The sequence below is a fragment of the Fusobacterium mortiferum ATCC 9817 genome (assembly GCF_000158195.2).
Classification (GTDB): Bacteria; Fusobacteriota; Fusobacteriia; order Fusobacteriales; family Fusobacteriaceae; genus Fusobacterium_A; species Fusobacterium_A mortiferum.
Genome location: NZ_GL987991.1, coordinates 54,455 through 169,797, shown reverse-complemented (window position 1 = coordinate 169,797; position 115,343 = coordinate 54,455). Strand labels below are relative to the sequence as shown.

The window sequence follows — 115,343 nt, the reverse complement described above, 5'->3', positions numbered from 1 at the left end:
ATATAGAAATATTTTAATAAATATGTTATATTAGAAGTGTAGAAAAAATTAGAAAAGAGGAAAAAATTAGATATAAATGAGAGATAAGTTAAATAGAAATATAGATTATTTAAGGCTCTCTATAACTGATAGATGTAATCTCAGATGTAAATATTGTATGGGGGATAAAGATATAGTTTTTCTTCCTAAAGATGAGTTGTTGTCAGTTGAAGAGATAGGAAGGGTAATAAAGATATTTTCAGACTTAGGAATAAAAAAAATTCGTATCACTGGAGGAGAACCGTTAGTTAGAAGGAATTTTAGAGATATTGTTGAAACTATAAATAATATTGAAGATATTGAAGAGATTAATATTACTACTAATGGAATTAGGTTAAGTGAGGAGTTAGAATTTTTAAAAGATAAAAAAATTCATAGTTTAAATATAAGCTTGGATACATTGAAAAAAGATTTATTTAAAGAGATTACTGGTGGTGGAGATTTAGATAAGGTATTATTCTCTTTACATAGAGCTATAGAGCTAAAATTTAAAAGAATTAAACTCAATGTTGTCCTTGTTAGAGGAAAAAATGACAGTGAGATAATGGATTTTGTAAATCTAACAGAAAAGTATCCAATCGATATTAGATTTATTGAGCTTATGCCAATAGGATTGGGAAAAGAGTATGTTCCAATCTCAAATGATGAGGTTAAAGATATTATTTTAAAGGAGAAAAAACTAACTCCATTTGATGAAAAAATAGGTTCGGGGCCTGCAACTTATTACAAAACAGAAAAAGGAATAGGGTGTGTAGGATTTATTACTCCTATATCACATAATTTTTGTGAAAAATGTAATAGGGTAAGAGTAACACCAGAGGGATTTTTAAAACTTTGTTTACATTGGAATGATGGTTTAAATTTAAAAGGGTTACTTAGAGCAGGTGTATCTGATGAATTAATAAAAGAAAAAATACAATTAGCTATAGACAGTAAACCAGATAGACATAAAATGGAAAAAAAAGATGATGAAAATTTTGACAAAAGATATATGAATGAAATTGGAGGATAAGATGGCAAAAATAGTAGCAGTATGTATCAGTGAAAAGAAAGGAACTCAAAAGGTTAATGTACATGAGGGAGTTTTAATTGAAAACTTTGGTTTAGAAGGAGATGCTCATGCTGGAAACTGGCATAGACAAGTGAGTCTACTTTCTAAAGAAAAAGTTACAGATTTCATTGCAAGAGGTGGAAATGTAGTAGATGGAGATTTTGGAGAAAATCTTATAGTAGAGGGAATGGATTGTGCAAAACTACCTGTTGGAACTAGATTAAAAATCAATGATGATATTATATTAGAAGTAACTCAAATTGGTAAAGAGTGTCATTCACATTGTGCAATCTACCATGCTGTAGGAGATTGTATTATGCCTAGAGAGGGAATATTTACCATTGTAATAAAAGGTGGAAAAGTAAAAGAGGGAGATAGTATTGAGATAATTTAATTATTATCTCTTTTCTTTTTTTATAATATATGATATAATCATCAAAGTGATTAAAAAATAAAAATATTTTAAATAATAAAAAAAATATATTAAACTAAAAGAATTGAACATAATAATTCTGAGTAATGGAGGTATGAGATTGAAAAAAGACATAAGTATTAAAAATGTTACTAAAAGCTATGATGGAGTTCAAGTATTGAAAAACATCAACTTGGATATAAAAGATGGAGAAATTTTTTCTATTTTGGGACCTTCGGGGTGTGGTAAAACCACCTTGCTTAGAATGATAGCAGGATTTACAGAGCCAGATGGGGGAGTTATCTATTTAGGAGATGAGGATATTACAAAACTTCCACCTAATAAAAGAAATGTAAATACAATATTTCAAAAATATGCACTATTTCCACATTTGACTGTATATGAAAATATAGCTTTTCCTTTGAGATTAAAGAAAATAGATGATGCAACTATAGATAGTGAAGTTAAAAAATTTGTAAAATTAGTGGGACTTTCTGAGCATATTAATAAGATGCCTAATCAGCTTTCTGGAGGACAACAACAAAGGGTATCTATAGCTAGAGCTTTGATTAATAAGCCAGGACTCCTATTATTAGATGAACCTCTTTCAGCACTAGATGCCAAGTTAAGACAAAATCTATTGATTGAATTGGACTTGATACATGAAGAGGTAGGAATTACATTTATATTTATAACACATGACCAGCAAGAAGCTCTATCAATATCAGATAGAATAGCTGTAATGAATAAAGGGGAGATTTTACAAGTAGGAACTCCAGCAGAGGTATATGAATCTCCAGCTGACTCTTTTGTTGCTGACTTTATAGGAGAGAATAACTTCTTTGAAGGAACAGTTACAGAGATTATGGATAAAGAGTTTGCAAAACTTTATAATGAGAAATTAGGAAGTCTAGTTTTTGAAATGGACAAACCTGTAAAAGTTGGAGATAGAGTTAAGGTATCTATTAGACCAGAGAAGATTAAATTATCTAAAACTATGCCAAAGGCTGTAAATGAAAATGAAAAAATAAATGTTTTAAAAGTATATGTAAATGAATTAATTTATTCTGGATTCCAAAGTAAATACTTCGTTTTCTTAAATAATGATAAAGAGTTAACTTTTAAAGTATTTAAGCAACATGCTGTGTATTTTGATGATAATGATGAGGGAGCTATCTGGTGGGACGAAGAAGCATATATAGCTTGGGACGCTGATGATGGTTTCTTAGTAGAGGTGATATCTGGTGAAGAAAAGTAAACTTGGTACATACTACACTCTTCCAATAGCACTTTGGTTGATAGTTTTCTTTGCTATCCCAATGGTTATTGTATTAGCATATGCCTTTTTGAAAAAGGGAACTTATGGTGGAGTAGAGATGGAACTTTCACTAGCTAGTTTCTATATATTTACAGACAAGGTTTTTTTGACAATTCTGTTTAAAACAGTTTATATATCTATTATGGTAACTATATTTACAGTACTATTATCAATACCTACTGCTTATTATATAGCTAGGTCTAAATATAAAAAAGAATTACTATTTTTAGTAATTATTCCTTTCTGGACAAATTTTTTAATTAGAATCTATGCTTGGATAGCTGTATTGGGAAATAATGGATTTTTAAATAATATATTATTGAAATTAGGAATAATAGATGCTCCATTACAACTATTGTACAATACAGGAGCTGTTATACTTATCTCTGTATATACTAGCTTACCATTTGCTATACTTCCTCTATATGCTGTAATAGAGAAGTTTGATTTCTCTCTTATAGAGGCAGCTAGAGATTTAGGGGCTACTAATAGAGAAGCTTTTTTCAAAGTTTTTATTCCTAATATAAAACCGGGAATTATAACTGCTGTACTATTTACATTTATTCCAGCTCTAGGTTCATATGCTGTACCGAAGTTAGTAGGAGGAACACAGGCTACAATGTTAGGAAATATAATTGCTCAACATCTTACTGTTACTAGAAACTGGCCTCTAGCTTCTACAATTTCAGCAGCTCTTATAATAGTAACTTCAATAGCTATACTATTATTTATGAAGCTTAGCAATAAAGAAACAAAACTAGAGGTGATGGCTGAAGATGAATAAAAGAAGAACTTCATTATTCTTTTTTATACTTTCAATGTTATTTTTCTATATTCCCTTAGTTATATTGATAGTATATTCATTTAATGATGGAAAATCTATGGTATGGAAAGGATTTTCATTAAAATGGTATAGAGAGTTATTTATGTATTCAGATAATATTTGGAAAGCTTTTAGATATAGTGTAGGAATAGCTATTGTATCTGGGCTTACTTCTACAATTATTGGAACTCTTGGAGCTATTGGACTTCAATGGTATGACTTTAAAGGAAAAAAATATTTACAAACACTTACTTATGTTCCTTTAGTTATTCCAGAGATAATTTTAGGGGTTTCTCTTCTTATTTTATTTGCTACAATAAAGTTTGAATTGGGACTTACTACTATATTTATAGCTCATACAACATTTAACATTCCTTTTGTACTATTTATAATACTATCTAGACTAGAGGAATTTGATTATTCCATAGTAGAGGCTGCTTATGACCTTGGAGCAACAGAGTGGCAAGCTCTTACAAAGGTAATTATTCCTGCCATACTTCCAGGGATAATATCTGGATTTTTAATAGCTGTAACTCTATCTTTTGATGATTTTGTTACTACATTCTTTGTAGCAGGACCAGGTTCATCAACACTTCCACTTAGAATCTATTCTATGATAAGATTAGGAGTTTCTCCTGTTATCAATGCACTATCAGTTTTACTAATTGGTATATCTATAATTTTAACTCTATCTACTAAGAGTCTACAAAAATATTTGATAAAATAATCTCTTGGAAAATAGAGAAAATTATAGTATAATCTAGTAAAGAAAACTTTGGGAGGACTTAACAATGAAGAAACTATTAAAATTTTTACTAACTTTAACACTTGTACTTACTGCTTTTTCTTGTACTAGTCTAAGAGATATAGCTAGAAGAGAGGAAGCTGCTAAATATAATGACATCAGAGCAACTTTTATTACAACACAGGGAGATATTACTTTTTATCTTTATCCAGAAGCTGCTCCTATAACAGTGGCAAACTTTATAAACCTTGCTCAAAGAGGTTACTATAACAATACTAAAATACATAGAGCTGTTGAAAACTTTGTTGTTCAAGGGGGAGATCCTACAGGAACTGGTACAGGAGGACCTGGATACTCTATTCCAGATGAATTTGTAAACTGGTTAGACTTTTTCCAACAAGGTATGTTAGCTATGGCAAATGCTGGACCTGGTACAGGAGGTTCACAATTTTTTATGACTCTATATCCTGCTGATTGGTTAAATGGTAAACATACTATATTTGGAGAGTATGTAAGTGATGTAGATTTTGAAAGAATCAAAAAATTAGAAGTAGGAGATATAATTAAAGAGATTAGATTTAGTGGAGATATTGATTTCTTCTTATCACTTCACAAAGAGCAAATAGATGAGTGGAATAAAATATTAGATACTACTTACCCAGGATTAAAAGAGTATCCTGTAAAACCAATAGAGGAGTATCAAGGGGAAGCTCTTGCTTATAAAGAGGAGTTAACTAGAATATATACAAGACAAGAAGAGAAAAAAGAGGATAAAGAGTGGCCTATTCCTAGATTTATCAGAGCTATTGAGAAAAAAATCAAGGGAGAAGAGGCAACATCTTCTTATGAGTTTTAATTGTTAGATATTAATTAAAAAATAACTTTGTTTAAAGAGTAAGGAGCAAGTACGGCTTAGCTTACTAAAAACACAAATTTTAAATTTATAATTGTGTTTTTAATGTTCGCTTTTGCTGACTTGCTCTATTTATTCTCTTTATTATTTAATTTAAGAAGGAGCTGAAATGGGAATAAGATATAATAAAATAAAAGATAAGCATCAGAGAGAGATAGTTTTATTAAAAAGTTTTCCATGTAAATATGGAAAGTGTAGTTTCTGTAACTATATAGAGGATAATTCTTTAAATGAAGAGGAGATAGATAGAGTAAATTTTGAAGTATTAAAAGAGATAACAGGAGAATATGGAGTTTTAGAGGTAATCAATTCTGGCTCTGTGTTTGAGTTAACTCCAAAAACTTTAGCTGAAATCAAAAGAATAGTAATAGAAAAAAATATTAAAACTCTATATTTTGAAATTTATTATGGATATATCAAAAGGCTTAAGGAGATAAGAGATTATTTCAAAGGAATAGAAATTAGATTTAGAATGGGACTAGAAACTTTTGATAATGAGTATAGAATAAAAGGGTATAATAAAAATTTTTCTTTAAATGAGGAGCAACTTTTAGAAATAGGAAAAGAGGTTTATTCTGTATGTTTACTTATCTGTACTAAAGGACAGAGTAAAGAGATGATCAAAAGAGATATTGAGTTAGGGCTAAAATATTTTAAAGCAATCACTATTAATATCTTTATAGATAATGGAACTATTGTAAAAAGAGATAATGAATTAGTTAAATGGTTCGTTGAAAATTACTCCTATTTAGCTGATGATGATAGAGTAGAGCTTTTGATAGATAATAAAGACTTAGGAGTTTTTGAGCAATAATTGAATTTATAAAGTAAATATGATATAATTTAAAAAAGTTGCTCTAGTAGCTCACTAGGTAGAGCACTTGCATGGTAAGCAAGAGGCAGGTGGTTCGAATCCACTCTGGAGCACCATTTTATTTTAGAGGGTGAAGACTATGAATTTAGGAAAATCTAATTTAAAAGTTCCAAGAGTAGCTATTGGTTGTATGAGAATTAATAGTATGAATATTGAAGAACTTGCAGAGTATATAAAGTTTTGTGTAGATAATGGATTAAATTTTTTTGACCATGCTGATATCTATGGAAGAGGAGAGTGTGAAAGACTTTTTGGCAAAGCTTTAAAACTCTCTGGAATAAAAAGAGAGGATATAGTCATACAATCAAAATGTGGAATAGTTCCAGAAAAGATGTATGATTTTTCTAAAGAGTATATTATAAAATCTGTTGATGAAATTTTAGAGCGTTTAGATATAGATTATTTAGATATTTTAGTACTACATAGACCAGATGTTTTAGTAGAGCCTGAAGAGGTAGCAGAAGCTTTTGAAATTTTACATTCTAGTGGTAAAGTAAGATATTTTGGAGTATCTAATCATAAACCTTCACAGATAGAGTTATTAAAAAAATATTTAAAGCAAGATTTATTAGTAAATCAATTGCAATTTAGTCTTCCTTTTTCTAATATGATAGCTAGTGGAATGGAAGTAAATATGCTTACTGATGGTAGTTTTGATAGAGATGGAAGTGTTCTTGATTATTGCCGTCTACATGATATGACAATACAAGCTTGGTCACCTTTTCAATATGGATTTTTTGAAGGGGTATTTATAGGAAGTGAAAAATACCCAGAGCTAAATAAAAATTTAGAAGAGTTAGCTAAAAAATATGGGATAACACCTACTGGAATAGCAACAGCTTGGATATTAAGACACCCAGCTAAGATACAGATGATAGCTGGTACGACAAAAATTTCAAGACTACAAGAGATAATAGATGGAAGTAAGGTAACTCTTAGTAGAGAAGAATGGTATAAACTATATCTAAGTGCTGGACATATTTTACCATAATATTTGTTTAAAACTTATTGAAATTTAAAGGGAGTCTCAATATAAATTTGAAAACTCCCTTTATTATTTTATAAAAATTCTGATCTATTGCTCAATATTATTTATTAAAATGATTTCCGTGGATATCATCATAGTTGTCAGTAGCATACTCTTTTTCTTGGATTTTTTTCATATCATATTTGATTTGCTCAGCAATGATAGAAACATATTTAGCTAAAGTTTCTTGTTTTTCTAATAAAAGTTTCTTTTGTTCAGCGTCAGTAGAAGTTTCAAACTCTTCACTTTTAATAAAATTATTAAGTCTTTCTAGTCTTGCAACTTCTGCATCATACTCATCTCTGATGTATTTCATATTTCTTTCGATACTCATAATTGTTCCTCCTATTAGTTTAATATAATATTTGTTCTATGCTCATATTATACTACTTTTATAGAAATTTACAAGAAAAATTTAAATTAATTGTGGAGCTAAATTTTCATATTCCTTCATAGAAGTTCTAGCATATTTTCCTAGAGCTAAAAGAGCTATAAGATTAGGAAGTACCATCATTCCATTAAACATATCAGCCATTTCCCAAACTAAGCTAACCTTTAAAGTTGAACCAACAATAATCATCAACATAACAACAACTCTATAAATATTTATTGAAATATTATTTTTGAAAAGGTATCTAATATTAGCTTCTCCAAAAAAGTACCAACCAACAATAGTAGAGAAAGCAAAGAAAAATAAGCATATAGCTATAAAACTATCACCAAAACTTCCAAGAGTATTGATAAAAGCGTTTTGAGTAAGAATAATACCCTCTCCCTCTTTAACTCCAGATGTAAGAATAACAAGAGCTGTTCCAGTAAGAACAACGAATGTGTCTATGAATACTGTAATCATAGCTACTATTCCTTGCTCTCCACAGTGTTCAACCTTAGCAATAGCATGTGCATGAGGAGTAGAACCCATACCAGCTTCATTAGAGAAAAGTCCTCTAGCAACTCCATATCTAATAGCTTTTTTTACACTGATTCCCATTGCTCCTCCAAGAGCTGCTTCTGGATTAAAAGCAGAATAGAATATAGAGATGATAGCTGGAATAATCTCTTTATAATTTAAGAATATAATTATGATACAAGCTAATATATATAGTCCAGCCATTATAGGTACGATTTTTTCTGTAACTGAGGCTATTCTTTTTATTCCTCCAAAGAATACAAATCCAGCTAAAATTGATATTATTACTCCGACAAATAGAGGAGATACTCCAAAGGCGTTATTGAAAGCTACAGATATAGAGTTAGCTTGTACAGCGTTTCCCATAAGACCAAGAGCTAAGATACAAGCTACTGAGAAGAAAATAGCTAACCCTTTAGAAAGCCATCTATTTTTTAAAGAGTTTTCTATATAGTAAGCTGGACCTCCTGTAATATGCCCATCTACTCTTCTTTTAAATACTTGTCCTAATATAGCCTCTACATATACAGTTGCCATACCAAAGAAAGCACTTATCCACATCCAAAATATAGCTCCTGGACCTCCTGAAGCTATTGCTGTAGCAGCTCCAGCTAGGTTTCCTGTTCCTACTTGAGCAGCAACAGCTGTGGCTAAAGCTTGGAAAGAAGACATTCCATTTTTATCAGCTTTTTTACCATTTAGATTTACAGAACCAGTTACCTGTTTTAAACCTTCTCCAAATTTTCTGATTTGAATAAAGTTAAGCTTTAATGTAAAATAAACTCCAGTTCCCATTAATAAAATAATAAGAAAGTTTCCCCATAAAAATTCATTGACTTTTGTTACAATCTCCTGCATTGTAATTCCTCCTGTTTTCCATTTTTTAAATTGAATAAAAAAAGAAGGTAGAGTCTACCTTCTGGGAATCAAAAAAGAATTATACAAAAAAATAAATATATATTGCATAATTCCTCTGTCCTTTTACCTGAGAGTTTAGTCCAATTACTTGGGTTTGCTCCTTCGGTGCTCTACGAGTCTCTCCAGAGGTTCGTCCAATATAGGTCCATTTGCCTGAAAGATTTACTTCGTCGGCGGTTAGATTAAACTAACTCTCTCCCTATATCTTCATCCGAGGTTTTATTCAATTTTCTTATAGCATTAATGATAAAATATTTTTTATATTTTGTCAACAGAAATTTTGAAATAAAATTTTAAAATGAAAATCTATTCAAAAAATAAATAAAAGGAGCTATTTTTGTATAACTCCTTTAATCTTTTAAATCTTTTAAATATTGTAATTTTATAGAGCTTTCTTTTATATAGTAATTTAAATATCTAGTATCTAAATCTTTATTTTTCTCTTTGTAATCTTTCATACCTTGAAAAAAGTTAGAGAAATCTTTTTCAAGACTAGCCCGTTTTTTTTCATTTATCTCGTCGTCCATAAGGTAGTCTAAATTTTTAGATAGTTTTAAATATCTAGCATTTACTTTTTCTGGTGTATATGAGGTACAACTACTTAAAATTAGAGTTAAAAATAAAATAGTAGTTAGATAAAGTTTCATTGATACCCCCTATAAAAAATGGCGACCCCGATGTGGTTTGAACACACAACCTATTCCTTAGGAGGGAATTGCTCTATCCAATTGAGCTACGGGGTCTTTACCAAACTATTATACACTATAATTTAAAATTTGAAAAGACTTTTTTTCAATTAAGTTAAACTTTTAATCATATAGAATAGATGTTTTTGTCCAATTCCACTTAAACTTCCAATTTTATATAGATAATCTATTACCTTTTCACTCCTATTTAAATCCATATTTGAATATTTATAAAAAGAAACAATCTCCCTTAAAATGTGAGCATCACTTCCAAATGTAGCTGTAAGATTATATTTTTCTCTAAGTTCTCCAGCTAGTAGATTTCTTACCATAGGAAGAGCATGGTTGTGTGTTTCTAATGAATCTACTTTAGTAATAACATCATAGATATATTTTTTATTGTTTATAAAATTTTTTTGTACAACTCCATAGATATGTGGAATTGATTTATGACACTCCCATTGATTTAGCACATCAAGATATTCATAAATATTTCTATGAGTTTTAGCCATTCTCTTAATATTTCTATATTGTTCTACCTCTTTTCTATAAAACTCCTCTAAGTCCTCTATTTTTTTAAAGTAAACTAATAGTTCAAAACCATCTTCACAACCGACTTCTATACCAGGAATATTATTAATTCCAAGCTCTTTTAACTTGATAGCTCCTCTAATTTCATTGTGGTCAGTTACAGAGATTAAATATCTCTTATCCTCTAGAAAGCTTTTTAAAAATTCTGGCTGGATAAAACTATCTGAAGCTGTAGTGTGAATATGTAAGTCATAGTAAAAGTTTCCAGCATATTTAAAATCACTTTCTATAAATGGGAAGAAAAAATCAGAAAGTTTTTGAAATTCTATCATAGTATATCACTCTTCTTTCAATTACATAATAGGAGCAAGTAATCTACATACTGACTCCTTAAATTTAATATAGTAACTTCTTTTACTGTATTCACTTCTTAATAATCTAGTACTATGCTTGATATCATTAAAGAAAATCTTTCTAAATGATTGAGCTACATCTTTTTCGTAGATATTGACATTGATTTCAAAATTTTGATAGAAACTTCTATAATCAAAATTAGCTGTGCCAGTTGAAATAACTTCATCATCTACTACAATTAATTTACTGTGTATAAAACCTTTATTATATTTATAAACCTCTACTCCTAAATCTAATAACTCTCCTACAAAATATTGATTTATCCAATAGATGAAGAAATGGTCTGGCTTATCAGGTATCATAATTTTTATTTTTACTCCAGATAGTGAAGCTATCTTAAGAGCTTCTAGAACACTGTCATCAGGAACAAAGTATGGAGTTTGAATGTATATATATTTTTGAGCTTCCATAATAAGTTTTAGAGCATTATCTCTTATTGTTCTAAACTGATAATTAGGTCCACTACTAACTACTTGAATATGACCACTATGACGTCCCCTAGTTTCAATTAATTTTTCTAGCACCTCTCTGTTATATTTATACTCTCTATCTAATACAACTTTCTCTTTTTTAACTATATTCCAAGAGAAGAAAAACTCTTGCTCTAATTCCAAGCAAGCTTCACCTAATATTTTAAGTCCTGTATCTCTCCAATAACCTAGTTTTCCTTCTCCTAGATATTCATCTCCTATATTGAAACCTCCAATATATCCAAACTTCTTATCTATTAAACAAAGCTTTCTATGGTCTCTATAATTAGCTCTTAAGTTAGCTATTTTAAAAAAGGGGAAGTGTGAAGGAAAAAATACTCCTGTTTCCACGCCATACTTATTTAATTTCTTTAACATCTTTTTGCTGTATCCACCAGCACCATCAACTATGACTCTAACCTTTACTCCTTCTTGAGCTTTCTCTTTTAAAATATCAGCTATTTTACTACCAAGGTTATCATTTCTAAAAATGTAGTATTCCATAGCTATACTCTCTTTGGCACTTTTTAAGTCTTTCATTATAGAATTAAAAAAATCATTTCCATCAGTAAAAATCTCACTTATATTAAGAGAAGTCAATCTGTTTTTAGAGGAAACTTCTACATATGAGATAAGTTGCTCCCATTTACGAAGTTCTTTATGTTCTGAGAATCCCATAATTTCTTTACTAATTAAAAATTTCCACTTATAGTATTCATTAACCACTCTTTTTTTACGAAAGCTAAGTCCAAAGAAAAGGTAGGCAATAAATCCAACATATGGTGCAAGTGTTAAAAGAACTATCCAAAATAGTGTAAACAATGGATTTCTTCTTTCTAATAATACTATGATTAACATAAAAATTATATTTGTAAAAACAATATAATCACTAAAAAAAGTAAGAAAAATATTCATAATTTCACCTCTTAATTTATTGTAACATTTTTTTTCAAAAAAATCTTGACATTTTTTAATTTTTTTGTTGTGTATTTACGATTTTTAAGCTATACTAATAGTGAATACTTTTTTATGAGGCAGGTGAACAAAGATGAAAAGTTTTTTTGATAAATTTGAAAAAGAACAAAAATTCAATCTCTTTACTGGGGATTTTTTAAATAAATTATGTGGCTATCCAACTAGAAGTGATATTTCAGAAGCTATTTTATCTGAAATAAGAAGTTCAGCAAAGAATTATATAAAAGATATGAATTCTTTTTCTGATGTAGTTCAAGCTTATCTTGATGCCGTTGTGGATACAAAGAAAAACTTAGTAAGACAAATAAAGGAAAATTTTGAATACAGATATAATATTGATTTAGAGGTTTATAGAAATATTATTAATTCAAAGTACTTTGAAACTATTTTTACAATAAATTTTGATGGTATTTTAGAGAATAATTTTTCTGATAAAATTGAAAAAATTACACCTTATGAAATGAAAGAGATATCTGATAATAAAATTGGTTATTATAAATTTTTAGGAGATATTGCAAGTATAGGAACAGTTTTTATCTCTAGTCAAGATATTAGAAAATTAAAAACATTAGATTTTTATACTGAATTTTTCCAAAAAGTAAGAGAGCAGTTTACATTAAGACCAACTCTATTTCTTGGTGTAAATTTAGAAGACTCTGATTTATTAAATATTTTAGATTTTATACTAACTCCAATAAAAGATTTACAAAGCATATATATGGTAACATCTACTACGATTATAAGTAGCAAGTCTGCAGAGTTAATCAGCAAATATAATATAAAACTTATTACTTCTGGTACTAAAGACTTTATCGATTACTTTAAGGAGCTTTCAGAAAGTGAGAATAAAGTTTTAACTGAAAAAAAGTTTGTGTGGTAGTATCAGAGGAAAATAATCCCAAAAGTACTACCACTGATAATACAGAAAAGGATGAGATTATAAGTTCTTTGAAATTAGATTATGATTTATCTTCTGATAGTAACACAGTATTGAATGAGGAAAAAGAGGATATTATTGAGAGTTCTGAAGATATTGATGGAAATGAAGAGAGTATTGATAATCTTGATAATATCGAAGAAAAAGAAGAGAGAGAGGGTATTTTATCTGAAACAGATATAATTGACAATGTGGAAGAGATAGTTGAAGAAGAAAATGGGGAGATAACTTCAAAAGAGGTTGTAGTTCCGTTTGAAAGAGGAATTGAAACAGGGCTTGAAATTTTATACACTTCTATGAAGTTAAATAGTTTCCCTATAAAAGAGAATAACCTTCCTATGCATGAAGAGATTATTGAAAATATCAGTTTAAACAACTGTAATTTAAATATAGGAAAGACGCTTTTATCAAATGTAAATGTTAGAATATTAGGTTATAAGAAATTTAAATTGATAGAGTTTAAAACTCGTGAGTTTAAATTGGCTTTGAGTGTTGGATTATTTGATGGAAATACCATAAGAAAAACTGAAGATTATTTTAGCTATGAGATTTTTAGTAAGTTAAAAAATATTAGGGTACAGGCTGTAGCAAAGATATTAAAAAATATTTTTTCAGGGGAATTAATTTCGTTTCAAATAAAAGATTTATATGGAGATATTAGATTTGAAAATCCTATTCAAGCTAGAAAATTTGAGATTATCATTGAAAGTATAAAAAAATATGAAGAGTGTATGAATTTAGTAAATACTTCAAAGGTTAGAAACTTTTCAGAAAGTTCACTTCAATTTTACACACTTCATTTACTATATAGTTATTTAAATAAAAATACTACTATTGACAGTTGGTTAAACTTTAGAATAACTAATAAATATGAGATCAATTCTGGAGATAAACTTTCTTTTATAAAAATACATGAGTTAAATATACGTGGATTTAATTATAATTTGAAAGAGTATGTCACAATAAAAGGAGCATTATCTGAAAAAGAGGTCAATATTGAAAAAAATATTGTTTCAGGTTATAGAAAAATGGTAGAAATAAGATTAGAATTGATTGAAAAGTAATTTATATAAGGGGTGGATTAGCTTAACATGTTAGATAAAGAGCAGTTTTTTAAAGAGTTTTCAATAGATAAGGAGTATTTTGAATCAACTGGACTTATCTGGGACGAACTTGTTAAGATTTATGATAACTATGTTGCATTAGTTCCTCAACTTGAAAAGGAAGCTGAGTATATTGTATCTAAGCTGATAGATGTTCCGAGTGTTCACTCTGTAAGAAGAAGAGTAAAAAAACCAAAACATCTTATAGAAAAAATAATTAGAAAAGGGAGAAAATATGTTGATAGGGGAATATCTTTAGAAACATACAAAGAGATTGTAACTGACTTAATAGGAATTAGAGTTTTACATCTTTTTAAAGATGATTGGAAAGATATACACCATGAAATAATGGGACTATGGGAGATAAGAGAAACTCCACAAATAAATATTAGACGTGGGGATTACAATGTAATTCAACTTCAAGAGAGTATCTCTGAAATGAATTGCGAGATAATAGTGAGAGATCATGGATATCGTTCTGTGCACTATTTGATAGGAGTACCTGTAACTAAGAAAGATGAAATTCTAGTAGAAATTCAAGTGAGAACAGTTTTTGAAGAGGCTTGGAGTGAGATAGACCATTTGATGAGATATCCATATGATGTTGATAATCCTGTAATAACTGAGTATTTAGCAATTTTTAACAGAATAGTTGGAAGTGCTGATGAGATGGGAACATTTATAAAAAATATGAAATCTCATTTTACTTTGAAACCTGAGGAAAGTGTTGATAATAGAGAGTTAGACACAAAATTTAAATAAGGGTTGTTGTAATTTAAGAAATTAAAGTAAATATAAATAATTCAAGAATGACTTTCGTTCAAAGAATAAAGAGCAAGTAGGCTTCCAAAATTCTAAGAGCTTTAGCTCTTTAAGAATTTTGAGACACAGAAAGCAAAGCTTTCAGTGTTTCCTTAATGTAACACAGAAAATAAATTTCTGTATCTCAATAGTAGTAGTCGTTAAAACTCCTCTACTATTGGAAAACTCGTTTCACTCAAACAGTTTTTTTAGCGTTCGATTTCATTGCTTTGCTCTATTTATTCTCCTCAATCTTCGTCATTCTTGAATGTTATTTTCTCTCCTAGTAAATTTCTTAAATTGAAATCGTGATATAAGAGGAGTAAAGGAAAAGGAAAAAAATTTACTGTAATGAGCATTGCATAAGCACTAGCGATTGGAAGTAAACTTTTTTCCTTTTGTATTTTTAAATATTTTTATTTTTTGATTTCAATTTAAGAGTTTGCAACAGCCCCTATTTATTTTATAAACAGCAAAATTGATTGTTATCTTCATCATACCTATATCCCTTTGATAACATTCTTTCTAATAGTTCCTCCATATCTATATCCTCATCATCACATAGTTCGGAAAGAGAGGAGTATTTATCTCTCAACCTCATATTTAACATGCTGTATGCTATATTAATATCCATCATTAAGTATTTATTTTTCATTTCTTAGCTCCTTTTTTATTCTTCTAATTATATCTTTTCTATCTATTGGTGTATTATTGTAATAAGCACTTTCTAGCTCTCTATTTAATTCTATAAAATCATTAGAAAATCCAAGTTTAACTAGCCTATCTTCAAGATGTACCTTAGGACTAAAATTATATTTTCTCTTCATAAAATGGCAATAAGCTTCATAAAATTCTTTATCATCTTTAGCAGATTTTAGAGCGTTAATATCATCTAAAGATGATTTTTTATCTTTTTTGGTAAGAAGATATACTATAACTATTCCTTCAACAATTACCAAAGTAATAAGTTCTATAATTAATAGGTTATTATTTTTACTTTGACTCTTTTCCTCCACACCAATACTATCTATTTTAATCTCTTCTAAAGGTTGAGTAGTATTTGAAATAGTGTTATTAGTAGTATTAGAGATAGTAGGTGTAGTTGGAGTTGGTTGTGTAGTAGAAATACTTCCATTTCCATTGACAACTATTTTTTTAGGTGTGATAATTAAAAAATCATATTTTTTCTCTTTAGTATTAAAATATGGGATTTTAATCTCTGGAGTAGTAAGCTCTCCACTTTTTTTAGGGATAAGAGCTACTTCGAAAGTTTTTTCAGCATAATATTTTCCATTTTCTACTTTTTCATCTGTAGATTTCAAGCTTTCAAAAATATTAAAATCATTAAATTGAGTAGTTATAACTTTTTCTAATGAGTCTAAGTTAGCATCTCCAAATATTTTAACATTTAATACTATAGATTGACCAAAGCTTATATTATCACTATTCCAAGAGTAATCTATTTTAGGAGTTCCAACTATATTTTGAAATCCCATAGGTTTATCAGTTGGAAGAGGAAGAATATTTATTTTTATATTGTTTCCACCAAAGTATTTAGGTGCTGTAGTTTCCTCAAAGAAAAAATCTCTTCTTCCAGTGCTTTGAGTAACTGCCATTTGTCCGGATTTAATAGTTTTTTCTCCAGAGGAATTAGGTTGTAGTATTCCTCTATAAATTCCTAATTTTAGACCTTGTTTACCAGATGGAGCTCTAAAATATGATTGTTCATACCCTCCCTTTGTAATAACAGGACTGATATCCTTTTCTGAAAAATCATTAAATTGAGGTACTCTACTATATCCTACTGAATTTATATTTACAGTTGTTAAAAAGTTTTCTTTATATATAATTTTTTCTCCAAAGTAGAAGCTATCTCCATTTTTAATAGAAGTTTCTACTGACATATCATCAGATATATTTTGTACACTTTCTTTTTGTACCTCTATATTTAAAGTATTTGATTTTTCATTTTTTCCTGTGATACTTACACTTAAAGGGAAAGTTTTAATTTCATTAGCCATTACTGTATAACTATCAATTTTTTCACTAGTTTTCTCCCCATTGATATAGGAATATTTGCTTTGTGTTCCCTTTGATAGAATTTGTAGATTTTCAATTCCCTCTATCTTATAATCTTTTTTATCTTCATTTATAAATTTTACCTGTATATTAAATGGTTCATTAATAGCTGGTTTAGTATTAGAAGAATCCAATATTATATCAGCTAAAGATAGAAAAGATGTCATAAGAAAAAGAGTAGCAACTATTTTTTTCATCTTTTTATCTCCTTTACCATCTGTTTGATGGATTATTGCTATTGATATCCATAACTCTCTCATTATTTTTAAAAGATTGTTTTTCATTTCCCTCTAATCTTTTTAGAATAGCTCTCACTTCTTGCTCTCTTATCTCCTCTTGACTTGGTTCTTTCATATTTTGAGGAGCAGTATTGGAGTTTTGGTTGTTCTCTTTTTTATCTGAGGACTCATTTTGATTTTCATTCTCTTGAGTATTGTCCTCATTTTGTTTATTATTTTGCTCATTTGGTTGAGAATTAGATTCTTGCTCCTTCTCATTATTCTGTTTTTCTTGAGAGCTGTTTTCTTTTTTCTCTTGCTCTTTATTATTAGAAGATTGATTTTTTTCATTACTTTGAGAACTTTTATCTTCTTGATTTTGAGAGTTGTTATTATCTTTACTGTTTTGATTTTGCTCAGGATTTTCTTGAGAGTTATTTTGTTGATTTTGATTATTATTATTTTGATTTTCTTTATTCTGTTTCTCTTGTTTATCCTCTTGATTTTGTTGATTATCTTGGTTTTGTTGATTACTCATATCTTCAAGCTTTTTTAAAGTAAGCTCATAGTTTTTCTTAATATTTATATCATCAGAAGTTTTCATAGCTAATTTATACTCTTCTAAGGCTTTCTCATAAAACTCTTTGTTTTTATCTTGAGAGTTATCCCCTAAATAAACATAGGAGTTTCCTTTTAAAAATCCCTCTTCCACATCTGATTTAGTAACTTCCTCGTAGTTTTTTTCACTGTAGAAAGATTTTAAAACATTTAATTTTATTTGATTATTTTCTCTTAGTTTAAGAGCTTTTTTGTACTCCTCTCTTCCATTAGAGTATTTTTCCTCTTTGATAAAACTATTTCCCTTTTCTACAAAGTTATAGATTTTTAAGGGATTAAGAGATTTTATAACTAATATTATAGAGGCAACTAGAAATATTGTAGCAACTATTTTATTCCTCATCTTTTATCACCTCTTTTAATAGATACCCAATTAATATAAATAATATACCTAGAGCTAGAAGATATTGAAAATATTTTTCATAGTTTTTAGTTTTTTCATTTCTTTGATTTTTTCTTTCTAAATTTATAGTATCATTTACAAAATTTTTAGAGGTATCAACTAAGTTATTTACTTCATAGTATTTACCATTATTTTCATTAGATATTTTTTGTAAAAAATCAGAGTTAAGCTTACTGATAACAGCAGAACCACTCTCATCTTTAATAAATCCTCTCTTTACTCCATTGAGATACTCTGGAATAACATTTCCCTCCTTAGTACCAACACCAATAGAATAAACATCTATCTTATTCTCTTTTACAAAATCAAGGGATTTCTTATCAAAATCTCCTCCATCAGAGATAACTATAACTGTTTTATTTTCACTACCTATCTCTTTAAAAGATTTTTCTGCCAACTCTAAAGCTTGGTATAATTCTGTTCCACCACCAGATATTAGAGTAGTATCTATGGCATTTATGTAGTTTTGAGTAATATTGTAATCATCAGTAAGAGGCATCTGTATATATGCACTATCAGAGAAAGGAATAAATCCTACTCTATCTCCTTTTAGAGATTGAATAAGATTGGTAAGGACTCTCTTTCCAGCTTCCAATCTATTGGGATAGACATCTTCTGTAAGCATAGAACGAGATGTATCTATAAGAACATAGATATTCATTCCCTTTACTTCTATCTCTTCATCTTCTATCTCTTTTTGGGGAGATAATAGAGAGATTACAACTAATACACTTCCTAATGTCAGCAATAAAATTTTTATTATACTTATACGTCTTTTATTTCTTAATTTTAAAATATTTAATATATCTTTTCTTTTTCTCATACCCAAAATCATAATTAAGAGGAGAATAAGAGGAAAGATAAGATATATAGAGTTTTGTAGATTTCCAAATTCCATTGTTTCACCTCTTCTTATGGTATTTTGATATATTTTTTATATTCAAAAAAAGCACCTATTACTAGAAGTAGAAGAGCAATTTTTAAAATATTTTCATATAACTCGTCTTTTTCATAATAGCTTCTTCCATCTATCTTAGTTTTTTCTAAACTATCTATTCTGTTAAAAATCTCTTGAAACTCCTTTTCACTTCCAGCTCTAAAATACTCTCCTCCTGTTGTAGAGGCAATATTTTTCAAAAGATTTTCATCAAGCTCAGTGTTTTTAACAGTGGTATGTCCAAAAGGCACACGTATCTGTATCTCTCTAGCTCCAATACCGATAGTATAGATTTTTATTCCTAATTCTTTTGCAATCTCACTAGCTCCCATAGGGCTCATCTCTCCAGAGTTATTCTCTCCATCTGTCATAAGTATTATAACTTTAGATTTTGCTTCAGAGTCCTTTAATCTATTTAAAGAAACTCCAAGCCCCATACCAATAGCTGTTCTATTGTTACTAGTGATATCATCTGTTGTCAGTTTAGAAGTAATATCTTTTACTACATTGTGGTCAAATGTGAGAGGAACTTTTGTATAAGCATCTCCACCAAATACAACAAGTGATATTCTATCATTGATTCTTTTATCTATAAACTCCTCTAAAAGTTTTTTAGCTGTTTCCAATCTGTTAGGTTTGAAATCTCTCTGTAACATAGATTGAGATAAATCTAAAGCTACTACTATATCTATTCCTTCTTTTTTTATAATTTTATTTTCAGATATGATTTGTGGACGAGCCAAAGCAATACACATAAGTATTAAAGAAAATAGAATAAGTATTTTTCCAATTAGATATTTTTTACTCTTCAATCTAAACTCTTTAAGAGGTTTTATACCTGGAATTTTTATTCCCTTTACCTTTTGTTTTCTAAAAAATAGATATATAATAATGGGAATAAGAAGTAAAAAATATGGAGAGGCAAATTTAAACATTTTTATCCCCCCTTACTTTTTCAAAAATTTCTCTAACTCTTTTTAAAGTTTCCTCTTTTAAATCTCTACTATCCTTAGAAAATTTATATCTATCAAGATTATTTATAAATTTTATATCTTCACTATCTATCATACCTACAACTTCATAATTACCATTTATAAAGTGAGTTTGATATCTACTGTCAATATACTCTCTAATTGCCATACTTAAATCAAAGTCCCAAGTTTCATTGTTGATACTAGCAACTCTCTTTTCAAATTTCTCTTCTGGAGAGATATATTTCTCTTTCTTTTTAAATTTTACTCCTTTAACTAGATAGAGTAGAGATACAACTCCTAAAATGATTCCTACTATAAAGGTATATGGAAATTTTTCTTTATAAAGAATAGTATCACTGTTATCACTTAAATGTGGAGAGATTTCCTTATCATTTTCTTCTAATACAGATTTAATATTGAGAGTCAATTTTTTATCTCCTAATACTAAGCTATTCTCTCCTACTTTATACCCTCTTATAGAGAGAATATATCCATTTTCAGATTTCTCTATATTTTCTAATTCTAAATTAGATTTTCTAAATCCCTCAACTATTTTTTCTTTTTCAATTCCTGTTATCTTTACCTTTACTAAATCTCCAACATTTATATCCTTAGCTAAAAGGAGTGATGAGATTAAAAGAAATATCATTATTTTTTTCATACTCTCCTCCTCCTTTTAAAGTAATTAGCCAACTTTATTATATAGTTCTCATCAGTGTAGAGAGTTAAAATATTTTTAGGTAACTCCTCTTCAATATGATAATTTCTATCAAAATTCTCTATAACTATCTCCTCACCTGTTTCAGCATCACTCATTGTAAAAATAGCACCTTTAGGTAGAGTTTCAAATTTTCTATCAGCTATTCTCAATGGTATCAAATCATGTTTTTGACTTACCAATTTCATAGCTTTCTCATAATTTTCATCTATAAAGTCACTTATTAAAAATACAATAGCTCTTTGCTTAGAGATTTTATTAAATGAGTAAAGAACTTTTGAGATATCAGTTCCTTTTCCTTTAGGTGTGATAGATAGAAAATTATCAAGGATAATAAGTCCCTGTTTTTTTCCCTTTTTCAGAGGTATTACCTTTTCTATATCATCACTAAAAAATATAGCTCCTACTTTATCATTGTTTTTTATAGCACTGAAAGCTAAACTTCCAACTAATTGAGAGATTAAATCTTGCTTAGCAGGAAAGTTATTAGATGAAGAAATATCAATTAAAAGATATATGCTCATCTCTCTTTCCTCTGTAAACTCCTTTACATATGTTTTTCTCTGTCTAGCACTTACTTTCCAATCTATTTTTTTTACATCATCTCCAGGAGCATATCTTCTTATATCAGAAAATTCCATTCCGTTTCCCTTAAAATAAGAACGATAATTTCCAGAAAAAATTTCATTAGCAAGGAGAGAAGAGGCTATCTCTATTTTTTTTATCTTTTTAAGTATCTCTTCTTTGTTCATTGTTACCTCCTATGGAAGTTCTACCCCTTCCATTATATCAGTAATTATATCTTCTACATCTTTTCCCTCTGCTTCTGCTTCATAAGTTAAGATAATTCTATGACGTAATACATCAAAGATAACTTTTTTAATATCTTGAGGTATGACAAAATCTCTTCCCTCTAAAAAAGCATTGGCTTTAGCAGAAACAACAAGGGCAATAGAAGCTCTTGGAGAAGCTCCACAGCTTATATATTGATTACTTTCTCTAGTTTTAAATATTATATCTAAGATATAATCCATAAGTTTTTCATCAATGTGTATCTCTTTTATAAGTTTCTTTAACTCTTCTATCTTATCTTTGTTTAATACTTCCTCTATCTCAATAGAATCAAAATCAGTTGTAGATGTTAAAAGTTTTAAAATATTTTTTTCCTCTTCCTTAGTAGGATACTCTATTTTTACTTTCATAAGAAATCTATCTTGTTGAGCTTCAGGTAATGGATAAGTTCCATCTTGCTCTATTGGGTTTTGAGTAGCTAATACTATAAAGGGTTTATCTAGTTTAAAAGTTTCATTAGCTATTGTAATCTGTTTTTCTTGCATAGCTTCTAATAGTGCAGATTGAACTTTAGCTGGGGCTCTATTTATCTCATCTGCTAAGATTATATTTGCAAATATTGGACCTTTTTTAGTATAAAACTCCCCTGTCTTTTCATTGTAAATCTCAGTACCTATAATATCACTAGGTAATAAATCAGGAGTAAACTGTATTCTTGAAAATTTTAATCCAAGAGTTTGAGCTAAAGTATTTACAGTTAAAGATTTTGCAAGTCCAGGTAATCCTTCCAATAAGATATGGTTTCCAGTAAGTATTCCTATTAAGATTTTTCTTACCATATCATCTTGTCCTACAATTTTTTTCTGTATCTCCTTTTCTAGTTTGAGGATATTTCCTCTTTCAATCTCAATTTTTTCTTTTAAGTTTTCCATAGTTGCCTCCTTATATAAAAAAGTTTTAATCTATTTTAACAATAATATTAGACGAAAGAAATTAGAAAATAGTTATAAAATTTTCTTTTTATTTAAGTATAGATAATTATAAATTCAAGAATAACTTTCGTTCAAAGAATAAAGAGCAAGTATAGCTTAGTTCGTTAAAAATACAAAAGTCGGCTTTGCCTCAAACAGTTGTATTTTTTAGCACTCACTTTCACTGACTTGCTCTATTTATTCTTTTCAATCTTCGTTATTCTTGAGTTTTAATTTTATATTTCATTAATAATATTTTTTAAAATTTCAATAACTTTGTCTACTTCCTCTTCAGTATTGAAGTACCCAAAGCTAAATCTTACTGCCCCTTGTTCCACAGTACCTAGAGCCTCATGCATAAGAGGTGCACAGTGTCCCCCTGCTCTAGTAGAGATACCAAAATTAAGCAACTCTTCAGCTATATCTCCAGAGTCATACTCCCCAATATTAAGAGTTACAATGGGACATCTCTCTTTTTTAGAGAAATCTCCATATATTTTTATATGAGGAAGATTTTTTACTCCATTATAAAATCTCCACATAAGAGAGTCTTCTTTCTCTCTGATTTTATTCATACCTATCTTATTTATAAATTCTATTCCAGCATTGAGTCCAGCTATACCATGTCCATTTAAAGTTCCAGCTTCAAGATAAGTTGGCATAATTTGAGGTTGACTTTTACTATAAGTGAGAATACCAGTACCACCAGATTTTAGTGGCTTAATCTCAACACCCTCTCTTACAAATATCCCTCCTGTTCCTTGAGGTCCAAGTAAACTTTTATGTCCAGTAAAACAAAGTACATCTATATTCATATCCTCTACATCAATAGGAAATACTCCAGCTGTTTGAGAGGCATCAACTATGAATAGTAAATTATATCTTTTACAAATCTCACCTACTCTTTTAATATCTATAAGATTTCCAGTGAGGTTAGAACCATGTGTACAAATTATAGCCTTAGTATTATTTTTTATAAGGCTCTCCATCTCTTCATAGGATATATTTCCTAGTTTATCAGCTTTTACAAAAGAAAGCTGCACTCCTTTTTCTTCCATTTCATATAGAGGACGGAGTACAGAGTTATGCTCTAACATAGTTGTAATTACATTATCTCCATTTTTAAATATCCCTTTTATAGCTATATTTAAAGCTTCAGTAGAGTTGCAAGTAAAAGCTATTCTACTAGAATCTTTTATATTAAAAAATTTAGCAAGGTTTTCTCTAGTATCAAAAACTGTATGAGTAGCTTCCATAGAAGCAGAAGTATTTCCTCTGCCAGCATTTCCCATAGATGACATAGCTTTTATTACAGCCTCTATTACTTCTTGTGGTTTATGTAACGTAGTAGCTGCGTTATCAAAATAAATCATTTTTCCTCCTATAACCATTCCACATTGATATTTTTTCTTGGGGCTGTACATTTATAAGAGATATCTGGATAACCTATCAACATACAAGCACAAGTAACATTTCTCTTCAATCTAAATTTTTTTATTAACTCTTCACTATGATTGATAGCCATCTCTATAAATCCACTGAAAAGGACACCAAGCCCCATCATATTTGCCATTAATTCGATTTTATCAGCAGCAAGTATTCCATTAATTTTAGAGGAACTAGTGATTACTAATAACATAGGAGCTTTAAAGAAAAGTTTATCATCATTGAATCTATTCTCATACATATTTATAAATCTATCTTTATATCTTTTTAGTACTAGGCTATTTATATCAGAATTTGTAAAATTATTAAGCCCTTCCCAGATAGGTTCTTTAAATTTTTCTAACTCATCTTGGATAACAAAATAATTTACATCTTGCACATTAGCTCCAGTAGGACTAAAACGTCCAACTTCAAGCAATTTTTCTATTCTCTCTTTTTCTATTTTTTTCTCTTTAAAGTGTCTAATACTTCTTCTAGCTTTAACAAAATTTAAAAAAGTAGTATCAGCTTCAATATTGTAGTTTAAATTTTTTAACTCCTCACTATCTTCATACCCCTCAAAAGAAATCGCCTTTGTAGGACAGATAGCTACACAATGCCCACACATCATACAAGGACCTTTTATTGAAATCTCATCATTTTGAAGGATAATATTTTCTGGAAAACAATCTCTAATACATGATTTACATTTTATACATTTATCTAAATCTATTTTAACCATAAAACAACCTCCTTACTTTACAATTTTAGTTTATCACAAAGGTTGAAAATAGTAAATAGTATTTATAGTCCTATAATTAATATGTTATAAATATTATTAAAATTTAAAAAAATTTTTACCTCTTTAGTATCTTATGATATAATTAACTATATATACAAATATTAGAGGTGGAATTTTATGAACAAAATAATTATGCTTGGAGATAGTTTGATAGATTGGAACTATAATTCCCCATATGAAAATTATGGAAAAAATGGGTATAGGAGCAGAGATGTTTTTTGGTTATTAGAGGCAAATAAAGATATTTTTGGAGATATTGGAATCCTTCTAGTAGGAGTAAATGACTTTTTTACTAATATGGATTTTGAAAAATCAAAGGAATATTATATAAAGATTGTAAACGAATTAAGAAATAGAGTAAAAAAACTTATAGTAATCTCTTTACTCCCAACAGATAGAAAGTATATAAATATAAAAGTAGAAGATTTTAATAATTGGTTAAAAAACAGTTATCCAAATGAATTTTTAAATCTTTATCAATATTTTATAGATGAAAATTTAGAAATGAAAAGAGTATATACAACAGATGGAATCCATCTTAATCACAAAGGATATGAAATTTTTAATAAAATTTTGGACAAAAGGCTACAAGAGATAAAATAATTTTGTACAATAAAAATTATTGTGATATAATAAATAAAAACATCTAGGAGATTAACTATGGAAAATAATTTTTGGAAAGAGTGGAGTAAGCTCGTAATAATGTTAATAGGAATATTAATAGTATGGATAGGGTTTATTTTTATTTGTGACAAGTACTTTGGAAAATCTTTTGAAGAGATGAGGTTTATACACTATTTTATATTTATGGTGTTAATAATGAAAGCTAAGAATATATTTCTTAAAAGAATAAAAAAAGATGAAGAAACAGATAAAGATAAATAATATGTGAGAAGAGAGGGCTTTTATGGTAAGAGAGGAAGAATTTTATAGAAAACAGATGGTAAATGGTCTTGTTTATATCATAGGGGAGAGAGAAGCTTTCTCTGGAATAATTAATTTTAGATATAAAAATGGACAATTAAAAGAAAAAGAACCTTTTGTTTTGGGGATAAAAGAGGGAACAAATTTAAAATACTATGAAAATGGGCAACTAAAAGAATCTAATGATTTTATTAATGGAAGACTTAATGGAGATTCTATTCAATACTATGAAAATGGACAAATGAAAGAATCTATGGTTTTTAAAGATGATAGAATAAATGGAGAATGGGTAAAATATTACGAAGATGGAGCTATAAAATCTAGAGGATATTTTATAGATGGAAAGCTTAATGGGAAAAAAATTAATTATTATCCTAGTGGAAAAATTATGGAGATAATATCTTTTAAAGATAATATGCTACATGGAGAGTATATTTCTTACTATGAAAGTGGAGATATAAAAGTTAATGAGTATTTTATAAATGGTTTATTAGAGGGAGAAGCTGTCTATTATTATGAAAATGGAGAGGTAAAAATCCGTGAAGAGTATAAGAAACAGATAAAAAATGGGAAATATGTAAGATATTATGAAAATGGAATAATTAATGCTTTGGGAAATTTTAAAGAGGGACAGATGAATGGAGATTGGAGTATGTTCTATGAAAATGGAAAACTTTTAGGAACTGTTTCTTTTAAAGATGGTAAAGTGAAGAAATAAATTAATTTAACAATATTAAAAGGAAAAAATTACTATAATGAGTTTAAATATTATATAGTAAGTTTTTTCCTTTTTTATTTATAATTTATTCTAATTAAAAAATTTATTATTTAATCTAATAGTGATGTTCCATAGGAATTATCTATTGCACATAACCATTTTCCATTTATCTTTCTAAAAATATAAGTAGCTCTTCTTTCCATACTGTATTCAGAAGTTTCTTTATTAATAGCATCGAGAAAAGTTTGAGATAATATTAAGGCTGTATCTCCAGTTTCTATGCATAACATTTTCCCTTGAGTAGGAACAATACTATTTTTAAAATATTCAGCTATTCTAATAAAAGCTTTTTTTATATTTTCTTTTCCCTGTACTTCCATACCTGGCTTTACTATTAAAATTGCATCGTCTGTATAAAAGTTTAATAAATCATCGAATCTTTCTTCTTTTATAGCTAAGTCTGCTTGATGGATTAATTCTTTTATTTCTTTATTCATATAAAATCAACTCCTCTATAAATAAGCAATTAGTAATTTTATAGTTTCAATTACTCCCTCTATATGAGTTCTCTCATAGTGATGTGAAGATTCTACACTTGGTCCAATACATCCACATTTAAAATCAAATCCTTGTAAAAGAGCAGCACTAGCATCTGAACCATATCTATTATATACATCAACAGTATATCCGATATTATTTAATTCAGCTGCTTCCATAAGTCCAAGTCTTACACTTAAATCATATGGAGTTTTAAAATCTTTAGCTGCTATACTTACTTTTTTCTCATCTCCATAAGCATCTGCTCCAACAAGTCCAATATCTAAAGCTATAAACTCGTCCATATCATCAGGTATTACAGAAACTCCATGTCCAATCTCTTCATAGTTAGATATATAGATATATAATCCATTTTTAGGTTTTAGATTATTATCTTTTAAATATTTGATATATCCTAAAACTTGAGCTATACAAATTTTATCATCAATAAATCTTGATTTAATATAACCACTCTCTGTAATTACAGTACGTGGGTCAAAAGATACAAAATCTCCAACTCTTATTCCTAGTTGTTCAGCATCTTCTTTATTGTAAACTTCTTCATCTAATCTGATTTCCATAGTAGAAGCGTTTCTTGACATCTCTCTAGCTTCATCTCCATAAATATGTACAGAGCTTTTTACTGGAACTATTGTTCCTTCGATAGCATCTCCATCAAGAGTATGAACTAAACAATTTTCTCCTTCTACTCCTCCCCAGTTTACTCCACCAAGGTTTACTAACTCTAATCTTCCATTTGGTTTAATTTTTTTAACCATAGCTCCTAAAGTATCTACATGGGCAGAAATCATTTTTTTGTAATTGTTATCTTCTCCATCAAGGTATGCTAGGATAGCTCCTTTTCTAGTTAGACTGTATGGAACTTTTAATTCATCTAATTCCACTCCTATTCTTTCCATAGCATCGTCAGTATATCCAACAGGACTAGGAATGTTTAGAAGCTCCATAGCCATATCAAGTACATACTCAACATCTAAGTTAATATCCATATTTTCCACTTCCTTTTTATTTGTTTTCTATATATAAATCTTTTAAATTATGCATTGTTGTGGCATCGTATTTAAATCCTTTAACTCTTTTGTTAAGACCAATATTTTCATTTTTATATAAAAGAAGTCCAAAAGGAGCATCTTCTTGTAAAATTTCTTGTCCTTTGAAGAATAGTGCTTTTCTTTCAGCAGAATCAGAAGTAAGACGAGCTTCCTCTATAACTTTATCTAACTCTTTATTAGTATAGAAAGCTCTATTTCCAGCTCCACCATGAGATGAACTATGTAATAATGGGAAGAAAACTATATCAGCATCTGAAGTACCAGATACCCAACCACCTAGTAAAGCTTGATGCTCTCCTTGAGCAGTTTTTTGTAAATAAGTTCCCCACTCAAGGGTTTCTATTTTCATATCTATTCCAATCTCTTTTAAATTAGCTTGAATAATTTGAGCTAATTGAAGTCTAGTAGTATTATCGTTTACAAATAGAGTAAATGATGGATTTTGAATTCCAGATTTCTTTAAGTACTCTATTGCTTTTTCTTTATTGTATGGGTAACCTTCTACACTATCAGAATGTCCAAATACATTAGGGTTTACTATTGAGTTAGCTGGGATAGCTTTTCCCATAAATATAGAATCTGACATACTTTGTTTATCAAGAGCATAGTTTACAGCTTTTCTAAAATCCTTATTATCAAAAGGAGCTTTAGTATTGTTGAATGTAATATACTCTGTTGAAGTAGTAGGTTTAGATATAAGTTGTAAATCAGGATTTTTTTCAATCATTCCACTATCTATTGCATCCATATTGTAAGCTATATCTATCTCTCTTGTTTCAAGAGCAGCTAATCTACTACTATTTTCAGTGATAGCTCTATAAGTTAGATTATCAATTTTTGGTCTTCCTTCAAAATAATCATCAAAAGCTACTAATTCGATTTTCTCTCCACTTCCCCATTCAACAAATTTGTATGGTCCAGTTCCAACTGGTTCAGTAGCAATCACATCATTTTTAGCAATAGTATCTTTCTCATTTAAGATAGCAGTAAGTGGATGAGCTAATCCAAATAGTAATGGAGATGATGGCTCAGATAAAATTAATTTTACTGTATAATCATCTATTATTTCTACTTTTGTAATAGCATCTATCATAACTCTACTAGCTGGTTTATCCAACATTCTATTTATACTAAAAGCTACGTCTTTAGATGTAAGAGTATCTCCATTATGGAATTTTACCCCTTGTCTTATTTTTATTACTAGCTCTGTAGGAGATACATATTCAAAAGATTCTGCTAACTCTGGAACTATATTTCCATTTTCATCAACTTTTAGTAAGGTATTAAATATTTGCTCTGTTATAGTTAGAGCTGGTATCTCATTATACATATTTGGGTCTAGACTTTTAGGTTTAGAACCTTGAGAAACTACGATATTGTTATTAATTTTTTCCTCTTTCTTTTCTCCTCCGCAACCTGTGATAAAAAGAGAGAGTCCTAGCATTATTAAAGCAAATTTTTTCATAAAATCCCTCCAAGTTTAAAAAAGATATATATATACTACTATTGAAAGTAATTTTTTAAAAATATATATAATATATAAAACTTTTTCAAAAGATATATAATAAAAAAAGAGAAAAATTTACTTAATTGAATTTAAAATAAGCAAACTGATTCTCTTTATATTTTTACATTATGATAATGATTTTAAAATTTTAGCTAATTGGTCTGGACAAGAAGTTCCTCTTCCTCTACAATCTATTCCTTCTAATTTTTTTATAACTTCATCTTTATTCATCCCTAAGATAAGATTTTGAAGTCCATGAGTATTTCCATCACAACCACCACAGAATTCTATTTCAGTGATTTTTCCATTCTCGTCAAACTCTACTCCTATCTCTTTGGCACATATTTTTTCAGTTTTATAATATTTCATCTTTTCCTCCTATACATATCTCTTTCTACATGGAAATATTATACTAAAAAAAATAGAAAAATACAAGTAGTATAAAATTACATAAGTATTTCAGAAAAAGTATGATACAATAGTAAATATAAAGAATTTCTGGGAGGATAACAATATGAAAAAAATTGCAATAGCTACATTTGTTCTATTAACATTAGTTGGTTGTGGAAAAGAGATAGATATTTCTCAAAAACAAGTAAGAAAGGGAATAGTTTATACAATAAATGAAGATAAACCTTTTACAGGAAAGGTAGTAGGAAAATATGAAAATGGACAAAATAAACTAGTTGAAAAATTTAAAGAGGGAAAATTTGATGGAGAGCAAATCTATTATTATGAAAATGGACAAATAAAAGAAAAGATAACATATCAAGGAGGAGTTCCAACAGGAGTATATAATGAGTATCATAAGAATGGAGAAGTAGCATACACAGGAAGTTTTTCTAATGGTAAAAAAGAAGGAGAGTGGAACAGATATACTGAAGATAAAAAATTGATATTAACAGAGATTTATAAAAATGGAAAGCTTGAAGATGTTAAGCAATTTTTAATTGATACTGATAAAATAAAAGGGAAAATAAATAGTTTATTTAATTAGAAACTAAATATCAAATTTTCATACACTGTTCAAATATAGAATCAAATAGTATCAATAAAATGGTACTATTTTATTTTTTAGAAATTTTAAAAAGTAATTTTTAAAAAAGAAAAAAATTTTTTAAAATTACACTTGATTTTTTTTTAATTTAGGAGTATACTCTTTTCAACAGCTTGGGGGAGCAGTTAATAATTAGAAAGAGGAGGAAGAACTATGTTTACACTTAATATAATATTTGTCATATGTATAATATCACTCATACAAATGAATATGAGTTCAATTTCATATACAAAAAATTATATTAGGCAAGTATTATAGTTATATCCATTACTATATATAGAGGCAATAATTTATTTTATTGTTAATGACAGCCTAATAGGGCTGTTTTTTTATAATCAAAAATCTGTCCGTGCTATACGAACTAAAATAACTAAAATTTATACTAAATAAGTTTTAAATTAAAAATTTTATATACATTTAAAGGGGGAATCAAAATGAAAAAATTTACACTTATGCTTTTAGGACTATCTTTCTTAATCACAGCTTGTGGTGGAGAAAAAGAGGCAACGACTAAAAAAACTGATGAAGCAGCAACTATTAAAATCGGAGGTTTAGGACCTTTAACTGGACCATTAGCTATTTATGGAGTTACTGCTACTAATGGTTCAAAACTTGCTTTTGAGGAAATTAATAAAAATGGTGGAATCTTAGGAAAACAAGTAGAGTTTGTATTATTTGACGAAAAAGGAGATTCAACAGAAGCTGTTACAGCTTACAACAGATTAGTAGATGAAGGAGTAGTAGCTTTAGTAGGAGATATTACTTCAAAACCATCTCTAGCTGTAGCTGAAATTGCTGCTCAAGATAATATGCCAATGATTACTCCAACAGGAACTCAATTTAACATCACAGAAGCTGGACCAAATGTATTCCGTGTATGTTTCACTGACCCATACCAAGGAGTTATCCTAGCAAACCTAGCAAAAAATAATCTAAAAGCTAATACTGTAGCTATTATGGTAAATAACTCAAGCGACTATTCTGATGGAGTTGCTGAAGCTTTTATCAAAGAAGCTGAAAGATTAGGATTAAAAATAGTAGCTAAAGAGGGATATGCAGAAGGAGATAAAGATTTCAGAGCTCAACTTACTAAAGTAGCTGCTACTAATCCAGATGTATTATTAGTACCAGATTATTATGAGCAAGTAGCTTTAATTACTACTCAAGCTAGAGAAGTAGGAGTAAAATCAACATTTATTGGACCAGATGGTTGGGATGGAGTAGCTAAAGCTCTAGACTCTTCAGCATATGGAGCTGTTGAAAATAGTTACTTTACAAACCACTACTCTGTAGAAGATACTAATGAAAAAGTTCAAAACTTCTTAAAAGCATATAGAGAAAAATATAAAGATGAACCTTCAGCTTTCTCAGCTCTTTCATATGACGCTGCTTACTTAATGAAAGACGCTATTGAAAAAGCTGGTTCAACAGATAAAGACGCTATTGTTAAAGCAATGAAAGAAAGTGATTTTGCTGGTGTAACTGGACACTTAAGATTTGATGAGAAGAATAACCCAGTTAAAGCTGTTACTGTTCTAAAAGTTGTAAATGGAAATTATACTTTTGATTCTGTAATTCAACCTGAATAAGTTAAAAATTAAAGTAACTTTTGTTTAAAGAGAATTGAGAGTAGCTAACTATATGATGTTATTTAGTGTTAGCTACTTTATAAATTCTCATTCTTTATAAAATAGAAGAAGGGATCAAAAGTAAGGTATTGAGAGGAGAGAGAAAGAAAAATGGAATTTATTATGCAGATTATCAACGGACTACAAATAGGTAGTATCTATGCCTTAGTATCACTTGGGTATACGATGGTTTATGGAATAGCACAACTTATTAACTTTGCTCATGGGGATATTATTATGGTGGGAGCTTATGTTTCACTATTTAGTATTCCAGTTTTTACAAGAATAGGATTACCCGTATGGCTTACAGTAGTACCTGCTATTGTACTATGTGTGGTCTTAGGAATGTTAACAGAGAGAGTAGCTTATAGACCTCTTAGAAATTCTCCTAGAATTTCTAACTTAATCACAGCCATAGGAGTAAGTTTATTCTTAGAAAATTTATTTATGAAAATTTTTACTCCAAATACAAGAGCATTCCCAAAAGTATTTACTCAAGAGCCACTTAGATTTGGAGATATCTATCTTAACTATGGAACTGTTGTTACTATTGTCTTAACTCTTATCCTTTCAGTAGGATTACAATATTTTATGAAAAAGACAAAATATGGAAAAGCTATGCTAGCTACAAGTGAGGACTATGGAGCAGCAAAGCTTGTAGGTATCAATGTAAATAGTACAATCCAACTTACTTTTGCAATAGGAAGTGGACTTGCTGCTATTGCTTCTGTACTTTATGTCTCAGCTTATCCACAAGTTCAACCACTTATGGGTTCTATGTTAGGAATAAAAGCTTTTATAGCTGCTGTACTTGGAGGAATTGGAATTCTACCAGGTGCTGTTATAGGAGGATTTATTCTTGGAATAGTTGAAAGTTTAACAAGAGCTTATTTATCATCACAATTAGCAGATGCCTTTGTATTTGCTATCCTTATTATAGTTCTACTTGTTAAACCAACAGGACTTTTAGGAAAAAATATGAGAGAGAAAGTATAGGAGGAAGGAAAGATGAATCATACAAAAAGATGGAGTTATGCTTTAACTCTGATTTTAGTAATAATTGGATATTTTTTATTGACAGGACTTATATCATCAGGAATGATTTCAAGATATCAAACTACTGTAATGATTTTTATCTGTATTAATATTATTTTAGCTGTAAGTTTAAATATAACTGTTGGGTGTCTTGGACAAATTACTATTGGACATGCTGGTTTTATGTCAGTAGGAGCTTACACAGCAGCACTATTTGCTAAAACTGGAATAGTTGAAGGGTTACCTGGTTATATTATTGCTCTTATTGTAGGAGGAATTGTTGCTGGAATTGTGGGAATAGTAATTGGTATTCCAGCTTTGAGATTAAATGGTGACTATTTAGCAATTATTACTCTTGCTTTTGGAGAGATTATTAGAGTTTTAGTTGAGTACTTTGATTTTACAGGTGGTGCTCAAGGACTTAGAGGAATTCCTCGTTTTAATAAATTTGGTGTTATATACATTATAATGGTACTATGTGTAATGATGATGTTTTCACTTATGACAAGCCGTCATGGAAGAGCTATTCTAGCTATTAGAGATGACGAAATAGCAAGTGGAGCTTCAGGAATAAATACAACTTATTATAAGACTTTTGCTTTCACTGTTTCAGCTATTTTTGCTGGAGTAGCTGGAGGAATCTATGCTCATAACTTAGGAATATTAGGAGCTAGACAATTTGACTTTAACTATTCAATCAATATTTTAGTTATGGTTGTATTAGGAGGAATGGGAAGCTTTACAGGTTCATTTCTTTCTGCTATTGCTTTAACAATTTTACCAGAAGTACTTAGAGAGTTCTCTGATTACCGTATGATTGTTTACTCTTTATTATTAATCTTAACTATGATTTTCCGTCCAACAGGATTATTAGGACGTAAAGAGTTCCAAATTTCAAAATTCGTAGAAAGATATATTACTAAGAAGGGGGCAGCAAAAAATGGCAAATAGAATTTTACATGCTAAAGATATAAATATTACTTTTGGTGCTCTTAGAGCTGTAAGTGATTTTAATTTAGAGTTAAGAGAAAAAGAGTTAGTAGGACTTATTGGACCAAATGGTGCTGGAAAAACTACTGTATTCAATATATTAACCGGTGTGTATTCAGCTACATCAGGAACTTATACATTCAATGGAGAGGAAGTAAAAAAGACTCCTACACATAAGCTTGTAAGAAAGGGACTTGCTAGAACTTTCCAAAATATCAGACTTTTTAAATATATGAGCGTATTAGATAATGTTTTAGTTGCTAATAACTTTAATATGAAGTATGGAGTTTTAACAGGAACTTTCCGTTTACCAAAATTCTGGTTAGAAGAGAGAAAAGCTAAGAAAAAAGCTATGAAACTTTTAAGAATTTTTGATTTAGATAAATATGCAGATGCTCCAGCTGGAAGTCTTCCATATGGACAACAAAGAAAATTAGAGATAGCTAGAGCTATGGCTACTAATCCAAAAGTTTTACTTCTAGATGAGCCAGCAGCAGGTATGAACCCAACAGAAACTGAAGAGCTTATGAAGACTATCAAGCTTATTAGAGATAAATTTGGAATTGCTATCTTATTAATAGAGCATGATATGAAACTAGTTTTAGGAATTTGTGAAAGACTTATTGTATTAGACCATGGAACTATTATAGCAAGTGGAGATCCACAAAAAGTTGTTAATGACCCAGCAGTTGTTACAGCTTACTTAGGAAAAGATGATGATGAAATTGATGAAGAGGAAGCCAAAAATAAAGAGATTGCTTCTGTAAAAGCTGAGATATTTAATGACGAGGAGGAAGTTTAATGGAAAGAGATATTATGCTTGAGGTAAAAGATTTGCATGTATATTATGACAATATTCATGCCTTAAAGGGAATCTCTCTAAAGGTAGGAAAGGGAGAGGTTGTATCTCTTATAGGTGCTAATGGTGCTGGAAAAACTACTACTCTTCAAACGATATCTGGGCTTATTCAAGCTAGAGAGGGAAGTGTAATATTTGAAGGGCAAGATATCACAAAGATAGAGTGCCATAAAATTTGTAAAATGGGAATAGCTCAAGTTCCTGAAGGAAGAAGAGTATTTGCTAGACTTCCTGTAAAAGATAATTTAAAATTAGGAGCTTTTACAGTTGATGATACTCCAGAAAATCTAGAAAAAGATAGAGCTAGATTTTATGAAGTTTTTCCTAGAATGGCAGAGAGAAAAAATCAATTAGCAGGAACTTTATCTGGAGGAGAACAACAGATGTTAGCTATGGGAAGAGCTCTGATGAGCAGACCTAAGTTACTTATTTTAGATGAACCATCAATGGGATTATCTCCTTTATTTGTTAAAGAGATATTTGCTGTTATTAAAAGATTAAAAGAGGCTGGAACTACTATACTTCTAGTAGAACAAAATGCAAAAATGGCTCTTTCAGTTGCTGACTATGCCTATGTTATAGAAACAGGAAAAATAACAATGGAAGGAAAAGCCCAAGATTTATTAAATGATGCTAATGTTAAAAAAGCTTATTTAGGAGCTTAATAAATTTGCTTTCTCACTACTTTCAAATAGAGGGTGTTGTAATTTTTTACAGCACCCTCACCTTATTATCTTTTAAATATAAGTATAAAATTTTTATCCTTTTTATTTACCTTTCTAGATTCTCTTATCTTTTGTATTGTTTTATTATGTATTCAATTATCTTTTTAAATATCTCCTTATTTATAAATTAATTATTATAACATTTTAGAATAAAAAATTTATATAAATATATTTTGGATATTAAAATATTTTTATTGAATATAATTTTAAGTTATGATATAATAAAAAACAAGTTAAATAATTGAAATATAAAATATCATGAGGAGGATATATGAAGAAAAATGTAACTAAATTTTTTGCTGGTATATTGCTAGTAGCTGGAGCTATTGGATGTAGTTCTGAAAATACGAATGAGAAACTTGAAGTAAATAAGAAAGAAAACCAACTTCAAAAAAAGGAGGAACTTGTCTTTGTAAACTATAGGGATATTAGAGATTTGAATCCTCATCTTTATGCTGGAGAGATGTATGCACAGGAAATGTTGTATGAAACTCTTGTAAATATCGGACCTAATGGATATGAGCCTTGTTTAGCAGAAAGTTGGAATATAAGTGAAGATGGAAAAACTTATACATTTAATATAAGGAAAGGTGTAACATTTTCTGATGGAACAATTTGTGATGCCCATGCTATTAAAGCAAATTTTGATGCAATTTTAGAAAATAAAAGTAGACATACTTGGCTAGAAATGATGCATCTCTTAGAAAGTGTCGATTTAATGGATGACTATACTATACAGATAAAATTGAGTAAACCATACTATCCAATGCTTACAGAATTAGGGGTAACTAGACCATTTGCAATGATATCCCCTAAAGCTATGAAAAATGGATCGACTAAAGATGGAGTAAATGCTTATATAGGAACTGGACCATATATTTTAAAGAAATTTGTAACAGATGAGTATGCAATATTTGAAGCTAATGAAAATTATTGGGGAAAAGTTCCTGATATAAAGAAAATATTAGTAAAAGTTATTCCAGATAATCAAACTCGTATCTTAGCTTTAGAAAAAGGAGAGATTGATTTAATATTTGGAAAAAATATGATAGATGCTGATGCAGTAAATAAATATAAAAATAACAATAAATTTACTGTTGCTTTATCAGAACCAACATCTACTAGACAGATTGTCATAAATACAAATAATGAGATTTTAAAAGATAAAAGTATTAGATATGCTTTACAGCATGGAACTAATAAGGAAGCAATATCTCAAGGAGTATTTTATGGATTAGAAAAACCGGCTGATACACTTTTTGCTAGAACAGTTCCATATTGTAATATTGATTTAAAACCATTTAATTTTGATATGGCTTTAGCTAATAAATATCTTGATGAGAGTGGTTGGGTAAAAGGAAAAGATGGTATTCGTACTAAAGATGGAAAAAGACTAGAGTTAAATTTACTATATAATAGTGATAGTGTTACTGAAAAAACTATTTCTGAATATTTACAAGCTGAATATAAAAAATTAGGAATAGCTATAAATATTACTGGACAAGAGGAGCAATCTTATCGTGATAATATGAAAGCTGGAAATTTTGATATGGTATTTAATATTTGCTGGGGAACACCTTATGATCCTCAATCTTCTTTAGCAGCAATGCGTCAACGTGTATATGGAGATTATGCCGCTCAATTAGGGTTGGAGGATAAGGCTGAAATTGATGAAGCTATAACTAAAATTCTTGTTTCTACAAATGAAGAAGAGAGACAAAAGTTATATACATTTGTTTTAACAAGATTACATGAAGATGCTGTATATATTCCACTTACTTATGAGTGTAATAAAGCAATTTATACTTCCGAATTAAAAAATGTTAAGTTTACACAAACTCAATATGAAGTTCCATTTGCAGAAATGACTTTTGAATAATGTAAATACCATAAGGATAGGCATAGCCTATCCTTTTTATTAGAAGGAGGAAAAGTGAAAAATTATATAATAAAAAGAGTTTTAATGAGTATTCCTTTACTTATATGTATATCTTTTATTTGTTTTGTATTTATAAATTTAATACCTTCAGATCCAGCTGAAGTAGCCCTTAGAGTTAGACAGACTCCGATAATCACAGAAGAGGCAATTGCACAAGTGAGAGCGGAATTAGGATTAAATGATCCATTTTTTATAAGATATATAAAATGGTTTTTTCAATGTTTAGTTTTAGATTTTGGAGTAAGTTATACTAATCCAGCTCGTACAGTTACAGGAGAGATTGGAAGATGCCTTCCTGCAACCTTACAATTGGCTGGAATGTCATTAGTTTTTGTAATTTTCTTAAGTTTACCTATAGGTTTCTTATGTGCTGTATATAAAGACTCATGGTTTGATAGAGTGATGAGAGGAATTGTTTTTATGACAACAGCTATGCCAGCTTATTGGGTAGGGCTTTTAATGATATGGTTAATCAGTATAAAATTTGATTTACTTCCTACAAGTGGAGCAGGATCTTTTAAACATCTTATTTTGCCATCTTTTACAGTTGCTCTTACTTATATTTCTACATATATCAGATTGATTAGAAATAATATGTTAGAAAATATGAAAGAAGATTATGTGTTATACGCTAATGTAAGAGGACTACAACAGAAAAATATTTTAAGGAAACATATTTTAAAAAATTCTCTTCATTCATGTATTACAGCAATTGGTATGAGTATTCCACAACTGATTGCTGGAACTATAGTTGTAGAAAATGTTTTTGCTTGGCCTGGAATAGGAAAACTTTGTATAGCATCTATTTTTAATAGGGATTATCCAGTAATACAAGCATATGTTTTAATGGTTGGAACATTATTTGTAATATTTAATTTAATATTTGATATTGTTCAATATATTGCTGATCCAAGACTTAGAAAGGGAATGAAGTGATAAAATGTTAAAAAGACTTTTAAAAAATAAAATGGCTTTAATATGTATAACTTTAATTGTTATATTAGTTATCTTAGGAGTTTTCGCTCCTGTTTTTGCTCCAAATGACCCCTATGAAAATAATATTTTAAATAAATTTGCTCCATATTCATGGGAATATCCTTTAGGAACTGATCACTTGGGAAGATGTGTTTTTTCAAGAATGATATATGGAATAAGACCGACTCTTTTCTTATCATTGGTTACAATGGTGGGAACTATTGGATTAGGAACATTGATGGGATTATTATCTGGATATTTCGAAGGAATAATTGATGATGTAATAATGAGAATAGTAGATATGATGCTGTCTTTTCCTAGTCAAATAATGATACTGGCTATAGTTGCTTTATTAGGTGTAGATATTAGAAATGTTATTATAGCTAATGTTTTTATTAAATGGGCTTGGTATGCAAGAATGATTAGAACCAATGTTATAAAATATACAGATAAAAATTTTATTCTTTTTTCAAGATGTATAGGTTCAGGAGAAAGATTTATTCTATTTAGACATATGATTCCTTGTATTGCTTCAGAGATGGCAGTATTAGCTACATTAGACATAGGTTGGGCAGTTTTAAATATATCAACTTTATCTTTTTTAGGACTTGGAGTACAAGCACCTATTCCAGAGTGGGGGGCTATGTTAAACGAAGCAAAAAATGTAATGACTACAAATCCAATACAGATGATAGCTCCAGGGGTAGCTGTTGTTATATTAGTAGCAACTTTCAATTTTTTAGGAGATTGTTTAAGAGATGCTTTTGATCCAAAGGAGGCAGAGATTTAATGAAAAAAACATTGTTAAAAGTAGAAAATATCTCTATATATCTTAAGAAAAAGAATATAAAAAATTGTTTAGTAGAAAATATCTCCTTTGAATTAAAAGAGGGGGAGTGTCTTGGAATTTTAGGAGAGAGTGGAAGTGGAAAAAGCTTAACCTGTAAATCTATTATGGGATTATTGGATAGTAAAACTTTTTTTATAGAGGGAAAAGCTATATATAATGGAGAAAATTTACTTGAGTGTAGAGGGGAAGAGTTAAGAAAATTAAGAGGAAAAGAGATCGCTATGATTTTACAAAATCCAATGACATGTTTTGATCCTCTATATACAGTTGGTTATCAAATAGCAGAAACTTTTACAGAACATACATCTTATTCAGCTGAAGAGATAAAAAAGAAGTCTATTGAAATTTTAGAAAAAATGCAATTGAAAAATCCTGAAGATATTTTATTAAAATTTCCTCATCAATTAAGTGGAGGAATGTTACAAAGAATAATGATTGGGTTAGCTTTAGCAATGAATCCTAAATTTATAATAGCAGATGAACCTACTACAGCTATAGATGCTATTACTCAATATGAAATCATGAAAGAGTTTCAAAAAATAAAAAAAGATGGAAAAGTTGGAATGATATTTATATCTCATGATTTAGGAGTAATTTCAGAGATTTCAGATTATGTTATCGTAATGAATAAGGGGAAAATTGTTTCACAAGGCAAAAAAGATGAAGTATTTAAAGAAACAAAAGATGAATTTACAAAAATGTTAATAGAGAAGAAATTAGTAGTAATGAATAGATATAAAGAGATTATGAAGGGAGGAAAAAATGCTGTTAGAGGCTAAAAATATAAATGTAAGCTTTAAGAAAGAAAATCAAAAAACAATTTTTGGTAAAGAAAGACAGCAAGTAGTAAAAAATGTTTCTCTTTCATTAAAAAAGGGAGAGTGTCTTGGAATAATTGGAGAAAGTGGAAGTGGTAAATCTACTTTAGGAAAAACTTTAATTGGACTTTTAAAACCAGATAGTGGAAATATCTATTTAGAGGGAATAGATATGTATAATGCTAATAGAGAAAATAGAAAAAAAATTCAACAGATGATAAGTATAGTTTTTCAAGATTATACTTCTTCAGCTAATCCTCGTTTTCTTGTAAAAGATATTATAGGAGAGGCTTTAAGAGTATTAGAAAAGAAACTAGGAGAAAAAGTAGATAGAGATAAAAAAACAAAGGAATTATTAGAAGTAGTTGGATTAAATGAAAATTTTATGAATAGATATCCCCATGAATTGAGTGGAGGGCAATTACAAAGAGTGTGTATAGCTAGAGCTGTAGCAACTAACCCTCAATTTATTCTTTTAGATGAAGCTATTAGTTCGTTGGATGCTTCTACCCAAACACAAGTGATGGATCTATTAAAAGATTTACAAAAAAAATATGGACTTTCTTATATTTTTATAACCCATGATCTTCCTTCTGTTACTTATATGTGTGATAGAGTTCTATTTTTTTATGAGGGAAATGTTGTAGAAGAGGTTGAGGATATTTATAAACTTTCTCAAGTAAAAAGTCCTTATGCTAAAAAACTTTTAAATTCTATATTGGAGATAAATGTTGATGAATAATAGTAATATAACACATAAGATGTTTTTAAGCTTGATGATTCCCTTTATTTTATCTACTATAACACAACCTTTACTTGGAGCAGCAGATATTGCTGTAGTTGGAAAATTAAATAATGTAAATTATATATCTGGAGTATCTATAGGAACACTTATTTTTAACACTATATATTGGATTTTTGGTTTTCTAAGAGTAAGTACTACAGCTTTTAGTGCTCAATCTAGTCATTATAGTGATAAAAAAAGAGTAAGTGACATATTTTTTAGACCAATAATGATAGCTTTGTTTATAAGTTTAATTATGGTTATTTTTCAAAATATAATTTTTGAAAGTTCTATGAAATTTATAAAACCAGAATTAGAAATAGAAAAAGCAGCAACAACTTATTTTAAAATTTTGATTTGGGGAGCTCCTTTTGTTTTAACTAATTATGTACTTTTAGGTTGGCTTATGGGATTAGGAAATATAAAAGCTTCTATGACTATGCAGATTTCAGGAAATCTTTTAAATATTATATTGGATATAATTTTTGTAACAATATTTAATTTTAAAGTTGAAGGAGTAGCTTATGCAACCCTTATTTCACAAATTTTTTCAACTTTTTTAGGAGTATATTTTATCTTTCCATACACTTACCACAAGTATATAGATTTAAAATCAATTATTAATAAAAAAGAGTTAATAAGTATCTTTTGTGTAAATAGGGATTTGATGGTTAGAACTATATGTTTAGTTTCACATAATAATCTTTTTACAATGGCAAGTTCCAATTTAGGTGGAGATATTTTGGCAACTAATGCTATTCTTTTTCAAATAATGTCAATTATCTCTTATGCTTTTGATGGAATAGCTAATACAGCTAGTGTATTTGCAGGAAGAGCAAGAGGGCAAAAGGATAATTTACTTATGAAAAATTGTTGGAAGAAGACTTTTTATTGGGGAGTTATTTTTGTTATTTTAACAACAGTAATTTATTTGATATTTTCAGATAGTATTATTAGAATATTTACTAAACTACCTAATATTATTTTATTGGCAAAAGAGTATTCAAAATGGATATTATTATATCCATCTATAGCATTTTTAGGATTAACTTTTTATGGGGTATTTACTGGTTCTGCTAAAACATTTCCCATTATGACATCTACTGTTATAGCTTTTATACTATTTTTTATATCTTGGAAATACCTAATACCACTATATGAAAATAATGGAGTATGGATTTCTTTACTTGTATTTTATTTTGGAAGAGGAGTATTTTTAATTCCTCAATTAAAGAAAACATTGAGTTAAGGAGATGAGTATGGATTTTAAATTAGAAAATTTAGTTTGTGAAGCTGGAAAAAAAATATCTGGCTTTTGGAACATTGAAGGATATAGTATTCCAACTACTATAATAAATGGAGAGAAGGAAGGGAAAGTAATAGCAATATCTTCTGGAATACATAATTGCGAATATGTGGGAATACAAAGTGCTATTGAACTTTCACAAGAACTTAAACCAGAAAATATAAGTGGAACAGTTATTATTTTTCATCCTGTTAATTATTCTGGATTTTTTAAAAAGATTCCAACAGTGATGCCAGAAGATAATAAAAATTTAAATAGAGCATTTCCTGGTGAAAAGACAGGGACAATTTCAGATAAAATTGCTTATCATTTTTCTAAATTTTTATATCCTCAATTAGATTTTTTTATAGATATACATGGCGGAGATCTTTATGAAAGAGCGACAGCTTTTGTATACTCTCCAGGAATTGGAGATGAAGAGACTATAAGATTTTCTCATGAGGTAGCTCAATATTTAGCAGTTCCATATAGAGTTAGATCTTCAGCTAAAACAGGAGCATATAATTCTGCTGCTATTCAAGGAGTTCCCTCTATGTTAATAGAAAGAGGAGGAAATGGACTTTGGAGTAATGAGGAAGTACAAGATTATAAAAAAGATATTCTTTCTATATTAGGATATTTTAATATTATAGACTATTCAATTAATAAAAATTTACTTCAAAAAGAAATTACTACTGCTAAATATATCTCTTCAGAAATAGATGGATTTTGGTATCCTACTTATAAAGCTGGGGAAAAATTTAAAAAGGGTGAATTATTAGGAGAAATTAGAGATTGTTTTGGAAATATTATAACTTCATATTTTGCTGAATTTGATGGAGTAATATTATATGGAGTTTTTTCTTTAGCAGTAAGAAAAAATGAAGAAATTTTAGCTTATGGAAAAAATTAGTTAAAATTTTATGGGTGTTGTATTATTACAGCACCCTCATTTTAATTATCTTTTAAATGTCAAAACTAAATCTTTATCCTCTTTACTTACCCTTATAGATTCTCTTATCTTTTGTATTGTTTTATTTTGTATCCAATTATCTAAAGTATTCTCTTTTAAATAATCTAATGTTTTTTCTCTAAATTTAATAAACATTATTGAAATTAACCAAGCTTGAGCCATCTTTACATAATATTCTCTGTTAGTAATATTTGTACACAGATAAAAAATCTCATCAATATAGTTTTCTTCTAAATAATAACCAAGTAAAGTTACTAATCCAAATCTGATTCTCCAATTATCATTTGAACTTACACACTCTTTTATAAAATTGTAATATATATCTTTTTCCTTCTTTAAAAATTTTAAGTTACTCACAACAATATCACAAGTAGCCCAGTTATCAATCTCGGTTATAAAACTATCTATATACCTCTTTCTAACTTCATAATCAACTTTGATAAAACCTAGAACCAATCCTCTGATTACTCCCTCTTCATAATAGGTATTTTGAGAATATTCTATAAACTCTTTCCATTTTCCTTTAGAAATCTCTTTAGTTATCTCTTTCAATTTAGGAGTTCTTATCCCTATTAAACTTTTTTCTATTCCTAATAATTTAGAATGAAAATTTTTATATTTAATATCTTCTAAAGCGATTAAATAATTTATAAACTCTTGATAAGTCTCTTTATTCCAAATAATATTTTTTAAATCCATAGCTCCCTCTTATTAATATATAAATTTTATTTCTAATTTTTATTATAACATAATATTTAATATTATAACATAATATTTAAAAATTTTCTTGCAATTTAATTCATTTTATGATATTATAACTATATTAGTTAATAAAATCAAATATAGAAGAAAATAAATCAGTATTTTCTTAAAAAATAAAAAACAGTCAAGGCGAATTTTTTTTTCGCCTTTTTTTATTAAATTTTTTAGGAGGATATTAGAATGAATACAAAGTATATTTTTGTTACTGGAGGAGTTGTATCATCACTTGGAAAAGGAATTACTGCTGCCTCATTAGGAAATTTATTAAAAGCTAGGGGGTATAATGTGACTATACAAAAGTTTGACCCTTATATTAATGTAGACCCAGGAACAATGAATCCATATGAGCATGGAGAAGTATTTGTAACTGATGATGGAGCTGAAACAGACTTAGATTTAGGACATTATGAAAGATTTATTGATGAAAATTTAACTAAATATAATAATATAACTACTGGAAAAATATATCAAACTGTTATAGAAAAAGAGAGAAATGGAGAGTATCTTGGAAAAACTGTACAAGTAGTTCCACATATAACAAATGAGATAAAATCAAAGATAGAGATAGCTGGAAAAGTTAATAATTCTGATATCGTTATAACAGAGATAGGAGGAACAGTAGGAGATATAGAATCTACTCCTTTTTTAGAGGCAATCAGACAATTTAAATATGATATAGGGCGTGAAAATGTACTATATATTCATGTGGCTTTAGTTCCATATTTAAAAGCAGCTGGAGAATTAAAAACAAAACCAGCTCAACACTCTGTAAAAGAATTAATGAGTTTAGGAATTCGTCCAGATATATTAGTTTGTAGAACTGAGCATGACTTAAACGAAGGACTTAGAAAAAAATTAGCTATGTTTTGTGATATAGATTATGACGCCGTGATAGAAGCTAAAGATGCTAGTACTATATATGAAATTCCTTTAATTATGGAAAAAGAGGGATTAGCAGATGTAACTTGTAAAAAATTAGGTATAGAAAATAAAAAAGCTGACTTAGCTCCTTGGGAAAAAATAGTATATGATATAAAAAATCCTCAAGCAGAAGTAAAAATAGCTGTAGTAGGAAAATATGTTGAATTAAAAGATGCTTATATCAGTATAAATGAATCATTAGAACATGCTGCTTACTCTTTAGGATATAAGGCTAGAATAAAATATATACAAGCTGAAAATTTAGATGTAGAGTCTCTAAAAGAGTATCAAGGTATACTAGTTCCTGGTGGATTTGGTAATAGAGGGGTAGAGGGAAAAATAGCAGCTATAAAATATGCTAGAGAGAATAAAATCCCTTTCTTAGGAATATGTTTGGGTATGCAATTAGCAGTTGTAGAATTTGCTAGAAATGTTTTAGGTTACACTGATGCTAACTCAAGTGAATTAGATGAAAATACTACTCATCCTGTTATTCATATAATGGAAGATCAAAAATATATTGAAAAGATGGGAGGAACTATGAGATTAGGAGCTTATCCATGTATTTTAGGAGATGGAACTTTAGCAAAAGAGTTATATGAATCTAAAGAGATAAGTGAAAGACATAGACATAGATATGAGTATAATAACATATATAGAGAAGAATTAGAAAAAGCAGGTTTAAAAGTTTCTGGGACATCTCCTGATAACACTCTTGTTGAAATAGTAGAGTTACCAAGAGAGGTGCACCCATTCTATATAGCTGGACAATTCCATCCTGAGTTTAAGACAAGACCAAATAGACCTCACCCATTATTTAAAGGATTTATAGAAGCAAGTACAAAATAAAATTGAGAGGGAAGCTCCCTCTCATATTTTTTTTGACAAAATATTATAAGTGTGCTATTATAAAAAAGAATAAAGCTGAAAGACAGTTCATTTGTACCATCCTGTCTATAAACAAAACTAGGGCTCTTTTTTTATTATAATTTTTTGAATTAAAGAAAAGTTTGCTTATTTAGTTTCTTTGTTGATAGGAGGATAAAAGTAGACTTTTCTTTTTTATTCTCAAAATTATTTTAAGGAGGCAAATAATGTATACATTAATTAGTGAAGCAAGTTTTGATAGTGCTCATTTTTTATCTGGATACAACGGAAAATGTAAAAATATCCATGGACATCGTTGGACAATAAAGATGGAAATATATGGAGAAAAATTGCAAAGTGAAGGACACTTAAGGGGAATGATTTTAGATTTTGGAGATATAAAATCTATGTTGAAAGAGTTGGCTGATTATTTTGATCATTCTCTAATTATAGAGAGAGATAGTATGAGAAATGCTACATTAAATTATTTGAAAGAAGATGGTTTTAAAATCGTAGAAATAGATTTTAGACCAACAGCTGAAAATTTTTCTAGATATATTTTTGATTATTTTAAAGAGAGAAAAATTCCTGTAAAAAAGGTAATAGTCTATGAAACTCCAAATAACTGTGCAACATATAGTGAGGAGATAAAATAATGGCAAATTTTAAGGTTGTAGAGATATTTGAAAGTATAAATGGAGAAGGGAGAAGAGTTGGACAATTAGCTATTTTTATAAGATTGCAAAAATGTAATCTGAATTGTAGTTACTGTGATACAAGATGGGCTAATGGAGATGATGCCCCTTATACTCTAATGAGTGAAGATAAAATATATGACAGAATATTGAAAAGTGGAATAAAAAATATAACTCTTACTGGAGGAGAACCACTTTTGCATAAAGATGTGGAGATACTACTAGAGAAAATAGGAGAGAACCCAAACTTAAGTTTAGAAATAGAAACAAATGGAAGTATTGAATTAGAAAAATTCTCTAAATTAAAAAATCCTCCATTATTTACTATGGACTATAAATTGCCAAGTAGCAAAATGGAAAATAAAATGTGTTTAGATAATTTTAAATATTTAACTTTAAAAGATACTGTGAAATTTGTAGTAGGAACTATTGAAGATTTAAAAAAAGCTAAAGAGATAATTGAAAGATACTCTTTAATAGGAAAATGTGCTGTATATTTTAGTCCAGTTTTTAATTCCATTGACCCAATTGAAATAGTAAAATTTATGAAAGAAAACAGATTAAATGGAGTAAATCTACAATTACAAATTCATAAGTTTATATGGGATCCAGAAAGTAAAGGTGTATAATGATAGATAAAGAAGCAATAGAAAAACATATTAGGGGAATACTCATAGCTTTAGGGGATAATCCAGATAGAGAGGGACTTATAGAAACACCTAAAAGAGTAGCTAATATGTATGAAGAGATTTTTCAAGGAATGAATTATACTAATGATGAAATAATTAAGATCTATAATAAGAATTTTGAAGTTTCAAATAATTTAGATAGCAATGATATGGTTATAGTTAAAGATATTGAAATTTTTAGTTGTTGTGAACATCACTTAGCTCTTATGTATGATATGAGTGTAACAGTAGCATATATACCTAAAGATAGAGTTATTGGACTTAGTAAAATTGCTAGGATTTGTGATATGGTAGGAAAAAGGCTACAACTTCAAGAGAGAATAGGAAGAGATATAGCTTATATAGTTAGTAAAATCATTAACTCAGAAGATATTGCTGTTCTTATTAAAGGAAAACATAGTTGTATGACAGCTAGAGGAATAAATAAAACAAATAGTTTTACTGAAACTTCCACTTTTATGGGAGAATTTAAAAAAAATTATGTATTACAAAATAGGTTATTCAATAGATTATAAAGGAGAAAAGAGATGAGAGTTTTAGTATTATTAAGTGGTGGAGTAGATAGCTCAACTTGTTTGGCTATGGCTGTAGATAGGTATGGAAAAGATAATGTTGTAGCTTTGTCTGCATCTTATGGACAAAAACATACTAAGGAATTAGAGTCTGCTAGAAAAATAGCTAGTTACTATCAAATAGAATTAATAGAGATAAATTTAGGGAAGATTTTTTCATTTAGTAATTGTTCTCTACTTTCTCATTCGGATAAGGAGATACCACAAGGAAGTTATGATGAACAACTAAGGAATATAGATGGAGAAAAACTTTCTACCTATGTACCATTTAGAAATGGATTATTTTTGTCTACAGCAGCAAGTATAGCACTTTCTAAAAATTGTCAAGTAATATATTATGGAGCTCATAGTGATGACTCAGCTGGAGATGCTTATCCAGATTGTAGTCCAGAATTTAATGAAGCTATGAATAGAGCTATATATTTAGGAAGTGGAAAAGAATTAAAAATAGAAGCACCCTTTGTAAATATGCATAAAAGCGATATTGTAAAAAAGGGACTAGAATTAAATCTGCCATATGAATTAACTTGGAGTTGTTATGAAGGAGGAGAATATCCTTGTGGTAAATGTGGAACTTGCATTGATAGAGAAAAGGCTTTTGAGATTAATAATTCAATTGATCCGCTAGTAAAATTAAGAAAAGGAGATAAATAGATGAGAGATTTAAAAGATTTAACACTACTAGGAAATCAAGGAGTAAAATATCCAGATAATTATGCCCCAGAGATTTTAGAAACTTTTGATAATAAACATCCTGAAAATGATTACTTTGTAAAATTTAATTGCCCAGAATTTACAAGTTTATGTCCTATCACAGGGCAACCAGACTTTGCTAATATTATAATATCTTATGTACCAAATATAAAAATGGTAGAGAGTAAATCTTTAAAATTATATCTATTTAGTTTTCGTAATCATGGGGATTTTCATGAGGATTGTGTAAATATTATTATGAAAGATTTAATAAGATTAATGGATCCTAAATATATAGAAGTATGGGGAAAATTTACTCCAAGGGGAGGAATTTCAATAGATCCTTATTGTAATTATGGAAAAAAAGGAAGTAAATGGGAAGAGATAGCTTTAAATAGATTGGCTAATCATGATATGTATCCTGAAAAAGTGGATAATAGATAATATTCTAAAGAGAAAGTTAAATATATTACTTAACAAAAAGTACGTATACATACTATAATTTCGTTATAATATATTAATATAGGAGGAGTAATAGTATGAAAAACTTTTTAAAAAGTGTATATTTTACTTATTTTTTAGTAAGTTCTTTAATTTTAGCTCAAGATATTGATGTAAACGCTATAAGAACTGTTGATGGGAGAGCTAAAACAATAATGGAATATTTGCATGATGATACTCGATTAGTTCCTACAAAAGTTTTTGATAATGTATATTGCATAGGAAGTGTCAGTGTTGTTGCTTGGGCAATTACAACTTCAGATGGAATAATTCTTATAGATTCAATGTGGGATGATAAAGATGCCCAAATGATAGAAGAAAGTTTTGTAAAATTAGGATTAAATCTTAACGATTTAAAATATATAATTATAACTCATGGACATGGAGACCACTATGGTGGAGCTAATTATCTAAGAGAAAAATATGGTGCAAAAACTATTTTAACAAAAGTAGATACTGATTTAATGTATAATTTAAATACAGGAGCCAACTCTCCACGTTCTCCAAAAACTAAGATAGATATTTTTGCTAAAGATCAGGATAAAATTGTTTTAGGAGATACTGAAATAATATTAGTAGAAACTCCAGGGCATACAGCAGGTTGTTTATCTGTTATCTTCCCAGCAAAAGATAAAGGAAAAGAGCTTGTAGCAATGTTATGGGGTGGAACTGGAATTCCAAAAGATAAAGAGTTACAAATTAAATATAAAGAGTCTGCTGAATATTTTTCAAAACTATCTCAAGAAAAAAATGCCTCTGTATTTTTAACAGCTCATCTATTTGCTGATGAAGGTTATGAGAAGTTAGCTCTTATAAATAGTTCAAATTATGATGGAAAAAATCCTTTTGTCTTCACTCAAGAGGAGTTAAAAAAATATTTTGATGATTTAATTTCAAAAGCTGATGAAACAATAAAAAATAATAAATAATTAAAATATAAACCTTAATAACTTATAATATATATTGAAATGTAATATTTAATTTAGTAAAATAAAGATAGGGAATTACTAAAATACAAGAGTAGTTTTCTATCTGATTAATATAACATTATAAGTTAGAGAGGTGAGAAATATTATTAATTCATTAGGTTATGATATTTGTTATACAGCTAGAAAAATTTATCAATTTTTAACAAAAGAGTTTAAAGATTTTGATATAACCCCAGAACAATTTGTGGTTTTAGTAAAATTATCTGAAGAAAATGGAATTTCACAGATGGAACTAGCTAATAGACTGGATAAAGATAAAAATAATGTTAAAGCTATGGTTGATAATCTGAGTAAAAAAGGATATTTAATAAAAAAGAGAATAAAACCGATAAAAGAGCTTATTCTCTATATCTTACAGAAAAAGCCAAAGCTACTATTCCTAAAATAAAAAAGTATGAAGAGGAATTTTTAAAGTCATTAACTTTAGGAATAGAATTAGAAGAAGCAAAAATAGTGGATGAAATTTTAAAAAAAATCTGTAAAAATATTTCTAAATAATAATATAAAATAACTGCTAAGTCAATAAATTAATTTAAGAAAACTCAAGAAGCTATTAGTTGCTCTTGAGTTTTTTAGTTTAAATTATTTTATTTAAAATATATCTTTTTTGAAGACCTGTATTAAGAATTAAAGTATTTTCTTTAATAGTATAATTAGCTTTTAGTGAAATTCCTTTTTCACACTTTAAAGAATAATATTTTATCTCTTTCTTATTTACCTCTCTCTCCTCATCATAAGTCATATCAGCCTCAAAATTCTTTTCTGGGATTCCTAAAAAATTTCTTAATTGGATAATCCCATCTGGATAAGTTTCTAAATTTAAAAATTTATCTATAAACTCTCTTCCAATTTGTTCAAAATTTTCATCCTCTATATAGATATAAGCATCTGTTCTTTTTGTATATGGGACAATCATTTTATTGATAAACCCTAGAGTTATATGGGCATCAGCTCCAATTAATTTTAAAAGTTTTATAATTTTATCATCAGAACTTCCACCTAAAGTTGTCAAAATAATCTCTGGGATAATAAATTTTATCTTATGATAATTTTCTAAAATGATATCTTTAGTTTTTTCATTTACAATTAAAACACCAGTTTTATTTTGAAAATATATCCACGAAGCTTTCTTATCATATAAATCTAATTTATAATTAAATTTTTGAGTATTCTCTTTTAAAAACTCATCTATACTGTTAATATTACTATGTTCATAGAGATTGATAAATTTGAAATAATCAAACTTTTCTATATCTTTAGGTGTTATTATTCCCTTAACTTGTATATCATTAGCTATATATTCCTTACTAGAAATTACAAGGACATTTTTCATATACTCATCTTGTAACCCATTAAAAAAATATTTTTTAGCCTTATCTAAAAGAGAGATATTATTTTTCATATTACTAGTAAAATAGAGAAAAACTAAATACTCCACTTCACTATCTATAAGTATATTTTGTATTTCTTGGGTAAAATTTTCAAATGTTAAAAGAGCTATTTTTTTTCTTTTCATTTTTCTTCCTTCTATATATATGATTTGCTCCCTATATTTTAACATTTTTTCTTTTAAAATAAAACTTTAATTTTTTAAAGAATAAACTTTAATTACATTAGATTCTCCAACTATTGTAAGAAAGTTTTGTTCCTCAGTAAAATTAACTAAGCTTGTAAAAACTTTTTCTCCATTGTTGATGTATATCTCTACAACATTTTTATCTCTGATTATTCTAAAATCTGTATCATCACTTAAAGTATAATTGACTACCCTCTTTGTTCCAAATATTTCAAGAGATTCAAAATTATTAACTGCTCCGTTTCTATCAAAGATTATCCTCTTATCTTGAGAACTATAAGTTAGCTTTAATCCTTTTTTCTCTTTATCTCCAATTACAATTTCAAAATCTTTATCACAATTCAATTTAAACTCTATATCATAAACTTTATCTGCCATTTCAATTTGAAATTCAGTATCCACCTTTTTATATATTTCTAAATTTCTTCTATACTTATTAAATTCTTCCACAGGATACATATATAATTTATCATCTATTATTTTTAATTCACGTGGAAGAGTCATCATTCCTGTCCAATTTTCCTCTGGGAAAGGATGATGATTTACAAGCCAAGCTATCATTATTCTTCTTCCTTTCTTATCTTTAAAAGTTTGAGGAGCATATAATTCAAAACCATTATCTAATACTTGAAACTCTTTATGGGTAAGTTTTCCTGTTTCATAGTCAAAATCTCCCATATAGTAACCTGCAAGATGTTCCTGTCCCTCTTTTCCTATTCCTTGTGGACTAAATACTAATATAGATTTTCCATCTAATTCAAAAAAATCTGGACATTCCCACATAAATCCCATATTTTCTTCATAAATCTCATTAACAAATTTCCAGTTTTTAAAATCTTCACTTTGATAGAATAGAACTCTCCCTTTATTGTCCTTTTTTCCCCCTAATACCATATAGTATTTTCCATTTTTTCCCCATATTTTAGGGTCTCTAAAATGAGCTGTACAATATCTCTCTGGAGCAACTATCTTAGGTTCAGATAATTTTTCAAAAGTAAATCCATCTTTTGATTTAGCAAAAAGTTGTGTAGATATTAAATCATTCTCCCCTACTGTTACAGTATTTCCATACTCATTTATTTTTTTTGTAGTCATTATTACCCCAGTATAAGCAAGATATAATTCATCATCTTTTACAAATCCACTTCCAGAAAAACAACCATCTATATCTTCAGGAATATCTGGAGATATAGCATAAGGGAGATGCTCCCAATTAAATAGGTCATCACTTGTAGCATGTCCCCAAGTCATATTTCCCCAATATAGATTTTCAGGATTATGTTGATAGAATAGATGATATTTTCCCTTGTAATAACAAAGCCCATTAGGGTCATTCATCCAATTTTTTATAGGTGTAAAATGAAATAGTGGTCTTTTATTCATAGTATAAAACTCCTTTTTTTATTATTTTATGATAAAAAAGGTTTGTAAATTAATATTAATCTACAAACCTCTTTATAAATTAAGAGAATTGAGTGTTTAGTTATAATCTAGAAAGTATATATCCAACCAATAGCAAAGTTTTGATAGTTTTCTGCTGCATGTCCTTTTGAAGTTGAGAAATCTCCATAATTTTCTCTTTTATCTCCATTTTCATATGACCAATTTCTCCATTCATATCCATATCTTCCATAAAGCGTTAAATTTTCGCTAGCTTTATAAGAAGTATATAGATATAGTCTAGTTCTACCAAAATCTTTATATTTTCTATATGGAGTAGAATCTTCATTATAATTGAAAGAGTGATGGAAAGTAAATCTAGCTTCAGTTGAGATAGACCATTTTTCATCCTTGTAAAGATCAGCAAATAATCTTATTTGATGTTCAAGTTCACTCTCTTTTCCATTAGTAGGAATTGTTCCTAACATGTTATAATACCCTAAATAATAAGCTATTTTAAAAGCACCATATTTAAATCCTAAAGGGATAGTTTCTATATTTATAGAATCTGGATTAGAAGTATTTGTGGAGTTTTGAGCTTCATACCAGTATTCTCCATAAGACCAAAATACTCCATCATCATAAGTCCAGTTTCCATAGTATTTATCAAGGGTATCTTCCATTCTCCAAGCCACTCCTAAAATTAAATCTTTATTTATTTTTTTAGAAGCATTTAATTGTACTCTACCCGTCTTACTATGGGCTCCATCATCTCCTAAATCTATTGCCCAATCTTTTCCAGCAGTAAGTCCAAATATCCAATCTCCATAAGTTAGATTAACCTTATTCCATAACCATACATCATCAAAATCTTGTTTTCCATTTTCATTCTCCATTTCTAGTTCTTGATTAATGTTAATAACTTTTAATATAGGTTCAGCTATTAACTGTTGGCTTAAGATTCCCAAAATTCCACATAATAATAATTTTTTCATTGATATCCTCCCAAATATTATTAGTTACTTTTTAATATAAAGATTGTCGAATCAAAATCATTAGATTTTCTAGTTCCATCAAGCACTTGTCCAGAAGATGGGTCAGTAGTTAAAAGTCCTAGATTCATTAGTTCATCTCCATAACAATTTTGAGTAGCTACTTCTTTTGGATTATTAAAATTAGCTATTGTATAGTTAAACTCTGGATTTAATCCTTGTAGTTTTACTCTTCTATATGCACAGTTTACATCATTAAGTACTTTATAATATCCTACTAAAGCAGTTTTTTGATCTTTAGAAACAACCATCCAAGAAACAATATTACTTATAAATGGACTAAGTAGACGATAGAAAGTACCAAATTGGAAGATTTCTCTATATTCTTTGAAAAACTCTACTTGTTCACGAACTTTTCTATGTTCCTCTTCACTTAGTTTACTCATATCTAGCTCATATCCAAAAGCTCCAAAGAAAGCTACATTAGCACGAGTTTCAATAGGAGTCATACGTTGTACTTGGTGGTTAGGAGTAACAGAAACATGTGCTCCCATAGAAGAAACAGGGTAAACCATTGATGTACCATATTGAATTTTTAATCTTTCAATAGCATCAGTGTCATCACTTGTCCAACATTGAGGAGCATAATAAAGCATAGCAGCATCAAATCTTGCCCCACCACTTGAACATGATTCAAATAAGATATGAGGGAACTCTTTAGTTAGTCTATCATATAAATCATATACTCCTAAAACATATCTGTGGAAAACTTCTCCTTGTCTTTCAGGTGGAAGAGCTACAGAGTAACACTCAGTTAAACAACGATTCATATCCCATTTAATATATGATATTTTAGAGTTTCTAATAACTTCTGCCATCATATTATAGATATAATCTACAACTTCTTTTCTAGAATAGTCTAAAACAAATTGATTTCTTCCATGCGATTGATTACGTCCAGGAACATGTAAAATCCAATCTGGATATTTACGGAAAAGATCACTATTTTTATTTACCATTTCAGGTTCAAACCATAATCCAAATTTCATTCCAAGCTCTTCTATTTTATGAGATAATCCCTCTACCCCATCTTGAAGTTTTTCTCTATTAGAGAACCAATCTCCTAATCCTTGGTGGTCATCATTTCTAGTTCCAAACCAACCATCGTCTAGTACAAATAACTCTATTCCATCTTCTTTTGCTGCTCTAGCAATATTTAAGATTTTTTCATCATCAAAGTCAAAGTATGTTCCTTCCCAGTTATTAACTAGTATAGGTCTAACTTTATCTCTCCACTCTCCTCTTGCAAGTCTTTTTCCAAAAAGATTGTGGAAAGTTTGGCTCATTGTATTTAAACCAGAATCCGAGTAAACAATTACAGCTTCTGGAGTTTGAAACTCCTCTTTAGAGTCTAAATGCCAAGTAAAGCCAAAAGGATTTATTCCCATAGAAACACGAGAAACATCATAAGTATCTACTTCAATTTGTGCTAAAAAATTTCCACTATATACTAGAGAAAAACCAATAGCTTCTCCTAAAGTTTCAGTTGTTTCAGGACGTTTTAAAGCTATAAAAGGATTTTGATTATTACTTGATATTCCTTTAGTACTGCTTATAGCTTGTATTCCCATTTCTAATTTACGAGTTTTTATATAACGCTCTCTTGACCAAGCACCTGAAAGGTGTATACATTCATAGTCATAATCTGGTAAATCTAAGTTTAAGCTAAGAGCTCTAGTCAAGTCTACTGCTTTTTCTCCTTTGTTTTCAAATCTAGCATTTCTAGTGATAGCATCATAATCTTTAAAAATTGTATAAGATAGAGTAAGCTCAACTTCAGTTAATTTATCTTTTAAAAGTACCTCTAATGTCATAGCTTCTTCATCAGATTCTACATAAGTTGCTGGTAATCCTTTTAAAGATTTTTTTCCTTTAAATATATTGTGAGATACATATTCAAACTCTGTTATTGTACTTCCATTTTCTTGTTTGATTTCAAAAGCTGGGTATCTATAATCAGTAGTTCCATAGCAAGGATACTCTTGTTTTAGATGCTCTAATGAAAAAGAGTAATCTTTTTCATACATATATTGAGTCATAGGACGATTTTTACTTTCAATAAGATGTCCAAAATCATCTCTATGTCTTATTTTTTTTCCAAAATATAGTTGTCCTAGTTGTCCATTTCTTAAAACTTTAATAACATAACTAATATTATTATTAAAAATATGGAACTCTTTAGTTTGCTCATTAAAAATAATATTCATTGTATTCTCCTTTATTTAAATAAAATTTAGTTATTTACAGATTCAAGTATAATATTTTTATCTTCTGTTTTAGTTTCATGAGTAGATTTACAATTTAGTTGAGCTACTTTCTCTCTTACTTCATATAATACTTTTCCCTTTAATTTATAACCTTTAATATAGATGAATAAACTTATTAAAATAAAAATCATAGATGGAATAAATACTAGTAAACGTAACCCTGTTATTGTTAAAGTTGATTGTTGAGGTAGTGTAGGGTCGTATTTTAAGAAAGTAAGTGCCAATCCTGTCATAAGTCCACATACTGCTCCAGATGTTTTTACTAGGAAAGTTTGAGCAGAACAAATAATACTTTCATTTCTCATTCCAAATTTTAATTGATTGTAGTCAATTACATCAGCAACTAAAACAGTTATAGTTCCAATGATTAATCCAGCTCCTATTTTCATCATAACCATAGCAACAGCTAATAAAACAGCACTTGCTGGCATAAATAAAGCTGAAAAACCTAAAATTGATAATCCTAATACAGGAACTAAGCAAGCTATCTTATAAGTTGTATCACGACCAAATTTCTTAGCAACAAATGGGAATATTAAAAGTCCAATCATCTCGGCTAATTGACAAGCACTATATATAGAAAATAGATTTTGATTTCCAGCAACGTATTTTAAGTAATAAATCATGAAACTTCCATATCCACCATTAAATAATTGGTAAGCTAACATAAGACCTATGTATGATTTTAGATGTTCATTTTGAGTTAATATAGTCCACATATGTTTTAAATTAATTTTCTCATTAGATGAAGCTGAACTATTTTCTTTAACATTAAAAATTGTTATAGCAATAAAAGTAATATAGATTATAGCAATTAAAATTGCTCCAGCTGTATACCCAAATTTAGCATTATCTGTAAAGCCAAAGATATTATTTAAAAAGTAGATTAAATGGAAACTAATAATTCCCATAATTAAATATGAAGAACTTGCAAAAATTCTAGGGATAACTCCTATTTGTTCACGCTCATGAGGGTCATCAGTTAAATTTGGTAACCAAGCCCAATAAGGAATATCTAACATTGTATAAGTCATACCATATAAAATATAAACTATACTGATATAAACATAAAGCATCTTTCCTTCTAAACCAAAAGTATAAAACATTCCAACAAATGTAACGGCATTTAAAATTGTTCCAATAGAAATCCAAGTACGGAATTTTCCAAACTTGTTATGTGTATTATCAACTATCATTCCCATTACTGGGTCATTGATAGCATCCCAAATTCTAGCCACGAAGAATAATGAACCAACAAAAGCTGGAGAAAGATATAGAACATCTGTAAAATAAATCATTAAAAATACCCCAACATATGCTAAAATTATATCTTTTCCAAAAGCTCCTATACCGAAAGAATATTTTTCTCTAAATGATAAAGCCATAAAATAAACCTCCAAAAATAAAAAAATAACGATTTTAGTTAACTAAGATAGATTTGTGCACGTATATCTCATAAATCAATTATAAAATAGAGAATTAAAAAATAAAATATTATTTTGTTTGATAAAACAGTTAAAATGTTGTTTTAAAAAAATAAAATCAACATAAAAAACATTAAATGTTCTATTATAGAATAATAAACGAGAAAAAAACATAGTACTTGCAATTAAATATTTTATATGATATCTTTAATAATAAAAACTTTATTTGGAGGTAAAATGGAAAAAGCTTGTATGTTACAATTGAAAAGAGAGAGCCTAAAAAAATTAGAGTTAAAATTTTGTGGCTATAGTGAATGTGAATCTTTACATAGCTTTGGACCAGCTTCTAGACCCACTTATATACTACATATTGTTTTAGAGGGCAAGGGAATATTTGTAGTGGATAATAAAAAATATTTTTTAGAGAAGGGACAGGGGTTTATAATAGAGCCTAATATAGTAACTTTTTATCAAGCAGATGCTAAAAATCCTTGGAAATATTTTTGGATTGGTTTTGATGGAGAGGGAGCAGAGAAATATTTAAGAGAACTTGGAATTATTCAACATAAACCAATTTTTAGAACTGATAAATTAGATGAGCTTTTTTCTCTGTTAAAGGAGATGTTGAAACGAAAAAATTTAACATTAGCTGAAGAACTTAAACTCCAAGGATTATTTTACGAATTTTTCTCTCTTATTGTAGAAGAAAATTCAATAGAAGAGAAAGATGAAAAAAATGAATTAAATCCATATGTTGATAAAATTATAACATATATTAAAAATAATTATTGGGATGATATAAATGTCAATAATATTATTGAATATGTTGGCTTAAATAGAAGTTATCTATCCACTTTATTTAAGAAAAATATGGGGATAACAATTCAAGAATACCTAACTGTTTTTAGATTATCTAGAGCTAATGAATTACTAGATATAACAAATGAAAGTATAGAAAATGTTGCTAATAGTTGTGGCTATAAAGACCCACTAGTCTTTACAAAAGCTTATAAGAAAAAATATGGAGTAACACCTACTCAGCATAGAAAAAAAGATAGAAAAGAGGCAAAAGAGAATTTAATTAAGTATGGAAAGAGGATTCAAGGTTAATTTTTCTTATGTTTTAGTTTACTAATTTTGATTTTTATTATATAATAATATCTGTAATATTAATTTAATAAATAGTAGGAGGATTTAGTATGATTAAATTAATTGGAGTCCTATTAATATTAATAGGATTTACTTTAAAGTTGGATACTATCGCAGTAGTTTTACTTGCTGGAGTAGCTACTGGGCTTGTATCATCAATGGATTTTATGGAAATTTTAAATGTTTTAGGAAGTGCTTTTGTATCAACTAGATATATGACACTTTTACTTTTAACTTTAGCTACTGTTGGTATATTAGAGAGAAATGGACTTAGAGAAAGAGCAGCAAAATGTATCTCTTCTTTACAAGGAGCAACTTGTGGAAAAGTTCTTACTCTATATGTAATAATCAGAACAATAGCTGGAGCTATGTCTTTAAGATTAGGAGGACATGTACAATTTATCAGACCATTAGTTTATCCAATGGCTAAGGGAGCAGCTGAGAGAGATGGAAAACTAACTAAAGAGTTAGATGAAGAGTTAAAAGGACTAGCTAATAGTATGGAAAACTATGGAAACTTCTATGGACAAAATATCTTTATAGCTTCTTCAGGAGTATTGCTAATCTTAGGAACTTTAAAAGAAGCTGGAATAGATGGAGTAGAGGCATATGATATAGCTAAAGCAAGTATTCCTATGGGAATAATAGCTATAATTTTAGCTGCTATTAAAAACTATATGTTTGATAAAAAAATAAAGGTAAAGAAAGGTGATATTAATGGTTAATACACTTCTTGAGATAATGTATATAATTTGTGGACTTGTTTTGGTTATATGTGGAGTTTATGCTCTAAATGATAGTGCAAATCCTAAAAAAATTGGAACAGCTGCTTTCTGGATAATATTTGGTATAATTTTTATGGCTGGACCACATATGAATCCTGCTTTAGTAGGAGCTCTACTTTTAGTAATGGGTGGACTTACTGCTACTAAAAATGTAAGATTAGGAAGTTTAAAAAATAGTAGTGATGAGTATAGAATGGTTCAAGAGGAAAAAATTGGAAATAAAATATTTATACCAGCTCTATCTATTGGAGTGGTAGCTTTCTCAGTGGCTCAATTTACAAATTTAGGTGGACTTGTTGGGCTTGGAGTAGGAGCTTTAGTTTCTCTTATCCTAACTATGTTGGTTACTAAAGAGAGTGTAAAAAATATTCCTTATGATTCTTCAAGAATGTTACAACAAATGGGAGCAAGCGTTATATTACCTCAACTATTAGGAGCACTAGGAGCACTATTTGCTAAAGCTGGAGTTGGAGAGGTAGTAGCAGGAATAATGAGTGGAATAATTCCTGATGGAAATAGATTGCTTGGAGTAGTAGGGTACTGTATAGCTATGGCTATATTTACAATGATAATGGGAAACGCCTTTGCTGCTTTTGCTGTAATTACAGCTGGTATAGGAGTACCATTTGTAATAAATCTTGGAGCTAATCCAGCAATAGTAGGAGCACTAGGACTTACTGCTGGATATTGTGGAACTCTTATGACTCCAATGGCAGCAAACTTTAATATTGTTCCAGCTTCTATTCTTGAAATGGAAAATAAAAATGGTATAATATTAGTACAAGCTCCAGTAGCTATTACTTTACTATTAATCCATATAGTATTAATGTATATATTAGCTTTTTAATTAAAGAATGATAAAAGTTAAATTTTAGGAGGTAAAAAATGAAAGTATTAATTACAGGATTTGACCCATTTGGAGGAGAACCAATAAATCCAGCTTGGGAAGCTGTAAAAAGATTACCAGATAATATAGATGGAGTAGAGATTGTAAAATTACAAATACCTACTGTATTTAAAAAATCTGCTAAAAAATTATTTGAAAATATAGATACTGTTAAACCAGATGTTGTAATATGTGTAGGACAAGCTGGTGGAAGATATGAATTTTGTGTAGAGAGAGTTGCTATCAACTTAGATGATGGAAGAATTCCTGATAATGAAGGATATCAACCAGTTGATGTTAAAGTTTTTGAAGATGGAGAAAATGCTTATTTTTCTAATTTACCTATTAAAGCTATGGTAGAGGAAGTTAAAAAAGCTGGAATTCCTGCTGCTGTGTCTAATACAGCTGGGACTTATGTATGTAACCACATAATGTATTCTCTATTATACTATATCAATAAAAATAATCTAAATATCAAGGGTGGATTTATTCACGTTCCTTATATTACAGAGCAAGTATTAGACAAAAAAAATACTCCATATATGGATTTAAATAGTATAACTAGAGCTTTAGAAGCTTCTATAAAAGCGGTAAAAAATTATGAAACAGATATAAAAGTTTCTGGTGGTAAAGAGTTTTAATTGGAAAGAGAGCCTTGTGGCTCTCTTTTTTATAAAATAATTAATAATATTCTAACAATGGTAATAATTGAGTATAACTTTTATTTTCAATAAATACTTCTGATAGATTTTCATTTATAAACTTATCCAATCTCAAAAGAATAAATGTGAGAGCCATTTTTTTTAGAGCCATATCTAGAGCTCTCTTTTCTCTCTCTTCTAACTTTCTATACTTTTCATACTCTTCAAGGAAAATATCAATATATCTCTTTTCTACTTCTAAATCAAATTGGTAGACTCTTATCCAAAAATTAATAACAATGGCTAAATCTATTATAAAAGGAGCTGTTTGAGCTTCATTGAAATCTAAAATTCCTACTATTTTATTATCCTTTACAAAGATATTATCTGGAAAAATATCATTATGAATAACTCCACAAGGAAGAGAGGAAAAATTAAAAATTTTAACCTCTTCATAAAGTATTTTTATTTTTTCTTTTATATCAAAAGGAATATCTATATTTTGAAAATCAATTTTTTTATAATATTTTTCCATATCAATTCGAGATCTTCTAATAAGTTTTTTACCAATAGAAAAACTATGTAATACTCCTAAATATTTTCCAATCTCTTTAAGATAAGCTTCATTAAAACTTTTGATAGGTTCTCCTTCAATAAAATAAAAAAGAGCAATCATCTTATTTTTATATACTATATAATTATTTCCAGAAGTAGTTTGTAAAGGGGTACAACAAGGAACAATATCTTTCAACTCTAAAAGAAATTCTAACTCTTGATTTTCTTCAAAGTATTTTCTACCTCCTTCAAATACTCTTAGTACAAATTTTCCCTCAATACATTCTATATAATAATTTGTATTTAAAATACCTGTCTTTATCATATAAAAGTTTTTAAGAGTGAGATTGTAATTAGATAAGATTTTTTCTATCTCCTCTTTTTGTAATCTAGTATATACTGCCATACTCTCCTCCTAAATTTCTCCTACTATATATTAACATTTTTATAAAAACTATGCTATAATAAAATGGAATTTATTTTATAAGGAGAAGAGAAAAATGAACTATGATTTAATTTTATTTGATATTGATGGGACACTTTTAGATTTTGATATGACAGAAAAAGTTGCTTTAGAAGATACTTGTGCTGAATATGGTTTTCCTTGTACAGAAGAGATGTTAGAAAGATACCACCATATCAATATAGAGTGTTGGAAACAGTTAGAAGAGGGGCTTATAGATAAACAAGAATTAGCTTTTATCAGATTTAATAGATTTTTTACAGAGTTTAATTTAGTAGGAAATCCTATAGAATTTAATACTAAATATAGAGCCAGACTTGGAGAGGGAGCTTATCTTATAAAAAATGCTGTTGAAATATGTGAAAAATTATATGGAAAAGTAGATTTAGCTGTGGCTTCTAATGGGGGAAAAGATATACAATATAATAGACTTAGAAAGGTAGATTTAGAAAAATATTTTAAATATTTTTTTATCTCTGAAGAGATTGGATATAATAAACCAGATATTAATTTTTTCAATTATATCTTTGAAAAAACAAAAATTACTTCTCCAGAAAGAGTCTTAATTATAGGAGATTCTGTCTCTGCTGATATCCAAGGTGGTAACTTAGCTGGAATAAAAACTTGTTGGTATAATCCTAAAGGATTAGAAAGTGATAGTACAAAAAAAGATTTTATAATAACAGATTTATTAGAATTAGAAAAGATAATTTTAGGGGCTGTTGCAATTTAAAAATTTAAAGTTATTATAACTAATTCAAGAATGACTTTCGTTCAAAGAATAAAGAGTAAGTAGAGCTCAACTCGTTAAAAACACAAAACTCGGCTACGCCTCAAACAGTTGTGTTTTTTAGCACTTGTTTTCGCTGACTTACTCTATTTATTCTCCTCAATCTTCGTTATTCTTGAATGTTATTCTCTCTCCTAATAAATTTCTTAAATTGAAATCGTGATATAAGAGGAGTAAAGGAAAAGGAAAAAAATTTACTGTAATGAGCATTGCGTAAACACTAGCGATTGAAAGTAAACTTTTTTCCTTTTATATTATTAAATATTTTTATTTTTTGATTTCAATTTAAGAATTTGCAATAGCCACTATTTTTTTAGATGATTTTTTCCAAAAAATAGGGAAACCCTAACCTTGGGTAAGTTAGGGTCATATGGGTTGCGTTCACGTCTGTGAACTATGGGTATTAGAAACAAACTGTCATTGTTCTACATTATTATCGTATCATACTATTTTAGAATTGTCAACGGTATATTTAAAATTTTGATAACTTTATACTCCCAAATTGTTTATTCTTTAATCAATAAATTTAATTTAAAGGTTTTTTATGTTTAAATTCTTTATTATAAATATAGTTAGCTACAAACATAGAGGATACTCCTCCTACAAGTTTTGTAATAATTACAGGAAAAACTAAATCTTTATCTATTCCAGCTGTAAATCCTAAATGACTTCCTAAAACAAAAGCTCCACTTACAGAAAAAGCTATATTTAAAAGTTTTCCTCTCTCGTCCATCTCTTTTAATATATTAAACATTGGAATATTATGAGCTAAGCAAGCTATAAGTCCAGCTGTTGATTTTTCATTTATTCTAAACATCTTTCCAATGGCTGTCAATGGTTTTGTAAATACAGTAGTTACAAAATACAACATAGGAAAAGCACCAGCTAGTGTAATAGCTATACTTCCTACTGTCTTTACTCCCTCCATTATAGGAAGCATACCTTTTATCACAACTACTCCTGTTAGTGTTTCTAATATTTGTAAAGCTAATCCAATAGTAGTCAATATAAACATAAATTTTCCAAAAAGAAAAAATCCTTTAGCTATCTCTTTTGGAAATTTTAATAATGCCCAGCATATTAAAAAAGTAAAAGCTATAATTGGAATAAGATTTAAAAACAGTAATTTTATTTGAAAACCAGCTATAACTCCACCTACAAAGCAACCTAATGGAATGGTTGAGATTCCTGCTAATATTCCTTTAGATATATACTTCTCATCAGCTCTATCCACTATTCCCAAAGCCACAGGAATAGAGAATGAAAGTGTAGTCCCCATAGTAGCACTTAAAAATAATCCAGAAAACATAGCACTATCATGAGTAAGAGCTAACTCTTGTGATAATATATATCCTCCCATATCACTAGCTAATATTGTTCCAGCAAACATAGCTGGGTCAGCACCTATTATTCTATAAAATGGAGAGATAATAGGCTTTAAAAATGAAGATATAACAGGGGAAAAAGATATGATACCTAACATTGCTAAAGCCAATGTTCCCATTGTCATTATTCCATCTTCAAACTTTTTACCATATCCAAAACGGTTATTAAAAATTCTATCAATGGCTCCTATCAACATAAAGAATACCATGATATAAATAATTATATTGTTGATACTCACAAATCTATCCTCCTTAAAGATATTCCTATTTATTATATAATATTTCACAAAAAAATGCTATAATCAAATTATGGAAAACAAACTAAATTACAGTAGGTGGGAATATGGTAAAAAAAATTATTATGTTTCTTAGTATGTTGTTTATAAAAAATCTATATGGGGAATTTAGAGAGGTTATACCTTTAGAAAATGAAAATATAAAAAAGAATATAGTAACTGAAAAATTTGAGATAACTAAAATAAAATCAGAGAATATAAAAGAAAAAAACAGTAAGATGATACCTGAAGCAGAAGAAAAAAATAAGAAAAATGAAAAAATAGATGAAGTAATACATGTAAAAGATAGTGAAAATGTTAAAGAGGTAATAGAAAAAAATAGTGTAACTATTATTACTGAAGAGCAGCTTAAACAGATTATTAATAATGCTAAAAATTCTCCTCTTCCAGATAACAATGTTGAAAAGGAAAGGGAGTTTTTTACACTTTCTCCAACGGATACATCTCAACCAGATTTTTTTATAGATATAAAGAAAACCTTAGATAAATATAGTTTTTCTGATAAAAGTGAGGAGATATATGGAGGACAAATTACATCAAAGGAGATTACCTCTGATAAAATTATAGACAACCTTGAATTTGGAGTCGGGGTAGCCTATAAAAATACAGAGTACTATGATTCTCAATATGAAAATAAAAATTCTGATATATGGAGTCATACTCCTGTATATGCCACTGGAAAATATAAAGTTTCCAGTGATGAAGAGAGCACCAAGTATTTAAAACTAAATCTTGGATATGCAATAGGAGAGTATGAAGGAAATGAAGAGTATATAGAAAGAAGAAATCAAAGTGGAATGTATTATGGTATAGGGGGAGGAGTAGAGTATGATGACATCTCACTTGATTTAATATATCAAGTAAATAAAGATGCTTATGAAAAAAACAACTCTACTCAAGATGACTCCCGTATAACTTTTTCAGTAGATTATAAATTGAATTTTTAGCTGATAGCTTATAGAGATTATTTTCTATAAGCTATTTTTCCATCTATAATAGTATACTCTACATTAGCATCTAATTCTAATGGAGATTTAGACCAGATAACTATATCTGCATCTTTTCCAACATCAATAGAACCGATTCTATCTTCAAGACCAAGTATCTCTGCTGGATAAATAGAGATAGCTTTGAAAGCTTCCCATTTATCTAATCCATCTTTTACAGCAAGTCCAGCACAAAGTGGTAGGTGTTGTAAAGGGATAACAGGGCTATCAGTTGTAATAGCTATTCTTATTCCAGCTTTATTTAAAACTCCAGCTGTTTTAAATGATTTATTAAATAACTCTACCTTTGTTCTATGTCCAAGACTTGGTCCAACTATCATATCAAATTTTTCTTCTGCTAACTCATCTACTATTGCTCTAGCATCAGTAGAGTGGTCAAGAGTCATTCTTACATCAAACTCCTTAGCTATTCTAATAGCTGTGAATATATCATTTGCTTTATGAGCATGAGCTTTTAGTGGAATCTCTTTTTTTAATACTGGGATAAGAGCTTCTAATTTCATATCGAAGTTTGGTTTTTTGCTCTCATCATCTCCAGCTAACTCTATTTTTCTAAGATACTCTTTAGCTTTAAAAAGAGTTTCTCTTAAAAGTCCAGCTGTTCCCATTCTTGTTGTAGGCATTTTTCCCTTTGTTCCATAAAATCTTTTTGGGTTTTCTCCAAAGGCACATTTCATAGCAATAGGCTCTTTTATTATCATCTTATCTATTCTCTTACCAAAAGTTTTTACAGCAGCAAATTGTCCTCCTATTACATTGGCACTTCCTGGTCCTGTTGCCACAGAGGTAATTCCTCCTTGATAAGCCTCTTCAAAAACTCTATCCATAGGATCAAGAGCATCTATGGCTCTTAGATGAGGAGTGATAGGTTCTGATTTTTCATTTACATCATCATTTTCAAAACCAACACTATCTCCCATAAGTCCTAGATGACAATGAGCATCTATAAATCCAGGAGCTACAATTTTTCCTTGAGCATCTATTACTGTATCCTCTTCTCCTGTTTCAATATTTTTTTCTATTCCTTTAATCTTTCCATCTAAGATAGATATATCTCCATATACAAGTTGAGAATTTTTTACATCTAAGATCGTTCCATTTTTAATAATAAGCATAGTTTTTATCCTCCCATTTTGAAATATATAGTCATAATCTAATTATAACAAATCTTTATATTTTTTCAATAGAGAAAAAACTTTAAAAATTTGAAATTTGAGGTATAATATTATATACAAAGAAAAAATATAATTATATATGGAGGAAACAATTATGACAACAAGAGCACTAACTAGAGAAGAACTTCAGGAAATTTTTTTTATGTAAAAAATGGATATTGTAGCAATAATATAGTTATACGTCCTAACAAACAGATTTATCTTATTTTTCTTATTCAACTAAATACTGGCCTGAGAATAGGGGATGTATTAATCCTGAAAAAGAAAAATTTTAATAATAATTTTATACATCTAAAAGAGCAAAAAACAGGAAAAATTCAACATAGAAAAATTAATACAGAAATTATAAATAAAGTGGAAGAGTATTGTGATAAAAAGAAATTGGGACATAATGATAGAATGTTTACAATTAAAGTAAGATGGGTACAAAAGTATATACAGAAAATATCTTTTATCTTAGGAGCTAGTGATATATCTACACATAGCTTTAGAAAGACATATGCCCACATTCAATATTTAGATAGCCAATGTAATATTGAACTAGTAAGGAAACTTCTTAATCACTCTTCTGTTTCTGTTACTCAAAGATATTTAGGTATAACTGACGAAGAGGTAAATGAAGCTTCAGCAAATTTTAAAATTATTTTTTAAAAACTATTTACAAATTCCAATTTTGGTAGTATATATAATAGTAACAATAACAGCAGTACAACAGGAGGGATTGTTATGACAAAAAAAGAGTTTATTGAGTTATATGCTGAAAAAGGAAATTTAACTAAAAAAGAAGCTGAAAAAAATATTAACCTTTTCTTAGAAAGTGTAGAAGAATCTCTAGTTAAAGGAGATGAAGTTACTTTTGTAGGTTGGGGTAAATGGGAAGTAGTAGAGAGAGCAGCTAGAGAAGTTAGAAGTCCTCAAAGCAAAGAAATTATAAAAGTACCTGCTAAGAAAGCTGTAAAATTTAAAGTTGGAAAACTTCTAGCTGATAAAATTAAATAAAAATTTTTGAAAAAACCTGTGTAATACAGGTTTTTCTTTTATTTTTCTATAAATTTGTGATATAATTTTACATATAAAACTAGAGGATAATACTTAACTAATTTATAGAGGTGAAATTTTGAGAATAAATGTAAATAACATTATTGTTTCTTTAGAGAGAAATCAAGATAAAGAGATAATAAAAGAGATAGAGAAAAGAGGAGTAAAGAGAAATAATATCAAAAGTATTATTTGGAGTAAAAGGTCTATTGATAGTAGGAAAAAATCTGATATCAAGCTTATATATAATTTAGAAGTAGAATTAGAAACTCCAGTGGATATTACAACTTTAAAAAATATCTCTCTAGCAAAAGATATAGAAAAAGCAACTAGAGAACCTATCTTATCTATTGATAAAGAGGTAGCTGTAATAGGAGCTGGTCCAGCTGGACTTTTTGCTGCTCTTAGGCTTGCTGAATATGGATTTATACCTATTGTTTTTGAAAGAGGAGAAGAGGTAGATAAAAGAGATATCACAACTGAAAACTTTGTTAAAAACTCTATCCTTAACCCTAACTCAAATATACAATTTGGAGAGGGAGGAGCAGGAACTTACTCTGATGGAAAGCTAAATACAAGAATAAAAAGTGAATATATGGATAAGATTTTTGAAACATTGGTAGAGTGTGGAGCTCCATCAAATATTTTATGGGACTATAAGCCACATGTAGGTACTGATATTTTAAAGATAGTTGTAAAAAATTTAAGAGAGAAGATAAAATCTCTTGGTGGAAAATTTTTCTTTAATCATAGATTAGAAAATATCCATATAAAAAATGGAAAGATATCAGGAATTGATATAATAAATTCCACAGGAGAAAAGGAGTATCATAGCTTTAACTCTGTAATACTTGCCATTGGACACTCAGCTAGAGATACATATAGAATGTTACATAAAAATGGAGTACAGATGGAAAGTAAGCCTTTTGCTATTGGAGCTAGAATAGAACACCCTAGATGCGATATAGATAAAATGCAATATGGAAAATTTGCTGATAATGAGTTATTAGGTTCAGCTACTTATAGTGTAACTTATAATAACAGAGCTGAGGAGAGAGGGGTATTCTCTTTCTGTATGTGTCCAGGAGGAGTTATAGTCAATGCTTCATCAGAGCTTAATACCTCTCTTGTAAATGGTATGAGCTATTCTCAAAGAGATGGAAGATTTTCCAATTCAGCTATTGTAGTAGGAGTAAAGGAAAATGATTTTGGTAGCCATCTATTTGCTGGAATGGAGTTTCAAGAAAAATTGGAGAGAAAAACTTATGAGTTAGGGCAAGGGTATGGGGCTCTATATCAAGGAGTTTTAGATTTTATGAACAATAAAAAAACTACTTATGAGATAGAGAGTAGTTATGAGATGAAAAAGACTTCATATAATCTAAATGATTTTTTCCCAGAAGTAATAGTAGATAATATGAAATCTGCCTTTGAATATTGGAGTAAAAATCCTATGTTTATTTCAAGAAATGCCAACCTTATAGCACCAGAAACTAGGACTTCTGCCCCTGTAAGAATTATAAGAGATATAAAAGGTATGTCTGTCAATGTATATGGACTATATCCAATAGGAGAGGGAGCTGGATATGCTGGTGGAATTACTAGTGCTGGTGTAGATGGAGTAAAAATTGTAGACTTAGCTTTTACAAGAGTAAAAGATTAAAATAAAAATATATGAACATTATAAAAGGGAGGGATTAAAATGAAAAATTTTAATTACAATATTCCAACTAAGGTTCTATTTGGAAGAGGAAAGGTAAATGAAGTTGGAAAAGAAGCCAAGAGATATGGAGATAAAGTACTTCTAGTTTATGGAAAAGGAAGTGTTAAGAAGAGTGGACTTTTTGATGTTGTAGTAGAAAGTTTAAAAAAATCTGGAATTCATATCTATAAGTTGCCTAATATAGATCCGAACCCTAGAATAGACTCTGTATATGCAGGAGCAGAGCTTTGTAGAAAGATGGGAATAAATCTTATTATTGCTATGGGAGGAGGAAGTGTAATAGATTGCTCTAAAGCTATTGCTGCTCAAGCTAATTATTATGGAGATGTGTGGCAAGATTTATATGTAGAACAAAAATTAAATACATTAACATCTGCTTTACCTGTGGCATCTATTCTTACATTAGCTGCTACTGGTAGTGAGATGAATGGAAACTCAGTTATCTCAAATATGCATACTAATCAAAAATTAGCAATAGGACATGATTTATTAAGACCTGTATTCTCTATATTAGACCCTGAATATACTTTTACTGTAAATCAATATCATACTGCTGCTGGAGTAGTAGATATATTGAGTCATCTATTTGAACAATATTTCACTCCAGACCAAGAAGGATATCTACAAAATCGTTTAATGGAAGCTATGATGAAAACTGTTATTGAATATGGGCCAATAGCTTACAATGAATTAGATGATTATGAAGCTAGAGCCAATCTTATGTGGACAAGTTCTCTTGCTCTAAATGGAATGGTAACATATGGAAAAGTATCTACTGATTGGGCTACACATGGAATGGAACATGAGCTAAGTGCTTTTTATGATATAACACATGGAGTGGGATTAGGAATACTTACACCATATTGGATGAAATATGTATTATCAGAAGAGAATGTACATAGATTTGTAGAGTATGGTAAAAATGTATGGAACTTAGATGGAGAAAATAATATGGAAATAGCAAATAAAGCTATTAATAAAACAAGAGAGTTTTTCTCTTCATTAGGTATTCCAAGTACCCTTAAAGAAGTGGGAATAGATGAAAGTAAATTAGATAAGATGGCAGAACAAGCTACAATGTTTGGAGCATTGGGAAGTATGAAAAAACTATATAAAGAAGATGTTTTAGCTATATATAAAATGGCTTTATAATATGAAATTACAAATTATCACAAATAATTATTAGTTAAAAAAGGAGCTGATAAAATGAATTACAATGATTATTTTGAAAGAGATGTGTCTAACATAAGCACTGAAGTGAGCAATGCCTTTGTAAGAAAAGTTATGTTAAATATGATAGGAGGATTATTTATTACTACTTTAGTTCCTATCTATGTATTTTTCTTTAATTCAGAGTTAGTTTATACTCTAGCTAGATATTTTAAATTGATAGCTTTAGCTGAGGTTGCTCTTGTATTTTTCTTAAGTTTAGGAATTAATAAGATGTCATCTGTTACTGCTAGATTTTTATTTTATGTTTATGCTTTGATGAATGGAATACTATTTTCTAGTCTAGCCTTTGTATTCCATCCCATATCTATACTATATACTTTAGGAGTTACAACTATAATGTTTATAGTAATTGGGGTATATGGTTATACTACAAAAGAGGACTTAACAAAGTATAGCAAATTTTTAATGACAGGATTAATTACTATAATTATAATCTCACTTATCAATATCTTTATTAAAGCACCTATGCTTTATTGGGTAGGAACTATACTTGGAGTAGTAATTTTTTCTGGACTAATAGCTTTTGATATCAATAGAATAAAATATATTGCCTACAACATTGCTGGTAGTGATGAAGAGATGGTAGAAAAGATGGGAATAATAGGAGCTTTAAATCTATACTTAGACTTTATCAACCTATTCCTTTATCTATTAAGAATTTTTGGAAAGAAAAGAAACTAGAGGTAGATTATGAAAAAATATCTAGGAATAATTTTTCTTTTATCCTCTTCTCTCCTTTTAGCACAAGAAAATTTTAATAATATGGGAGAGATACATAGTAAAATTCTAAGTAATAGAGGTAAAGAACAATTTAGAAAAAATATAATATTTAAAAAATTTGGTAGAGCTGGTTATAGTAACAGTAATCAATATCTTGAATACATAGGAGAGTTAGAAAATAGTTACAATAATTCCTCATCTAAATATGATGTAAAAACAAAGGGATTTATGATGGGGACAAATAGTAATCTAATTTCTAATCCAGATATATATGTTGGAGTAAGTGTTGGATATCTTAAATCTAAAATGAATTATAGTGATGAAGATGCTAGAGTGAGAACTTATGGTATAGATTACTATGTAGGGAAAAATATAGACAACTGGTTAATAATCGGAAAAGCTGGTTATACTGAAAGTAAAAATAGTTATGAAACTTATAGATATCGTACTAAAGATTATTCATTAGGAGCAGAGGGAGGATATATGTATTCTCTTGGAGAGAAAGCTATCATCTATCCTTATATCTCTTTAGATTGGAATCAATATACTATGAAAGCTCATAATAATATAAAAGATAATGATGATAGAGTTGGAAGTGGAGCTTTAGGAGTAACTTATGCTCAAGAATTTAGAGAGAAATTTTTACTAACTGCTTCTGGAGAATGGAACTACGATTTTCCTAATAGAGAGAGCATCAGACTTAACAATGGAGAAAAAATAAAAGGATTAGAAGTGGGAAGAGATGCAGGGATATTTAATATAAAACTTGGATATTATCTAGATCCTGATTTCTTAGTAAGCTTAGGGTATAGTAGTTTTTGGAATAGAGAATACTACTATGATATGTTTAGCTTGACACTATCTCACAACTTCTAATATTGACAAAGGAATATATATTTGTTATAATAAATTAACAACCCTTGGGAGGCTGCCTATATGGACTAGGTGGCTTTCTTTTTTTATTTTTTGAAAAAAATATGATATAATATAATATATTTGAATATATAGTTTAAAGGAGAAATTTATGAGAAAAAAAATATTAATTGGAAGTATTTTATTAAGTTTTTCATTATTTGGACAAGATATTTACCAAGAGAGTGTAAATAAGCTTGAAATGACAGAACTATCTAATACTTACTCTAAAGAAAAAATAGAACGTTCATTAAAAGGATATAAAAAACTTAAAAAAGAAAAATTAGAAGAACTAGCTTCAAAAGCTGTATTAGTAGATTTACAAGCTATAACAGTTGATGATTTAAATTATTCTAAAAATATAAACTTAAAATTAGAAAATTACATAAGTAATTTTAAAGATATAAGTGAAAATTCTTTAGGAAATATTTCTGATAAAAATATAATAGAAAGAATTAATAGAAAATACTCAACTTTTAAAGTGATAGAAAAAAATTCTTTGATAGATAGTTTAAACATTGCATTAGCTAAAAAACTTACAACAGGATATAATATTAAAATAAAATCTACATATGCTAATTTTAATCCTGAATTATCTTTAAGTTATGGGCATAATGGAATAAAACATGCTAATCAGCTTATTGCTCTTATGAAAAGTGAAGGATTAGATGCTAAAGTTCAGATTGAACCAAAAACTTCTGCATACCTTCATATGCCAGATTGGGGAGAACCAGCAACTCCTAATATTGTAATGGAAGATGGACAAATAGTAATTACACCTTTAGAATATGACTTACAATTTGAATTTAAAGATAAAGCTGATAAAATGAAATTTATACAACTTATTGATAAATATGCTAAAAAAGATGAGGTTGATGAGGAAAATCTTATCTACGATGCTTGGTGGCAACCATTCTTACAAACTGAAAAAATAGATGGATTTGAAAAGTTAATAGTTAATATTGCTAGTGAAGGAGAATATGAAGCATATGTTTTAACTTTACCTGAAAAATCAGATGCTCTAATAAAAGAGTTAGCTAAAAATAAAAATTTAAAATTAAAAACAAAAGAAGTTTATGTAAATCCTTCATTTTATAGATTTATGCTAGGAGAATATAAATAATAATAATAAAAGCCCAGATAAAATCTGGGACTTTTATTTTATAAATTTTTCTACCATAACATAATATTATCTTTAAAAAAAAGACCCTGTAGGGTATGAGGTCAGAATTATCTGTACTTTCTCACTAACCATACAATAATGAGAATAAGTAATACACCTAGAAGAATTACTCCACCATTCTAATAATTAAGGAGTTCAGAGAACGACTATAATTATTAAGACACAGAAGTTTATTTTCTGTGCTACCTCAAACTTATTGTTTGAATTGTTACAGTCATTTCTGTACCTCCTATTAAAATATTGGTTTCTACCTTGTTCAAGTTCAGAATAAAAGCCCCAATCGAAATTAGGGCTAATATTCTGAACTTGATAACAAATAACTTTGCAAGTTACCCATATGGGTTTCTAGGTACTTTAATTATAACAAAATAATATCAAAAAGTCAAATCCCATATACTTATGTCTTCTTCAACATCTTATCAAATTTCTCATAGTTAACCTTAACTCCATCATCTAAATCAAGATCAATTTTTAATTCAGCAATATGCTTAATCTCATTAGCATAATCTCTTAACTCTTTCAACATTGCATCTAACTCTTTTAAAGATTTTTCAGCTTGTTTCTTTTCTTTAGCAGAAGCACCATCATCAAAAGTTATTCTCTCATAAAAAGCTCTTAAGTTCTCTAGTTTATCTTGATAAGAAAGTAGATATTCAGTTCTCAACTATTTTTTCATATCTATAAATATATTAGAGCAGAGAAACCATTTTTTCAGAAACTACATATTGTTCACGATTTAAAATTAAAAAGTCAATTTTTTTATAATTTATTTCAGACAAAATTTTAGTAAAATAATCATTATCCCCTGTTACTAGACCTTTTCTTCGTTGAGTAATCTCTTCTAACTTTTTATTTTTTTCAAAAGTTTCTCTTATGTAATCTATAATAATTACCTATTTTATTAGTATTTCTACACTTTTTCAATAAAAAATCTACTTCTTCCTGCCTTAAAGATGATGCTAGATTAAAAGCTATTGAGATAGATTTATTTGAACTATTGGTAGAAAGTTTAAAAAATGATGAGATATTTGAATCTGTTTTCAAAATGGAGGAGAGAAGAAGGCAAAAATTCTTTATGAAAAACTTAAGAAAAGTTTTAATATGGAAGTTATATGCAATTATTTTAAAGAAAAATCAAAGGATAAAAATTTTGTAATTATAACAGAAGTAGGGAAAATTTTCCCACTTGTTAGAACACACGCTCTTCTAAATAATTTACAAGTTATCTTTAATGAGACAAAAGTTCTTCTATTTTTTCCAGGAAAATATACTATTACTTACTGATTTAAGAGTTTTTGGATTTAAGGATAATCACTATTACAGAGCTTTCAGGATAGATTAAAAAATAAATTTTAGATTAGAGAGATAATTTATAATATAAAAAATCCCCAGTAGAATATTACTGAGGATTTTTTATATTATTCTAATCCAATACTTCCTTAATAGTATTACTAATAGTTCTTATTAAAGGTTTTTTAGAAACTAAAGTAATCAAATCTAAAGTTGTTAAATTGTCTAGATGACGTCTTAAAGTTTGAATACTTTTTATTCCTTTTACATATTTTAATAATTCTTTATCAGGTAATGGATTTTCTTTGGCAAAAATATAGTTTTGAATATAGATAAATAATATATTACATTCAATCTCTGAAAGACTATAAGAAGTTTCTATACTATCTATATACTTCTCTGCATAGTTAAGTTTTAATATCTTATCTTTAAGCATCTGTATAATACTTTCTTGTCCATTAACAATGAAATTTAACATTCCTATTACAAAAAATGTTACTTCTCCATAATTTTTTACTTTTGAAGTATTTAAGAAAAGTTCAGCATATTTTTTTCTATCTTCAAATATAGAATAAGAAAGAGATAAACCTGTATAAATATCTACTTTTCTTGCTAAATACATAGAGAAAAGAAATCTTCCAAATCTTCCATTTCCATCATAAAATGGGTGAATATATTCAAAATAATAGTGAACAATAGAAGCTTTTAATAAAGATGGGATATCCTTTCTATTCATAAATTTAATCAAGTCGCTAATATGCTCTATTATAGTATTTTCTGAAGGGTCTCCACTATGTATATTACTAGCTCCATTTGAAACATTTATTCTCCCTTTTCTAAATAAAGTTCCATCTAATTTATTTTCTGGATTTTTTAAAATATCCTCTGAAAATATATCATCATACATTTTTCTTATCTGTTCTGGAGAATCAATGTTTTCAATATTATTTAATATAATCTGAGTATATTTATTAACAATACCAGAGTAACGAGTAGTTTTCTTTTGATCCATACTCTCATATATCTCTTTTTTTGTTGAATGTACTCCTTCAATTCCATTAGTTTTAGTAATTTCATTTGTCATAATATCATTGATACAAGCAAACTTTGCAGCAGCTGGTAACTCTGAATCTAATTCCATAATCTCCTTACTATTTAAAAATATTTTTTCTTGGAGAAGATTAATTTCGTTTATAGGTAAACAGAATAAAGAATATTGCTCTTTTACTACTCTTTCTCCTCTTAATATAGGATAAATTTTTAATTCAGTATTATAAGTACAACAATTCTCAATTCTTTTTTGATATTCCTCAACTACATTTTCTCCTTTAAAATGTAATTTTTCTAAACTTTCATATTGAGCCATTTTATAAAAACCTCCTATATTATATTTATTATTATATTATACTATAATTTAAAATATAAAAAAAGTAAATTTTAATATATTTTCTTTCTTTTTTTTATTTGGCTACTCATATTTAAACTTTAACCTTTCCTTCTTCCACTATTCTATAAATTATTTAAAAATATTTTAAAGAATAATTCTAATTTATTTATTTATTAATTTATGATATAATTAGTATAAGATACTAAGAAGAGAAATTAAGGAGAATTATTTAATGGAAAATAGAAAGATAAATAAATTTATTGGGACACACGTATCTACGTGCGTCTTTATGTGTATGTTTTTATTTTCTTCTATTTTAGAACACTCTTTATAATAATATAAAAAATAGCTCTACATTCTTGGTGTAGAGCTAAATATTTAGATAAATTTCAACTTCAAAATCATCTTTTGGAGTTTTTTTCTTTTTATATACCACTATTTTATTTACTATTATTTTAAGGATTCTATTGGCTTCTTCAATATTAGATAAATCTATTTTAGAAAAATACTCTTGTATCATTTCATTATTAGATTTTTCTACTTCTATTTCTCCAAAGCTCTTTTTTTGCTTTTCTAAGCTTATTATTCTTGCTTCTATATCTTTCTTATCTTTTAAGTATTTATCTTTTGGAATCTCATCTTCTATATAAAGTTCATAAATCTTATTTAACCTATTCTTGAATTTATTTATTGAGCTATCTATCTGTTTTATATTTACTTGTCTTTTTTTATCAATCTCAATATCGTTAAAATTCAAATCATTAATTTGTTTTTTCAAAGTATCTATTACAGCTTTCTCAAGTAAATCTCCCTTTATAGTTGCAGAACTACATTCTGGAATATCTTTATAGAAAAATTTATCAGAATATCTTAAATTATTAAGATTACAACCATAATAAAGATTTTTATCATAAGATCCTCCTCTTTTCCTTATATAGTTATTTCCACATTCTTTACATTTTAATAATCCACTAAGTAATGTTGGCTTTGTATTAGAAGCTTTTCTATTTAAGCTTTTATACATCTCTTGGACTTTTTCCCATTTATCTTCAGGAATAATAGCTTCATGCCAACCTTTTACTATAAAAGCTTCTCTATTATTTTTCTTTCTATTACTTCTAGTTCCATATCTTATATACCCTTTATAAGTAGGATTAGTTAGTATTCTCTTTACTTGTTTACTTCCCCAAGAAAACTGTAATTTATTATTAATTTGATTAAGACTATATCCATTTAAGAAATCTTCATAAATATTTTTTACTATTTCAGCTTTTTCCTCGTCAATTTCTAATCTTTTATTTACTAATTTATATCCAATAGGTGGTTTACCATTTACCCATTGTCCTTTACTAGCTTTAAAATATAATCTATCAGTTACCCTTTCAGCTGTATTATCTCTTTCAAATTGAATAAGACCTAGTCTTATATTCATAGCAAATTTTCCATCTGGAGTAGTAGTGTTATAGTTAGGTTCTCTGATTGAGATATATTCTATATTATTTTCATTTAAAAGACTAAAGAATAAAACTAGCTCTTTCATTTTTCTAGCTATACGTGAAGTTTCTAGGACTACTAATATATCAAAATCTCTTCTCCTGATATGTTTCTTTAACTCTAAATATCCTGCCCTATCATCTTTAGTTCCACTCTTTACATCTTTGAGTATTTTATATATTTCATATCCATTAGTTTTACAATAACGAATACATTCATCAGTTTGCTCTGTTAAAGATTCATTTTTATCTTGCATTATGGTAGATACTCTATTGTATATAATAACAGTCTTACTCTTTGAATCTCTCATTATCCTCTACCTCTTTTATATTAGATATTAATTTTTTTCTATAATAATCAGCTTCATAATTATCTTCATTAAAAATGACTTTTATTTTCATAGTTTCCTCCTTAATAATTATAATATTAAAAATTATTTTTTCAAATGATTAATTATTTATTTTAAGACTTTTTATATTTTTATATGATTAAGAATATGGCTTTTATTTTCCCATTTTTAATAAAATTGGGAAATTTTAAAATAATGCTTCACATTTATTATTTTCTCTATATTTATCAGCTAAAGATTTAAAATTCCTATAAAACTCTGTCTTTGATATACCTAATCTTTCTATTAAAGTTTTATTATCTATTTTATAATTTATTCTACATAGTTCTTGGAGAAGAGAGAGCCTTTTCTCCCTCTTTTTAGTACAAGCTTTATATACTATTCCTGATTTTCTAATTCTCATAATTAAGCTCCAAGTAATCTTTTGAAGAATCCTCTATGTTTTAAGCTATAGTTCTCAGCTTTTAGTTGTTCATTCTCTCTTTGAAGTCTTTGCTCTCTTTCTCTATGCTGTCTTATAAGTATTCTTAATTCATTATTTTTATCAATCCAACTTTCATTAAGGAACTGTTGTTCTGCTATTATGAAATATAATCTAGCTATTTCAACTCTATACTTATTAATTTCTCTTTTCTTTGCTTGTTTGCTCATATAACCAACTCCTAATTTTATCGAATAAAGATTTTTTCTTATTTTGAGATATGATATTTTCTTTATCTTCAGATTTAAAATTTATAGAAAAATAAACTTCGTATAATCTTCCGCTATCATTAAAATTATTAAATATTATGTAATATTCTCCAAAATCAATAGAATTAACTGCTTTTTCCAATCTATCCAAAACATCATCATCAACACTTTTTATATCTTTGTCATAGATAGATACACGAAAATTTTCTTCTACTGTTTTTATGTATTCATCTTCTATATGTTCTTTTTTATTTTTTATCTCCTCACAAATACTAGCTATAAAAAACTTTATATCAATTTCTCTATTTTTCAACTTTTCCTCTAAATACTTTTTTCTTTTCTCTTTTAAAGTCATTTATAACCACCCTAATTTTTTATATGCTTCTTTGAGTTGCTCTGGTGTAACTCCTCTATCATTCATTTCATTGACTAGAATATTTAATTTCTCAAATTCTACATCTTCAAAATAAATAGTTCCCATTATTTCAACTATTTCATTGCAATCCCAATCTATACGTTTTTCTATATAATCATAATTCAAAAATATATTATCGTCATCTTCTTTAAATTCTTTAGAAACTAAATTCTTTTTCAAAAACTCCACCAAGTCAAAAGGTTTTTTGTCCTCTTCTTCAGCAGGTAGTTTAATCTCGTTCCAAAATAGTGTAGGGTTAGCATCTTTTTTTTCAGCTCTACCATCAGGAAAATACCATTGGTCATAGCCATTATCAAACTTAACTTGGAAAAACCAATGAACATATCCTTCTGAAAAATCAGTAACTGTTCCCCAACCATGTTGAACACTCCAAACTCTGTTATTTTCTTTTACATTATCAAACTTAGCCATTAATATTCCCCCTTAATAACCTTTCCTTTGAATACTTCCCAGTTTTGTTCTCTAATTCTTATTCTATTTCTTACAGCAAATATCCAAGTTCCAGCCATAAAATATATTGATATATTATTATCAAATCTACATCCTCTTTTCTTTTTCAAGATATTATTTCTATACTTTTCTAAGTTATCTATATTAAATTTCACTCTATTTCCTCCAATAAAAAAATCCCCAGTAAATTAATACTGAGGATTAATAGTTATTCTTCTTCTATTTTTTCTATTTTAGGTATATCAACTTTAACTATTGGAACTTCAACTTCTATTTTAGGTACTTCAACATCAATTTTTGGAATTTTATTATACATCTTGACAAATATAAATCTTTCCATTAACTCTATAAATTTCCATGTGATTAGTTAGTCCTGTTTTATCAAGTAATTGTATTTTTTCATCTAAGATAAATCTTTTTTCTAAAATTTCTCTTTTAATAGCATTTGCTTTAGCTTTTAATTGAGTAATATCATTTTCAAAATTGTCAGCATATAAAGCAATAGAAAGTTGTTCTTTTTTCTTAAGTTCCTTTTCCATTTCATTAAATCTATTGATATAAGCAAGTTTAAAATCTTGATACCCTTGAATGTTAAACATATAAAGTATGAAACCATCTTTTGTAAGTAAATATTCTTTATACTCTCTTTTTTGTCCTTGAGTTCTATAAAAGCTAGGAATAATCAGAGAACCCACATTTGGGGTTTCTAAAATTTTTTCTAAATCTCTGATAACGTGGTCATGTCTTTTTTCTAACTCTTTAGCTATTACTCTACTACTCACTACTAAACCATACTTATTGTTCTCTTGAATAGTTATATTCATTACTTAGCACCTCCAACTTTAAAAGCTATCTCAAGTGCTAAGTCATAGCTTTCTACATAGAATGGTTTACTAATTCCTTTTAGAACCACTTTAAATAGTCCATTTTCATCTCTTACAATTCTCATAACTGTATCCTCCTAAAAACATTTGATTTTATGGAGTTAATGCAGTATAATATGATTGCTGAGGTCATATTATATGGCATAACCCTGTTTTGAGATTAACGTCTTGAACGGGGTTTTATTATTTGGCTTTCTTTACTATTATTTGCTCATTTTTTTCATCAAATATAACTATTATTTCTCTTTCTTCTTGAGTTATATTTAATTTATCACACCATACTTTAGGTAAAGCAGTTCTTGGTGTAAAATTACCAGCTCCAGATTTAGTAAAGGTAACCTTCAACCTACGTTCTTCTATTTTTAACACCTCCTCACAACATAACGTTAATCATAAATTAATATTAACATACCAACGTAATGTTGTCAAGTAATTTTTATTATACTCCACTAACTCCATAAATTTGTTTTTAGGTAAATAAAAACCTCAGAGTTATTTTTCTGAGGTTTAATTGCATTATTTAAAATAAATCACTATGAGTTCCTGTTCTTGATAAAGTTAGGATTAATTTATTTTTTTCAATTTTATATATTAATAACCAATCAGGACGAATATGGCACTCCATGTATCCTACATAATTTCCAATTAATTGATGATTTCTATACTTAGCTGGTAACACTTCTTCATTTGCTAATTTTTCAACGACTTCTTGAAGAAGCTTGAGATTATATCCCCTTTTTTTAAAAGTTTATAATCTTTATCAAAAGCACTAGTAGTTATGATTTCTAACATTAACTTTAATCCTCCTTATCAAGAGCATCAAAAAGTTCTTTGGTATTTTTATAAGTAGGACGTTTTACTTTTCCATTGATAATATCTTCTGTTTCTTGAATAGCTTTTATAGTTTCAACATTATAGTTTTCTATTCTTGCCTCAAATGGTAATCCACCTGTTCTAAGCATAGATTTGACAAACATATTAAAAGCTGTTGACATATTTAAACCTAACTCATTACATAACTCATTAAAGGCTTTTTTATCTTCATCATCTAATCTTACATTAATAACTGATACTCCCATTTTCAAACCTCCTTAATATCTTTTATATATTAATTATACATATAATAGATAATAAAGTCAAGGTTATTATTTTCCTCAGTATTATTTACTTGCCAATGTCCAATACTCTTCTTATACTAATCTAGCTTGTACCTGTGTAATATGTAGATACTTACTACCAACTCTCTTTTTAATCTCAAGCCTATTTCCCCATTTTTCTATTAAACTTGGAATCATAGCTCTAAATCTTCCTCTAGTATGAAAGTTTTCTCTCATTACTATATATACACAAGGCTCTCCTTCATACTCTCCAAGTTCTCTTACTTCTGCTATATATTGAGGTTTAAGTTCATGGTCATATTTAAAACTAGTCTTTTTAATATCATTCAACATATTAATCCTCCTATAAGGAAGAGGGAGAACTCCCTCTATCCATTAATAGCTATTTCTTTAAGTTCATTGTATTGTTCCATATTAATATCATCTAAAGTAGATACCCCATAAAGCTCTTTAGCTTTTTTAGTTATATCTATTCCACTTGCTTGTGATATAGTCATAAGTGTTTGCATGTCCTCTGTTGTAGGCTTTTCTTCAACTATTACTCCATCTTCATCATAGTTTATTATATTTTCATCAATATATTCAGAAGTTACCTCATTAGTTTTTTCATCTAATTTATGAATTTGTTCATCTTTTCTAAGATTTTCTATCATTTCTACTGATATAGGTAACCATTTTAACATTTTCTTAGTAACAGTCTTTAAAGACATTTCCTCAAAGTTCTTATTCCAAATCTCATTTTTAAAGTTCCCTTTTCTATATTTTTCTTCATGCTCTATTACTTCTTTTTTAGTCATATATTCAAAAGCTCTAGTTCCATCTTTTAAAATAGCTACTGAATAGAATCCAACTATCTCTCCTCTTCCCTCTGGATTAGTAAAGGCTGGTTTATGTTTTAGAGTTCTATCTAATCCATACTCTATATCAAACTCATCATTTGAATAGACTGTGTATGCATAAATATCACTTAGTTGGCCAGTTCTTCTAAGTAGTTCTATCATTCCCTTATATCCAAGTTGGAATTGACATTCTATTGTGCCTAGCTTATTATTTTTAAATGGTATTAAATAACATTGTCCAAGAACTCCAGGTTCTAATCCTAGTTGTGCTATTGTCATCAAGCTACCTAATAAGCTTTCAGCATTACATTCAGCTAATTTAGGATTTTGTCTTATAGTTGTAATAGCTATTCTTGTGAATCTTTCACTATTTAGGTGTTTAGGAAGAGCAGCAGCAAACTGTTTCTCTCCAGCTTTTATAATTTCATATATTGTTTTATTTGGTTTTTTCTCTGTTACTGCTCCATTAGATCCTTTTACTAATGAGTTAGTTGCTCTCTTTGTTTCTGCCATTTTAATTTTCCTCCTGCACTTTTTCTTAATTAAAAATTAATACTTAGAGTATAATTTATATAGTCTAAATTGACTTTTTCTTATTATTTTGGTATACTATTAATATAAGGTACCTAGCCCGTAGGACTTATAACTGAAGTGTTATTAAAAATGTTGATGAAATAGGCTCTCACTCCGCCGTGGGAGCTTATTTCATGTCTATAAGGTGTCAACAGCCTTGTAGATATGAGAATATAACACTTCAGGAGGTTGAGGAAATGAACATAATTATTTCCAATCCTATTATCAACTTTGATGGCGGGACTATTTTTTTAATTGGAATAGTTTTCATTGTTGTAATTTGGATTAAACATCATAAGTAATTCCTTACCTCATACCCTACGGGGTCTTTTTTTATTATTGATTTTAAGCCACCTCTTTATTTTTCTTTGTATTTTTAGTAATCTTTATGTACTTACTCTCTTTTGATGTAGAATATCTCTTCTCAACTTCTTTATATTGTGCTACTAATTCTGGATTTTCTTTCTCCATTAGTTTCTTATCTACTGAATTTCTAGCTTGAGTTGTTATAGTAAACTTATAATCACTACTTATAGCTTTATTGCAATGATTATTGTTAAGCTCTAATATTATCTCTTGTTTCTTTAACTCTAGTTGTTGCTCCAAGTTCTTTATCTGTTCATCTAAAGCTTTTATCTCCTCTGCTTTAGCATTTAATTCATTAAGTTCTATAACTTCTTCATTCTCTTTATCTGCTTTTTCTAATAAATACTTAGAATAACTATCACTTCCATCTAACATTGGTGGAACTTTTTTCATTACATGATTTTTCCAAAAGTCTGTTGCTTTTTCCTGGATATAATCTATATCTTCAAGACTTCTTTCTATGTAAAATTCTTTATAGTCATTTCCACCTACTAGACAAGCTATATAAGCAAAGTTTAATCCTGTAACATATAAATAATGTTGTACTTGAGCATAATATGATTGAGGAACTGTATCTCCTGTCCATTCATCTTTGTTATATGCTGAAGTAGTTTTTAACTCTAATACTCCATATCTATCTTTTACAGGGTCATAAACCATTCCATCTACATTGGCCACACATACTCCTCTTTGTATAGTGTATGGAACTTTATAGCATTTCATATTTGAGTGTCTTTCTTGAAATTCTTCAAATACTACTTTCTCTAATTTATGGCCAAAGTGAGTAAATCTATTTCCATCTTGTTTTTTACCCTCTGTTTTGTCTATGTAAATATCTATAGCTGACTTATATTTGTTTACTCCTAAGATAGCTCCAATATCAGAGCCACCTATTCCTATTCCTCTTAATTCATGCCATTTTTCTTGATTTTCATATTCAAAGATTTTAACTATTGGAGGAACTATCTCTTTTAAATCTTCTTTTGATAACTCTTTCTTTTCAGATTTAACTTTATTGACTAATTCCTCTAATTCAGCTTTTTTTAACTTGCTATATCCTTTTAACCCTAATTCTTTAGCTTTTTCTTTTAACTCTTTTACAGTCATCAAGACCACCTCTTTTTAAGTTTTAGAAGCAACTTCCAAAGTTTTTGGAAGCTACCCTTAAAACTTAAATTATTTTTCCATCATTACTCCAATAAACCACATAAAAGCACTTACTAGAATTATTTCAATTATTCCTATCATCTTTACCCCTTAACAAGCTATTTGTTCCCATTTTTTTGCTATTTCATTCTCTTCTTTATATTCTTTACTATGACTTTCTTTCTCTTCTTCAATTCATCTTGTAATAGTTCTTATTGCTTTGTCTAAAACCTCTTCCCAAGTATTAGCTTGGTATCTATCTCCCATTACATATACTGTTGGTTTTCCCTCCTCAACTGTTAAATTAATATCTTCATCTGAACTTTGGTTATACTCTCTTGATAAAAATATTAAGCTTGTTATTTTAGATTCCATTCTTTCTCTTCCTCCTCATCTTCCTCATAACTTAAAGCAGTCTTAAATGTATCAAACTCTTTTATAAATATTCCAATTATTCCAGCAATTATTAATAAATTAACTATCATCTTTCCTCCCTAATATTTTCATTGATTTTCTTTTCTACTTCTTCCAATTCTTCTGTATCAACTTCAATCTTTGGTACTTCTACTTTGATTTCAGTAATCTCTACAATTATCTTTGGAATTTTTATCTTTTCCATTATTCCTCCCTTGACAGTTCAAGGGGAAACTTGATATAATTTTTATATGTGGATGTCAAGTTCCCACCAAGAACTTTTCATCTTGAGAGTAGTGTTCGCAGCACTACTCTTTTTTTATTTTAGTTTTTATACTTTTTTGTATAATTTTTATTTAAAAAAATAAAACATAAGGTTATTTCTAATCAAATTATACATTTTGTATAAATAAAAGTCAAGTAATTTTTTACTTTTTGTATAAAGTAGGATATAATTTAATTATAGAAATAAAATTTCTGGAGGAAATTATGTCTAATGAATTTGGAAAATACTTAAGTGATTATCTTGATAAAAATAAATACAAAATAGAAAATTTTGCAAAAGAAGTTGGATATTCCACTGGTTTGATAAGTCATTATACTACTGGAAAAAGGAGTCCGTCTTATAAATTTATTGAAGCTTTTTTCAAAAAATTTAATTTTTCCAACGAAGAAAAAGAAGAAGTTTTAAAAATTTTAGCAAGAGATAAGATGCCTGATTCTCTAAAAAAATTAAAAACTCAAATTAATAATACTCAGTCTAATGCAATTATCATAGAAGAAGAGTTTATTAATGTTCCAGTAAAAGCAAAAGCAAGTGCAGGAAATGGTTATATTAATTGTTGTGAAGATTTATATATGAAAACAATTAGAAAAAATGGATTTCATGAGCATTGTTACTTAATAGAAGTTTGTGGAAACTCTATGGAGCCATTAATTCAAGATGGAGCTTTTGTAGTAGTTGATCCCTATCAAACTGACTATATAGAAGGTAAAATTTATATAGTAAAACTAGATGAAGAAACTTTTATAAAAAGGATATATTTTAATACTGATTTAAAAATAATTATTTTAAAAAGTATAAATCCTAAATATGATGATATTTATGTTTCAAAAAATAAAGCAGAAAACTTTAAAATTATGGGTAGAGCAGTAAAATTTATTTATGAAGGAAATTTATAAATAATCTAAAGGAGATTTAAATTATGAAGAAAAAAATTAGACCTTCATCTAATATAATTGATTCAATTGGAAAAAATTTAATTATAGATGAAATATCAGCAATTGTTGAATTAATAAAAAATTCTTATGACGCAGATGCAGAAAATGTAATAATTAATCTAGAAAAAAATGGAGAAGATTTAATTATTACAATAGAAGATGATGGGCATGGAATGAGTTTAAAAACTGTAGAAGATAACTGGATGGTTCCAGCAACAAGTTATAAAAAAAATAATAAATATAGTCCATTAAAAAATAGAAGGGTTCTTGGTGAAAAAGGTCTTGGAAGGTATTCAGTAGCTATTTTAGGAAATTTCTTGAGATTAGAAACAATTAAAGATAATGAAAAAACAACTTTAGAGCTAGACTGGGACAATATAAAAAAGTATAAATATCTTGATGAAATTGAATTTGATATTAATACTCAAAAAACATGTGAGAAAAATGGAACAAAATTGATTATAAAGAAAAAAAATTATTCTATTTGGAGTGAAAATAAAAAATTAGAGTTAGAAAAAGAATTGCGAAAATTATTATCTCCTGTTACTACTTTAAAAGATACATTTAAAGTTTTTTTGTCTTTTAAAAATTTTGAAATTTATACTTCTAATGATAAAGAAACAAAGATAATAACAGAAAAAACTGAAATTTTGTCATATGATTTATTTGAATATTATGATTATAAAATAATTGCAAATATAGATGAAAATATGGTAATAAATTATTCTATTTATTCAGAAAATAACAAACTTTTAAAGCAAGAAAAAATATCAAAAGAAGAAACAGAAAAAATTTTATCTAAAGATGGTGCTAACTTTCCTGGACCTTTTAGTTTAGAATTTAGAGTTTTTAATAGAGAGCCATCAGTAATATCTTCAATGTATGAAGAGTTGAAAAAAGAAAATGAAAATCTTGGAAAAGCAGAAGTAAGAAAATTACTAAATGAACTTTCAGGTATAAGTATTTATAAAAATAGATTTAGAATAAGACCATATGGAGAGGAAAGATATGATTGGCTTGAATTAAATAAAAGAAGATATTTAAATCCAACTTTTAGAGTTAGTAATAGTCAAATAAATGGAATAATTACTTTATCTGATGAAACTTTTTTAATTGAAAAAAGTGCTCGTGATGGATTACAAGAAGATGAAAATTTTAAAGGTTTAAAAATAATTACTTTAGAAATATTATCTAAATTAGAGATAGAAAAATTCCAAAATAAAAAACAAGAAAATAAAGAAAATTCTCACGAAAATAGTTTATTTGATAATTTAGGAAAATTTGATAAATTTAGAGAAAATATGAAAAAAGTAACTTCTAATTTGTCTGAAGATACCCAAGAAAAAATAGTAAAAATAATAGATGAAAAAGAAAAAGAAGATTTAAAAAATGTAACTAAAATTCAAGATTTAATTGTAAAATATGAAAAGCATGTAACATTAGGAAAAATAGTAAATAGAATAATACATGAAGGAAGAAAACCAATAAGTTTTTTCAAAAATGGATGTAATTTTTTAAAAAGAGAAACTAAAAAATTTTTACAAACACAATCAGAAGAGTCTAGAAATAAAATTATACAAAAAACTAATGAATTTGAAGAACAGACTAATAAAATAGCTAAATTATTTAAATCAATAGAACCGTTATCAAGTCAAAGAAGACAAAATTCTAAAGAAACAAACTTAAAAGAAACAATAATGAAATCATTAGCTGTATATGAAGCAGAATTTAAAGAAGTAAAATTAGAAACTAATCTTGAAGATATTTCTGCTATAGTTGTTGATTCTGAAATTCAAACAGCTTTAACAAATATACTAGAAAATAGTTTATATTGGATGAACGAATCGGAAAAACCTAAAAAATTAATAATAAATTTATTTAAAACTAAAAATAATAAAGCAAAAATAGAAATAATAGATAGTGGCCCTGGAATTTTAGAAGACGATATAAAGTCAAAAATTATATTTGAACCTGGCTTTACTAGAAAGAATAATGGAACAGGATTAGGTTTATCAATAGCTGGAGAAGCTTTAAAAAGAAATGGATTTCAGTTACAAATCATGAATTATTCTGAAGGAGCATACTTAATAATGGAGGAAATATAAATGAGAATATTAATAATAGAAGATGATGATGAAGCATGTAAAATATATGAAGAAGAAATACAGGGATATAATGAAACGAATAATAAAAATATAACATCCATAATTAAAAAAAACAAAGAAGATGGACTTAAATCTGTAAATGAAGAAGATTTTGATGCTGTTATAGTAGATTTAAATTTAGGTAGTGGTGAAGAAGCTGGTGGAAATGAAATTATAAAAAAAATTTTTAATGAAAAAAGAGTTCCAATATATATTGTATCAGGAACACCAGATGCATATGAAGAAATTGAAGAACTTTCTGATAAAAAACTTTTATTAAGAAAAATAACTAGAGGAGAAGTAGACATTATTACTATTCTTGATGATTTGTTAAAGTTATATGACACGGGATTAACAAAGATTTTAAATAGAAAAGGAATATTAGATAAAATAATGGATGAAATATTTTTAAAATATTCGGAAAATTTAGTTACAAATCTCCAAAAAAACAATGAACTTGACTCAGTAGAAAAAGAAAATATTATGTCAAGATTTTGTGCAACAATAATAAGTGAAAAATTAAAACATTTATCACCTAAATACCATCCATGTGAAATATATTTTACTCCTCCATTAAAAAAGGAATTAACCACAGGAGATATTTTAATTGAAAAAAGCAGTGGAAAAAAAAGAATTGTTCTAACTCCTGCATGTGATTTAGAAGTAAGAGCAAATGGAAAAAGAAAAGTAGATTCTGTCTTAATTGTTGGTATAGAAAGTATAGATGATATCTATCAAAATAATAATCCTAATAATAAAGAAAAAGAAAATATAAAAAAATTATTGCAATCTAAAAATTATAAAAATTATTATGAATATTTACCAATAAACAATGAAGAAGGACAAGCAATTAATTTTAGTGATTTAGTATGTCTACCTATAACTGAAATAAATGAATATTATGACAGAGAAAGTAGCTTGAATGAAACATTTTTAAAAGAAATAATTTTTAATTTTTCTCAATATTATGGTAGACAAGGAATCCCAGAAATTCATAAATAAGAGGCTTAAAAAGCCTCTTTTATTTTTTCTGCTATTATTTTAGCCATTAATGGTGGAACTGCATTACCTATTTGAGTAAAAGCTGCAGTTCTAGAATTTTCAAAATAATAACTATCAGGAAATGTTTGAATTCTAGCAGCTTCTCTTACGGTTAGCGACCTATTTTGTCTAATATCAGGGTGTATATAATAATGTCCATCTTTAGCTATATGAGCAACCATAGTATGACTTATTCCATTTCCATTAACAACCTTAAATCTATCTAAAAATGAAGTTAAATTTTTATGACTTATTAATGAAGAAGGTAAATCCGTATATTTTAAAGTTTTCCCTTCACTGAATAAATTCACAGCTATTTTATAAATTTTTAAGTCATTTATATTATTAGGTCTAGATATATGTTGAGAAATTATATTAAAATCATCATCTAATAAATTTAATTTTGATAAAACTTCTATCTGTGGAACTATCTTTTTAAAATTAATTTTTTCTCCAGCTTTTATTTTTGGTAAATCAGCAAATAATTGATTTATAGTAATATCATTTTTTATAGTTTCAAAATTTGGATATTTAAAATTTAATTCATTTTTCCATCCTATTATAATTACTCTTTTTCTTGATTGTGGAACACCAAAATCTTTTGCATCTAATATTTTATAATCAATATTATATCCAATCTCTTTCATTTCAATTACTATTTTTTCAAATATATTATTTCCATTTTCATCTTTAGATGATAACATACCTCTTACATTTTCAAAAACAAAAAGTTTTGGTCTATAACGTTCCAAAAACTTTAAATATTGCTTATATAAATATTTTCTAGAATCACCTACCATTTTAGATTTACTAGCTGCTCTTCCTATAAGTGAATAAGCTTGACATGGTGGTCCTCCAATTATAATATCTATTTCTTTATTTCCTCTAAGAATATCTATTTTATTATAAATGTCATTAATACTTTCATCATTTATTTCTTCATTTATTACACTATCAAGTAGTTGAGAAGGAATATGAGAATATAATTTTTCTCTAGAAATTTCATCATTTAAATAACTATAGTAAATTTTTAATTGATTAGTTTGTTTTAAATAATGATATGCAATTCTTGTTTTCAAAGTTAACGAAGCAGAAAATTCTTTTTCAACATGTGCAATAATATTATATCCAGCTCTTACAAAACCTTCTGTTAGCCCCCCTGCACCCGAAAATAAATCTAGGCAATTCATATTTCCTCCTTTTTAAAAAACTATTTATCTTTATATTATACCAAGTAAATTTAAAAAAAAAAGTAAAATTTAAAATTTTTTATATGTTATTGATATTTAATTGTAAAAATTATCTTGACTTTTCTTATACTTTTTGTATAATTTTTATAGGTGATAAAATGATTTTAAAAAATATAATAAAAAAGCAAGGAAAAACTTGTAAAGAAGTTGCAAGTATATTAGGTTTATCAAAACAAAATTTTAGTTACAAATGTAAGAAATTTGAAGAAGGAAAAATATTATTTTCTAAAAATCAGTTAAATTTGATTTCAAATTTTATAAAAGTAGATAAATCAATTTTTTTTGAATAATTTTTATACAAAAAGTATAAAGGAGGAGCTGTGGAAGATAAAAAAGAAAATACTAAGTATCAAAAAACTATAGAAAAGCTTGAAATTTCTATTAAAAAGAAAAAAAGAACGAATAAAATATTATTTATTTTATTAATTTCTTTTATTTTAGGAATAATTGGAACTTTTGTTATAGTTTCATTAAATTATTTAATCTTAATAGCAAATTAAAATAGAGAGCTATAAAAGCTCTCTACTCCACTACTATAAACTTAACAATATATTTAAGGTTTATCCAAATAGTATTGTTCTCAGTTTTAAATTCTATGAAATCTTCTACTTGAGAAAGGATAGTTCCCTTATAAGTAGGAAACAAAGTTCCATTTTGAACTGTAATAAAAAGTGTTTTATCTTTGAATTTTTCAAATAAAGTCATTATATCAACCTCCATACCTAAAGTATATATTATTGGAGGAATAAAGGCAAGAAATATGTTATTAATAAATTTTTTTTTATTTTTAGTAAGGAGATTAAATGAAAAATAAAAATAATCTAAGTTCTTATTCAACAAAAGAACTTTATGATGAATTAATTAAACGAGGTGGAGTAAATACTTATTTTTTAGAGCCTTATGAAAAATGGAAGCTGATCCTAAAAACTGATGCTATTGAGTTAGAAGGACCAGCAACTATATTAGTGGTTATAGATTAGTCAAGTTTAGTGCAGGGAAATAATTCTTCATGAATTTTAACTAACTTATGAAAACACTTTCCATGAGAAAATTCAAACTCAGGATTAGTTTTAGCTGAAATAATTATTTCATAAATTTCTTGTGGAACATTTTTATATAAATATCTTTTTCCTTTTCTAACTATACCACTTTTTAATACACGGTCTTGAAATCTCACAATCATAGTTTGATTTTCGGTATTATACTCAATATCTTTTATTTGTGAGGAATCCAAGTTGTCTTTTCTTAATATCATTGATTTTACCTCCTTTCTATAAATATAGTCGCAAACATATTATAGCTTTTTGGAGAGATAAAATCAAATAACAGTTGGCAGAACTGTAAAACTGCCATAAATAAAAAAGACCCCGTAGGGTATGAGGTCAGAATTATCTGTACTTTCTCACTAACCATACAATAATGAGAATGAGTAATCCACCTAGAAGAATTACTCCACCATCAAGATTCATAGTTAGATTTTGAATTGTTACAGTCATTTCTGTATCTCCTTGATAAATTATTTGTCTGCCATGTTCAAGGGAGAATAAAAGCTCTAATAAAAATATTAGAGCCTCCATTCTGAACTTAAACAAACAACTTATCAAGTACCTATACGGGTTTCTAGGTACTTTAATTATAACAAAATAATATAAAAAAATCAAAGACAGTTTTTGTTTTATATCTGTTCATCATTTCCAAGCCACTAGTTCTAAAGGACTTAGGGAATGGTGGATAGGCATAAGATAAAAATAAGAGGAACTAGTGGCATAGCTCCTCAGAGGAGGAATTAAAATGGGAAAAAATTTTCATTTTCAAACACCATTTCACTTTTTAAATTTTTGTAATAAATATATTAATTTAGAAGAGGAGGATAAAAAGGTCTTAGAATATTTTGTAGATAAAGCTATAAAAGGTGATATGCTTTGTCAAGCAATAATAAATCGTTTTACGGCAATATTAAAATTTGAACAAAATAATACTTTAGATAGAGAAAAAATAATCTCAATATTAAGTGAAGTTTATTATTGTGATGTAAATTTAAGGAAAATAATAAAGAAATATAATCTAAATTTAAATATTTTTGGAGATATAAAAACTATTTTCAAAGAAGAAGATTATAGTGTATCAGAAGAATTCATAAAAGAAATGGAAGATTTAGTTCAAGTTTATGGTTTATATTTCTTATATGATCAAGACAAAAATCTTATTTATATTGGAAAAAGCAGAAATTTAAATGAAAGAATTCCTAGTAGTGTTAAGGAAAGAAAAGCATATTATTTAAAATATAAACTAACAAAGACATTAACAGATACACATATTTTAGAACTTTATTATATAGCAAAATTAAAACCTATTTTAAATAAAGATTCAAAAGAAAATGATGATACAACATTAACTATAGAATATTCTTTTAAAAAAGAAAGTGATTTTATAAAAATAAGAGGTGATAAATAATGAAATATACAATAAATGGATATTCTCAAGAAAAATTAATTGAATATGATATAGATTTGTCATCCTCTTTAATACTTAGAGTAATAGCTGATATGTACACAAGTAATAGTAAAAAACTTGAATATAAAATGCTTGATGATGATAAATATATGTGGTGTACCTATGGATATTTATTAGAACAAATACCAATTTTAGGAACTGAAAGAACACTTATTAGAAAAATAGATTCCCTTATTGAAAAGAATATTTTAAAAAAGAAAATTTTATCTCAAAGAAATGGTAAACTAGGAAGATATTTATATATTTCTTTAGGAGAAATTTATGACTCATTAATTGAATATACTTCAAATGACAAAAAGTCATCAGAACAAATGACAAATTGTCTAGAGGTAGATGACAAAATATCATTTGACCCAATGACAAATTGTCATGACAAAGATTCATCTATAATAGATTCATCTATAAATATAACTACTACTAAGTTAGATAATCTAAATAAGATAGACCAAGATTCTAAAGATAGTTCTACTAGTAGCAGTAGTAGTCCAGTTGAAAATAGTTCTAGTAAAGAAAAAGATACAATTTATCAAATTAAATCAGCTCTACAAAGTCATGGAATAAGTATAGACACTTGTAAAAACATAATGGAGTTAGTAAGAAATGGTAGAGTAAATCTTGATAGAATAAAGTCTGTCCTTATCACAGCTCAACAAAAAGCTTGGGGAGAAGGTGCCATATATAAAGCTCTTAGAGATAATTGGGAAGCTGGAACTAGTGAAACAAAGCTTCTAACAGAAAAAGAATTGAGAAAAAAATTAGCTGGTAAAGCTAATATGCTTCTTGATGATTATGAGAAGGGGAGAATTGAGTATGATACTATGATTGAGAATTATATAGAATTTTGCTCAAATCCTATATTCACAGAAGCTTTAAAAATTGAATATTATGACAAAATAAAAAAGGCAGCTGAGAAAACTTTAGTTAAAACTGCATAAGGGAGAATATATGCTTAAATATAATCCAAATATAAATTTGATATTAAATAGTCAAAGTGTTGATGTCAACAAAACGATAGTAATTGAAGAATTATCAGAGTTACAGAAAGAACTTTGCAAGGATTTGAGAGGTTATGAGAGAAGATTGGAGATAAAAGAGGAGATATGTGATGTTTATATCTGCCTACAACTTCTGAAAGAGATTTATAACTTCTCTGATGAAGACCTTGAGAAAATGTATAAAAGAAAAATGATGAGGAACTTAGAGAGGATAGAGGTAGAGTAGATGACAGATGAAGAGTTTGAAAATTTAAAAGCAGGAAAAATTTTTAAAATGGGAAATAAAAAAATAATAGTAAAATTGGCAGAAACAGACACAAGTTGTAAAGGTTGTATATTTTACCATTCTAAAAATTATAGTGGGTCGTTATGTGTTGCATTAGAAAAAATCGGGGCTATACCCGAGTGTGATATACTATTCAGAAAAGACGGTAACAGCGTCGTATTTGTAGAGGTAGAAGATGAAAAAACAAAGTAAGAAAAGAATCTTAAGACTTCCAGTTAAAGAGGTGGTTATATGAAATTGGGTTAGGAATACTTGTACTTGTAAGTTTTTACTATGGGATAATACACCCCAAAAATAAATAAAAAATGAGAGGAGAAATTATGGATAACAGAAGAGATATATTGAAATCTGAAATTACTGAACTTCAAGAAAGATTAGGAATAAAAGTAATTACTACTAGAAATTTAAAATCTATAGAGGAGTGTAGAAAAGCTCTTGTTGAAATAACTAAACACTATGCCTCTATTTCTCAAGGCAAATTAGTTAATCCAGGATTAGATACTGAAGTTGATATTCTAAAGAAAAAAAGTTAAAGTATTACAAGAAGAGAAAGTAGAATTAGAAAAAACTAATCAAGTATATTCTAATGATATAAAAATACTTCAAAATACAACTAAAAATTTAAGAGAGGATAGAGAGGACTTAATAGAAAAGAATAATATCCTTTATTCTGTAATAGATAAACTAAATAATAAAAAGTGGTGGCAATTTTGGAAATAAAGAATATCCAACTTTATAATGGAAATTGTCTTGAAATTATGGATAAGCTTATAGAAGCAGGTATAAAAGTTGATTTAATTATAACAGACCCTCCATACCAAAAAACTAAAAATAAATGGGACTATGTAATTCCTTTTGATGATATGTGGAATAGACTAAAAAAACTTAGAAAAGATAATACTCCAATTATCTTATTTGGACAAGGAATATTTAGTGCTAAACTTATTTTATCTAATGAAGAAGAATACAGATATAGTTTGATATGGAATAAAGAGCATCCAAGTGGATTCCTAAATGCTAATAAAATGCCTTTATCATCACATGAAGACATTTTAGTTTTTTATAAAAAGCTACCTATTTATAACCCACAAAAATTTAAAGGAAAGCAAAATAATTCAACTGGAAATACTATAGCTCCTAAAATTAATAATAATTATAATAATTTCATACAAGAAGATAATTCTAAAAAATATGGAGATATGAAATTTCCTAGAAGTATTTTAAATTTTAAGAAACCTCATCCAAGTGTAATGGTACATCCTACACAAAAACCTGTGGAGCTATTAGAATATCTGATTAAAACATATTCTAATGAAAAAAGTTTAGTTTTAGACTTTACTATGGGAAGTGGAAGTACTGGAATAGCTTGTAAAAATCTTAATAGAAATTTTATTGGAATAGAAATAGATAAAGATTATTTTAAACTGGCCATAAATAGATTGGAGGTAGTAAATGAATAAATGTGTAACTTGTAAGCATTGTCTATATCCAGAGGGGAATGATAAAGCTTATTGTGGTCAACGAGGAGATTATATTGATGAACAATATCCAAGCTGTGAAGGATATCAGGAGGTAGAAACTAGATGAGAGAAACAGATATTCAATCAACTATAATTAGATATTTAGAAATCCTTGAAACTCAAGGAAAACTATTTTTTAATAGAACTAATAATATTCCTCCAGTAAATAAAGATAGTAAAGGTAAAGTAATTGGATTTAGAAGTTTACCTTTTGGAGCAAAGAAAGGTATTCCTGATATATGGGTAATTATCAATGGAAAAACTATAGGTTTGGAAGTTAAAACACCTACAGGAAAACAAAGTAAGGAGCAAAAAGAGATTCAAGAAAAATTTATAAAAAATGGTGCTGACTATTATGTAGTTAGAAGTTATGAGGAAGTTAAGAACATACTAGATAAGTATTTAAAGAGTGCATAGGAGAAAAGGGAGGGAATACTTAATATGAGTTCTCAAATGAGCTTCAAAGATTTTCTAAATGGCGACTCTGTATTCTCTCATAGGGAAGAGAGCGAACTCTTACAAGCTAAGAAAAAAATTAAAAATGCTATGATGAGCTGTATCTTTAATAGGTACAGCTTGTCTTGTAGAGAGGTTGAAGTATATAAACTCTTTCATTATAAAGGACTTAATCACAGAGAAATTGCTACATTACTTAATATAAAAAGGACTACCAGTAGAAATTACCTTTATAGAGCTAATAAAAAGATAAGGAAAATAAGTAAGAAAATGGAGGATTTATGATAGATAAATTAACTGATGAAGATAAGATAGAGATTATTTACAACTCTCTCTCCAAGATAGAAGAAATCTCTTTCACAGATAAAAGAGAAAAAATTAACTTCAATCCATATATGCTGTATCTTAATTTTTTAGAAGCTCAAGGAAAAATAAAGATTAAGATGATTGAGAATTGTAGTAAAAGAGAATGGAAAATTATCATTGAGAAGCTTTAGAGAAAAGGCTTCTTTTTTTATGCCAAAATTAAAAAATCTCTTGACTTTTAACGGTATCCGTAATATAATATATACAAGGAGGGAGGAAAAAATGCAACAATGTTTTTTTGGGAGAACTTGGAGAAAATCATCTTGATAATAACATCATTTGATTATGCAATAAAAATTATCAGATGGGTAATCAAAGAGTTTAGGAGGTTTAAAGGGAAGTAATATTCCCCCTCCCTCCCCTTAGATTAAGGAGGTGTAAAAATGGATTGGTTTAAAATTGCAGTTACAATACTTGTAATATTAAAAATTATTGAGTTCTCTTATAGAATTTACAAATGGTTTAAGAATAAAAAAAAATAAGAGCTCTCAAAATTACTTAAGAAAACTCTTATTTTTTTCACAATGTTTTTTTGGTACTTTAATTATAAGATTTTTTTAACAAAAAGTCAAGGGAGGAAAACTATGAATTTAAAAGGGGATACGAGAGAATTAAAAATAATGTTCAATAATGATGGAAAAGGTAATTATACAAATAAAATAAGCCTTCCTAAAACTTGGATAGCTCAAATGGGAGTAACTCCAGACCAAAGAGAAGTAATAGTTAAATTTGAAGATAATAAAATTATAATTGAAAAAAAATAAAAAATTTTTTATTACTTAAAAGCCTAGTATTTACTAGGTTTTTTTATTTTCAGCAAAATTTTCACAAAAAACATAACCATCAAATCGGTTACGTTTTTCTATTAGTGAGAATAATTTTAAAAAGCTGGAGGTGTAATTAATGAAAGAACAGGTATTAAAAATATTGTATTTAAATATTTCTGAAATAAAAGAATATGAAAATAATTCTAAAGAGCATCCAGAATGGCAAATATCACAAATAGCTAATTCAATTAAAAAATTTGGATTTAATGATCCAATAGCAATAGATGAGAATAATATCATTATTGAAGGACATGGAAGATATTTAGCAGCTAAAAAATTGGGGCTAAATAAAATTCCTTGTATTCAATTGAAAGAGTTAAAAGAGGAAGAGAAAAAGGCTTATATCATAACTCATAATAAGTTAACTATGAATACAGGTTTTGACTTAGAAAAATTAAAGGCAGAATTAGAAATGTTAAAGCTCACTAATATAGATTTAGAACTTACTGGATTTGAAAGGACGGAGCTAGAAGATATTATGAGTGATGAAACTGAATTAAATTTATTACCAGTAGAAGATGCTTTAGATGAGAATGATCCTAATAAATTGGTGGGATTAGTTTGTCCTTGTTGTGGCCATAAGGCAAAGAAAAAAGAGTTTTTAGAGTGTGATATAGATGGCTAAAAGATATCAAGACAAATATTATACTCCAGCATCAGTAGTTAAGGCAGTATTAAAAGTAATAGAAAAAGAAATAATGCCATTAGATAAATTTAATAGAATAATAGAGCCTAGTGCTGGAGCTGGAGCTTTTATAAAAGAGCTTCCTAAATCAACTATAAGTTATGATATTGCTCCTGAATATGAAGGAATAATATGTGCAGATTATCTTAAAGAAAATATTCCTTACTTAGAAAATAGTATTGTTATAGGAAATCCTCCCTTTGGAAGAAGTGGAATGTTAGCCAAAGAATTTATAAAGAAAAGTATGGAACATTCTGATTATGTAGCTTTTATATTACCAGGAGATAACTACAATAGAAAAAGCTCTATTCCTGGAATAAAACTTTTTAAAAGTTATATGCTTCCAGAAGTTAAATATAGTGGAGTTAAATTAAAATGTTGTTTTAATATCTATTGTAAAGGAGATGAAGAAAAAAAGAAAATAAAAGATGTGGATATCTATGAATTTTCAAGAAATAAAAATACTACTAAAAAAGAGGAAGAAGAGTATTTAAAAAAAGATTGTGACTATAGGATTATATCTTATGGAACTATAAGATTAATAGGAAAAAATGAAAAAACAAGAGTACAAGAGTTAAAGATTAATTTTAAAGTTAAAAGAAATTTTAAATATATTTTAGAGAAATATATAAAAGAAAAAGCTAATATAAGTGTTTCAGCAGCAAATATCTCCAAACAAGATATAGTTGATTTAATCTATGATAATTATCCTGAGTTAAGAGGCAATTAAAAGGATGTGATACTAATGAGTAATCCTACTAGGGCTCCCACAAAAGAAGAGGTAAGGGAATACTATGAGCAAAATAATGTTTCTTTAAAAGAGTGTGCTAATCATTTTGGGATATCTGAAAATACTGTTAAAAGTTGGAAGAAAAGAGATAAAGCTAAGGGTGATGATTGGGTGCACCTAATAGATAGTTCGGGTGCACCCAAGGGGGCAGAGGGAAAATCAAAAAAGCAACTTATAAATAAAGCTAAATCAATAGTTATTCAAGGTGGAACTATAAAAGAAGCTTCAGAGAAAACAGGAGTTAAGGAAAGTACACTTCAAAACTATTCATCTAAAGAAAATTGGATAGAGCAACAGGAAAGATTCCTTAAAAATGTATATGGAAGGCTCCAAGAGGAAGAAGGAGAAAAGCATATACAAAGGAGAAAAGAAGCTATTGATTATCTTAACTATATTCAAAAGAAAACTATGGCCAAGTTATCTAATGGGGATTTAGATAAAAAAGATGCTGAAATCTTTAATACAGTAGTTAATATAGTTCAAAAGACAATAGAGGGACAAGCTCAATTATTAGGTATTCCTGAAATGAGATTGAATATTAAGAAAGATACTGATAATAAAGATATTCCTACTAGTAATGATAGAAAAATCACTATTAAGGTGGTGAAGTAATGGAAAATATAGAACTTACATTTGGAGAACACTTTGCAAACTTAATACAAGATGATGATTTTGACATTGCACTTTGGATAGGTGGATATGGTAGTGGTAAATCTTTCACAGGATTTCTTAAAACTGTTCTTACAGGATCTATTGAAAAAAGAAGAATGCTGGTTGTCCGTAAAGTATATGCAACTTTAAAGGATAGTTGTTTTGAGGATTTAAAGGAAGCTATATCTATTTTGAATATGGAAAATGAGTGGAAATATATTAAATCTCCTTATGAATTTGAAAATTTAATAACAGGAACTCAAATTATATTCAAGGGTATGGATGATTGGAGAAAACTAAAATCAGTAAAAAATATAGATTATATCCTTATAGAAGAAGCTGATGAGTTAACTATTGATGATATAAAAGAACTTAGAAAAAGACTTAGAGTAAAAAATATTAGATGTAAATTAATAATGATGTGTAATCCTGTATCTCGTGGAAGTTCTATTTATAAAATGTTTTTTACTGAACAAGGTTATAACATTGATGAAAATGAATTATATGAGAAAAGACTCATTAAATTTACAGATAAGATTATTTTGGAAAATGGAGAAATATTAAAACAAGTAGTTATGATACATCATTCTACTTATAAGGATAATCCACATCTTCCAGCAAGTTTTATTTATGAGTTAGAAAGTGAAAAAGACCCTAGATTAAAAAGAATAGCTAAAGAAGGTAAATTTGGAGCAGATGGTGATTTAGTTTTATATAATGCTGTCTTTGAAAAACAAGTTTATGAGAAATATATTGAAGGGAAATTAGGAAAAAAAGACCAGTACAGAGGTATTGACTGGGGATATTCAACTTCATATACTTGTGGTTTAAAAATGGCGGTTAATACTAAATTAAATGAATTGTATATTTATTGGGAATACTACAATAAAGGCAAATTAACCAAAGAACTTTTTAAGGAATTGGAACCTTTAAAAGAAGGTGGAAAAGTAATATATGCAGATAGTGCTTCGGCACAAACTATTGCAGACTTCTATGATGCTGGATATAACATTGATGGAGCAACTAAAGGTAATGGCTCAGTTGAATATCATGAGCAACTTTTGAGAAGTTTTTCAAGAATAGTAATTGATATTGATAGATGTCCTCACACTAAAGAAGAAGCTGAAGAATGTGTTTATAAAAAAGATAAAAATGGAGATATCCAAGCTGGTAGATACAACATAGATCCTCATAGTTTTGATGCTATGAGCTATGGGCTTGAAGAATATGAATATATCCCATTGAAAGAAAGAATTAGAAAGAAAAAATATATAGGAGTTAATGGAGGTGGAAAAAATTGAAAAGAACATATTAAGTAAAAAAGAGCTAACTACTTCAACAGTTATAAAGTTATTTAATGAAACTTACCCTGAAAATTCTAATTTAAGTGATGAACTTATAAAAAAACTTTTAGAAGATATAGATGTAAGTTCAGCTTTAGACAAAGTTGAAAGAGGAGTAGCTGGAAGAAAACTAACAATACAAACTGATGATATCTCATTAGAAGAACAAGCTAAGGAAATTGAGAAAAGATTTTCAGGTATTAAATTCAATAGAATACTTAATCATATGATAACAGCTAGATATTGGGGATATAGTTGCTTTGAAATAATTTATAATGAAGATTTTTCAATAAATACTCTTATTCCTATACCTTATGATTATATCACATATAAAACTTCTGAAAGAGCTTGGAAAGTAAAAATAGGAGCTAATGAAATACCTCTTAATAGAGAAAAATTTTTACTATGTATTCATAGATGGAATCCAGCTAGACCAACAGGTACTAATATCTTTGAGTCTTGTAAAACTTCTTTTTTAGATAAAGAAATGTATCAAAGACAATTAAGGGGACTTGCTAAAAAATATGGAGATGTTATAATTGTTTTTCCTTATGACGAAAATACAGAGTTTGAGGATATTAAAGAGCAAGCTGAACAAGTTGCAAATATGAAAGGACAAGATGTAATAGCAATTCCTGTTAGTAGAAATCAAGGATTAAAGGATAGCTTTGATTTTATAAAATTATCTGATTTGCAACCTGAAATCTATACAGAGTTAGAAAACAGGGAAAAAGAAAAGTTAATTCAAAAAATACTTGGAGGAACTTTAACTATTAATAATGGTGGAGGAACAGGTTCATATTCACTTGGAGAAATTCATCAACAAGGATTAGAAGCTGTTATTCAAGAAGTTTGTAATTTTTGCACAGATAGTTTATATCAATTAATAGAATTAGATTCAATGTTTTTTGGATATAATCCTAATAATTTTTCTTGGAAGCTTGAAAAAGTTTATACAGAAGAAGAAATATTCGAAAAAGATAAAAAGAAAGAAGAAAAACTAAGTTTAAAACTTGATAATATGTTGAAATTATCAAATATTGGCTATAAGCTCTCTAAAGTCTATTTAGCAGAGTATTTAGGTATAGACGAAGTTTCACTCGAAGAAAGTTCTACACCTACTATAATCAATGGAATACAAGGCGAATTCTCAAAAAATAAGTTGGATGAATTACTAGAAAGAGTAAAAGAACAAGATAGTAATTTATTAGAAGAGATTGAAGAAAGTTTTGGAGATTTTTTCAAAGATATTTCAATACAGTCAAAAGAAAAATTAAAGGCCGTAAAAACGTTGGAAGATTTAGAAAATATTGTTTTAGATATGACTTCTTTAAAAGATAAAATGCTTATCAGTTTTTTAAAAGGTTATTTAGATGATTTAGTTATTAGTGGTAGTGTCTTATTACCACAGGAAAATATCAATCCTTTTAAATTAAAGCATGAAGAAGCTATACAATATTTTTTAAATAAATCTCCTATACTCTTTGACAAATTGGAAGAGATTTCAGCTAAAGTACAAGAAAGTTATTTTTACATAAAGAAAAGTACAAGCTTAGAAGTAACCAAAGCTTTGTATAATAATTTACTTTCAACTTTAAATGAAGGAAAGACTTTTAAAGATTGGTTAAAGATGTCAGAAGATATTTTAAATAAATCAGGATTTGGAGATAATCCTTGGTACTTGGAATTAGTTTATAGAAATAATTTAATGACTACTTATAATGCTGGTACTTTCTATAATCAAGAACTTAATAAAAAGAATAAACCTTATGGAATGTATGATGCTGTTGGAGATAATAGGACAACTGATTTATGTAAATCTTTAGATGGACTTGTATATCCTTTGGACCATAGTTTTTGGAAGAACTTTTTGCCACCTAATCATCACGGTTGTAGAAGTAGGAGAATTGCTTTAAGCAAAGATGATGTAAAAGAATATGGATTAACTATTCATAAAACAATGGGAAAATCCATTTTAGACTTAAAAAATGAGCTTGGAGAATTCAAAGGAAATCAAGTCAATGCATTAGCTACTTCTTTACAGAAAAAAGATGAGAAAGTAAAAGAATTGAAAAAGGAAGTAAACTCTGCTTTAAAACAACTTTCTCTAATGGAGTGATGAGTTATGTTCAATGTAACAAATAATGGAAAAGTAGTTCTAAAAGGATTAGAAAAACTAAGTATAAACTCTGAAAAAACTCTTCCTTTGATGAGATATATAGCTGGAGATATGCAGACTAAAGTTGATTTTAGATTTAGACTTAGTAAAAATCCAAATGGAGAAGCATGGGCTCCACTCTCTCTTATAACTGTATCAAGAAGAAGAAAGGGAAGTAATAAACCTTTAGTTGATACTGGAGAGTTACGAGCTAGTATTACTTCAAGAGTAACTCCTACTATTGCAGTAGTAGGAACTAATAAAGAATATGCAGCATATCAAAACTTTGCTGTAAAAAAAGGAGAATTGGGAACTACAGAAGTAACTGAAACTATTAGAGAGCATACTAGAAGGAGAAGAGGTAGAACTGAAAGAGTAAGACAACATACTCGTAAAAGAGAAGTATCTTCTCCTTGGGGAGATAAACCAGCTAGGGAGTTTATAGGATTTAGTAATAATCAAAAGATAGCATATGCAGCTATAATTAGAAAATATCTAAAAACAGGTAAGTTATAAGGAGATGATAGTATGGTAACACCAGTAGGATTTTTATTTATAGGAGTAGCCGTAGGAGTAACAGGAGGTTTAGTTTGGGGAGTAGTTAGAGAAAGAAAAGGGAAAAATAAGAAATATATCTTTTGGGGACCTAAATTAGTTAAAAATGAGGAAGAAGAAAATGCCAAAAATATTTAAAGCTGGAAACTATGGAGCAAAGGGAAACTATACAGTAGAAAACCTTAAAAGCTGGATAGGTAAAGAGTTCTCAATAACAGCTGGACATATAGGAGATTGGCAAAAGAATGGCTATCCTATAACAGCTATTCCAGTCGCTGGTACTTGTAAAGTAACTGATGTAGATGAGAACGGATATTTAATAGGAGAGTTCAATTATAACTCTTTTGGAGAAAGTATTAAGAAACAATATCCTAATCTTTCAATAGGAATAGGAAGTGATGGTAATCCTAACCATTTAGCAATATTAGGATATGCACCACCTCATTTAAAAGATTTAGATAAGTCTTTTAGTGAGTTCTCTCAAGACTTAACTTCAATAGAAGAAACTCAAATAATAGAGTTTGCAGAAGATGACCAAACTAAGATTGATGAATTTACAAGCTATATTAAAGGTGTTGATGCATCAAAAATAAAGTTAGGAAATTTATTTGATGTTTTATGGGAAAAAGATAGTGAAAAAACAGCAGTAGATAAACTAAGAGGTGCTGGATATACAGTAGAAAAAACAACTGAGTTTAATACTGATACTTTAAAAAATATAGCTTCTATTCTTAATTTTGATTTAGTAGAAAAGAAAAAAGAAAATCTAACTCAAGATGAAATGTATGAGAAAGTTAGAGCAGAGTTTACTAGAGATAATGAGAAAAAAGAAGTTAAGGAAAAGTTTATTAAAATGTTCCCTCCAGTAATGCATTCGTTTATTGAATTTGGAATAGATAAAGCTTTTGATGAGAAAGAATACTCAAATATTATTGAGTTCTCTGAGGGGAAAAAAGGAACAATAGCCAATATGTTAAAAGATTTCTCTAAGGAAGATGGACCTTTTGCACACTTATTCAAAAATATATCTAGTGGAATAGAATTTTCAGAAGATAAAGACCCAGTACAAGAAGCTAAAGAGTTAGCTGAATCATTTTAAGGAGGTATAAAGAATGGCAACTTTTGAAAGAAAAACAGAAAATTTAAAAGACAAAGCAGTTATCAGATTACAACCCGATATGCAAGTAACAATGGGAGCAGGGGCAGTGAAGCATTTACAACCTATAGCTCAAGACAAAACAGATGGTAAATTCTATGCTTATGTGAAAGATGACCCTAACAAAGGAGTTATAGCAGGACTATATATGGGAGCAGATACTACAGCAGAGGCTGATGATGTTGGTTATATCTCTACTTATGTAGTTGTTGGTAAAGAAGATATTCAAGGAATAGAATGGGAATCTGATTTTACAGCTATACATCAATTAAAAGTAGCTGGAGTTATTTTAACAACTAAAATTGAAGGAACAGAGGAGGCTTAATAAATGAATAAAAGAATGATTTACTTAATATCTCTAATAGCTGAGATGTCACAAAAATTAAATATTCCAAAAAGATACTCAAAAAAATTCATAAACTCTGGAAACGAATACTTATCTCCAACAGAAAAAATAAGAATAGAAGATTTAACAGATCACTTTGTAACAGCTGGAATTGTAGGAAGAACAGAAGTTTTACCTATTCTTGGTAAAGATGGATATAGAGTTATTGAGTTTGAACCTGATATTATTGGAGGACAATTTCCTTATTCAGCTAGTGATTTAATCCAAATAAAAGCTGGTGTTCCTATGTACACAAAAACAGGAGCCGAAATTCCTACAATTAAACAAATGGAAGCTAAATATTCAAGACTAATTGCTGCTGCTATTGATAATAGATTTGAAAAACAATGTGCTGAAGTTTATTTAAAGGGTACTTATACTGACAAAAATAAGAAAGCTCATGAAGTAGGAGTTAAAGCAGATAAACCTCTTTCTTGGACTAATGGAACAACTGTTTTTGTTGATGAAGTTTTAAAACTTGCTTTAGCTTATCAAACTAAACATGGAATGTGGCCTGAAATCGAAGTAGGAGAAAACATATTTAATGCTATAAAAAATGAAGCTAATGATACTAGACAAAATATAAATAAAGTTGAATTTAGAGTTGATGGAAGTGAGCCATACTTAATGATTGGAACTCAAAAAGTAGAACTTCTAGTAAATGCTAAAGGAACTGATGATAAAGAGATAGATACTAAAAATCTAATTATTTTATCTAATGTTAATAACTTAGCAGTTGGATATGGTTGTCTTACTTATGGAGATGTAGCAAAGAATGAATCAGTTTTAGTTAGATCCAAAGTAATAGCTGGAGATACTAAAGTAGAGGAAACTACTGGTAGTAAAGGACTATGGGGTAAATCAGCTCCAATGCCTCTTGTATTATCAACAACTAAATTTGAGAGATATAAGGTTACTATATCTTAATATTGAAGAGGGAAGTTCCCTCTTCTCCTTGAGAAAGGAGGGATAATGGCTTTTAAATATCTAAATGATAAATTTATGCCTGTTCCAGTAAAAAATATCTTATTAGCTTATTCTCAATACTCTGAAGATGAGTTTAATAAAGTTGCTGAAGAGTTTGAAAGAGAAGCTATAGGAGTTATTGATTCATCAGTTAACCTAACCAAGACACTTGAGCTAACAAATGGACAAGACTTGGTTACAGGATTATGTAAGAGCTATGTAACAGCTAAATTACATGAAATGATAGCTCATCCAGATTATATAGACTTAGCAGCAGACCTTATGGTTAACTTTAGAGATAATCTCAAAAGAATAAGAGAAGCTCAATTATCAGAGGGGGAAAGTACCTCTGACAAACCTAAAATAAGAAAATTATATATATTCAGAGGAAAAGATGGTTAAGATATTCGAATTAGGTCCTTGTCAAGTATATTTCAATGATAAATATATAGGACACACATTAAAAACTGATAGTACATCTTTAAAATTACAAGCTATTACACAAGAGATAAAGACTGATGAAAGCCCAGATATAAAGGAGATATTGGAATTAGGTAGAAATATTACTTTTGAAACAACAGTATTATTAGATGAAAACTCTATTAATACTTTTGGAATAACTCCTGATGTAAAAACACTAGTAAAAAAAGGAGTTATAGAGATAGTAACTATGAGTAATTCTGTAAGAATAAAGTTATTGAGGGCTGTTATAACTCTTGAAATTAATTTTAATTTCAAAACTGAAGGTACTCATAGTGTAAAGATTAAAGCTAAAGCTTTAAGAAATGAAGATAACAAAGATGTAGAAATAATTACTTAAAGGGAGGTAGCAATGAAAGAATATCCATTAGGACCTTGTAAGATTGAATATACTCTTGAAGGAGAAGAGAGCCCAGTTGTATTAGGACTTACACTGAAAGAAGAGGAAGTTTTATTTAGTGCTGGGTTTGAAATATACTCTGTAGAAGTAGACCAAATGCAAGGACCATATATAGCAAATGTAATTCCAGGAGAAGTTACACTTACATGTACTATTCCTTTAGATTTAAGTGTATTACCTAAATTATCAAACACTTATATTGAAGGAACTACTGGAGTAGGATTTACAACAGTAGGAAAACCACTTAAATTTGGAAAGTTAAAAGTACATCCATTATCAGCAGGAGATTCAACAGACTTTGATATTACAGGACCTAGAGTATCTTGTCTAGTTAATACTCAAATTAACTTTAAAACAGAAGATACACCTAAAGTAGCTTTAACATTTAACTTCTCAACAGATATAGCTGAAGAAAGTCCAACAAAAGGATTAGTATATACTTGGGGAAATTACACAGCAAAAGCTTAAGTTTTTTCAGTGCCTCTATCTTAATTGATAGAGGTATTATAAAGAACTTAAGAGAGGAGGGAATATATGGGGATATTTATAAGAGATATAAAAGATTTAATTCCAAGAAATAAAACTATTTCTTTAGGAATAAGATTTATAACAATTAGAGAACCTACTGTTAAAGATTGGTTATATCTAAACAGTATAGATTTTGAAAAAATGGAGATAAGAGAAATATGTAATATTTATATAAAGACATTATCTGATGACATAGTTGAAGTTGAAAAACTTACAACTATAGAATTAGTAACTGTACTTCAAGAATGCTTTAAGATGATGTCAAGAAATGAAAATACTGGAGAAAAGGAAAGTAAAGAAAGCTCAGATGATATCTATATAAATATGTCATATAGAATAGCAAAGTTTTGTAAAAATACTTCAACATCACTAAATGAAGCTATGAATACTAATTTCTTTATATTTAATTCAATACTAGAAGGAATAAAAGCTTTAGAAGCAGAAGAAAGTTTAAATTTATCAGCTATAGTTGATAATCATATAAATCTAAATTCTAAAGATAAAGGAAAATACACAAAACTATTGAATGGATATAAAGAAGATTTTAAAAATAATGGAGTTAAAGTTGTTAGAGGAATAGATTTCTTTAATATAAAGAAATTACAAGCTATGACTAAAGGAGGAGCTTTATGATACCTTATTCAAATGAATATTTATTACAATATATGGCTACTCTTGACACCAGTAACTATAGTCAAGGCTTAAAGGGAATGCAAAATCAAACTGAAGGAACTACCAATAAAATAGATAGTGCCTTTGGAAAGATGACTAAATCTATTAATGCAGCAACTATTGCTAAAGGAGCTATGGCAGCTGCTGCAATATATGTAGCTAATAAACTTAGAGTCACTACTAAAGAAGTAATGGCATATCAAAAACAACTTGGAATGGTAAATACTCTTCTTAAAGTATCAAGAGATGAGTTAAATAAATATGGAGATGAATTTGAAAGACTATCTCTTAAAACTGGAGCAAGTAAAACAGAGATAGCAAATGCTGCCTACCAAGCTCTATCATCAGGAGTAGGAAAAGGAGATTTAATAGGATTTCTTGAAACAGCATCTAAGACAGCTATAGCTGGGCAAGCTACTGTTGAACAGTCAGTAGGAACTATTACTTCTATTATCAATGCTTATAAAATGGAAATGAGTGAAGCTGGAAAGGTTGCTGACTGGTTACTTACAATTCAAAATGAGGGTGTAACTACTGTAAGAGAGTTAGGGGACCAACTTGGAGATGTAACATCAATCTCGGCAGCTCTTGGAGTATCTCTTAATGATGTAGGTGGAGCAATAGCTCAAATGACTGTAAATGGTAATAATACAGCCAAGACAATAACAATGTTAAAGTCTATGCTATCAGAATTATCCAAAGAAGGACAAATGGCTGCTGATAACTTTGAAAAATTATCAGGTCAAAGCTTTACTGAATTTATAGCAAATGGTGGAACTCTTCAAGAAGCTATGATAAAGATGGAAGAATATGCTAAAAAATCTAATAAATCAGTTGTAGACCTCTTTTCATCAGTTGAAGCTGGAAGTGCAGCTTTAAATCTTACAGGAATAAATGCTGAAAATTTTGCTAATAAGTTAGAAAAAGTGGCTAGTAGTTCAGGAGAATTGGAAACAGCTTATAGAACAGCAACAGATAATATTCAATCAGAATGGGAAAAGCTTGTAATAGCTATGGATAATAGATGGAGTAAGTTTGTAAAATCTGTTGTAGAAAATGAAAGTTTACTCAATTTTGTAAAAACTATTAGAAGGGCCATTGATGGAGAAGATAACTCTTTAGAAATTCAACTAGATAGAGAAAAAGAACTTCCTGATTTAAAAAAGAAATTAGAGGGAGTAACAAAGGAATTAGAAGAGGTTAGAAAGAAAAGAGAAGAGTTATTAAAAACAAATCCTAATAAATCTATGACCTTAATTCCTACTGAAAACAAGCTTAATGATGAAAAAAATCAACTTACTTGGAAAATACAAAATATAGAAAGAGAAATTAAAACTAGGGAAGAGGCAGCTAAAAAAGTTGAAGAAACTAATCAAAAAATAGTAGAGAGCGAAAATAAAAAGAATACTCAACTACAAGATTTAAGAGCTCAAGAAGAAAGTAGATTAGAGGAACATAATGACACCTTAAAATCTAATGAGCTTAAGTATCTCCAAGATAAAAAAGATTATATAGCTGGCCAACAAAATTTATTATCATTAGGAATAATCAACCAAGAGGAATATAACAGGAATATTAAAAATAAAGAAAATGAGCTTTATTTGGAGCAACAAAAAGCTAATTTAGCAAGTTTAAAACAAATGGAAGATTATTATAGAAATATAGATGATTTAACAAAGGCTAATGAGTTTAAGAAAAAAGTAATTGAAGTAGAATTAAATATCCAACAAAGATTTTCTACTGAAAGGAATGATGTAGGAGAAGATTCTATGTTAGATACTCAATTACAAGCTAGAAAAGAGCAACAAGCTAGCCTTTTAGAGAATGAATGGCTATTTCTACAAGAACAGGTTGATTTATATAACCAGGGGAAATTAAGTGTAGAAGATATAGAAAAAAATAAAAATATTAGATTACTAGAGTTGGAACAACAAAGGTTAGAACAAGAGGCACTACAATTAGAGCAAAGAAAAGCTTTCTATGAGTCCAATGCAGGATTTGAGCAAGAACTAGCTGACACTATTATAGATATTAATAAAAATAAGATTAAACAGGAAGAAAATGCTTTTAAACTTGAACAAGCTAATAAAAATAAAAAATTTAACTGGGAGAAATGGGCATCTAATTATGAAGTTGATATATATGAGAGGTCAGCAGGAGCTATTATGGATACCTACACAGCTTTAGCACAAGGACAAATTAAATCATTGGAAGATTTTAAAAAGTTTGCTATGTTGCAATTAGCTGAGTTATTAATGGCAAAAGGGCAAGAACATGCTGCTAGAGCTGTTTCAGATACAGCATTAGGATTATCATATATTGCTGCTAATAATTATAGTGGAGCTAAAAACGCTTTTGTATCTGCTGCACAAAATGCTGCTGTTGCCGCTTCTTTTGGAGTAGCTGCAGCAACTATCAACAATAGTGTTGACTCTGAAGAAGATACAGATAATGAAGATAATAACTCTTCTTCTACTCAATATGATGAAGGAATTAATGATAGAGTAGAAAGCTCTCAAGAAAAAAATGAAGGTATAGTCTATATAGATGGAAGTAACTCTACCTTGACTAAATTATTTATTAAAGAAATAGAAAAAGAATTAAATGATGGATATAATGTAACACTCATTGGAAAGAAAAAATAAAGTAGAAATAAGAACATTGGCAATTTAATAATAAAAATAAAAAAGGAGGTGTATGAATGGAAAATAAAATTTCTATCTATATTTCTACTCTAAAAGATTATCAAATAAAAGGTATTAAATATGATGGAATTGATGATAAAGAAGGAGCTATTTATCAAACAGCAGAGTCTGGGAAAGAATTTAATATAATTAGATGGTTTAAATATAAATATACTCTATCTTTACAATATCTTTCTTTCCAAGAATGTGAAAATATAATAAGAGAACTTATAGAGATAAAAAAAGAAAGAAAATTACTTAATATTCCTAGAGAAATTCTTTTAAAAAAGGGCTATATAGATTTTAAAAATTTACCTGATGACCCTTTATTTTCCTATGAAATAAAGGATATTTCTCCTAAGCAAAGTACAGGTAAACCTTATTATGACCTAACTATCAAATTAAATGAAAGGGTTGATATGCTATGAATATAGAAAAACAATATTATCACTATATAGCAAAAATATATGATAGTTTAAGGAGTAGAGAAGAGGGAAAACCTTTATACTTAGCAACTAAAAGAGGAGTAATATTTGAAGATATAGAGTGTTTACCATATATGAGTATTCCAAATGGTGGAGGAAGTTCAATTACTCCTAAAGATTCTCAATGCTCTGTATCATCAATTAAATTTGATATAGTAAATGTTGATTACACTATATCCCAATGGCTTTATGAAAGATTGAATAGTGGGAACTCTATGACATATGGAGAAATGGTTGATATTTATGCTATGTGTGGAGATAAAACTTTAAAATTAATATATAGAGGACTTATAAGAAGTATTGATAATGATGTATTTGAAAGTAAGTATACTTTTGAAATAGCTGATTTCCAAGAAAGATTAAAAGCTTCTATATTTGATAGAGAGTTATCAAAATACAATGGAGAAACTATTGATGATATTAATAAATATAGAATGCCTACTAAAACTATAAATGGAATAAAGCAAGGATTTAGTATTAAAGAAATTGATGAGGGAGAAACTGATGATGATGGTAATTCAATTTTAACTAGAGTTATAGTATTTGAAGGACATCCAGTTACTTGTATTGAGCTAATATTTCAAGCTGTATTCTCAACACCTCAATTAGAAGTTCAAGTGCCATATTTGACTAATCAATATGAAAACTTTGTAGATTTAGTATCACTAAATGAAATTAGAGAGGTTTTAAATAGACCATATTATTCAAACTACTACTTAGAAATAAGAGAACCTATAGATGATCCTTATGAGTGGTTGATAGATAATGTATATAAACCTTGTGCTATATTTCCATATCTAAGTTTAGATGGAAAGCTTGGAATAAAACTACATAGACAACCAACCATTGGAACAGAAGGAATTACTCTTGATGAAAATAACATTATTTCAATAGATAGTAAAAATATAACTGATGAGAACATAGTAAATAATATGATAGTTAAGTATGAAAAAGACTTCAAGGAAGATAAAGAAAGGATTAAAAGGTATTTTACTTCAATAAGTTCTTTTAATAAATTTAGAATGCTTATTCCAAGTAGTCCAGATGAATATATAATAGCTGGAGTTAATAAGTTATCTGCTACAGATAAAGCTACATTTGCTGCTACTTTATCAGATAGTATATTCAGTAGATATGGATATCCTGGAGTAGAGTTAGAGCTTACTGTTCCTTTAGAAGTAGCCGTTGATTATAAAGTAGGAGATTATCTCTTTATTGAGCATAAAACTTTAATAGCTTGGGAAGGAGATACACAAGGATTACCAGGAATAAAAGAAGAAACAGGGGAGATAGTAGACCCATATGATGGATTAGCATATTTTGATGTTGGGCATGAATGGGGAGCTTTCTTAGGAGAAAATACTTTAGGAAAGGCAATAGATGGAACTTGGGTAATTACTACTACTCAAAGAGAAATTTCACATAAAATATTTAATTCTCAAGATGAAAACTTTGAAAGTTGTGTTAAAAATCATACAAGAATAGAAGCTTGGTTAAAAAAGGAGGGGATAGCTTGAGTAAACTAATGGAAATAATAGATAAATCTCCTGATTTTAAAAATGGTACTTGTTCTTTTAAATTTTTAGATACTACCTTCAACCAGCTTACAAGAAAAATAGGAAGTAAAGAGGGAGCAAACTTTACTACAGCTAAAGCTGGAGATATCTTATCTAAAGAATTATTGCAGACTCTTAATACCAAGCAAATAGCATTAAAAGATAAAATATTAAAATGGCAAGATGAGATAAATAAATGGGTAACAGATAAAAATACTAATAAAAATATAAATGCTAATTTGATGAATTATATTTTTACTTCTGTTGTAGATTATACAAGTAAATATGTTCCTGGAGAAACTCTTGCTGATTATTACTTATTATCAGAAGTAGTAAGTGCTGAAAAAGAATTATATGAGTTTACTAGCTATTATACTACTCAATATATTATCTATTTACAAAATATTTTGAAAGAATGGAGCAAAGATAAACTTTATTTTAGTTGCATTAAAAAAGTTTATGGAACTGTATATTTTAATTTTGATATTGAAGAATGGAAATTAACAGATGCAGCTGGATTAGTTACTACTACTGAAGGAGGAGGTAAAGCTAGAACTATAAGAGTATCAGGATTTGAAAATATGAAATTAGGAGAGCATAAACGTGTGACTTACTATGCTTACTATTCTACAAGCAGTAACCCTCAAGTCATTTATAAAGGATATGTCTATTTCAATATTAGAAGATTAGCTTTAGGTTCTGAAAAAGATGATGGTAAGTTTGATTTTTGGTTAAGTTCATGGGCTGGAGAAGGATTAGTTAGTCATTATAGTGAAATGAAAGTAGAAGAATATACTGGAAAACATAGTCCACATTTTGATGCTGAACCTAAAGATTTAAACATTAACTGGGTCAAAACAAGGGTATTATTATAAGGAGGAAAAATGGAGAGAATTTTAAAAATTGTAATTGACTTACTTAGAGGAGCAACTTATGATTTAGAAACAAAATTTACTCAAGCAGATAGTCAATCACATTACTTACAAATAGATTTTAGGGATACTTCCCTTAACTTTTCAGGAGTATCAATGAAAGTGAATTTTATTAGAAGTGATGGAGTAGCAGTTACTACATCAAAGGCTAGTGTTACTTCATCTAATAAAGTACAAATTCCTACTAATGCTTTAGCTAAATTTGGAGAACTAGGAATTGAAATAATCTTAATTAAAGGAGATAGTATCTTAACTGTAAACAAACTTATTAGAGTTACTGTAATTAAAACTCTTGCAGGAGAAGGTATAGATTTAGAAATAGGAGATAGCTTTTTAAATGAAATCAATCAGCTAACTGTTAATCTTTCTAAAGTTTTAACTGGGGAAGGAGATAAGCAAATTGAAAGAGTAAGAGCTACTGGAAATGAAGTAGTAAAACAAGTTGAATCAATTTTAGGAAATAATCCTGAAGGTGGGAATGCAGCTGCTGTTGGTGGATTAAGTAGAGCTGGAATAGAAACACTTATAGATAATGTTGTAGGAAAAGTTGAAGATGGAAAATTTCCATTAACAAGTGCTGAAGTTGGAAAAGTATATGAGGCTGTAAATGGCAAGAAGTATAAATGTATAAAAGCTTATAGTGGTTCATCATTGAGCACACCTAATGCCAATTTCATAGAAATGTCATTGAATAATCATGCTGACAGATTGGATAATTTATTTACATATAATGATTCAACTTTTAATATAGGCAATATTAAATTTTTATTTTCTAGTTTTAAAACAACTGAAAATGGAAATGTAATAATAAAAATAGATAATCCAAATTTTAAAAGTGTACTATTTTGTGATTGTAGAAGTGACTTCTATAGAACATATCCGAATAATTTACCAGTATTAGATTACTATGGAGATAGCAACTTGAGATTTTATATTCCAAGTGATTTCCCTATAGGTAATAACATACATTA

Annotated in this window: 134 protein-coding genes, 2 tRNA genes, 2 pseudogenes and 2 riboswitches; of the genes and pseudogenes, 86 read left to right on the top strand and 52 right to left on the bottom strand. The window is 28.2% G+C overall.

Annotation, left to right across the window (positions count from 1 at the left end; all coding sequences use genetic code 11):
• Positions 1-76: 76 nt before the first annotated feature.
• The 9 genes from moaA (at position 77) to FMAG_RS07375 (ending at position 7,166) form a co-directional block, all read left to right on the top strand.
• Positions 77-1,051 carry a GTP 3',8-cyclase MoaA gene (gene moaA / locus FMAG_RS07415; RefSeq protein WP_005885536.1) on the top strand — a complete coding sequence of 325 codons (975 nt, stop codon included), beginning with the start codon at positions 77-79 and terminating at the stop codon, positions 1,049-1,051.
• A gap of 1 nt (position 1,052) precedes the next feature.
• Positions 1,053-1,484, top strand: coding sequence for an MOSC domain-containing protein (locus FMAG_RS07410; protein WP_005885534.1), 432 nt, complete (start codon positions 1,053-1,055; stop codon positions 1,482-1,484).
• Positions 1,485-1,623: 139 nt separating this feature from the next.
• Complete coding sequence (locus FMAG_RS07405; protein ID WP_005885532.1) at positions 1,624-2,760, top strand: ABC transporter ATP-binding protein; 1,137 nt, start codon at positions 1,624-1,626, stop codon at positions 2,758-2,760.
• A complete protein-coding gene (locus tag FMAG_RS07400; protein WP_187073669.1) occupies positions 2,744-3,604 on the top strand; it encodes an ABC transporter permease in 861 nt (286 codons plus the stop codon). The genes FMAG_RS07405 and FMAG_RS07400 overlap by 17 nt, the downstream gene beginning before the upstream one ends.
• The gene (locus FMAG_RS07395; protein ID WP_005885530.1) at positions 3,597-4,370 is read left to right on the top strand and encodes an ABC transporter permease; all 774 of its coding nucleotides are present in this window, start codon (positions 3,597-3,599) and stop codon (positions 4,368-4,370) included. The genes FMAG_RS07400 and FMAG_RS07395 overlap by 8 nt, the downstream gene beginning before the upstream one ends.
• A 64-nt stretch (positions 4,371-4,434) precedes the next feature.
• Entirely contained in the window at positions 4,435-5,244 is an 810-nt protein-coding gene (locus FMAG_RS07390; RefSeq protein WP_005885529.1) for a peptidylprolyl isomerase, read from the top strand.
• Between the two features lie 166 nt (positions 5,245-5,410).
• A complete protein-coding gene (locus FMAG_RS07385; protein WP_005885528.1) occupies positions 5,411-6,115 on the top strand; it encodes a hypothetical protein in 705 nt (234 codons plus the stop codon).
• A gap of 40 nt (positions 6,116-6,155) precedes the next feature.
• Positions 6,156-6,231: transfer RNA gene (locus FMAG_RS07380), tRNA-Thr, on the top strand.
• A gap of 23 nt (positions 6,232-6,254) precedes the next feature.
• A complete protein-coding gene (locus tag FMAG_RS07375) occupies positions 6,255-7,166 on the top strand; it encodes an aldo/keto reductase (protein ID WP_005885527.1) in 912 nt (303 codons plus the stop codon).
• 97 nt (positions 7,167-7,263) lie between these two features.
• On the opposite strand, the gene FMAG_RS07370 is transcribed toward FMAG_RS07375, so the two are convergent.
• The 6 genes from FMAG_RS07370 to cls form a co-directional block, all read right to left on the bottom strand.
• Positions 7,264-7,536 (bottom strand): hypothetical protein, encoded by a 273-nt coding sequence (locus tag FMAG_RS07370; protein ID WP_005885526.1) that lies wholly within the window; start codon positions 7,534-7,536, stop codon positions 7,264-7,266.
• An 81-nt stretch (positions 7,537-7,617) separates the two neighbouring features.
• A complete protein-coding gene (locus FMAG_RS07365) occupies positions 7,618-8,970 on the bottom strand; it encodes an alanine/glycine:cation symporter family protein (protein ID WP_005885524.1) in 1,353 nt (450 codons plus the stop codon).
• A 112-nt stretch (positions 8,971-9,082) separates the two neighbouring features.
• Positions 9,083-9,159, bottom strand: a riboswitch (glycine riboswitch).
• A gap of 2 nt (positions 9,160-9,161) precedes the next feature.
• Positions 9,162-9,241: riboswitch (glycine riboswitch) on the bottom strand.
• Between the two features lie 139 nt (positions 9,242-9,380).
• Positions 9,381-9,677 carry a hypothetical protein gene (locus FMAG_RS07360; protein WP_005885523.1) on the bottom strand — a complete coding sequence of 99 codons (297 nt, stop codon included), beginning with the start codon at positions 9,675-9,677 and terminating at the stop codon, positions 9,381-9,383.
• A gap of 19 nt (positions 9,678-9,696) precedes the next feature.
• Positions 9,697-9,773, bottom strand: a tRNA-Arg gene (locus tag FMAG_RS07355).
• Between the two features lie 53 nt (positions 9,774-9,826).
• On the bottom strand, positions 9,827-10,579 hold the full coding sequence (locus tag FMAG_RS07350; RefSeq protein ID WP_005885522.1) for a PHP domain-containing protein: 753 nt from the start codon (positions 10,577-10,579) through the stop codon (positions 9,827-9,829).
• 21 nt (positions 10,580-10,600) lie between these two features.
• A complete protein-coding gene (cls, locus tag FMAG_RS07345; RefSeq protein ID WP_005885521.1) occupies positions 10,601-12,046 on the bottom strand; it encodes a cardiolipin synthase in 1,446 nt (481 codons plus the stop codon).
• Positions 12,047-12,179: 133 nt separating this feature from the next.
• On the opposite strand from cls, the gene FMAG_RS07340 reads away from it, so the two are divergent.
• The 3 genes from FMAG_RS07340 to FMAG_RS07330 are packed head-to-tail and all read left to right on the top strand — an operon-like array spanning position 12,180 to position 14,908.
• Positions 12,180-12,986: an SIR2 family protein gene (locus FMAG_RS07340; RefSeq protein ID WP_005885520.1), complete on the top strand. Its 807-nt coding sequence runs from the start codon at positions 12,180-12,182 to the stop codon at positions 12,984-12,986.
• A complete protein-coding gene (locus tag FMAG_RS07335; RefSeq protein WP_005885519.1) occupies positions 12,980-14,107 on the top strand; it encodes a hypothetical protein in 1,128 nt (375 codons plus the stop codon). The genes FMAG_RS07340 and FMAG_RS07335 overlap by 7 nt, the downstream gene beginning before the upstream one ends.
• A gap of 27 nt (positions 14,108-14,134) precedes the next feature.
• A complete protein-coding gene (locus tag FMAG_RS07330) occupies positions 14,135-14,908 on the top strand; it encodes a nucleotidyltransferase family protein (protein WP_005885517.1) in 774 nt (257 codons plus the stop codon).
• A gap of 502 nt (positions 14,909-15,410) precedes the next feature.
• Here the strand turns inward: FMAG_RS07330 and FMAG_RS07325 are convergent.
• From FMAG_RS07325 to FMAG_RS07280, 10 genes are all read right to left on the bottom strand, one after another.
• The gene (locus FMAG_RS07325) at positions 15,411-15,602 is read right to left on the bottom strand and encodes a DUF4250 domain-containing protein (RefSeq protein ID WP_005885514.1); all 192 of its coding nucleotides are present in this window, start codon (positions 15,600-15,602) and stop codon (positions 15,411-15,413) included.
• Positions 15,592-17,310, bottom strand: coding sequence for a BatD family protein (locus FMAG_RS07320; RefSeq protein ID WP_050795443.1), 1,719 nt, complete (start codon positions 17,308-17,310; stop codon positions 15,592-15,594). Before FMAG_RS07320 ends, FMAG_RS07325 begins: the two co-directional genes overlap by 11 nt.
• Positions 17,237-18,205 carry a hypothetical protein gene (locus tag FMAG_RS07315; protein WP_005885511.1) on the bottom strand — a complete coding sequence of 323 codons (969 nt, stop codon included), beginning with the start codon at positions 18,203-18,205 and terminating at the stop codon, positions 17,237-17,239. Before FMAG_RS07315 ends, FMAG_RS07320 begins: the two co-directional genes overlap by 74 nt.
• Positions 18,195-19,163, bottom strand: coding sequence for a vWA domain-containing protein (locus tag FMAG_RS07310; protein WP_005885510.1), 969 nt, complete (start codon positions 19,161-19,163; stop codon positions 18,195-18,197). The genes FMAG_RS07315 and FMAG_RS07310 overlap by 11 nt, the downstream gene beginning before the upstream one ends.
• A 14-nt stretch (positions 19,164-19,177) precedes the next feature.
• Positions 19,178-20,137, bottom strand: a complete 960-nt coding sequence (locus FMAG_RS07305) for a vWA domain-containing protein (protein ID WP_005885509.1) — start codon at positions 20,135-20,137, stop codon at positions 19,178-19,180.
• Positions 20,130-20,837 (bottom strand): hypothetical protein, encoded by a 708-nt coding sequence (locus FMAG_RS07300; RefSeq protein ID WP_005885508.1) that lies wholly within the window; start codon positions 20,835-20,837, stop codon positions 20,130-20,132. The genes FMAG_RS07305 and FMAG_RS07300 overlap by 8 nt, the downstream gene beginning before the upstream one ends.
• A complete protein-coding gene (locus FMAG_RS07295) occupies positions 20,834-21,646 on the bottom strand; it encodes a DUF58 domain-containing protein (protein WP_005885507.1) in 813 nt (270 codons plus the stop codon). Before FMAG_RS07295 ends, FMAG_RS07300 begins: the two co-directional genes overlap by 4 nt.
• Before the next feature lie 9 nt (positions 21,647-21,655).
• The gene (locus tag FMAG_RS07290; RefSeq protein WP_005885506.1) at positions 21,656-22,618 is read right to left on the bottom strand and encodes an AAA family ATPase; all 963 of its coding nucleotides are present in this window, start codon (positions 22,616-22,618) and stop codon (positions 21,656-21,658) included.
• Positions 22,619-22,893: 275 nt separating this feature from the next.
• Complete coding sequence (locus FMAG_RS07285; RefSeq protein ID WP_005885504.1) at positions 22,894-24,030, bottom strand: aminotransferase class V-fold PLP-dependent enzyme; 1,137 nt, start codon at positions 24,028-24,030, stop codon at positions 22,894-22,896.
• Positions 24,031-24,038: 8 nt separating this feature from the next.
• On the bottom strand, positions 24,039-24,824 hold the full coding sequence (locus FMAG_RS07280; protein WP_005885502.1) for a nitroreductase family protein: 786 nt from the start codon (positions 24,822-24,824) through the stop codon (positions 24,039-24,041).
• A gap of 177 nt (positions 24,825-25,001) precedes the next feature.
• On the opposite strand from FMAG_RS07280, the gene FMAG_RS07275 reads away from it, so the two are divergent.
• From FMAG_RS07275 to FMAG_RS07265, 3 genes are read left to right on the top strand one after another with little or no spacing between them, the layout of a single operon-like run.
• On the top strand, positions 25,002-25,487 hold the full coding sequence (locus tag FMAG_RS07275) for an SGNH/GDSL hydrolase family protein (RefSeq protein ID WP_005885500.1): 486 nt from the start codon (positions 25,002-25,004) through the stop codon (positions 25,485-25,487).
• A 57-nt stretch (positions 25,488-25,544) separates the two neighbouring features.
• Entirely contained in the window at positions 25,545-25,769 is a 225-nt protein-coding gene (locus FMAG_RS07270; RefSeq protein WP_005885498.1) for a hypothetical protein, read from the top strand.
• A gap of 22 nt (positions 25,770-25,791) precedes the next feature.
• Entirely contained in the window at positions 25,792-26,526 is a 735-nt protein-coding gene (locus FMAG_RS07265; RefSeq protein ID WP_005885497.1) for a toxin-antitoxin system YwqK family antitoxin, read from the top strand.
• Between the two features lie 110 nt (positions 26,527-26,636).
• Here FMAG_RS07265 and FMAG_RS07260 read toward each other — a convergent pair whose 3' ends face one another.
• From FMAG_RS07260 to FMAG_RS07245, 4 genes are all read right to left on the bottom strand, one after another.
• Positions 26,637-27,023 carry a YybH family protein gene (locus FMAG_RS07260; protein WP_005885496.1) on the bottom strand — a complete coding sequence of 129 codons (387 nt, stop codon included), beginning with the start codon at positions 27,021-27,023 and terminating at the stop codon, positions 26,637-26,639.
• Between the two features lie 15 nt (positions 27,024-27,038).
• Positions 27,039-28,067: a M42 family metallopeptidase gene (locus FMAG_RS07255; protein ID WP_040493927.1), complete on the bottom strand. Its 1,029-nt coding sequence runs from the start codon at positions 28,065-28,067 to the stop codon at positions 27,039-27,041.
• Positions 28,068-28,089: 22 nt separating this feature from the next.
• Positions 28,090-29,601, bottom strand: a complete 1,512-nt coding sequence (locus tag FMAG_RS07250; RefSeq protein ID WP_005885494.1) for an ABC transporter substrate-binding protein — start codon at positions 29,599-29,601, stop codon at positions 28,090-28,092.
• A gap of 168 nt (positions 29,602-29,769) precedes the next feature.
• Positions 29,770-30,012: a TIGR03905 family TSCPD domain-containing protein gene (locus tag FMAG_RS07245; RefSeq protein ID WP_005885492.1), complete on the bottom strand. Its 243-nt coding sequence runs from the start codon at positions 30,010-30,012 to the stop codon at positions 29,770-29,772.
• A 145-nt stretch (positions 30,013-30,157) separates the two neighbouring features.
• Between FMAG_RS07245 and FMAG_RS07240 the strand changes: the two genes are divergently transcribed.
• From FMAG_RS07240 to FMAG_RS07180, 13 genes are all read left to right on the top strand, one after another.
• Complete coding sequence (locus tag FMAG_RS07240) at positions 30,158-30,640, top strand: toxin-antitoxin system YwqK family antitoxin (protein WP_005885490.1); 483 nt, start codon at positions 30,158-30,160, stop codon at positions 30,638-30,640.
• Positions 30,641-31,134: 494 nt separating this feature from the next.
• Positions 31,135-32,289, top strand: coding sequence for an ABC transporter substrate-binding protein (locus FMAG_RS07235; protein ID WP_005885488.1), 1,155 nt, complete (start codon positions 31,135-31,137; stop codon positions 32,287-32,289).
• A 150-nt stretch (positions 32,290-32,439) separates the two neighbouring features.
• Positions 32,440-33,324, top strand: a complete 885-nt coding sequence (locus FMAG_RS07230; protein WP_005885487.1) for a branched-chain amino acid ABC transporter permease — start codon at positions 32,440-32,442, stop codon at positions 33,322-33,324.
• 12 nt (positions 33,325-33,336) lie between these two features.
• Positions 33,337-34,314, top strand: coding sequence for a branched-chain amino acid ABC transporter permease (locus FMAG_RS07225; protein ID WP_005885486.1), 978 nt, complete (start codon positions 33,337-33,339; stop codon positions 34,312-34,314).
• A complete protein-coding gene (locus FMAG_RS07220) occupies positions 34,304-35,155 on the top strand; it encodes an ABC transporter ATP-binding protein (protein ID WP_005885485.1) in 852 nt (283 codons plus the stop codon). The genes FMAG_RS07225 and FMAG_RS07220 overlap by 11 nt, the downstream gene beginning before the upstream one ends.
• Positions 35,155-35,877: an ABC transporter ATP-binding protein gene (locus FMAG_RS07215; protein WP_005885484.1), complete on the top strand. Its 723-nt coding sequence runs from the start codon at positions 35,155-35,157 to the stop codon at positions 35,875-35,877. The genes FMAG_RS07220 and FMAG_RS07215 overlap by 1 nt, the downstream gene beginning before the upstream one ends.
• 331 nt (positions 35,878-36,208) lie before the next feature.
• A complete protein-coding gene (nikA, locus tag FMAG_RS07210) occupies positions 36,209-37,816 on the top strand; it encodes a nickel ABC transporter substrate-binding protein (protein ID WP_005885483.1) in 1,608 nt (535 codons plus the stop codon).
• Between the two features lie 54 nt (positions 37,817-37,870).
• Positions 37,871-38,812 carry a nickel/cobalt ABC transporter permease gene (gene opp1B, locus FMAG_RS07205; protein ID WP_005885481.1) on the top strand — a complete coding sequence of 314 codons (942 nt, stop codon included), beginning with the start codon at positions 37,871-37,873 and terminating at the stop codon, positions 38,810-38,812.
• A 4-nt stretch (positions 38,813-38,816) separates the two neighbouring features.
• A complete protein-coding gene (gene opp1C / locus FMAG_RS07200) occupies positions 38,817-39,641 on the top strand; it encodes a nickel/cobalt ABC transporter permease (protein WP_005885479.1) in 825 nt (274 codons plus the stop codon).
• Positions 39,641-40,480 (top strand): ABC transporter ATP-binding protein, encoded by an 840-nt coding sequence (locus tag FMAG_RS07195; protein WP_005885477.1) that lies wholly within the window; start codon positions 39,641-39,643, stop codon positions 40,478-40,480. The genes opp1C and FMAG_RS07195 overlap by 1 nt, the downstream gene beginning before the upstream one ends.
• Entirely contained in the window at positions 40,464-41,261 is a 798-nt protein-coding gene (locus FMAG_RS07190; protein ID WP_005885476.1) for an ABC transporter ATP-binding protein, read from the top strand. Before FMAG_RS07195 ends, FMAG_RS07190 begins: the two co-directional genes overlap by 17 nt.
• Positions 41,254-42,552, top strand: coding sequence for an MATE family efflux transporter (locus FMAG_RS07185; protein WP_005885475.1), 1,299 nt, complete (start codon positions 41,254-41,256; stop codon positions 42,550-42,552). Before FMAG_RS07190 ends, FMAG_RS07185 begins: the two co-directional genes overlap by 8 nt.
• Before the next feature lie 10 nt (positions 42,553-42,562).
• Positions 42,563-43,501: a M14 family metallopeptidase gene (locus FMAG_RS07180; protein ID WP_005885474.1), complete on the top strand. Its 939-nt coding sequence runs from the start codon at positions 42,563-42,565 to the stop codon at positions 43,499-43,501.
• A gap of 45 nt (positions 43,502-43,546) precedes the next feature.
• Here the strand turns inward: FMAG_RS07180 and FMAG_RS07175 are convergent, their stop codons facing one another.
• Positions 43,547-44,260: a DNA alkylation repair protein gene (locus FMAG_RS07175; protein ID WP_005885473.1), complete on the bottom strand. Its 714-nt coding sequence runs from the start codon at positions 44,258-44,260 to the stop codon at positions 43,547-43,549.
• Between the two features lie 243 nt (positions 44,261-44,503).
• On the opposite strand from FMAG_RS07175, the gene FMAG_RS07170 reads away from it, so the two are divergent.
• From FMAG_RS07170 to FMAG_RS07135, 8 genes are all read left to right on the top strand, one after another.
• Entirely contained in the window at positions 44,504-46,093 is a 1,590-nt protein-coding gene (locus FMAG_RS07170; RefSeq protein WP_005885472.1) for a CTP synthase, read from the top strand.
• A 245-nt stretch (positions 46,094-46,338) separates the two neighbouring features.
• Positions 46,339-46,767, top strand: a complete 429-nt coding sequence (locus FMAG_RS07165; RefSeq protein WP_005885471.1) for a 6-pyruvoyl trahydropterin synthase family protein — start codon at positions 46,339-46,341, stop codon at positions 46,765-46,767.
• Positions 46,767-47,435: a putative 7-carboxy-7-deazaguanine synthase QueE gene (queE, locus tag FMAG_RS07160; RefSeq protein ID WP_005885470.1), complete on the top strand. Its 669-nt coding sequence runs from the start codon at positions 46,767-46,769 to the stop codon at positions 47,433-47,435. Before FMAG_RS07165 ends, queE begins: the two co-directional genes overlap by 1 nt.
• A complete protein-coding gene (gene folE, locus FMAG_RS07155) occupies positions 47,435-48,010 on the top strand; it encodes a GTP cyclohydrolase I FolE (RefSeq protein ID WP_005885469.1) in 576 nt (191 codons plus the stop codon). Before queE ends, folE begins: the two co-directional genes overlap by 1 nt.
• Before the next feature lie 12 nt (positions 48,011-48,022).
• Positions 48,023-48,721 carry a 7-cyano-7-deazaguanine synthase QueC gene (gene queC / locus FMAG_RS07150; RefSeq protein ID WP_005885468.1) on the top strand — a complete coding sequence of 233 codons (699 nt, stop codon included), beginning with the start codon at positions 48,023-48,025 and terminating at the stop codon, positions 48,719-48,721.
• Entirely contained in the window at positions 48,722-49,204 is a 483-nt protein-coding gene (gene queF, locus FMAG_RS07145) for a preQ(1) synthase (RefSeq protein WP_005885467.1), read from the top strand.
• Between the two features lie 95 nt (positions 49,205-49,299).
• Positions 49,300-50,190: an MBL fold metallo-hydrolase gene (locus FMAG_RS07140; RefSeq protein WP_005885465.1), complete on the top strand. Its 891-nt coding sequence runs from the start codon at positions 49,300-49,302 to the stop codon at positions 50,188-50,190.
• Positions 50,191-50,323: 133 nt separating this feature from the next.
• A complete protein-coding gene (locus tag FMAG_RS07135; RefSeq protein WP_005885464.1) occupies positions 50,324-50,638 on the top strand; it encodes a MarR family winged helix-turn-helix transcriptional regulator in 315 nt (104 codons plus the stop codon).
• 189 nt (positions 50,639-50,827) lie between these two features.
• Here the strand turns inward: FMAG_RS07135 and FMAG_RS07130 are convergent, their stop codons facing one another.
• From FMAG_RS07130 to melB, 5 genes are all read right to left on the bottom strand, one after another.
• The gene (locus FMAG_RS07130; RefSeq protein WP_005885461.1) at positions 50,828-51,766 is read right to left on the bottom strand and encodes a hypothetical protein; all 939 of its coding nucleotides are present in this window, start codon (positions 51,764-51,766) and stop codon (positions 50,828-50,830) included.
• 66 nt (positions 51,767-51,832) lie between these two features.
• Positions 51,833-53,209 carry a glycoside hydrolase family 32 protein gene (locus tag FMAG_RS07125; RefSeq protein ID WP_005885459.1) on the bottom strand — a complete coding sequence of 459 codons (1,377 nt, stop codon included), beginning with the start codon at positions 53,207-53,209 and terminating at the stop codon, positions 51,833-51,835.
• Between the two features lie 107 nt (positions 53,210-53,316).
• Positions 53,317-54,201, bottom strand: coding sequence for a hypothetical protein (locus tag FMAG_RS07120; protein ID WP_005885458.1), 885 nt, complete (start codon positions 54,199-54,201; stop codon positions 53,317-53,319).
• 20 nt (positions 54,202-54,221) lie between these two features.
• A complete protein-coding gene (locus tag FMAG_RS07115) occupies positions 54,222-56,465 on the bottom strand; it encodes an alpha-galactosidase (protein ID WP_005885456.1) in 2,244 nt (747 codons plus the stop codon).
• Between the two features lie 26 nt (positions 56,466-56,491).
• A complete protein-coding gene (gene melB / locus FMAG_RS07110; protein WP_005885454.1) occupies positions 56,492-57,910 on the bottom strand; it encodes a melibiose:sodium transporter MelB in 1,419 nt (472 codons plus the stop codon).
• A gap of 276 nt (positions 57,911-58,186) precedes the next feature.
• Here melB and FMAG_RS07105 point away from each other — a divergent pair, with 276 nt between their 5' ends.
• The 4 genes from FMAG_RS07105 to pcp all read left to right on the top strand — a co-directional run bounded on the left by FMAG_RS07105 (position 58,187) and on the right by pcp (position 61,410).
• Entirely contained in the window at positions 58,187-59,059 is an 873-nt protein-coding gene (locus FMAG_RS07105; protein WP_005885453.1) for an AraC family transcriptional regulator, read from the top strand.
• Positions 59,060-59,148: 89 nt separating this feature from the next.
• Positions 59,149-59,823: a DUF969 domain-containing protein gene (locus FMAG_RS07100; RefSeq protein ID WP_005885452.1), complete on the top strand. Its 675-nt coding sequence runs from the start codon at positions 59,149-59,151 to the stop codon at positions 59,821-59,823.
• The gene (locus FMAG_RS07095) at positions 59,816-60,730 is read left to right on the top strand and encodes a DUF979 domain-containing protein (RefSeq protein ID WP_005885450.1); all 915 of its coding nucleotides are present in this window, start codon (positions 59,816-59,818) and stop codon (positions 60,728-60,730) included. Before FMAG_RS07100 ends, FMAG_RS07095 begins: the two co-directional genes overlap by 8 nt.
• 38 nt (positions 60,731-60,768) lie before the next feature.
• A complete protein-coding gene (pcp, locus tag FMAG_RS07090; protein ID WP_005885448.1) occupies positions 60,769-61,410 on the top strand; it encodes a pyroglutamyl-peptidase I in 642 nt (213 codons plus the stop codon).
• A 40-nt stretch (positions 61,411-61,450) separates the two neighbouring features.
• On the opposite strand, the gene FMAG_RS07085 is transcribed toward pcp, so the two are convergent.
• Positions 61,451-62,371: a homoserine kinase gene (locus tag FMAG_RS07085; protein ID WP_005885446.1), complete on the bottom strand. Its 921-nt coding sequence runs from the start codon at positions 62,369-62,371 to the stop codon at positions 61,451-61,453.
• A gap of 94 nt (positions 62,372-62,465) precedes the next feature.
• Between FMAG_RS07085 and FMAG_RS07080 the strand changes: the two genes are divergently transcribed.
• Positions 62,466-63,161 carry a YjjG family noncanonical pyrimidine nucleotidase gene (locus FMAG_RS07080; RefSeq protein ID WP_005885444.1) on the top strand — a complete coding sequence of 232 codons (696 nt, stop codon included), beginning with the start codon at positions 62,466-62,468 and terminating at the stop codon, positions 63,159-63,161.
• Positions 63,162-63,744: 583 nt separating this feature from the next.
• Here the strand turns inward: FMAG_RS07080 and eutH are convergent.
• A complete protein-coding gene (eutH, locus tag FMAG_RS07075; protein WP_005885442.1) occupies positions 63,745-64,842 on the bottom strand; it encodes an ethanolamine utilization protein EutH in 1,098 nt (365 codons plus the stop codon).
• A 104-nt stretch (positions 64,843-64,946) separates the two neighbouring features.
• Between eutH and FMAG_RS13320 the strand changes: the two genes are divergently transcribed.
• Entirely contained in the window at positions 64,947-65,846 is a 900-nt protein-coding gene (locus FMAG_RS13320; protein WP_005885440.1) for a hypothetical protein, read from the top strand.
• A gap of 17 nt (positions 65,847-65,863) precedes the next feature.
• On the opposite strand, the gene FMAG_RS07065 is transcribed toward FMAG_RS13320, so the two are convergent.
• Positions 65,864-67,021 carry an amidohydrolase gene (locus tag FMAG_RS07065; protein ID WP_005885438.1) on the bottom strand — a complete coding sequence of 386 codons (1,158 nt, stop codon included), beginning with the start codon at positions 67,019-67,021 and terminating at the stop codon, positions 65,864-65,866.
• Positions 67,022-67,252: 231 nt separating this feature from the next.
• Here FMAG_RS07065 and FMAG_RS07060 point away from each other — a divergent pair, with 231 nt between their 5' ends.
• The 7 genes from FMAG_RS07060 to FMAG_RS07030 all read left to right on the top strand — a co-directional run bounded on the left by FMAG_RS07060 (position 67,253) and on the right by FMAG_RS07030 (position 73,830).
• Complete coding sequence (locus FMAG_RS07060) at positions 67,253-67,732, top strand: tyrosine-type recombinase/integrase (protein ID WP_308193068.1); 480 nt, start codon at positions 67,253-67,255, stop codon at positions 67,730-67,732.
• A 75-nt stretch (positions 67,733-67,807) separates the two neighbouring features.
• Entirely contained in the window at positions 67,808-68,080 is a 273-nt protein-coding gene (locus FMAG_RS07055; RefSeq protein WP_005885434.1) for an HU family DNA-binding protein, read from the top strand.
• A gap of 118 nt (positions 68,081-68,198) precedes the next feature.
• The gene (locus FMAG_RS07050; RefSeq protein ID WP_005885432.1) at positions 68,199-69,782 is read left to right on the top strand and encodes an NAD(P)/FAD-dependent oxidoreductase; all 1,584 of its coding nucleotides are present in this window, start codon (positions 68,199-68,201) and stop codon (positions 69,780-69,782) included.
• A gap of 39 nt (positions 69,783-69,821) precedes the next feature.
• Positions 69,822-70,994: an iron-containing alcohol dehydrogenase gene (locus tag FMAG_RS07045; RefSeq protein WP_005885430.1), complete on the top strand. Its 1,173-nt coding sequence runs from the start codon at positions 69,822-69,824 to the stop codon at positions 70,992-70,994.
• A 54-nt stretch (positions 70,995-71,048) separates the two neighbouring features.
• Positions 71,049-71,756 (top strand): Bax inhibitor-1/YccA family protein, encoded by a 708-nt coding sequence (locus FMAG_RS07040; RefSeq protein WP_005885428.1) that lies wholly within the window; start codon positions 71,049-71,051, stop codon positions 71,754-71,756.
• Positions 71,757-71,765: 9 nt separating this feature from the next.
• Complete coding sequence (locus tag FMAG_RS07035; RefSeq protein WP_005885426.1) at positions 71,766-72,671, top strand: autotransporter outer membrane beta-barrel domain-containing protein; 906 nt, start codon at positions 71,766-71,768, stop codon at positions 72,669-72,671.
• A 148-nt stretch (positions 72,672-72,819) separates the two neighbouring features.
• Positions 72,820-73,830, top strand: coding sequence for a hypothetical protein (locus FMAG_RS07030; protein WP_005885424.1), 1,011 nt, complete (start codon positions 72,820-72,822; stop codon positions 73,828-73,830).
• A 457-nt stretch (positions 73,831-74,287) separates the two neighbouring features.
• On the opposite strand, the gene FMAG_RS07025 is transcribed toward FMAG_RS07030, so the two are convergent.
• Positions 74,288-74,554 (bottom strand): hypothetical protein, encoded by a 267-nt coding sequence (locus FMAG_RS07025; protein WP_005885421.1) that lies wholly within the window; start codon positions 74,552-74,554, stop codon positions 74,288-74,290.
• A gap of 437 nt (positions 74,555-74,991) precedes the next feature.
• On the opposite strand from FMAG_RS07025, the gene FMAG_RS14115 reads away from it, so the two are divergent.
• Entirely contained in the window at positions 74,992-75,174 is a 183-nt protein-coding gene (locus FMAG_RS14115) for a BREX protein BrxB domain-containing protein (RefSeq protein WP_050795441.1), read from the top strand.
• Between the two features lie 139 nt (positions 75,175-75,313).
• Here the strand turns inward: FMAG_RS14115 and FMAG_RS07015 are convergent, their stop codons facing one another.
• From FMAG_RS07015 to FMAG_RS13825, 19 genes and pseudogenes are all read right to left on the bottom strand, one after another.
• A complete protein-coding gene (locus FMAG_RS07015) occupies positions 75,314-76,546 on the bottom strand; it encodes a Fic family protein (protein ID WP_005885420.1) in 1,233 nt (410 codons plus the stop codon).
• A 391-nt stretch (positions 76,547-76,937) separates the two neighbouring features.
• Positions 76,938-78,371, bottom strand: coding sequence for a recombinase family protein (locus tag FMAG_RS07010; protein ID WP_005885419.1), 1,434 nt, complete (start codon positions 78,369-78,371; stop codon positions 76,938-76,940).
• A 226-nt stretch (positions 78,372-78,597) separates the two neighbouring features.
• Positions 78,598-78,813, bottom strand: coding sequence for a hypothetical protein (locus FMAG_RS07005; protein WP_005885417.1), 216 nt, complete (start codon positions 78,811-78,813; stop codon positions 78,598-78,600).
• 2 nt (positions 78,814-78,815) lie between these two features.
• Positions 78,816-79,061 (bottom strand): hypothetical protein, encoded by a 246-nt coding sequence (locus tag FMAG_RS07000; RefSeq protein WP_005885416.1) that lies wholly within the window; start codon positions 79,059-79,061, stop codon positions 78,816-78,818.
• Positions 79,030-79,455, bottom strand: a complete 426-nt coding sequence (locus FMAG_RS06995) for a hypothetical protein (protein WP_005885414.1) — start codon at positions 79,453-79,455, stop codon at positions 79,030-79,032. The genes FMAG_RS07000 and FMAG_RS06995 overlap by 32 nt, the downstream gene beginning before the upstream one ends.
• Positions 79,456-79,947: a hypothetical protein gene (locus FMAG_RS06990; RefSeq protein WP_005885412.1), complete on the bottom strand. Its 492-nt coding sequence runs from the start codon at positions 79,945-79,947 to the stop codon at positions 79,456-79,458. It lies immediately after the preceding gene.
• Complete coding sequence (locus FMAG_RS06985) at positions 79,947-80,141, bottom strand: hypothetical protein (protein ID WP_005885411.1); 195 nt, start codon at positions 80,139-80,141, stop codon at positions 79,947-79,949. Before FMAG_RS06985 ends, FMAG_RS06990 begins: the two co-directional genes overlap by 1 nt.
• 53 nt (positions 80,142-80,194) lie before the next feature.
• A complete protein-coding gene (locus FMAG_RS14110; protein ID WP_261660767.1) occupies positions 80,195-80,326 on the bottom strand; it encodes a hypothetical protein in 132 nt (43 codons plus the stop codon).
• Entirely contained in the window at positions 80,295-80,810 is a 516-nt protein-coding gene (locus tag FMAG_RS13595; RefSeq protein ID WP_005885410.1) for a Rha family transcriptional regulator, read from the bottom strand. Before FMAG_RS13595 ends, FMAG_RS14110 begins: the two co-directional genes overlap by 32 nt.
• Positions 80,810-80,935 carry a hypothetical protein gene (locus FMAG_RS14105; RefSeq protein WP_005885409.1) on the bottom strand — a complete coding sequence of 42 codons (126 nt, stop codon included), beginning with the start codon at positions 80,933-80,935 and terminating at the stop codon, positions 80,810-80,812. Before FMAG_RS14105 ends, FMAG_RS13595 begins: the two co-directional genes overlap by 1 nt.
• Positions 80,936-81,053: 118 nt before the next feature.
• Positions 81,054-81,239: a hypothetical protein gene (locus FMAG_RS13590; RefSeq protein WP_040493868.1), complete on the bottom strand. Its 186-nt coding sequence runs from the start codon at positions 81,237-81,239 to the stop codon at positions 81,054-81,056.
• A gap of 151 nt (positions 81,240-81,390) precedes the next feature.
• Positions 81,391-81,662 (bottom strand): annotated as a pseudogene (locus FMAG_RS13585) (type II toxin-antitoxin system YafQ family toxin).
• 5 nt (positions 81,663-81,667) lie between these two features.
• On the bottom strand, positions 81,668-81,949 hold the full coding sequence (locus FMAG_RS06970) for a type II toxin-antitoxin system RelB/DinJ family antitoxin (protein WP_005885408.1): 282 nt from the start codon (positions 81,947-81,949) through the stop codon (positions 81,668-81,670).
• 111 nt (positions 81,950-82,060) lie between these two features.
• Positions 82,061-82,321, bottom strand: coding sequence for a hypothetical protein (locus FMAG_RS06965; RefSeq protein WP_005885406.1), 261 nt, complete (start codon positions 82,319-82,321; stop codon positions 82,061-82,063).
• 35 nt (positions 82,322-82,356) lie between these two features.
• Positions 82,357-83,340: a recombinase RecT gene (locus tag FMAG_RS06960; protein ID WP_005885404.1), complete on the bottom strand. Its 984-nt coding sequence runs from the start codon at positions 83,338-83,340 to the stop codon at positions 82,357-82,359.
• A gap of 405 nt (positions 83,341-83,745) precedes the next feature.
• Positions 83,746-84,873 (bottom strand): lambda-exonuclease family protein, encoded by a 1,128-nt coding sequence (locus tag FMAG_RS06955; RefSeq protein WP_005885402.1) that lies wholly within the window; start codon positions 84,871-84,873, stop codon positions 83,746-83,748.
• Between the two features lie 234 nt (positions 84,874-85,107).
• Positions 85,108-85,287 carry a hypothetical protein gene (locus FMAG_RS06950; protein WP_005885401.1) on the bottom strand — a complete coding sequence of 60 codons (180 nt, stop codon included), beginning with the start codon at positions 85,285-85,287 and terminating at the stop codon, positions 85,108-85,110.
• Positions 85,272-85,397: a hypothetical protein gene (locus tag FMAG_RS14100; protein ID WP_005885400.1), complete on the bottom strand. Its 126-nt coding sequence runs from the start codon at positions 85,395-85,397 to the stop codon at positions 85,272-85,274. The genes FMAG_RS06950 and FMAG_RS14100 overlap by 16 nt, the downstream gene beginning before the upstream one ends.
• Positions 85,394-85,531, bottom strand: a complete 138-nt coding sequence (locus FMAG_RS13825; RefSeq protein WP_005885399.1) for a hypothetical protein — start codon at positions 85,529-85,531, stop codon at positions 85,394-85,396. The genes FMAG_RS14100 and FMAG_RS13825 overlap by 4 nt, the downstream gene beginning before the upstream one ends.
• Positions 85,532-85,815: 284 nt before the next feature.
• Between FMAG_RS13825 and FMAG_RS06945 the strand changes: the two genes are divergently transcribed.
• The 3 genes from FMAG_RS06945 to FMAG_RS06935 are packed head-to-tail and all read left to right on the top strand — an operon-like array spanning position 85,816 to position 89,693.
• Positions 85,816-86,508 carry a LexA family transcriptional regulator gene (locus FMAG_RS06945; RefSeq protein ID WP_005885398.1) on the top strand — a complete coding sequence of 231 codons (693 nt, stop codon included), beginning with the start codon at positions 85,816-85,818 and terminating at the stop codon, positions 86,506-86,508.
• Between the two features lie 23 nt (positions 86,509-86,531).
• On the top strand, positions 86,532-88,652 hold the full coding sequence (locus FMAG_RS06940; protein ID WP_005885397.1) for an ATP-binding protein: 2,121 nt from the start codon (positions 86,532-86,534) through the stop codon (positions 88,650-88,652).
• Positions 88,653-89,693, top strand: a complete 1,041-nt coding sequence (locus FMAG_RS06935) for a response regulator (RefSeq protein ID WP_005885395.1) — start codon at positions 88,653-88,655, stop codon at positions 89,691-89,693.
• Between the two features lie 5 nt (positions 89,694-89,698).
• Here the strand turns inward: FMAG_RS06935 and FMAG_RS06930 are convergent, their stop codons facing one another.
• Complete coding sequence (locus tag FMAG_RS06930) at positions 89,699-90,922, bottom strand: DNA cytosine methyltransferase (RefSeq protein ID WP_005885393.1); 1,224 nt, start codon at positions 90,920-90,922, stop codon at positions 89,699-89,701.
• Positions 90,923-91,080: 158 nt separating this feature from the next.
• On the opposite strand from FMAG_RS06930, the gene FMAG_RS06925 reads away from it, so the two are divergent.
• Together FMAG_RS06925 and FMAG_RS06920 are read left to right on the top strand one after the other, a co-directional pair.
• Positions 91,081-91,272: a winged helix-turn-helix domain-containing protein gene (locus tag FMAG_RS06925; protein WP_040493865.1), complete on the top strand. Its 192-nt coding sequence runs from the start codon at positions 91,081-91,083 to the stop codon at positions 91,270-91,272.
• 30 nt (positions 91,273-91,302) lie between these two features.
• A complete protein-coding gene (locus FMAG_RS06920) occupies positions 91,303-91,482 on the top strand; it encodes a hypothetical protein (RefSeq protein WP_005885389.1) in 180 nt (59 codons plus the stop codon).
• 22 nt (positions 91,483-91,504) lie between these two features.
• On the opposite strand, the gene FMAG_RS06915 is transcribed toward FMAG_RS06920, so the two are convergent.
• Positions 91,505-91,687, bottom strand: coding sequence for a hypothetical protein (locus FMAG_RS06915; protein ID WP_005885387.1), 183 nt, complete (start codon positions 91,685-91,687; stop codon positions 91,505-91,507).
• 98 nt (positions 91,688-91,785) lie between these two features.
• Between FMAG_RS06915 and FMAG_RS13670 the strand changes: the two genes are divergently transcribed.
• Positions 91,786-91,962 (top strand): BC1881 family protein, encoded by a 177-nt coding sequence (locus FMAG_RS13670; protein ID WP_005885385.1) that lies wholly within the window; start codon positions 91,786-91,788, stop codon positions 91,960-91,962.
• On the opposite strand, the gene FMAG_RS06910 is transcribed toward FMAG_RS13670, so the two are convergent.
• Complete coding sequence (locus FMAG_RS06910) at positions 91,959-92,237, bottom strand: KTSC domain-containing protein (protein WP_005885383.1); 279 nt, start codon at positions 92,235-92,237, stop codon at positions 91,959-91,961. The genes FMAG_RS13670 and FMAG_RS06910 overlap by 4 nt on opposite strands.
• Positions 92,238-92,773: 536 nt before the next feature.
• On the opposite strand from FMAG_RS06910, the gene FMAG_RS13305 reads away from it, so the two are divergent.
• The 30 genes and pseudogenes from FMAG_RS13305 to FMAG_RS06770 form a co-directional block, all read left to right on the top strand.
• Positions 92,774-93,436 (top strand): GIY-YIG nuclease family protein, encoded by a 663-nt coding sequence (locus FMAG_RS13305; protein ID WP_005885381.1) that lies wholly within the window; start codon positions 92,774-92,776, stop codon positions 93,434-93,436.
• Complete coding sequence (locus FMAG_RS13300) at positions 93,436-94,431, top strand: hypothetical protein (protein ID WP_005885379.1); 996 nt, start codon at positions 93,436-93,438, stop codon at positions 94,429-94,431. Before FMAG_RS13305 ends, FMAG_RS13300 begins: the two co-directional genes overlap by 1 nt.
• A 10-nt stretch (positions 94,432-94,441) precedes the next feature.
• A complete protein-coding gene (locus FMAG_RS06895) occupies positions 94,442-94,717 on the top strand; it encodes a nucleoside triphosphate pyrophosphohydrolase family protein (protein WP_005885377.1) in 276 nt (91 codons plus the stop codon).
• Entirely contained in the window at positions 94,718-94,969 is a 252-nt protein-coding gene (locus tag FMAG_RS06890; protein ID WP_005885375.1) for a hypothetical protein, read from the top strand.
• Between the two features lie 128 nt (positions 94,970-95,097).
• Positions 95,098-95,310, top strand: a complete 213-nt coding sequence (locus FMAG_RS06885; RefSeq protein ID WP_005885373.1) for a hypothetical protein — start codon at positions 95,098-95,100, stop codon at positions 95,308-95,310.
• A 177-nt stretch (positions 95,311-95,487) separates the two neighbouring features.
• Complete coding sequence (locus FMAG_RS06880; RefSeq protein ID WP_005885371.1) at positions 95,488-96,237, top strand: DNA-methyltransferase; 750 nt, start codon at positions 95,488-95,490, stop codon at positions 96,235-96,237.
• Positions 96,230-96,364 carry a hypothetical protein gene (locus tag FMAG_RS14095; RefSeq protein ID WP_005885368.1) on the top strand — a complete coding sequence of 45 codons (135 nt, stop codon included), beginning with the start codon at positions 96,230-96,232 and terminating at the stop codon, positions 96,362-96,364. The genes FMAG_RS06880 and FMAG_RS14095 overlap by 8 nt, the downstream gene beginning before the upstream one ends.
• A complete protein-coding gene (locus FMAG_RS06875) occupies positions 96,361-96,714 on the top strand; it encodes a VRR-NUC domain-containing protein (RefSeq protein ID WP_005885365.1) in 354 nt (117 codons plus the stop codon). The genes FMAG_RS14095 and FMAG_RS06875 overlap by 4 nt, the downstream gene beginning before the upstream one ends.
• A gap of 24 nt (positions 96,715-96,738) precedes the next feature.
• Positions 96,739-97,038 (top strand): sigma factor-like helix-turn-helix DNA-binding protein, encoded by a 300-nt coding sequence (locus FMAG_RS14275; RefSeq protein ID WP_040493862.1) that lies wholly within the window; start codon positions 96,739-96,741, stop codon positions 97,036-97,038.
• The gene (locus FMAG_RS06865; RefSeq protein WP_005885363.1) at positions 97,035-97,250 is read left to right on the top strand and encodes a hypothetical protein; all 216 of its coding nucleotides are present in this window, start codon (positions 97,035-97,037) and stop codon (positions 97,248-97,250) included. Before FMAG_RS14275 ends, FMAG_RS06865 begins: the two co-directional genes overlap by 4 nt.
• 453 nt (positions 97,251-97,703) lie before the next feature.
• Positions 97,704-97,883 carry an AbrB/MazE/SpoVT family DNA-binding domain-containing protein gene (locus tag FMAG_RS06860; RefSeq protein ID WP_005885362.1) on the top strand — a complete coding sequence of 60 codons (180 nt, stop codon included), beginning with the start codon at positions 97,704-97,706 and terminating at the stop codon, positions 97,881-97,883.
• 139 nt (positions 97,884-98,022) lie between these two features.
• On the top strand, positions 98,023-98,571 hold the full coding sequence (locus FMAG_RS06855) for a ParB/Srx family N-terminal domain-containing protein (protein WP_005885360.1): 549 nt from the start codon (positions 98,023-98,025) through the stop codon (positions 98,569-98,571).
• Positions 98,564-99,361: a hypothetical protein gene (locus FMAG_RS06850; protein WP_005885357.1), complete on the top strand. Its 798-nt coding sequence runs from the start codon at positions 98,564-98,566 to the stop codon at positions 99,359-99,361. The genes FMAG_RS06855 and FMAG_RS06850 overlap by 8 nt, the downstream gene beginning before the upstream one ends.
• A gap of 15 nt (positions 99,362-99,376) precedes the next feature.
• On the top strand, positions 99,377-100,033 hold the full coding sequence (locus tag FMAG_RS06845; RefSeq protein WP_005885356.1) for a DUF1804 family protein: 657 nt from the start codon (positions 99,377-99,379) through the stop codon (positions 100,031-100,033).
• Positions 100,033-101,373 (top strand): PBSX family phage terminase large subunit, encoded by a 1,341-nt coding sequence (locus FMAG_RS06840; protein ID WP_005885353.1) that lies wholly within the window; start codon positions 100,033-100,035, stop codon positions 101,371-101,373. The genes FMAG_RS06845 and FMAG_RS06840 overlap by 1 nt, the downstream gene beginning before the upstream one ends.
• Positions 101,360-103,534, top strand: coding sequence for a phage portal protein family protein (locus FMAG_RS06835; protein ID WP_005885351.1), 2,175 nt, complete (start codon positions 101,360-101,362; stop codon positions 103,532-103,534). The genes FMAG_RS06840 and FMAG_RS06835 overlap by 14 nt, the downstream gene beginning before the upstream one ends.
• A 6-nt stretch (positions 103,535-103,540) precedes the next feature.
• Entirely contained in the window at positions 103,541-104,089 is a 549-nt protein-coding gene (locus FMAG_RS06830; RefSeq protein ID WP_005885349.1) for a phage virion morphogenesis protein, read from the top strand.
• A gap of 12 nt (positions 104,090-104,101) precedes the next feature.
• Positions 104,102-104,266, top strand: a complete 165-nt coding sequence (locus FMAG_RS13820) for a hypothetical protein (RefSeq protein WP_005885347.1) — start codon at positions 104,102-104,104, stop codon at positions 104,264-104,266.
• Complete coding sequence (locus FMAG_RS06825; RefSeq protein WP_005885346.1) at positions 104,250-105,227, top strand: hypothetical protein; 978 nt, start codon at positions 104,250-104,252, stop codon at positions 105,225-105,227. The genes FMAG_RS13820 and FMAG_RS06825 overlap by 17 nt, the downstream gene beginning before the upstream one ends.
• 13 nt (positions 105,228-105,240) lie before the next feature.
• Positions 105,241-105,609, top strand: coding sequence for a hypothetical protein (locus FMAG_RS06820; protein WP_005885344.1), 369 nt, complete (start codon positions 105,241-105,243; stop codon positions 105,607-105,609).
• 3 nt (positions 105,610-105,612) lie between these two features.
• Complete coding sequence (locus FMAG_RS06815; RefSeq protein WP_005885343.1) at positions 105,613-106,596, top strand: major capsid protein; 984 nt, start codon at positions 105,613-105,615, stop codon at positions 106,594-106,596.
• Positions 106,597-106,641: 45 nt separating this feature from the next.
• Positions 106,642-107,037, top strand: coding sequence for a hypothetical protein (locus FMAG_RS06810; protein WP_005885342.1), 396 nt, complete (start codon positions 106,642-106,644; stop codon positions 107,035-107,037).
• Positions 107,030-107,455: a hypothetical protein gene (locus tag FMAG_RS06805; protein ID WP_005885341.1), complete on the top strand. Its 426-nt coding sequence runs from the start codon at positions 107,030-107,032 to the stop codon at positions 107,453-107,455. The genes FMAG_RS06810 and FMAG_RS06805 overlap by 8 nt, the downstream gene beginning before the upstream one ends.
• Before the next feature lie 12 nt (positions 107,456-107,467).
• Positions 107,468-107,983: a hypothetical protein gene (locus tag FMAG_RS06800; protein ID WP_005885340.1), complete on the top strand. Its 516-nt coding sequence runs from the start codon at positions 107,468-107,470 to the stop codon at positions 107,981-107,983.
• Between the two features lie 66 nt (positions 107,984-108,049).
• Positions 108,050-108,676 (top strand): hypothetical protein, encoded by a 627-nt coding sequence (locus tag FMAG_RS06795; protein ID WP_005885339.1) that lies wholly within the window; start codon positions 108,050-108,052, stop codon positions 108,674-108,676.
• Complete coding sequence (locus FMAG_RS06790) at positions 108,673-111,360, top strand: phage tail tape measure protein (protein WP_005885338.1); 2,688 nt, start codon at positions 108,673-108,675, stop codon at positions 111,358-111,360. Before FMAG_RS06795 ends, FMAG_RS06790 begins: the two co-directional genes overlap by 4 nt.
• A 56-nt stretch (positions 111,361-111,416) precedes the next feature.
• Entirely contained in the window at positions 111,417-111,827 is a 411-nt protein-coding gene (locus FMAG_RS06785; protein ID WP_005885336.1) for a hypothetical protein, read from the top strand.
• Positions 111,824-113,401 (top strand): hypothetical protein, encoded by a 1,578-nt coding sequence (locus FMAG_RS06780; protein ID WP_005885335.1) that lies wholly within the window; start codon positions 111,824-111,826, stop codon positions 113,399-113,401. Before FMAG_RS06785 ends, FMAG_RS06780 begins: the two co-directional genes overlap by 4 nt.
• Positions 113,398-114,315, top strand: coding sequence for a hypothetical protein (locus FMAG_RS06775; protein ID WP_005885332.1), 918 nt, complete (start codon positions 113,398-113,400; stop codon positions 114,313-114,315). Before FMAG_RS06780 ends, FMAG_RS06775 begins: the two co-directional genes overlap by 4 nt.
• Positions 114,316-114,324: 9 nt before the next feature.
• Positions 114,325-115,343 (top strand): annotated as a pseudogene (locus FMAG_RS06770) (hypothetical protein); the annotation flags it as partial.

Bases quoted from the DNA above. Each gene is read 5' to 3' on its own strand.
- moaA (WP_005885536.1), top strand. From the start codon at position 77: ATGAGAGATAAGTTAAATAGAAATATAGATTATTTAAGGCTCTCTATA.
- FMAG_RS07410 (WP_005885534.1), top strand. From the start codon at position 1,053: ATGGCAAAAATAGTAGCAGTATGTATCAGTGAAAAGAAAGGAACTCAA.
- FMAG_RS07395 (WP_005885530.1), top strand. From the start codon at position 3,597: ATGAATAAAAGAAGAACTTCATTATTCTTTTTTATACTTTCAATGTTA.
- FMAG_RS07390 (WP_005885529.1), top strand. From the start codon at position 4,435: ATGAAGAAACTATTAAAATTTTTACTAACTTTAACACTTGTACTTACT.
- FMAG_RS07385 (WP_005885528.1), top strand. From the start codon at position 5,411: ATGGGAATAAGATATAATAAAATAAAAGATAAGCATCAGAGAGAGATA.
- FMAG_RS07375 (WP_005885527.1), top strand. From the start codon at position 6,255: ATGAATTTAGGAAAATCTAATTTAAAAGTTCCAAGAGTAGCTATTGGT.
- FMAG_RS07370 (WP_005885526.1), bottom strand. From the start codon at position 7,536: ATGAGTATCGAAAGAAATATGAAATACATCAGAGATGAGTATGATGCA.
- FMAG_RS07365 (WP_005885524.1), bottom strand. From the start codon at position 8,970: ATGCAGGAGATTGTAACAAAAGTCAATGAATTTTTATGGGGAAACTTT.
- FMAG_RS07360 (WP_005885523.1), bottom strand. From the start codon at position 9,677: ATGAAACTTTATCTAACTACTATTTTATTTTTAACTCTAATTTTAAGT.
- FMAG_RS07350 (WP_005885522.1), bottom strand. From the start codon at position 10,579: ATGATAGAATTTCAAAAACTTTCTGATTTTTTCTTCCCATTTATAGAA.
- cls (WP_005885521.1), bottom strand. From the start codon at position 12,046: ATGAATATTTTTCTTACTTTTTTTAGTGATTATATTGTTTTTACAAAT.
- FMAG_RS07340 (WP_005885520.1), top strand. From the start codon at position 12,180: ATGAAAAGTTTTTTTGATAAATTTGAAAAAGAACAAAAATTCAATCTC.
- FMAG_RS07330 (WP_005885517.1), top strand. From the start codon at position 14,135: ATGTTAGATAAAGAGCAGTTTTTTAAAGAGTTTTCAATAGATAAGGAG.
- FMAG_RS07325 (WP_005885514.1), bottom strand. From the start codon at position 15,602: ATGAAAAATAAATACTTAATGATGGATATTAATATAGCATACAGCATG.
- FMAG_RS07320 (WP_050795443.1), bottom strand. From the start codon at position 17,310: ATGAAAAACAATCTTTTAAAAATAATGAGAGAGTTATGGATATCAATA.
- FMAG_RS07315 (WP_005885511.1), bottom strand. From the start codon at position 18,205: ATGAGGAATAAAATAGTTGCTACAATATTTCTAGTTGCCTCTATAATA.
- FMAG_RS07310 (WP_005885510.1), bottom strand. From the start codon at position 19,163: ATGGAATTTGGAAATCTACAAAACTCTATATATCTTATCTTTCCTCTT.
- FMAG_RS07305 (WP_005885509.1), bottom strand. From the start codon at position 20,137: ATGTTTAAATTTGCCTCTCCATATTTTTTACTTCTTATTCCCATTATT.
- FMAG_RS07300 (WP_005885508.1), bottom strand. From the start codon at position 20,837: ATGAAAAAAATAATGATATTTCTTTTAATCTCATCACTCCTTTTAGCT.
- FMAG_RS07295 (WP_005885507.1), bottom strand. From the start codon at position 21,646: ATGAACAAAGAAGAGATACTTAAAAAGATAAAAAAAATAGAGATAGCC.
- FMAG_RS07290 (WP_005885506.1), bottom strand. From the start codon at position 22,618: ATGGAAAACTTAAAAGAAAAAATTGAGATTGAAAGAGGAAATATCCTC.
- FMAG_RS07285 (WP_005885504.1), bottom strand. From the start codon at position 24,030: ATGATTTATTTTGATAACGCAGCTACTACGTTACATAAACCACAAGAA.
- FMAG_RS07280 (WP_005885502.1), bottom strand. From the start codon at position 24,824: ATGGTTAAAATAGATTTAGATAAATGTATAAAATGTAAATCATGTATT.
- FMAG_RS07275 (WP_005885500.1), top strand. From the start codon at position 25,002: ATGAACAAAATAATTATGCTTGGAGATAGTTTGATAGATTGGAACTAT.
- FMAG_RS07270 (WP_005885498.1), top strand. From the start codon at position 25,545: ATGGAAAATAATTTTTGGAAAGAGTGGAGTAAGCTCGTAATAATGTTA.
- FMAG_RS07265 (WP_005885497.1), top strand. From the start codon at position 25,792: ATGGTAAGAGAGGAAGAATTTTATAGAAAACAGATGGTAAATGGTCTT.
- FMAG_RS07260 (WP_005885496.1), bottom strand. From the start codon at position 27,023: ATGAATAAAGAAATAAAAGAATTAATCCATCAAGCAGACTTAGCTATA.
- FMAG_RS07250 (WP_005885494.1), bottom strand. From the start codon at position 29,601: ATGAAAAAATTTGCTTTAATAATGCTAGGACTCTCTCTTTTTATCACA.
- FMAG_RS07245 (WP_005885492.1), bottom strand. From the start codon at position 30,012: ATGAAATATTATAAAACTGAAAAAATATGTGCCAAAGAGATAGGAGTA.
- FMAG_RS07240 (WP_005885490.1), top strand. From the start codon at position 30,158: ATGAAAAAAATTGCAATAGCTACATTTGTTCTATTAACATTAGTTGGT.
- FMAG_RS07235 (WP_005885488.1), top strand. From the start codon at position 31,135: ATGAAAAAATTTACACTTATGCTTTTAGGACTATCTTTCTTAATCACA.
- FMAG_RS07230 (WP_005885487.1), top strand. From the start codon at position 32,440: ATGGAATTTATTATGCAGATTATCAACGGACTACAAATAGGTAGTATC.
- FMAG_RS07225 (WP_005885486.1), top strand. From the start codon at position 33,337: ATGAATCATACAAAAAGATGGAGTTATGCTTTAACTCTGATTTTAGTA.
- FMAG_RS07220 (WP_005885485.1), top strand. From the start codon at position 34,304: ATGGCAAATAGAATTTTACATGCTAAAGATATAAATATTACTTTTGGT.
- FMAG_RS07215 (WP_005885484.1), top strand. From the start codon at position 35,155: ATGGAAAGAGATATTATGCTTGAGGTAAAAGATTTGCATGTATATTAT.
- nikA (WP_005885483.1), top strand. From the start codon at position 36,209: ATGAAGAAAAATGTAACTAAATTTTTTGCTGGTATATTGCTAGTAGCT.
- opp1C (WP_005885479.1), top strand. From the start codon at position 38,817: ATGTTAAAAAGACTTTTAAAAAATAAAATGGCTTTAATATGTATAACT.
- FMAG_RS07195 (WP_005885477.1), top strand. From the start codon at position 39,641: ATGAAAAAAACATTGTTAAAAGTAGAAAATATCTCTATATATCTTAAG.
- FMAG_RS07190 (WP_005885476.1), top strand. From the start codon at position 40,464: ATGCTGTTAGAGGCTAAAAATATAAATGTAAGCTTTAAGAAAGAAAAT.
- FMAG_RS07185 (WP_005885475.1), top strand. From the start codon at position 41,254: ATGAATAATAGTAATATAACACATAAGATGTTTTTAAGCTTGATGATT.
- FMAG_RS07180 (WP_005885474.1), top strand. From the start codon at position 42,563: ATGGATTTTAAATTAGAAAATTTAGTTTGTGAAGCTGGAAAAAAAATA.
- FMAG_RS07175 (WP_005885473.1), bottom strand. From the start codon at position 44,260: ATGGATTTAAAAAATATTATTTGGAATAAAGAGACTTATCAAGAGTTT.
- FMAG_RS07170 (WP_005885472.1), top strand. From the start codon at position 44,504: ATGAATACAAAGTATATTTTTGTTACTGGAGGAGTTGTATCATCACTT.
- FMAG_RS07165 (WP_005885471.1), top strand. From the start codon at position 46,339: ATGTATACATTAATTAGTGAAGCAAGTTTTGATAGTGCTCATTTTTTA.
- queE (WP_005885470.1), top strand. From the start codon at position 46,767: ATGGCAAATTTTAAGGTTGTAGAGATATTTGAAAGTATAAATGGAGAA.
- folE (WP_005885469.1), top strand. From the start codon at position 47,435: ATGATAGATAAAGAAGCAATAGAAAAACATATTAGGGGAATACTCATA.
- queC (WP_005885468.1), top strand. From the start codon at position 48,023: ATGAGAGTTTTAGTATTATTAAGTGGTGGAGTAGATAGCTCAACTTGT.
- queF (WP_005885467.1), top strand. From the start codon at position 48,722: ATGAGAGATTTAAAAGATTTAACACTACTAGGAAATCAAGGAGTAAAA.
- FMAG_RS07140 (WP_005885465.1), top strand. From the start codon at position 49,300: ATGAAAAACTTTTTAAAAAGTGTATATTTTACTTATTTTTTAGTAAGT.
- FMAG_RS07130 (WP_005885461.1), bottom strand. From the start codon at position 51,766: ATGAAAAGAAAAAAAATAGCTCTTTTAACATTTGAAAATTTTACCCAA.
- FMAG_RS07125 (WP_005885459.1), bottom strand. From the start codon at position 53,209: ATGAATAAAAGACCACTATTTCATTTTACACCTATAAAAAATTGGATG.
- FMAG_RS07120 (WP_005885458.1), bottom strand. From the start codon at position 54,201: ATGAAAAAATTATTATTATGTGGAATTTTGGGAATCTTAAGCCAACAG.
- FMAG_RS07115 (WP_005885456.1), bottom strand. From the start codon at position 56,465: ATGAATATTATTTTTAATGAGCAAACTAAAGAGTTCCATATTTTTAAT.
- melB (WP_005885454.1), bottom strand. From the start codon at position 57,910: ATGGCTTTATCATTTAGAGAAAAATATTCTTTCGGTATAGGAGCTTTT.
- FMAG_RS07105 (WP_005885453.1), top strand. From the start codon at position 58,187: ATGGAAAAAGCTTGTATGTTACAATTGAAAAGAGAGAGCCTAAAAAAA.
- FMAG_RS07100 (WP_005885452.1), top strand. From the start codon at position 59,149: ATGATTAAATTAATTGGAGTCCTATTAATATTAATAGGATTTACTTTA.
- FMAG_RS07095 (WP_005885450.1), top strand. From the start codon at position 59,816: ATGGTTAATACACTTCTTGAGATAATGTATATAATTTGTGGACTTGTT.
- pcp (WP_005885448.1), top strand. From the start codon at position 60,769: ATGAAAGTATTAATTACAGGATTTGACCCATTTGGAGGAGAACCAATA.
- FMAG_RS07085 (WP_005885446.1), bottom strand. From the start codon at position 62,371: ATGGCAGTATATACTAGATTACAAAAAGAGGAGATAGAAAAAATCTTA.
- FMAG_RS07080 (WP_005885444.1), top strand. From the start codon at position 62,466: ATGAACTATGATTTAATTTTATTTGATATTGATGGGACACTTTTAGAT.
- FMAG_RS13320 (WP_005885440.1), top strand. From the start codon at position 64,947: ATGGTAAAAAAAATTATTATGTTTCTTAGTATGTTGTTTATAAAAAAT.
- FMAG_RS07065 (WP_005885438.1), bottom strand. From the start codon at position 67,021: ATGCTTATTATTAAAAATGGAACGATCTTAGATGTAAAAAATTCTCAA.
- FMAG_RS07055 (WP_005885434.1), top strand. From the start codon at position 67,808: ATGACAAAAAAAGAGTTTATTGAGTTATATGCTGAAAAAGGAAATTTA.
- FMAG_RS07045 (WP_005885430.1), top strand. From the start codon at position 69,822: ATGAAAAATTTTAATTACAATATTCCAACTAAGGTTCTATTTGGAAGA.
- FMAG_RS07040 (WP_005885428.1), top strand. From the start codon at position 71,049: ATGAATTACAATGATTATTTTGAAAGAGATGTGTCTAACATAAGCACT.
- FMAG_RS07035 (WP_005885426.1), top strand. From the start codon at position 71,766: ATGAAAAAATATCTAGGAATAATTTTTCTTTTATCCTCTTCTCTCCTT.
- FMAG_RS07030 (WP_005885424.1), top strand. From the start codon at position 72,820: ATGAGAAAAAAAATATTAATTGGAAGTATTTTATTAAGTTTTTCATTA.
- FMAG_RS14115 (WP_050795441.1), top strand. From the start codon at position 74,992: ATGGAAGTTATATGCAATTATTTTAAAGAAAAATCAAAGGATAAAAAT.
- FMAG_RS07015 (WP_005885420.1), bottom strand. From the start codon at position 76,546: ATGGCTCAATATGAAAGTTTAGAAAAATTACATTTTAAAGGAGAAAAT.
- FMAG_RS07010 (WP_005885419.1), bottom strand. From the start codon at position 78,371: ATGAGAGATTCAAAGAGTAAGACTGTTATTATATACAATAGAGTATCT.
- FMAG_RS07005 (WP_005885417.1), bottom strand. From the start codon at position 78,813: ATGAGAATTAGAAAATCAGGAATAGTATATAAAGCTTGTACTAAAAAG.
- FMAG_RS07000 (WP_005885416.1), bottom strand. From the start codon at position 79,061: ATGAGCAAACAAGCAAAGAAAAGAGAAATTAATAAGTATAGAGTTGAA.
- FMAG_RS06995 (WP_005885414.1), bottom strand. From the start codon at position 79,455: ATGACTTTAAAAGAGAAAAGAAAAAAGTATTTAGAGGAAAAGTTGAAA.
- FMAG_RS06990 (WP_005885412.1), bottom strand. From the start codon at position 79,947: ATGGCTAAGTTTGATAATGTAAAAGAAAATAACAGAGTTTGGAGTGTT.
- FMAG_RS14110 (WP_261660767.1), bottom strand. From the start codon at position 80,326: ATGGAAAGATTTATATTTGTCAAGATGTATAATAAAATTCCAAAAATT.
- FMAG_RS13595 (WP_005885410.1), bottom strand. From the start codon at position 80,810: ATGAATATAACTATTCAAGAGAACAATAAGTATGGTTTAGTAGTGAGT.
- FMAG_RS14105 (WP_005885409.1), bottom strand. From the start codon at position 80,935: ATGAGAATTGTAAGAGATGAAAATGGACTATTTAAAGTGGTTCTAAAA.
- FMAG_RS06970 (WP_005885408.1), bottom strand. From the start codon at position 81,949: ATGGGAGTATCAGTTATTAATGTAAGATTAGATGATGAAGATAAAAAA.
- FMAG_RS06965 (WP_005885406.1), bottom strand. From the start codon at position 82,321: ATGTTGAATGATATTAAAAAGACTAGTTTTAAATATGACCATGAACTT.
- FMAG_RS06960 (WP_005885404.1), bottom strand. From the start codon at position 83,340: ATGGCAGAAACAAAGAGAGCAACTAACTCATTAGTAAAAGGATCTAAT.
- FMAG_RS06955 (WP_005885402.1), bottom strand. From the start codon at position 84,873: ATGACTGTAAAAGAGTTAAAAGAAAAAGCTAAAGAATTAGGGTTAAAA.
- FMAG_RS06950 (WP_005885401.1), bottom strand. From the start codon at position 85,287: ATGGAATCTAAAATAACAAGCTTAATATTTTTATCAAGAGAGTATAAC.
- FMAG_RS14100 (WP_005885400.1), bottom strand. From the start codon at position 85,397: ATGATAGTTAATTTATTAATAATTGCTGGAATAATTGGAATATTTATA.
- FMAG_RS13825 (WP_005885399.1), bottom strand. From the start codon at position 85,531: ATGGAAAAGATAAAAATTCCAAAGATAATTGTAGAGATTACTGAAATC.
- FMAG_RS06945 (WP_005885398.1), top strand. From the start codon at position 85,816: ATGTCTAATGAATTTGGAAAATACTTAAGTGATTATCTTGATAAAAAT.
- FMAG_RS06940 (WP_005885397.1), top strand. From the start codon at position 86,532: ATGAAGAAAAAAATTAGACCTTCATCTAATATAATTGATTCAATTGGA.
- FMAG_RS06935 (WP_005885395.1), top strand. From the start codon at position 88,653: ATGAGAATATTAATAATAGAAGATGATGATGAAGCATGTAAAATATAT.
- FMAG_RS06930 (WP_005885393.1), bottom strand. From the start codon at position 90,922: ATGAATTGCCTAGATTTATTTTCGGGTGCAGGGGGGCTAACAGAAGGT.
- FMAG_RS06925 (WP_040493865.1), top strand. From the start codon at position 91,081: ATGATTTTAAAAAATATAATAAAAAAGCAAGGAAAAACTTGTAAAGAA.
- FMAG_RS06915 (WP_005885387.1), bottom strand. From the start codon at position 91,687: ATGACTTTATTTGAAAAATTCAAAGATAAAACACTTTTTATTACAGTT.
- FMAG_RS13670 (WP_005885385.1), top strand. From the start codon at position 91,786: ATGAAAAATAAAAATAATCTAAGTTCTTATTCAACAAAAGAACTTTAT.
- FMAG_RS06910 (WP_005885383.1), bottom strand. From the start codon at position 92,237: ATGATATTAAGAAAAGACAACTTGGATTCCTCACAAATAAAAGATATT.
- FMAG_RS13305 (WP_005885381.1), top strand. From the start codon at position 92,774: ATGGGAAAAAATTTTCATTTTCAAACACCATTTCACTTTTTAAATTTT.
- FMAG_RS13300 (WP_005885379.1), top strand. From the start codon at position 93,436: ATGAAATATACAATAAATGGATATTCTCAAGAAAAATTAATTGAATAT.
- FMAG_RS06895 (WP_005885377.1), top strand. From the start codon at position 94,442: ATGCTTAAATATAATCCAAATATAAATTTGATATTAAATAGTCAAAGT.
- FMAG_RS06890 (WP_005885375.1), top strand. From the start codon at position 94,718: ATGACAGATGAAGAGTTTGAAAATTTAAAAGCAGGAAAAATTTTTAAA.
- FMAG_RS06885 (WP_005885373.1), top strand. From the start codon at position 95,098: ATGGATAACAGAAGAGATATATTGAAATCTGAAATTACTGAACTTCAA.
- FMAG_RS14095 (WP_005885368.1), top strand. From the start codon at position 96,230: ATGAATAAATGTGTAACTTGTAAGCATTGTCTATATCCAGAGGGGAAT.
- FMAG_RS06875 (WP_005885365.1), top strand. From the start codon at position 96,361: ATGAGAGAAACAGATATTCAATCAACTATAATTAGATATTTAGAAATC.
- FMAG_RS14275 (WP_040493862.1), top strand. From the start codon at position 96,739: ATGAGTTCTCAAATGAGCTTCAAAGATTTTCTAAATGGCGACTCTGTA.
- FMAG_RS06865 (WP_005885363.1), top strand. From the start codon at position 97,035: ATGATAGATAAATTAACTGATGAAGATAAGATAGAGATTATTTACAAC.
- FMAG_RS06860 (WP_005885362.1), top strand. From the start codon at position 97,704: ATGAATTTAAAAGGGGATACGAGAGAATTAAAAATAATGTTCAATAAT.
- FMAG_RS06855 (WP_005885360.1), top strand. From the start codon at position 98,023: ATGAAAGAACAGGTATTAAAAATATTGTATTTAAATATTTCTGAAATA.
- FMAG_RS06850 (WP_005885357.1), top strand. From the start codon at position 98,564: ATGGCTAAAAGATATCAAGACAAATATTATACTCCAGCATCAGTAGTT.
- FMAG_RS06845 (WP_005885356.1), top strand. From the start codon at position 99,377: ATGAGTAATCCTACTAGGGCTCCCACAAAAGAAGAGGTAAGGGAATAC.
- FMAG_RS06840 (WP_005885353.1), top strand. From the start codon at position 100,033: ATGGAAAATATAGAACTTACATTTGGAGAACACTTTGCAAACTTAATA.
- FMAG_RS06830 (WP_005885349.1), top strand. From the start codon at position 103,541: ATGTTCAATGTAACAAATAATGGAAAAGTAGTTCTAAAAGGATTAGAA.
- FMAG_RS13820 (WP_005885347.1), top strand. From the start codon at position 104,102: ATGGTAACACCAGTAGGATTTTTATTTATAGGAGTAGCCGTAGGAGTA.
- FMAG_RS06825 (WP_005885346.1), top strand. From the start codon at position 104,250: ATGCCAAAAATATTTAAAGCTGGAAACTATGGAGCAAAGGGAAACTAT.
- FMAG_RS06820 (WP_005885344.1), top strand. From the start codon at position 105,241: ATGGCAACTTTTGAAAGAAAAACAGAAAATTTAAAAGACAAAGCAGTT.
- FMAG_RS06815 (WP_005885343.1), top strand. From the start codon at position 105,613: ATGAATAAAAGAATGATTTACTTAATATCTCTAATAGCTGAGATGTCA.
- FMAG_RS06810 (WP_005885342.1), top strand. From the start codon at position 106,642: ATGGCTTTTAAATATCTAAATGATAAATTTATGCCTGTTCCAGTAAAA.
- FMAG_RS06805 (WP_005885341.1), top strand. From the start codon at position 107,030: ATGGTTAAGATATTCGAATTAGGTCCTTGTCAAGTATATTTCAATGAT.
- FMAG_RS06800 (WP_005885340.1), top strand. From the start codon at position 107,468: ATGAAAGAATATCCATTAGGACCTTGTAAGATTGAATATACTCTTGAA.
- FMAG_RS06795 (WP_005885339.1), top strand. From the start codon at position 108,050: ATGGGGATATTTATAAGAGATATAAAAGATTTAATTCCAAGAAATAAA.
- FMAG_RS06790 (WP_005885338.1), top strand. From the start codon at position 108,673: ATGATACCTTATTCAAATGAATATTTATTACAATATATGGCTACTCTT.
- FMAG_RS06785 (WP_005885336.1), top strand. From the start codon at position 111,417: ATGGAAAATAAAATTTCTATCTATATTTCTACTCTAAAAGATTATCAA.
- FMAG_RS06780 (WP_005885335.1), top strand. From the start codon at position 111,824: ATGAATATAGAAAAACAATATTATCACTATATAGCAAAAATATATGAT.